The sequence below is a fragment of the Polynucleobacter sp. VK25 genome (assembly GCF_018687355.1).
Taxonomy (GTDB): Bacteria; Pseudomonadota; Gammaproteobacteria; order Burkholderiales; family Burkholderiaceae; genus Polynucleobacter.
In genome coordinates this window covers 568,144-683,486 of record NZ_CP061288.1, presented here as the reverse complement: position 1 = coordinate 683,486, position 115,343 = coordinate 568,144, and the positions used below count along the sequence as shown (strand labels likewise).

Sequence of the window (115,343 nt, the reverse complement as noted above, 5' to 3'; positions counted from 1 at the left end):
CCTTACCTGAGCCGATAAATAAAGCCGGATCCGTTCTGCCCTTACGAGCAATCACAGTGGCTGCAGGTATTGAGCCGGCACTATCAGCCAAAAGGCTGAGCTCTGCCATGCTATCTGCAAAATCTTCGCGTCCTGTATCTACCCCAACCAGAACGGCGCGTGCCGCATCTACTCCGGTTTTATACAGGGCTAGCTTCTTCTAAACGGAAATCAATCGCACGAGCAGGAACGATCGTAGAGATTGCATGTTTGTAAACCATCTGCGTTACGGTATTGCGCAAGAGCACAACATACTGATCAAAGGATTCAATATTGCCTTGCAACTTAATACCGTTGACGAGATAGATCGAAACAGGAACATGCTCTTTGCGTAAAGCATTGAGGAATGGATCCTGAAGTAATTGAATTTTGTTGGGGTTACTGTTACTCATACTGCTCCTTAATTATTTTTTGCTGAATTACTTTTTTTGGGAGTCTTGCTTTTTTTATTAAATATCATTTTTACTACGCATTACTGAATACACACCGCCGGAAAAAACAATTCATTAAGCCCTCTATATTGGGCTGATTTTCGAAAAAATCAAGCCCATTTCGACAGCAGAATGAAAAGCTTAGCCCAAATTAACGCTTTTTGCCTTTTTTACCCTTATCGTCATCCACATAGGGGTTTTTAGCCGTATTCATCTGAATACGCAAAGGCGTTCCGCGCAACTTAAAGACATCCCTAAAGCGACCCTCTAAGTATCGCTTGTAGCTATCCGTCACTCCACTTAAGGATGTGCCATGAATGACCACAATTGGGGGGTTCATGCCCCCTTGGTGTGCATAACGTAATTTTGGACGACCCATACCAACGCGTTTTGGCTGTTGATGCTCGATCGCCTCTTGCAAGATACGAGTTAAACGAGGGGTTGGGAGCTTTGCCATCGCTGCGGCATAAGCTGCATCCACATCCTTAAAGAGATCCTTAAGGCCTGTACCCTTTTTAGCAGAGATCGGATGCACGTTTGCAAAATCCAGAAAGCGAAGCTTTTGGGCAATCTCTAAACGCGCACGTTCTTTTACATACGAATCCAAGCCGTCCCACTTGTTCACTGCAACCACTAGTGCGCGGCCAGCCTCAACGATAAATCCAGCGATATGGGCATCTTGCTCCGAAATATCTTGTTGTGCATCCAACATCAAGATGACCACATTACAGTCCGCAATCGCTTGCAAAGTTTTAACTACGGAGAACTTCTCAATCGCTTCAAATACTTTTCCACGGCGACGTAAACCTGCGGTGTCTACCAAGATGTAAGGTTTGCCGTTACGCTCAAATGGCACTTCAATCGCATCGCGTGTTGTGCCTGGCATGTCAAAGGCAATGACACGCTCTTCACCGATCAACTTATTGATCAATGTTGATTTACCCACGTTTGGACGACCCACTACCGCAATTTTCATTGGGCGATTTGGATCGTTTGCCAACTCCTCTTCATCTGGTTCTGCAATACCGAGTGAATCTAGCGCATCATCAATCAGGCCACGAACACCATCGCCGTGAGCCGAAGAAATTGGGAATGGCTCACCTAAGCCAAGTTCATGAAAGTCGGCAGTGACAACACCAGCCTGCATACCTTCAGTTTTATTTACTGCCAGAATGACTGGTCGACCAGTCTTGCGTAAGAAATCAGCAATCACTCGATCTTGCGGCGCCATACCTAAACGGCCGTCCACCAAGAAAATGACAATATCTGACTCGGCAACGGCTTGCTTAGTTTGCTTTGCCATTTCGGCAACGATGCCAGTCTTGGCTACCGGCTCAAAACCACCAGTGTCCACGCAAATAAAGGCGCGCTCGCCAATACGGCCTTTGCCATAGTGTCGGTCTCTCGTTAGGCCGGAAAAATCTGCAACTAAAGCATCACGTGAACGCGTTAAGCGATTAAAGAGTGTCGACTTCCCTACATTGGGGCGGCCGACGATAGTGATGACTGGATTCATTTTGGACTGTACGCCGCTATTTTTCCACCTTGAGATTGAACCAAGATGAGGCCGCCTACCGCAATCGGGGCAGCCGAGATTGGACTACTGTCATGACGAATACGCGCAAGCATCTCGCCATTCGCCTGTGAAAATGCATGGATATAGCCTTGAGCATCACCCATTAATAAAACTTTACCAACTGCGAGTGACTCACCTACATCACGAAATGTCAGTTGCGTGTTTTCCCAAACTTGTGTGCCATCTTTGGTTGCAAATGCTGTGACATAAGATTTATCGTTTGCCGAAAAAACCATATCTACACCCTGTGATGTGCCGGTATAGCTCGAATAGTCTTTGAACCACAAGAGATTGCCAGTGCGGGCTTGACCACAACCAATGCGCCCTTGATAAGAAACCGCACAGAGAATGTCTCCCTCCATACTTGGTTTGGCAGTAACGTCATTCAAGCGCTCAATTTCCGAAAATCCTTTAGGAAAGGACACTGGCGTCTCCCATACGAGACCACCATTAGCAATCGCAATCATGCCAAAACGGCCGCCTGCAAAACCCGTAACAATCACCTCATTGTTGATGGGCAACATGCCGTAACCAACCCGCAAAGACAAGGCAGACTGCTGGCGCTGATAAGTCCACTTACGTGTACCCGTTTGTACGTCCAGTCCAATAAAACGATTATCAAGAGCTCGCACGACCACCACTCCACCAGCAACTACCGGCTCACTTAATACTTCACTGCCAACGCTGACATTCCATAATGGCTTGCCAGTGTCGTCATATGCATAAACCATACCCTTAGTCGATACAGCCACAGTAGTGCGGCCATCAGAGCCAGGCCCTACTGATAAGCGCTCTGGTACAGAAACTTCCCATGTTTTATTGCCGGATGCCAAATCAATCCTAGCTAGATTTCCACGATGAGAGGCTACATACACCGCATCGCCAGCAACAACCGGATGAAAATTAAAGGGTTCGGAGGAGCCGATGCTAGTTGACCATACGGGCTGCAAATCAAATTTATTTGTGACTGCGGCTAATTCAGCAGGCTTCCTCACTTTGGAACTGCCGCCGCAAGCAACTAAAGTAATTGCCAAAGCACCCAATACCAGGGCAGCGCCCATCCGTATTGGCAAACGCTGCGTTCCTTTAATCATCACTGAGCAACTCCTCCAACAGCATCCAATTTAACCTTCAAAAGGCGACGTGCCTCCTCAGGAAATTCTTTAGCTTGATCTAATTTTTTCCATGCATCTTGATAGCTTACTTTAGCTTCAGCATTTTTCTTTTGAGCCAAATACCAATCGCCACGACGCTCTAGCCATAAGGATTCAAAGCCAGCAACTGGCTTCTCTTTCAAAATTTGATCAGCCTCAGCAAAATCCTTCTCGCCACCCTGCTCAATCAGTTGAGTCACTAAGCGTAATTTCGCCAATGCAAGATAACCATCATTTGATGCATTCTTTGCAGCCCAACGCAAATAATCTAAGGCCTTTGCGCTATCGCCTGCATCAGATGCGATACGTGCCGCTATCAAACTTGACATTGCCGCATAAGGTGTGCGTCCAAAATCCTTTTGTAAATCGTCGGTTGCGCGCAAGGTCTGATCTTTGTCACCCTTAGCGATGGCGCCCACCATCGTTTCATATAACTTAGAAGCCTCAAGCGCTTGGCTGTTGCGCCACCATTGATATCCACTGTATGCGGCATAAGCAAATAGCGCAGCAGTTACTACTCCAGTAATCAGGTTGCGGTACTTTTGCCAAAACGCTTTGAATTGGTCTAATTGTTCTTGTTCTTCTAGATCTAAAGGCATGTCAATCCAAGCTCACTAATGGGTAATTAATAGGTAATTTAGTTAATTCTATTCGGAGGCGCCGACTAAGGCATCAATTGCTGCCCCTAGGACATCATCCAGGGAGACTGACTTTTGCTCACCTGTGCCACGTAAATCCTTGAGTTGCGCCTCGTTCTTAGCCAATTCATCTGGGCCAATAATGACCGCAAAGGCAGCGCCACTACTATCGGCCTTCTTCATCTGGGACTTAAAGCTGGCAGATTGGCCATCTGGCGGGCAGAAAAGAATCGTATCAATGCCAGCACTGCGTAGGCGCTCAGCAATAATCATGGCAGCTGTCAAAGTCTCACCGCCTTGATGCAATACAAAAATATCGCATTGAGCCTGAGCTTCAGGCAAAGATCCAGAAACCTTCATTAATTCAAGCACACGCTCCATACCCATTGCCCAACCACAAGCCGGTGCAGCTTTACCGCCCATGCGCTCGATCAATGGGTCATAACGTCCGCCACCAGCAATCGTACCTTGAGCGCCTAGCTCATCCGTCACCCACTCAAACACTGTGAGGTTGTAGTAATCCAAACCACGCACTAAACGTGGATTGATTTTGCAAGGGATATTGTTTGCTTTGAGCAGGGCTTGCACGGCATTGAAATGCTTGAGCGATTCTTCGCCCAAGAAATCCAATAACTTTGGCGCACCTTCAATCAAGACCTGCATCTCTGGATTTTTAGAATCCAAGATACGCAGAGGATTTGTTAATAAGCGACGCTGTGAGTCTTCGTCCAGCTGAGATTGATTCTTCTCAAAGTAAGTTACTAAAGCAGCGCGATGCTCTGCACGCTCAGGCGCTTGACCTAGAGAGTTGATTTCCAGGCGCACGCCCCTCAAGCCAAGCTCATCCCAAAGGCGTTGACCCATGAGAATGATTTCAGCATCAATATCAGGACCAGCAAAACCTAAAGCTTCAATGCCAAACTGATGGAACTGGCGATAGCGGCCACGCTGTGGGCGCTCGTGACGGAACATGGGTCCGGTATACCAAAGGCGCCTTGGGCCTTCATAAATTAAATTATTTTCAATCACGGAGCGCACTAACGCAGCAGTCCCCTCAGGACGCAAAGTCAGTTGCTCACCATTCAAGCGATCTTCAAAGGAATACATTTCTTTTTCGACGATGTCGGTCACTTCACCGATACCGCGCTGGAATACTGCTGTTGCCTCAACAATAGGCGTTCTCAAAAACTCATATCCATAGGCACGCGTGAGATCGCGCAAGACATGCTCAAGATGCGCCCACTGCGCAGCATCGGCTGGCAGCAAATCATTCATACCGCGCACGCCATTAATCTTCTGGACTTTGGTTTGCGCTTTAGGGTCTTTACTTTGGTCAGTCATTTTTATTATTGTTTTGCTTAGATCTATTTAAACTTTAGATGCGTAATTTTGTTTGACATACTCGTCAACGATCACCTGAAACTCTTCCGCAATTCTCTCACCACGCAGTGTTTTTACCTTCACTCCGTCTACAAATACTGGCGCGGCTGGGGTTTCACCTGTTCCCGGCAATGAAATACCAATATTGGCATGTTTGCTCTCGCCCGGACCATTCACAATACAACCCATCACTGCAACGTTCATATTCTCTACGCCAGGATGGGTTTTCTTCCATACCGGCATTTGCTGACGTAAGTAGGACTGGATATTCGCTGCCAACTCTTGGAAGGTGGTGCTGGTCGTTCTGCCGCAACCAGGGCATGCAATCACCATTGGTGTGAAGTTGCGTAGACCCATGGTTTGCAAAATCTCTTGAGCGACGATGACTTCGTTTTCGCGAGGAGCACCTGGATCAGGCGTCAAAGAAACGCGGATCGTGTCACCGATGCCCTCTTGCAACAAAATACCCATCGCCGCTGTTGACGACACGATACCTTTGCTACCCATACCTGCCTCTGTTAATCCTAGGTGCAATGGGTAGTCTGAGCGACGCGAGAGATCACGATACACAGCCACTAAATCCTGAACATTGCTAACCTTGCATGAAAGCAAAATTTGATCTGGATTCATTCCCAACTCAACTGCTTTTTCTGCGGACTGCAATGCCGACTGAATCAAAGCTTCAATCATCACCTCTTGCGCGGTCTTTGGAGTAGCTAACGCTGCATTACTATCCATAATGGAAGCCAAGAGCTCTTGGTCCAAACTTCCCCAGTTCACGCCAATCCGAATGGGCTTGTCATATTTACAAGCGGCTTCAATCATTTGTGCAAACTGTGGATCGCGCTTAGCGCCCTTACCCACATTGCCTGGGTTGATACGATACTTCGAGAGTGCTTTAGCGCACTCAGGAAAATCATTCAACAAAGTATGACCGTTGTAATGGAAGTCGCCAATCAAAGGCACTAAGACATCCATCTTATCTAGCTGCTCGCGAATATAAGGAACGGCAGCGGCTGCCTCTGGCGTATTCACGGTGATACGCACCATCTCCGAACCAGCACGTGCCAATTCTTTTACTTGAATCGCAGTACCCAAAGCATCCGCTGTGTCCGTATTAGTCATGGACTGCACACGAACGGGCGCATCTCCGCCGACAGTAATGATGTTCGTTTTCCAAGCAACAGTTGCTTGACGGGTTGCTCGCTTAGGTGAAGGACCCAAAGGTAAATTCGGTAACGGTGGCAAAGAATTATTAGAGCTCATTGGAATAATCAGGATCTAATCTTTAGTTTAATTTCTTGAGCCACTCAATGGGGTACTCATTTGACTGCTCATCGGATTCCACTTCTTCGATTTCGATCTCGGCGCTATGGACATCACGTTCACGAACTCTAGTGCGATCGACTACATCTCCCGCCAATTGACCACAGGCAGCAGCGATATCATCCCCGCGAGTCTTACGAACTGTGGCAACCATACCCGCATCTAACAGGATGCCAGCGAAAGCATTTACACGCTGCGCTGATGAGCGCTTGAGGCCAGATTCTGGGAATGGATTAAACGGAATGAGATTGATCTTGCACTTAATGTTTCTGAGTAAACGCACCAACTCTTTAGCCTGAATATCCGAATCATTCACGCCATCGAGCATGCAATATTCAAAGGTCAAGAAATCTCTCGGTGCAAATGGCAAGTAACGCTCACAAGCATCAAGCAATTCACGCAAAGGATATTTTTGGTTGAGTGGCACTAGTTGGTCACGTAATGCATCGTTCGGTGCATGCAAGGACACCGCTAGTGCTACCGGACAATCTTGTGCAAGGCGATCAATCATCGGCACTACACCGGATGTTGAAACTGTAACGCGACGACGCGATAAACCGTAGGCCCTATCGTCGAGCATTAAGCGCAATGCAGATACTACGTTGTCGTAATTGAGCAATGGTTCGCCCATACCCATCATCACCACATTTGAAATCACACGACCAGTGTGCTCCCAACCTGGAGTTGGAAACTTTTCAATGCGGCGAATCGCTTCAGGATCATTGCGCAACAGATGCTCAGCAAACCAAAGTTGTCCGATGATTTCACCAGAAGTGAGATTGCGTGAGAAGCCTTGGTGCCCAGTAGAACAAAAGCGGCAGTTGACCGCACAGCCTGCCTGAGAGGAGATACACAAAGTACCCCTATCATCCTCTGGAATAAATACGGACTCCACTGCATTGCCAGCACCAACGTCCAGCAACCATTTACGGGTGCCGTCTGCGGCGTGCTCATCTTTAATAACCGGGAGAGAAAGTACTTCCGCTTTATCTAGCAAAGTCGCTCTAAAGCTTTTTGCTAAATCACTCATGTCATTAATGTCTGATACGCCACGCTGATGTATCCACTGCATGAGTTGCTTTGCCCTAAAGGGCTTTTCATTCAACCCCGCGACATACGCTGCCATTTGGTCAGCGTCAAAATCTAAGAGATTTACGCGCGGGGAGGTCAATGCGCCTACTTATATATTAAATAGGTTATTCGTTAGCAATCGTCGATTAACGATTGAAAACATTCATGCCAGGGAAGAAGAATGCAACTTCCACAGCAGCTGTTTCAGGAGCGTCAGAACCGTGAACAGCGTTTGCATCGATGCTGTCAGCGAAGTCAGCACGGATAGTGCCTTTTTCTGCCTTCTTAGGATCAGTAGCGCCCATCAGATCACGATTCTTAGCGATAGCACCTTCGCCTTGCAATACCTGAATCATTACAGGACCAGAGATCATGAAGCTCACCAAGTCTTTAAAGAAAGGGCGATCTTTATGAACGCCATAGAACTGCTCAGCTTCATTCTGTGACAAATGCGCCATTCTGGAAGCAATAATTTTCAAACCAGCAGATTCAAAACGGTCATAGATTTTGCCGATGACGTTTTTAGCGACAGCATCAGGTTTGATAATAGAAAGGGTGCGTTCAATTGCCATTCAAGACTCCAATAGTGATTTCAAGGTATTTGCTGGGGAAGGCTAATTAACCACCCTACTCCAGCGACCCCCGAATTATACATTGCTTGACCGTATTTACCCCTATGTCTGTAGGGCTAAGCCCTTGAATTTACAGGGCATAAGCCTTCAATTTGTAGGTCTTTTCTAAGGGGGCTTGAAATTAGGGCATTTTGTCTATACTTACTCTCAACAGCCCTTTATGGGCTCTTGTAATAACAATGAAAAAGAAGGAGTCAATATGAGTGATCTGAACTCTTACGGCTTTGGCCAAACCGGCTCAATTAGCACCATCCAGGTACGTAACCGCGTACTCCGCAACACTTACGCTCTCTTGGCGCTTTCCATGGTGCCAACTGTGATTGGCGCGTGGCTCGGAGTTGCAATGGGCTTAGACCTATTCTCCGGCAGTCCATTCATTGGCTTCATGGTGTTTATGGCTGTTGCCTTTGGTTTCTTCTGGGCAATCGAGAAGAATAAAGATACCGGCGTTGGCGTACTACTGCTCCTGGGCTTTACCTTCTTCATGGGCATCATGATGTCCCGCTTAATTGGCTTCACATTAAATAGCTACAGCAATGGCGCTACCCTGATCATGTTGTCCTTCGGCGGCACAGCCGCAATATTCGCCACCATGGCAACCATTGCGACTGTAAGCAAGAGTGACTTTGCTGGCATGGGCAAATGGCTAATGGTTGGCGTGTTGCTCTTGATTGTTGCTTCATTGGCAAACATCTGGTTACAGCTACCTGCTTTGATGTTGACCGTGATGGTATTGGCTATCGCAATCTTTTCAGCCTTCATCTTGGTGGACGTGCAACGCGTTATCAATGGCGGCGAGACCAACTACATCATGGCTACTTTGGCTATCTACCTAGATGTATATAACGTCTTCACCAACTTGCTCGCACTATTGGGGATTGTTGGCGGTAATCGAGATTAAGGGGAGCTAATACACACCAAGATATTTAGTGTGTTGTTCTCATCAGGCGCCTGCGGGCGCCTTTTTAAATGCCGCAATTGAGTCTGCTTGTTTAGCTAATTAATTAAGCTGCTACAAACATACTTACAGCGTAGGACAGTGCCATCAAAATCAATAAGAGGGCAAAACTATCTGAGGCTTTCATGATGAACTCCCAAAAGTCAATTCCAGGTTGGCGCCAATACTTCTGCGCACAAGTTCAATCTACTCTTCTATAAGACGGGATCTGAGATCTACTGCACCGCCAATAGGCTAAATGCACTCATTTGGGGCGGAAATTACTGAAAGGGTTTTTAGATCAGGGGGTTACAGTCCTACTGCCGGTCAAATATCGCAATCGACTCCACGTGGGAGGTATGCGGGAACATATTGATAATGCCCGCACTACTCAGCCGGTAGCCTGCTTGATGGCACAAGATCTCCACATCTCTCGCTAAGGTTTTGGGATTGCAGGATACGTAAACGATGCGTTGCGGAAGTAGGTCACTTTGCTGCAAATGTAGCTCTGCTAAAGACTTGCAAATCTCCATCGCCCCTTCACGCGGCGGATCCATCAACCAACGTTCTGCCTTACCCCACGATGCAATGGTTTCTGTTGCCACTAGAAATAAATCACTTTGCATGAAGCTGGCTTTATCGACCAAGCCATTATGTTCTGCATTGGCCTTTGCTCGAGTCGTCAAACTCTCCAAACCTTCAATGCCCAAAACCTGTTTTGCTTTTCTTGCTAGCGGTAGTGTGAAATTACCAATGCCACAAAATAAATCCAGAATACGATCTGTTGGCTTTACTTCCAGTAAACGAATCGCCCTACTCACTAATGCGCGATTCATCATGTGATTAACTTGCGTAAAATCCGCAGGCTTAAATGGCATTTCGATCTCAAACTCAGGCAGGCGATAGCAAAGCTTGCCAGTCTCAGGATAAAAAGGTGCTACGGTCTCAATACCCTTAGGCTGCAGCCATATCCACACTTGATGCTGATCTGCAAATGCTCGCAGAAGTTGTTCATCTTCCGTTGTTAGTGGCTTAAGATTACGAAACACTAAGGCGGTAACCGGTTTATTTTTCTTAGGGTCGTCGGAGTTGGGGCTTTCTGGCTCACCAACCGCAATCTCAATCTGCGGCATACGATCGACGATCGATAAACCCATCACCAGCTTACGCATCTCTGGCAATAAATCCGATACATGCTTAGGCAAGATCTCACATGCCAGCATGTCGGCTACATAACCACTTTTACCCTCATGAAAACCAATGAGTACCGTACCTTTTTTGATGGATCGATTTACAGCACTTAAACGCGCGCGATGACGATATTCCCAAGTAGGCCCACCCATAGGACGGAGAATTTCTTCTGGCTTTACTTTGGCGATATGTTGTAAGTCATCTTCGAGAACGCGCTGCTTCATAGCTACTTGAGCGCGTATATCTAAATGCTGCATAGTGCATCCGCCGCACACTCCAAAGGCTTTGCATTTCGGTTCCGCCCTAAATACTGCAGGCTTGAGAATGTTACGTACTTTAGCTTTGCTAAAACGGGCTTTATCACTAGTGATGGTGTAAGTCACCAACTCGGTTGGCAATGCGCCCTTGATAAAGATGACCTTACCACTTTGACCTTGGGCAGCCTCTTCCTCATTGGGTGCTAGACGAGCAATTCCTTGGGCATCTAAATCCAGCGCTTCAACCTTAATTGGTTCGGTCACCTCAATGTTGACCGGCTTATCCCCTCTACGCATCCGCAGCAAAACCTTGGAGATATTCTTGCCACTGACTACCATTAGGCTCTTTAGCTTCTGTTTCTAGATAGGCTTTTACAAAATTAATTTCCTCTTGATACTCCTCAAGAGAGAAGCCACCACGCAGTAACTGAAAGCGGCAATACATTAAATATGTATTGACCACGTCCGTCTCGCAGTAGCGGCGAATGTCATTAATCTTGCCGTCCTGATACGCAGGCCATACTTGGCTGCCGTCCATACCCATCTTCCCTGGGAAGCCGCACAGTTTTGCCAAGCCATCCAATGGCGCATTTGCTCGACCATTAAATTTAGCGAGCAGGTCCATCATATCGAGATGACGCATGTGATAACGACTAATGTAGTTATTCCATTTAAACTCTCGGCTATCAGAGTCTTGACTCTCGCCCATTTCCCAGTAACGCGGCGCTTGAACATGATTTGCTAAGGCGCGATAGTGCAGGACTGGCAAGTCAAAACCACTGCCATTCCAAGAAACCAATTGGGGGGTGTATTTTTCAACTAGATCGAAGAAGGCTTGTATTAATACCTTCTCATCATCCTGTGGAGTTCCTAGGGTGCCCACTTTAATTTGGGGCAAGCCCTCTTTAGTGGTTCTACGAATCACACAAGATATGGCAACGATCTTTTGCAGAAATAGCGGAAGAAACTCACTACCTGTTTTAGCGGCTCGATCTGCCATGGCCTTTGCAGCCACTTCAGAATCACTCATCGAATCCGGAAAATCTTCTAGACGACGCAAGCCGGCTACATCCGGAATAGTTTCAATATCAAATACTAGGACTGTAGCCATGCGTATTTACTGCAATATCACTGCAAATATGGCGTTGGATTGACCGGCTTACCGTTCACGCGTAGCTCAAAATGTAACTTTGCAGATGTGGCGTCTGTATCGCCCATCTCGGCAATTTTCTGACCCTTGCGAACAGCATCACCCTCTTTCACCAAGAGTTTGCTGTTGTGGGCGTAGGCCGTGAGATAGGTATTGTCATGCTTCACAATCACTAGGTTGCCGTAGCCACGCAAACTATTGCCGGCATAAACCACCTTACCGTCAGATGCTGCAAGCACTGGCTCGCCGACCTTACCGGCAATATCAATACCCTTGTTAGTCTCGCTGAACTCGCCTGTAACCTTGCCTTTAGCGGGCCAAGATAAACGAATACCAGGCTCAGCAACGACTTCTGTTTTTACGGGCTCTGGAGTAGATGCTGGAGCTGAGGCTGTGGCACCTGATTTATCCGCTACAGGCTTCTTATCAACTACACCAGCAGACTTTGAGCCACTAGGCGCTTTAACCAAGATCAAATCACCGACCTCAATCACATTTGGGTTAAAGCTTGGATTGATTGCTTTATTCCATTGCGTCACATCACGCGGTGCTTGTCCGTTATCCAATGCAATCCGCGCCAAAGTATCCCCTTTTTTCACGCGATAGTAACCGGGAGGCGTTGGCTCGGTTGACCCTCCACTGCGATCAGTAACACTGGCTGGCTTGGTACGCGGCGTTGAACAACCCACTAACATCATCAGGGATGTAGATATCAACGCAATCAGGAAAGTTTTAAATAAGCGTGGCATTAAATTGGGTTCTGAATTGGTGAATTCATCATAATTCTTATACTACCCCTGATTGTAAGGGGACAAAAAAGACCCCGTCCAGCACAGTTCTTTGATAGCGCTGGGAGCTCATTCTTTCAACCATTACCAATTGCTGCTCTTTGTCATTTTTAGCAACTGGAGCGACTAAGCGCCCCCCAATCGCCAACTGATCCAGCAAAGCATCTGGAATGCCCAGGCCTGCTGCGGCCAAAATAATCCCGTCAAATGGAGCAGCCTGAGGCAAACCTAAAATGCCATCACCGTAAATCAGGCGAAGGTTATTAATCCGAAATGGGCGTAACTTCGCTCTGGCCATGTCATGCAAGGGGCGAATACGTTCGATGGAATAAACCTCATCTGCCAACAAACTTAAGACTGCGGCCTGGTAACCACAACCAGTACCTATCTCCAAAACCTTGCCAAGTTTGTGTTTTGGTTTGTGGAGCAACTCAATCATGCGTGCTACTACGGATGGCTTTGAAATCGTTTGCTCGTGTCCAATAGGTAACGCAGTATCTTCGTAGGCTTGCGCATGCAAACCGGCATCCATAAAAGCATGGCGTGGAACAGTAGCGATAGCCTCTAAAGTTTTACCGTGCTTCACACCACCAGCATGCACTTTTGCAGCTAGGGCCTGCCGATAAGCAGCAAAGCGTTCGGTGGGAGCCTTCAACCGCGATCCCAACCATTAGCACGCATCGCCGCTAAACGAGCATGGTGGGTTAAATCCAGTTGCATTGGAGTGATCGAGATACAGCCTTCAGCAATAGCATGAAAGTCTGTACCTTCAGAGCCCTCTTTGACATCGCCCGCAGCACCAATCCAGTAGATCTTCTCACCACGTGGACTGTCTTGCACCACCACTGGTTGAGAGTGATGACGATTACCCAAGCGAGTCACCCTCCAGCGATATAAATCAGCATAGGGGCGATTTGGAATATTGACGTTCAGCAGGGCTGCCGTGCCATCAGCATTATTTTGACTTAAAGTAGAAACCAACATTTGCGCCACAACATCATGCGCTGCTTTAGCAGCATCTTCAATGCGATTCCAGCCACGATCAATTTGTGAGAAAGCAATTCCAGGCACACCAAACATGACGCCCTCAATTGCAGCAGCGACAGTGCCAGAGTAAAGCGTATCTTCACCCATATTCTCGCCTTGATTGATGCCAGAGATTACAAGATCAGGCTTCTCATCTAAAAACCCCGTCATGGCAACGTGTACGCAATCCGTAGGCGTGCCATTGATAAAGAAAAAGCCATCACGCTCACCACCGGCTACCCGATGAATGGAGAGTGGCCTGGAAAGTGTTAAAGAATTGGAGGCGCCGCTATGGTTTTGCTCGGGAGCAATAACCGTGATGCGCCCCAATGGGCGCACAGCATTTACCAAAGCCAATAAGCCTGGAGCTAAATAGCCATCATCATTAGAGACCAAGATGTGGGGTTGACGATTGCTCATAGGGGCAGGCTTCTAGACTTTTTATAGTTATTAAACGTTGCTTGCAGGTGTAGTTAACGCACGACCTCTAAACCAGCCATAAATTACTGGTAATACTAAGAGCGTCAATACCGTGGTTGTCACCATGCCGCCCACAATCACCAAAGCCAATGGACGCTGCGCTTCCGAACCGATGGAGTGAGATAAAGCGGCTGGTAAGAGACCTAAACCTGAGAGCGCCGCGGTCATCAATACCGGTCGAACGCGCAATGAAGCCCCCTCAACCATTACGTCTTTCATCTGACCATGTTCAGTAGCAGCTGTCTTATTAATAAATGAAATCAGGATCACGCCATCCTGAATCGCAATACCAAAGAGCGATAGGAAACCAAAGAAAGCCGAGATACTCAAGGTCTCACCCGCTAAGTGCAATGCAATCACACCACCAATAGCAGCAAACGGCACATTAATCATCACAATGAAAGCATCACGGAAGTTTCCAAACGCGCTCACAAGCAATAGGAAGATTCCCATCAAAGCCAAAGGAACAATAAGCATCAGCTTCTTCTGCGCCTGCTTCATCTGATTGAACTGACCATCCCAGCTAATCGAGTAATTTGGCGGCAAGGTAATGTTTTTCTCCACCAAGAACTGTGCATCTTCTACAGCACTACCTAAGTCACGATTGCGGACGCTAAATTTAATAGCGATATAACGTTTACCTGCTTCACGATAGATGAAGAAAGGACCATCCGTTAAGCGCACTGTGGCAACCATAGAGAGAGGAATCTTAGTTCCATCAGGAGCTTCAACTAATAAATGGCCAATATCAGCGACATCATTACGGCTACCTTCATTTAAGCGCACCGCAATACCAAAGGTTTTTTCATCCTCTAGTAAGTTTGTTACTGCAGCGCCACCAATTGCATTTGCAACCACTGTCTGAATGTCATTTACATTAATACCGTAACGCGCTGCTTTTTCACGATCAATTTGAATATTGAGTGTTGGCTGACCGAGCTCTTTGAGAATGCCCTCATCAGCAACACCTCTAACCTGCTTCAATTGATTGATGACCTCATGCGCCTTCTGATCCAACACATCTAAGTCAGTACCGTAAATCTTGACTGAGTTCTCACCCTTAACACCTGATAAAGCCTCATTCACGTTATCTTGAATGTATTGCGAGAAGCTATAAGTAATACCAGGAATCTTATTAAGCTCGGTTTCTAGATGTGCAATCAAATCCTTCTTAGAAGAACCGCTTGGCATATTTTCTGGACTCTTCAGGTACAGACCATATTCTTGGTTAAACACACCAGTAGAGTCGGTACCATCATCAGGGCGACCGATCTGCGCTGCCACCTTATCTATCTCAGGTTGCTTCATAAAGGTTTCGCGCAGTTGGTTGGCAACCTTAACTGAATAATCCAAATCCACCGTGTTCGGCAGCGTTACCCTTAGCCAAATATTATTTTCCTCAAGCGTTGGTAAGAAAGCCGTTCCCAAACGGGTCATACTTAGCAGAGTGAGGCCCAATACAAAGACCGCTACAGAGAAGACTGTTAAGGGGCGATCCATCCACCTTCTCAGTAAAGGCTTATAACCATCCAAAATCTTAGTAATAAAGGAAGGTGGTTTATGGTGTAAGTTTTCACCAAACACCAAAGAAATCATTGCTGGCAAGAATGTCAGACTTAAGATCATTGCGGCAATCAAAGCAAAACCCATCGTAAAGGCCATTGGCTTGAAGATGATGCCTTCAACACCGCCCATAAAGAACAATGGTGAATAAGCAACAATGATGATGCCAGTCGAATAAATCATGGCACGCTGCACTTCGCTAGTTGCCATGATGATGCTTTGGTTCAGGCGCTTGCCACCCTCTTCCAGGTGCCGCATGACGTTCTCAGTCAAAATCACTGCCGAGTCCACGATAACCCCAAAGTCAATCGCGCCCAGAGATATCAAGTTGGCCGGCACACTCCACAAATGCATCTGTATGAATGAAACGCACAGTGCCAAAGGAATAACTGCAGCCACTACAGCGGCTGCACGGATATTACCCAAGAAAAAGAACAATACGGCCAACACTAGAGAGATACCAAAGAACAAGGTATGTTTAACAGTGCCGATAGTGATATCCAAAAGTACCTGGCGATCATAAAAAGGCTTTACTTCGATACCAGGAGGGAGAACGTGTTTATTAATACTTTCTACAGTGCTACGAACACGGGCTAGCACTTCAGTAGCATTCTCACCGCGACGCAGATAAACAATTCCCTCTACAGAATCTGGATTGTCATTGAACTGGAACATGCCTAAACGGGGAGCATTGCCAATCTCTACCCTAGCAACATCACCAACACGAATAGGTACCCCATTATTGATGGCGATCACCACTTGCTTGATATCGTCGATATTTTTGAGAAGTCCTACACCACGAACCACAAATTGCTGTTCCCCACTAGGCAAAAGTCCGCCACCAGCATTGCTATTTGAATTTGTTAAGGCCGTAACCAACTGGCTAACTGATACGCCTTTTGCTTGCATGCCTTCAGGACTAACAATCACCTGATACTGGCGCACCTTGCCGCCAAAAGAAGATACATCTGCTACGCCAGGAGTTTGCTTGAGCTCTTTGTAGATCTCATAATTCTGCAAAGTCTTGAGCAAGGTTGAGCTTGCATAGTCTGAGCGCACCTCGTAACGCATGATCTCGCCAGTAGCATCTGAGTCAGGACTAATGCTAGAAGTTACGCCTGGTGGAAAGGCTACGTTTGCTAAGTTGGCCAAAAAGGTTTGGCGGGCTTTAAACGGATCAGCAGTGTCGTTAAATTTAAGCGTAACAACAGACAAGCCAAATAATGAAACTGAACGAAATGCTTGCAGACCAGGAATACCTGCTAAAGCGTTCTCCACCGGAATCGTGACTTGTTGCTCAACTTCGGTCGTACTTCTACCAGGCCACTGAGAAATAGCCTGAATTGTTAATGGCGCAACTCCTGGGTATGGCTGAATAGGCAACTTGCTCAGACTGAACATGCCTAGTCCGAGTAACACGATCGAAGCAAATATAACCAAGACGCGCTTCTCGATTACCCCTCGAATAAAGGAGGTGAAAACGCTCACTTAGTCCTCCTGCTTAGCAAAGCGATCGTTTAACAAGACAGCGCCTTGTGCCAACACTTGCCAGCCCTGCTCTACGCCTTCGGTAATTGCAAAGCTCTTACTATTGAGGTCATAGCCCTTAACCGGCACACGTCTGTATACCTCTGGACCAACCTTAATAATGGCATAACGATTCTCACGCACACGGACAATCGCTGACTGCGGAACAACTACCGCATCTGCTGTGCCTGTGGTTAATGATGCTGAGGCATACATATCAGGACGCAAAAGATCATCTGTATTCTCTACGTCCGCACGAATCAAGAGAGCGCGAGTTTGCGGATCAATGGTTGGTGCAATGTAATTAGCGTATGCAACAAACTCTTTATCTGGATAAGCCTCAAGATTCAGGACCATCTTTTGGCCCTGTTTAATCATTCGAAAATCTTGCTCAAACACATTACCCAGAAACCAAAGCTGCTTTGGATCAGCCAAAGTAGCAATCACATCACCCGAGTTCACCGTAGAACCAGGCTCAACATTACGCTTGACAACAACACCCTTCAACGGTGAGCGCATCACTAAATTACTAGTGGTCTTGCCAGTATTTTCAATACTCTTGATGTCACCGTCACCAGCACCAAGATTTCGCATGCGATTAGCGGCTGCCTGCTGTGTAATACGCGCATCACCCAATAGGTCACTCATCGTTTTACTAGATTCAAGCACCTTGGCCGTCTTAGAAGATAGTAAGTACTCTTGCTGCGCAGATAGGAACTCTGGGCTGTACATTTCAACAATGGGCGAACCAATATCTACCTGAGCACCATCAAAAGCATAAATACGCTCAACACGACCTGGGGCACGAGCTGATAGCACCTTCGATTTTTCAGCATTAAACGCTAAACGTCCGGGCACCTTGATATTGACTGGCACTTGAACTTTTTCAGCCGACTGAAATACATAGATCTCTGGATTCAGTTGAACACCAGGCAGTTTTAATTCAAGCACGCCCGTCTTTTCAACTTTGAGTGCTTTATCAGAGGTTTCGATTTTGACTGTACGGTTTACGTTGGTAATACGGCCCACAACAATACCTAAAGACAGGATGGCGAATGCAAAAGCAGCAAGGCGAACGCGATTACGATTTTGTGGGGAGAGATTCCAATACAAGCCTGCTAAACCAGCAGCCGCCACTTTTGCATGATGCGCGCCATGATGGGTGCCCTTATGCAGAATTGGCTTTGCTTTTTCTGATAACTGTTTTAGAAACGAAAGAATTTTGTCTTTCAAAACTACTCCTTAAAAGGGTTCTTTACCCGCTGAAACCATTAATACCGCTTGTGCCTGCATAAGATTACTTTCGGCTTGTGCTAAAGCAATCTCTAAGTTACGCAATTGCGTTTGCGCAGTCAATAAATCATTAAAACCTTGGCCATTATTTGAGTATTGCGTTAAACCCACTTTATAGGCGGCATCCGCCTGAGGCACCTGGCGATCTTTCAGAAACTGGGCTTGATTCTTGGCTTGCTCGTAAACAGCGTAAGCCGTATTCACAGCCAGCACAATTTGCTGACGATTCGAGATATTGCCCGCTTCTGCGGCTGCTTGATTGCGTTGTGCCTGCTCTACTCCATACTTTTCTTTAGTGAAGAAGTACAAAGGAATGATCAGATCCAATTCAAATTGATAAAACAATGCGCCATTGTTTGCAGAAAATGGACCGCGCGGCGTATAGGATGATCCAATCACCTGAAAGTCTGGTAAGTATGCTTTCTTGGCTAGATCCACACCTTTGCGTGCTGCGTCCAGTTGCAATGCTGAACTCTTTAACGATGGATGACTAGTTTCTGCGTAGTCTTCCAATTCAATTAAGGTGGGTACGCCGTTGATTGCGCGACGAACATCACCACGCAATACCAGTTTTTCACGAGAGTGACGGCCGACCAAGGTGTTAATGTTTTTCAAGGCAACATCGAGTTGACGCTCTACATTGAACTGATCCGCCTGTGCTGCACTTTGCGCTACTTGAGCATTCAGGAACTCTACATAGGCCGCAGCATTATTGGCATAACGCGCTTTTGCAACATTCTTGATCATCTCCAAGCGCATCACAGACTCTTTAAGTACTTGTAATTGCTTTTGCGCAGATAGAGCGCCGTAGTACAAGGTTGAAAGCTGTGCTCCAAGCTGGAGATACGTAGATTCAGAACTTGCCAATAAAGCTTCTGCATTGGTATCAGCGATATCCGCAGCAAGACTTTTCTTACCTGGGAACTGAAAAGGTTGCGCAACTGAGATCGAGTTATTGCTACTAATCCCACCGCCTCCAGGATTGTTTGGTGAAGGCGCATTTGCCCCACCCAAAGCAAATGGAGAGTTCGCTGGCATACCTGACCACACTAAACCCACTTGTGGATTAGCTGGGGCCGCAATTTGAGGAACCGTTGCCTTGGCAGATAAGTAAGACTCACGCAATGAAGATAGTTGCGGATTATTCACCTTCAACTCATTCCAGAGTTGACGCAAATCCATCTCCGTCGGCCCAGATGAAACAGGCTTGGTATAAATTTTGGGAGTGTTTGCCTTGGTTACTGGAGCAAACATTTCTGCAGCTTTTGAGTTTGCGCCAAGCTGTGAGCTGATAGAGGGCGGTGTCGCTAGTAAAGTATCACCAGCCTGAACAGTTACGCTTCCTGGAGCGCTATTCGCAGGTGTTTGGGCAAGTGCTGAAACAGAAAAGATGGAGGCACAAACAACAACAGCGGCCATTGCAAATGGAGTCGCGCTATTGAGTGGTTTCACTACGCTAGTTTTATGTTTCCTGAGAATCAACAAAAGCTGCTGCCTCTAAATCAAAAAATGCTGTTTTTATAGTCCCAGAAGCAGATTTAGAACCTATCTACACCCATTTCTGAGGGTTTTAAGGATTATAGGGGACAAAAGCCAAAAGTCGAATAATTGAGAATCTCTATGTTATTGATTCTAAAGATAATAATTAAGACTAGATTGCGTCAATTGCCATTAAAACCTTTAAAACTCGGCATGTATCCTAAAAGATAGGATATTTACTGGACCGCGAGCTGCGTTATAGGCTGGATTATTGATGTGCTGAAAGTTCAATCCAGCCAGAACATTCTTAATCACGGTGGCGTTGTAATACACCTCGCCGATACGCTCTGGACGATACGAAATCGTCTGACTTGGTCCAGCATAGTCGCCGATAAAGTAAGACACCCCACCCGACTGGAGATAGTTTCTTCTGTAGCTAGATAAGCCGTTTTGCATCATCGAGATACCAATCGAATCTTTAGGGCGACTCCAACTTGTACCGTTCATACCTAAGCCGACTGATAAGGAATTATCTGCTTCGGTAAAGGACATTGTTTCTGTATGACCATCGGATGTAAAGGCACGGCCATAGATACCAAGATCTCTAGTTAAGGCCTGCTCTCCATTAACACCAATACCGGTTTTATATTGATAGTTATTGCGCACATTATTAATAGCTTGTGTGCCCTGCGCATTATTTGCTACAACATAATTTGTTGCATCTTGAAAACGCGCCAAGATCATTCTGTTGCGATAAGCCAGCACACTGACCTTGCCAGGCAAATCGGCAATATTGTGCTGACGCTCTACTTCAACTTGATCACCATAGGTATTGAAGATTTGCCAATTGAGATCACGGCCATTTGGATTCTTTGGAGCAAGCATGCGAGAAGCTCTCAATACCCAGTTATTCAGGTACCACTCACCCGCCAAGCCAGTGCTGTAACCACGGGCATCGGCTGCATAGTCATAAGCCAAATAGGTCATATTGCCCCAGTTCATAAACTGTACGCGGGGATCTTTAGCGTAACGGCTGTCGTCAAAGATATCTAAAGTAGAAAACTGACCAGCAGTAACTACTACGCGATTACTACTAACTGTCTGAGTAATTTGGTTGGCTTCGTTTTCAAGAACGATCTTATCGCCCTCTTGATTAATTGTCTGACGCAAGAATGCACGTGCGGAATAGAACTTGGCCTGCGCGCCATTCGCCTTGGTTGCTTCGCCATTACTAAATCCACCAAGACCAGTGAGCCCAGAAAATGGCACGCCAGAAATCACCTCGGGGTTGAAATATATATCGGTATTCGGAGCTACACGTGCACCAAAGAATAAAGTACCTGACCAGGTATAGCTCATTGACTTCAATGAAGACATACTGTTCTGACCAGAGTAGCTGGACGTAAAGTTGTTGTAACGCTGGTTTACGTAAGTTGTTTGACCGTGCACGTTAACCGGTAAACCAAAGAGCTCACCTTCCGTTGGCAAACCATGAATCGCTTCGGCAAAACTGGCGATTTGGTCCGAGCCAGATCCCGCCTTCTGCGCGAACGCAGTTGCTCCGAAGAATGTGCAAATAATGCTCAACAGGAGGAGGAGATAAATCTTGCGGGTCATTCACAATTTCTAATTGGGGTGCCAGTGCTATGCAATGGCAACTTGCCGATAGGGAAAATTAGGCAAACACAGCTTGAGATTGAAGCTCAAGGGTGGTGCAGACCAAATTATCCCCAAAAAGAGGCAATTTACCTAGTCTTTATGTCCTAGAGATGGCAGATGAAGGGGAATCACTGCTAGATTGGGCTCACACTGGTCTTTGCTTGTGCCCTGAAAACAACTCACCACCAAGACTAAGAAGAATTAACGGCGGTCCATTAAGGCGCGAGCTAGTGTGCCGGCGTCCACATACTCGAGTTCACCGCCAACTGGGATACCGCGAGCGATGCGAGTGACCTTGATGCCTTTAGCTTTTAGTACTTCACCAATGTAATGGGCCGTGGCCTCACCTTCGCTCGTGAAATTGGTTGCTAACACTACTTCTCGTATAGCTACACCAGTATCGGGAGCCTCAATACGAGCGAGCAGGCGATCAAAGCCGATTTCGTTTGGGCCCATACCATCGAGTGGTGAAAGGCGGCCCATCAATACAAAGTAATTGCCTTTGAAACTGAGAGTTTGCTCGACCATCACTTGGTCTGCAGGTGTTTCCACAATGCACAGCAAAGAAGGGTCACGACGACCATCAGAGCAAGTGCCACAGATCTGTGTTTCTGAAAACGTATTGCAACGCGCGCAATGTCCTACTGTTTCCACCGCTTCGCCCAATGACTGAGCAAGTACAGCCGCACCATTACGATCATGCTGCAATAGATAGAACGCCATACGCTGAGCAGACTTCGGACCCACTCCTGGCAACACGCGTAATGCCTCAATCAAACGACCGAGTGCATCTTGAGGTGCTTCTATGCGCGCCATGTAATCAGAACTTTATATTTAAAAAGAGTTAGAACGGCAGCTTGAAGCCAGGGGGCATAGGCATACCAGCAGTAGCGCCAGACATCATTTGTGCGCTGGCAGCTTCCACCTGTTTGAATGCCTCTGTGTAGGCAGTCACGATCAAGTCTTCCAACATCTCGCGATCATCCATTGCACCCGGATCAATCTGCACACGCTTGAGTTCGTATTTGCCAGAGATGCTTACCTTAACTAAGCCACCAGCCGCTTGGCCAGTCACTTCCAACGCAGCCAATTCGGCTTGCGCAGTTTTCATTTTCTCTTGCATCTGCTGAGCCTGTTTCATGAGGCCAGCAAGTCCACCTTTCATCATCGCTTTATTTCCTTAGTACTTTTGAATGTTGATATTGAATTAAAGTGGCTTAACAGAGCCGCCAACTACTTTGGCACCAAACTCTTTTTCTAATTGTTGAATGAATGGATCGGCAGCAATCATTTGTTCAGCGTTCATTCTTTTCTCTTGATGAATCTGGGCATCAACCTTGGCAACAGTCTTGCCTTCTACTTCACCCTTCTCAATCACGATCTTCACTGGCTTACCAAAGTGAGCAGTAAGTGCATCAGCCAAACGACCAACAGATGCATCAGAAGCTAACTGTGGCATTGGCGTCACAATCGTTGCACGCACTCCAGCCGCTGAATCATTCCAATCTTGTAGCTCAGTCTGAAACGCTAACTGCTGCACCATTCCCTTCACAGGTAACTGACGCATCAAGGCGTGCCAGTCTGGGCGCTCAGCTGAGCTAGCTACAGTAGCTGGAGCGGATACCGTAGTTGCTGGGGCTGGAGCTGCTGGCTTAGCGGCAGGTGCTAGTGCAGACGCTTTTGCTGCTGGCATTGAAGGCGCTGGACGAGCAGTATTTACTGGCGGGGATGATGGCGCTGGAGAAGAATTACCTCCCCCACCATTACCGGGACGAAACGCCAACATACGCAACAGCGTCATGGCGAAACCGGTTTGCTCATCCGGTGCGAGCGATAAATCAGGACGGCTTGTAATGGTGATTTGATAGAAGAGTTGCACTTCTTCTTTTGTGAGTTGACCTGCCAAGCGACGAATCTCGCCTGCTTCTGGCCAATCTTCTAAAACAGATTCAGGCACAACTTGCGCTGCTGCAATCTTTTGCAACAAGCTAGAGAGATCTTGCAATGCTAATGAGAAAGACATGCTGCGCTCACCCATTTCGTTTGCGACTGCTAGAAGGCTTGCGCCGTCTTTAGCAATCAAGCAATCCAGAATGCGAATGAGATAAGCATCATCTAAGGTACCAAGCATGCCGCGCACTGACTCTTCACTTACTTTGCCAGCGGCGTAAGCAATAGCTTGATCAGTGAGTGATAGCGCATCACGCATTGAGCCTTGCGCCGCTTTAGCCAAAACACGTAGGGCATTGACTTCGCATTCGACCTTTTCAGCAGCGAGTACTTTTTCGAGATGCTCAACGATGAGCGGTACCGGCATTTGCTTGAGGTTGAACTGCAAGCAACGCGACAGAATGGTTACTGGGATCTTTTGTGGGTCGGTAGTCGCCAGAATAAATTTAACGTGCTCTGGAGGCTCTTCCAACGTTTTGAGCATGGCATTAAAGGCATGATTGGTGAGCATGTGCACCTCGTCAATCATGTAGACCTTGTAGCGTGCATTGCTTGGTGCGTAAGCTGCTTTTTCCAGAAGAGAGGCAATATCGTCAACACCACGATTACTTGCAGCATCCATCTCGATATAGTCAACAAAGCGACCTGCATCGATTTCCATACAGGCTGGGCATTTTCCGCATGGCTCTGAAGTCATCTTGCCGGAACCATCAGATCCTGTGCAATTGAGAGCTTTAGCCATAATTCGGGCTATTGTTGTCTTGCCTACCCCACGAGTACCCGTAAACAGCCATGCATGGTGTAAACGCCCCTGGTCCAAGGCATGAGTCAGAGCCTTAACCACATGGTCTTGGCCTACTAATTCAGAGAAGGTTTTGGGGCGCCACGAACGGGCTAATGCCAATGCTGTCATGTCTTACATTCTAACAAGCTAAAATGGAATTGGATGGGCCTCCCCGCATGGTGGGTTGGATAACCTGGTCAGGTCGGGAACGAAGCAGCCAAACCCAATTTCTGCCAGTGCCGGGGGCTTGGCTCATCCACCCTTCCCCCATCAAAAACAGCGATTCAGAAGATCTTCAGAATCCTAAAAATCCCCCAAATCATCCAAATAATTAGCAAAACTAGGACAGTTCGTGCGTCCAACGAGATTCTAAATAACTGCAGGTGCTTATGGGAACACTCAATAGACACTCGCAAAGCAGGCCCTCCTCTATATCGAAAGACTGAGCGTAGAACTTTGTGATCTGACTGAATAGGGGATGAAGATGATTTAGGTGTAGGCGAACTGATACACAAGGCACAATAGATCTACATCACCCTAATAAAAGTCACCATGTCCCAAGCCATTATTTTCGACGTAGAAGCAACCGATAAGAATGATGCTGTCATTATTGAAGCAGCCTCATTAGACGTCACCTCTATTAATCCCTTTGAAGTGGGTAATCCTTGGGTACAACGTTACAACCCAGGCAAGCCTATTAGTCTGGGTGCGCTCGCTACCCATCACATCATGGATGAAGAGTTGGTCAATTGCCCGGCAAGCAGCTCTTTTAGATTACCTGCAGGCACTAAATATTTAATTGGTCACAATATCGACTTTGATTGGGTTGCTATTGGTAGTCCTGAAGTAAAACGCATCTGCACACTGGCGCTGGCACGCAGTCTTTGGCCTAATTTAGATAGTCATACCCAAAGCGCCCTGCTCTATTACTTCGAACGCGATACAGCCAGAGATCAATTGCGTAATGCGCATAGCGCCTTAGCGGATGTTTGGATCTGCTCAAAAATTGTTGCTCAAATTATTGAGAAGTTGCATCCAGCCTCTTTGGATGCTCTATGGGAGATGTCCGAAAAAGCCAGAATCCCCACGGTAATGCCCTATGGGAAACATAAAGGTGAACTCATTAGCCAAGTACCTAGTGATTACAAACAGTGGTTGCTACGTCAAGATAATGTTTCGGGATATCTGCGTAAAGCGCTTGAGGCAAAATAAAAAAAGGGGGTATTAACCCCCTTCTTCGTTTTTGATCAGCCTGATTAATCTACCGTTATTTCCGTAGTTTTAACGAGCTTCACCCAAAACTTTTCATCCTCCGCCAAGAACTTAGCAAATGCTGCTGGAGAAGCTGATGTAGAAACATCGGTTCCTTCGCGAGCTAATGAAGCCTTTAGATTAGGATTTTTGAGGGCAATTTGAGTGGCATCAAAAATCTTTTGAACAACCTCAGGAGGAGTGCCCGCTGGCAGAAATAAGCCGTACCAAAACTCGATCGAATAATCTGGCAGCCCTGCTTCACGCATGCCTGGCAGGCCCGGCGCTAAAGATGAGCGCTCTCTTGATGAAATTGCCAAACCCTTTAAACGTCCCGCTTGAACCATCGGCAATACAGAGGGTGGAGTCCCAAAAGTCAGCTGGGTATCGCCGGCAATAACAGATTGCACTGCAAGCGCGCCTCCACGAAACGGAATATGGGTCATCTTTACATCAGCAACTTGCCCAAAAAGTGCACCAGCCAAATGAGGAGCAGAGCCATTTCCAGAAGAGCTGTAGTTCAGGCCACCTGGATCCTGTTTTGCTTTTGCGATTAACTCTTTTATGCTGTTTATTTTGGCGCCTGGATAAGCAGCAATCACGATTGGTGAGCTGGTTACCTTTGACACTGGCAATAGATCGCTTGCCTTATAGGTCAACTTTGAGTTCAGAGCAGGGTTCACAGAAATGCTACTTGGGCTAGCAAGCAAAATGGTGTAGCCATCAGGCGCAGATTTAGCTACCTGGTCAGCAGCAATACTAGATCCTGCTCCAGGCTTATTTTCAACAATAATCGATTGTCCCAATGCCTGCCCCAAAGGCACGCTGAGGTTACGCGCCACATAATCTGCAGCACCACCGGGGGTAAAGCCGACAACTAACTTAATGGGCTTATTAGGATAAGACTGAGCGTGCAGACTACTCATCATTACAGCCAATATCAGCGGAACAAATAATCGTAACTTCATCGTCATCTCCTAACTACTTTTTTATTTTGTAACTACTGTTTATGGTGTTCCTGCTAGGACAATTTTCCCTAAGTGCTGATTTCCATCCATCATTGCCTTCGCCTCTAATAGATTTTCAAAGGGGATGGTTTTGTAAATCATAGGTGTTACTTGCCCCGCTTCTACTAAAGGCAGGATTTGCTTCTTAAAAGCAGGTAGTGATTCAGCGCGTTGCTCTGGGGTGCGTAATTTATTCGATACACCAAACAGGCTTAGGCGTTTAGCATGCAAGGCTTCAATATCGATCTCAGCCTTTAATACGCCATCAACATAACCTACGGTTGCCAAGCGCCCCTGGAATGCCATGGAGCGCACACATTCTGCGAATACTGAACCGCCAACGGTATTGATGACTAAATCAATACCTTTACCATCAGTTGCCTTCATTACAGCATCATAGAAATTCGGTGCACGTGTGCAGATACCCAAATCAAGTCCTTGTTCACGCAGCTGATCTAGCTTCTCTTGCGATCCAGAGGTACCAATCACTTTTGCACCCAGTGCTTTTGCCATTGCTAGCGCAGTAACGCCAACACCTGATGTAACGCCTGTCACCAGAACCCACTCCCCGGACTTAACATGCCCCTGCAATACCAACATGTCGAATACTACCAACGAAGTCAGAGGTAATGCGGCTGCTTGTTCCCAAGTTAATGATTTTGGTGCGTGCATGATTTCACGCTCTGTCATCAAGGCATATTCTGCAAAAGCACCTGGGCAGCGGCCCATGACACGATCGCCCACCTTAAAACCAGTAACTGCAGAACCGCAGGCAACAACCTCACCTGAGGCTTCCATGCCAATTTGCTTTGCAGTACCTGCTTTATGAAGACCATGACCAAGAATGAATTCACCACGATTTAAGCCAGCAGCTTTTACGCGAATCAATAACTGATCTGGTCCTGGCTTAGGTTGCTCAACCTCGCGCAACTCAATCTGTGCATTTACGCCATCGCTTTGCATCCAATATGACTTCATCATTTACTTTCTAAATTACTTTGTATTGTTGTTTCTGAATTGTTGTTTCTGAATTATTGATTTACTTGCCGCGGAATACCGGTTTACGCTTTTCCATAAAGGCACGTCTACCCTCGGCGTAATCCTCGCTCTCGAAGCAATCCTTGATCAACTGACGGCAGTGATCGTGATCTACTTCAGGGGAGGGCTTCAATATCTCTGCAATGATGGCTTTACCAGCACCCACAGTAATTGGGGCATTTTCTGCTAAAGCTTTTTTGTATTCAGTCTCTAGGGCATCTAACTTACCTGCTTCGCAGATACGGGTGATCAAACCTACATCATGTGCTTCTGCAGCATTAATACGTCTTGCAGTAAAGAACAAGTCCTTAGCTACTGCAGGTCCAACTAAATCGACTAAATTCTTGAGCGCGGAGTAGCGATAGCCCAAACCTAAGCGTGCAGCTGGAATAGAAAAAACAGAATCATCTGCCGCAATACGAATATCACAACACATTGCTACGTTGACACCACCACCAATGCAATAGCCTTTGATACGCGCTAAGGTTGGCTTGCTGAAGTTATAAATACCCATAAGCGCTTGCTCGGCCATCAGCTCATAACGTGCAACCGCTTCTTTTGCAGCACGCATATCTTCAAACTGAGTAATATCTGCACCAGAAACAAATGCCTTTTCACCTGCGCCTGAGAAAACCACCAAACGAATACGCTCATCAGTTTCAGCGACATGAAGTAAGGGCGTGACCGCCTCCCACATGTCTACTGAGAGTGCATTGTGACGCTCAGGGTTATTAAACTGAATTTGTAGAGTACTGCCATCTTCGTCGAGCCAGACTTTAACGCGCTCAGTGCTAGATTGATAAGTAACTGCGCTCATTAATACACTCCTTTAGATTTCAGAACAGCGAGCTCGGCCGCTTCCAGGCCAATCTCTTTCAAAATTTCTTCACTATGCTCGCCACGCTTAGGGGCGGCACGGGCAATCGTGCTTGGGGTTCTCTCAAGCTGCATTGGTTGTCCAACAAGACGTTGTGGGCCATGATGCTTGGACACCACCTCTTTCACAATACCTAAATGCTGTACTTGAGCTTCTTCAAATACCCCTTTGACATCGTTTATAAGACCACAAGCAACGCCACCAGCATTAAAGCGCTCCACCCAATATGCGCAATCTTGCGCTGCTAGGCGGCGATTGATTTCAGCATTAATGGAGTCTCGGTTAATAGATCTGCCCTGCTTATCTTTATAACGCTCATCAGTTACCCACTCAGGGGCACCAAGAATGTCACAAAAACGCTCCCATATTTTTGATCCAAAGACAGCGATATTCATATAACCGTCTTTAGCTTTATAAACACCTGTAGGAATACTGGTCGGATGGTAGTTGCCTGCCTGGGTTGGTACATCACCTTCAATTAACCAGCGCGAGGTTTGGAAGTCCATCATATAAACCATGGATTCCAATAAAGAGGTGTGCAGCCACTGGCCTTTACCTGAAGCATCACGCTCGAGCAATGCAACTAATATTCCCTGAGCAGCGAAGATGCCGGCACATAGGTCCGCAATCGGAATGCCAACGCGCATTGGGCCCTCTCCAGGCATTCCTGTAACAGACATCAAACCACTCATACCTTGAGCAATTTGATCAAAGCCCGGTCTTTGTGCTAACGGACCGCTTTGGCCAAAACCAGAAATACTGGCATACACCAAGCCTGGATGGTCTTTACTCAAGGTTTCGTAATCAATTCCCAAACGAAACTTCACATCAGGCCGGAAGTTCTCCACGACAACATCAGCGCTCGCAATCAACTTCTTGAGGATTGCAATGCCCTCAGGCTCCTTGAGATTTAAGGTAATCGAGCGCTTATTACGATGGGTGTACTGATAGTCAGATCCATCTTGTCCGCCTAAGGTGTCATCGCCACGCATGTGATCCGGCATTTGCACCTGGATAACATCGGCTCCCCAATCGGCTAACTGGCGACAGGCTGTAGGGCCTGCCCTGACTTGGGTCAGATCAATGACACGAAAACGCGCTAGAGCGGCAGAGGCTGGTAAATGCGGCATAAGTTCAACTCGATTCAATAAAAAATATGGTGGGTGTTATCTATATACATCTATTCAGTAACAATTTGATTTTTGAGCTTCTCGCCATGAGCAAATAAACGCAAATTCTCAACAAACAATTCCAATACCCTCTTTTCATTTCCGGCGGAATGGCCAGCCGAATGAGGTGTAACAATGACATTCTCCATAGCCCAAAGAGGCGATCTGGTTTCTAGTGGTTCGGATGCAAATACATCCAAGTAAGCGCCAGCCAGTTTTTGATTGTTGAGTGCCTCAATCAAGTCTGGCTCAACAATAATCTCTCCGCGAGCAATATTGATGACCTGTGCACCATTAGGCAAAAGCTGAATTGTGTCCTTATTAATCAGGCCGCGCGTCTCACTACTTAATGGGCAAGCAATAACAAGCCATTGCGCTTGGGGCAATACTTGAGCCAATTCCGAAATATGGCGCGCCTGATCTAGGGCTGGCTTGCCATCTTTCAATGCGTTATTGAAACCAACGGAAATCGTCTTGACGCCGATTGCCTGCAATACTCTCGCAATGCTGCCACCGATTGGGCCCCGCCCAATAATGACTGCAGTTTGACCAGCCAGATCCAATGGAAGTGGATGGCTGATTAATGGATCCCATCTTCGCTCGGCCTGGGCCTTGAGCATTAAGGGAAATTTTCTAGCCAACATCAATATTCCAGCGATAGCGTTTTGCATCACGATGGGCGCATTAACACCGGAAGAGCCTGAAATAATTACTCCGCGAGCCATCAAATCCAAATAGATTTGACGATCAGCGCCAGCAGAATGAATTTGCACCCAGCGCAATTCAGAAGCATTAAGCAATAAGTCATAAAACCCTTGGGTTGAAGGAATAATTTTTTGCTTGGTTGATGTAGCAGTCACATCTCTTGAAATCAGGGCAGCATCAAACTCAACTCCCGGAGTCTGATCTTCAGCTACGAGCAGACTGACTTGGCTATTCCCCTCGCTTTTTAAGAGCGCATCTAATTCACCAAAGGCTTTTTGGCTAACCAGTATTCGCAACGGTGCTTGAGGGTTAAGAGAGGACATGGGTGGTGTCTTAATAGACGACGTGACTAAAGTGCTTCAGAAAAGCATAGCGATGGATAGGGATCGACATGATCCATCCTTGTAAATTCAGTTGCCGCATTAATGTCTCCAGCGTTGCCGCTTGTATTTTTATGGTGCTGCTCTTTTTATGGTCGGGTTCGATTCTATGACCCCGCCGCACTCAATCCTACCTCAAATTAGGTATTTTTGAGTTACTCCTTAAAGGTCGGATCCATGCGCTCAACCATACGCAATAGGGCAGGCCATTCCATCAGGCCGTAAGGGCGACGAGTCTGAGGCTGGTAGTTCATATAGGTTTCCTGAAGGACTTCAGCAGGCACCTCTTGTAATGGGGTGTTACATGCCATAGCCGCCAATTGCGCCCTACAGGAGGTCTCTAAGCGATGCATCCAGTTAAAGGCTTCGCCCACTGACCTACCGACTGTTAGCAAGCCATGATTGCGCAAAATCATGGCTTCAGCACTCCCCAAATCTTTGACCAACACCTCTTGCTCAGCCAGGTCTAGCACTACCCCCATATAGTCGTGATAACTAATCTTGAGAAAGCGCATGGAAGTTTGGTTGATTGGCAATAGCCCGCACTTAAGCGAGGAAATTGCCATACCTGCTGGTGTATGCGTATGAATTACACAATCTACCTCAGGACGCGCTTTATGCACCGCGCTATGTAAGATATAACCGGGTTTATTAAAGCCGTAGTTCAACTCGCCAAAGTCAGGCTTAAATAAGACTTCTCCATCATGATTAATTTTGATGAAGCATGAGGCAGTCATTTCTTCATACATCATGCCGTATGGGTTCGTTAAAAATGCACCCTCTTCACCTGGTACGCGAATGGTAATGTGATTGGCCAACATGTCAGACATGCCGTAGTGAGCAATCAATCGATAACAAGCAGCTAAGTCAATCCGAGCCTTCCATTCTTCTGGGCTGACTTGGTTTTTAAGAGAAGCTAGTTGCAAACGACTGAAATTCATTTTCATCACCTCTTGAGAGCTAAGCTGACATTTTCGACCATAACTCTGCCACTTTTCTGACCTTCATATCAGGACTTTCCAGCACCTTGCTAGCTAAAGCCTGCGCCTGCTCAAGCCCTACCCTAGGCTCTGCTAACTCATGGAATTTATCCACTAGTTCTTGATCCGTTAAGGGCTCATCCGGATCGCCATGACGTGTGAGTTGATGATGCCGATATACAGTGCCATCAACCAATTCAATTTCCACTTTGGCTGAACGATGCACCGGAAAGTGAGAAGCGCATTCCGGATCAATGAAAAGTGTTACCTTTTCTTCCATTGCATAAATTTCTGGATTACTTAATGCGCTTGGCAAAAATGCCTTTTCTCGCACGCGGCCCAGAATGATTCTGGCTGATACCGTATAGGTGAGACTAAATTTGGCCTCGAATGGAGATTTTGGATGTACATAGTGGCAAACCTCAACCGTTGGCTTATAGCCCCCAACCCGAATGTGTTTGATGTCATTGGCAGCAATATTGTGCGTATTTAATAGATGGGAAACAGCATCAATTGCTGGAAAGGTATGTCCACAGCATCCATGATTCTTAAACGTCATCTGCTCAATATTCCAAACTTTACCCAGATCCTGAAACAGCAGATCCCAGCGAGGGTTTTCGCATAAGGCGGCGCCAAAGCCAGCATCACCCTCTAATAAATCAGGTGTACCCGTCATCCCTACTTGCGCCAATAGGGCGGCATTTAAACCCACCTCAGCGGCATGGCCTGGGTGCATTGGCTTGGTCATAGAATCCGAACGAAAGGCTTGCTGCAGGCCACTAGCGAAAGTTCCTGCAGTAGCCATGGCATCACAAGCCTGAGCGGCATTTAGCCTCAATAAATGAGCGCAGGCTGCTGCCGCTCCAAATACCCCGACTGTGCCAGTCGTATGAAAATACTGATAGTGACTTGGCTGAATGACTTTACTAATACGAGTAGACACCTCGTAACCAACAATAATGGCTGCCAGCAGGTCATGCAATGATTTATCTTGCGATTCAGCCAATGCAAATGCTGCTGATATTGTTGGGCAAGCCGGGTGATATGCGCCATCGCGAAAAATATCATCAAATTCTGCAATATGACTAATGGTGCCATTCATAAATGCAGCTGCTCTAGCAAAAGTTTTTTTCGAGCTACCAGCAATGCTGCAGTCTCCTACACCCAACTCTTCACGATATCCATTGCGCAGCTTTTCTGCCACTTCGGTATCGCTACCAGCAATGAGGGCGCCATGCCAATCCAAGAGTGCGCGTCGCGCACTGTGGATAGTCTTAGGTGAAAAGTGGGATTGGTAGCTACCCTCAATAAAGCTACCGAATTGCTCAAGCAAGGTCATCGATTACTCGGGCTTTGCGCCAGACGCTTTCACAATAGGCGCCCAGAGCGCGTAATCATTGCGCACAAATTTAGTAAATTCCTGAACATTCATTGGCACGGGGTCCGCCCCCAAGCCTAGGAGCTTCTGTTTAATATTGGGCTCCTCTAGGATGCTGAGGGTTGTTTCATTTAACTTCTTCACGATTGCTGGATTTGTGCCTGCTGGCGCAAAAAATCCAAACCAAGCGCCAGTCGCAATGTCGACACCCAATTCATTTAATGTTGGTAAATCAGGCATTGCACTGATTCTCTTTTTAGATGAAACGGCAATCGCATTTAACTGCCCTGCCTTAATTAATGGCACAACCGATGGCGCTGTTGCAAACATAAATTGCAAACGGCCCGCTACCAAATCACGAGTAGCCTCTGCCCCTTTATAAGGAATATGAGTGGCATCCATATTCATCTTTTGTGCAAACAGAAAGCTAATCAAATGCGCGGTAGTTCCAATCCCGGTAGAGCCATAGTTAATAGCGCCAGGATTGGCTTTTAAATATGCAGTAAATTCTCTCCAGTTTTTGATGCCGCTACTTGAAGGCACAGCCAAGATGTTTGGCACATCACCTAGTAGTGCAACAGGCTGCAATGCTTTTTGAGGATTGACCGGCAAATTACCGAACAAGGTTGGGTTAATTGAAATCGGACCGATTGAGCTGGCTAATAAGGTATATCCATCGGGGGCCGCACGACCCACAATCTCAGTACCCAAGTTACCGGCAGCGCCAGGCTTATTCTCAATAATGACTGGCACCTTCCAGCGAATACTCATCTGATTACCCACTTCACGCGCCAAGATATCGGTAGTGCCACCTGCAGTGAATGACACAATAATTTTGATGGGCTTATCCGGATAGCTTGCCGTTGATTGCGCAAATGCGCTAGAACCCAATGTCAATACACAACCCATAGATACTGCTAGCGATTGAATCATTTTCATGTTGATTGTCTCTTTGTTTATTTTTAGTTTTGCTTAGCTTAATACTAATTATTTTGCCCTACTATGCCCGTTGATTAAAGCGCCTGTCAAATACCTCTTCAGCAATTCTATTTTTTAGAATCTCGATAGACCCGCCAGCAATCATCCAGCCGCGGGTTCGCCTAACGCAATACTCCACCAAGGTTTCTTGGCTATAACCGGTAGCGCCCATAATTTGCAAGGCTTCGTTAGCAACTTCAAAACCGGTGTTGTTACAAATTAACTTAGCGGCGGTCGTTTCATATGCCGAAGGCAAGCCACCTTCCGCGTTTACAGCCGCCCTGTAGAGCATTAACTGGGCTGCGTCGAGTTTGACTGCCATTTCTGCAAACTTCCATTGGATGCCCTGAAATTCACAAATCTGCTTACCAAATTGTTCACGTACAGAGGCATACTCTTTGGCCTTATTAAACGCATAGCGCCCCAAGGCAAGTGCACGTGAAGAATTGCCAATGCGCTCGACGTTAAATCCACTAATTTGCTTTTTAAATCCACCAGGGCCTAAGAGCAATCCAGCATCCGAAACAAAACAATCCTCGAAATACAGTTGCGACCACTCTTCCCCACTCATAAAGCTATTAGGTTGACCAACAGTCAAGCCTGGTGCATCTCGCTCTACCAGGACTGAGCCAATGCCATCTAATCCGGGACCAAATCGAACATAAACTAAAAATAGACCTGCTTCTGGACTGTGCGTCGAGAACACTTTAGAACCATTAATAAGATATCCACCATCCACCTTCTTTGCAGAAGTAGCTAACTCGGTGACAGCAGAACCTGCGCCAGGTTCGCTCATTCCCAAGCCTAGGATTTTTTTACCAGCAAGTAAGTCAGGTAAATATTTTTCTTTCTGCTCTTCACTGGCGTATTCAACAAAAGTTCTAATCGCGCCAAAATTGCCGGCCTGCACGACGTCTGCTGATTTAGGACAATGTAACGCTACTTCCTGAATAGCAATGACGGCGTCCATGAGGGTGCCCCCCATCCCGCCATCCTTTTCAGGAAAAGCAATGCCTAGCAAGCCTTGCGCACTAATCTTTTGCGCAATCGCCCAAGGATATTCTGGACTGTGTGCTCGCTCTAATGCGCCAGGAGCCAATTCTTTTTCAGCAAACTTACCTACCGCATCCGCAAAGGCTTTTTGCTCGCTGTTTAAATGAAAGTCCATTTATCTTTCCTATTTATATTTATCTATTTTTATTTGCTGATTTAGATCACTACATTCTGTGGTGAACCATCTACATAAGCATTAATGTTGTCAAAGGCGATACCAAAATATGCTTCGTAGTTGTCTTTCTCTACAAACCCAATGTGAGGCGTACATAAGCAGTTTGATAGATGTAATAGCGGATGATCCGCACCCAAGACTGGTTCAGACTCATAGGTGTCTACTGCGGCATATCCAGGTTTGCCTAGTTTCAGCGCAGCCTCTAAAGCACCTGCTTCAATCAATTCAGCTCGACTGGCGTTTACCAATAAGGATGTTGGTTTCATCATTGCCAAATCTGATGCCCGAATAACGCCGCGCGTCTCATCATTTAACCTCAGCTGAAGACAGACTATGTCGCTATTGCGGAAAAATGCTTCTTTACTTGATGCAACGTCATAACCAGCCTGCTTGGCTTTTTCTAAGCTCGAATCTCGACCCCACACCAAAGGCTTTGCCCCAAAAGCCTTACCTAGATCGCAGACCTGCTTACCAATTCGGCCAAATCCATAGACACCCAAGATCTTGCCTGATAGTTGGCTTCCCACAAAACCTTGCCACTGACCGCCTTTGAGTCGGTTGACCTCATCAACGAATTTGCGTAAAGCAGCCAAAATTAAGAGCATATTCAGTTCAGCGGTAGCGGCGCCAGAACCGCGACCATCCATCACCACAATGCCTTTTGCTTTGCAGGCATCCAGATCAACATGCGACGCCATTTTTCCGGTTTGAGAGATAAGCTTGAGTTTTGGCAGGCGATCTAATAATGCTTTGTCAATCACGGTTCTTTCGCGGATAAGCACAATGGCTTCAGCATTCTTAAAACGATCTGCGAGTGCCTCTACACCAGTTACCGTATCGTTGTGTATTTCTACAGTATGGTTTTTAAGCCTCTCAAAACAGCTGAGTTGGCGAATGCCATCCTGGTAGTCGTCGGAAATAACAATGTGCATTTAATTTCCCGATCTATTTTCTATTTAAATAAGACATTCAGATTGGCACGCTTAAATCCAGGGCCACTTTGCTTCTCAAGAACACCCATTGCAGTAGTTAACTTTTCTAAACCCATCTCATGAGCGATAAATACAGGGCCACCTTGCCAACGCGGGAACCCGTATCCATTGACTAAAGCAATATCACAATCAGTGGCATCACTTACTACCGCCTCAGATACTAAGTGTGCAACTTCATTGATCATAACAAGCAAGACGCGATCAACAATTTCTTGAGAAGAAAATGGTCTTCTCACCATATTCTTGGCTGCACTTGCTTTATCAATCACTTGATGAACCCAAGGATCTACCGTCCTCTTTCCGGCGCTGTCATAAGCATAGTATCCAGACCCCGTCTTACGGCCAAAGCGACCCTCTATACATAAGACATCCGGAATATTTACATACCGATGCCCCGGATCTCGTGAAGCTGCTTGGCTCTTACGCATTGCCCAAGCAATATCCAAGCCAGACATATCCGCAACAGCAAAAGGGCCCATGGCAAAACCAAATTCTTCGAGCGCTTTATCAATCTGCTCTGGATACGCACCCTCTTCCAGCATGAACTCACATTGCCGACGGTAGGCTGCATAAATACGATTGCCAATAAAACCAAATGCATTAGCGCTGATGACCGGGGTCTTACCCAATCGCTTTGCAAACAATAAGCCTGTTGCGATAACGGCATCTGCAGTTTCTTTAAGTCGAATGATTTCCATCAACTTCATGATATTGGCCGGGCTAAAGAAATGCAGTCCAAACACCCGCGCAGGATTGCGGGTTTTTGCTGCAATTACCTCAATATCTAAATAGGAGGTGTTGGTTGCCAGCAATGCGTCCGCTTTAGCATGCTCATCGATTTGCTTGAATACAGCATGCTTTACTTCCATATCCTCAAAGACTGCTTCAATAATGAGGTCGGCAGAGGCAATATCAGCCCATTGCGAAGAATGTGTAAAGCGTCCCAAGGCTGCAGCAACCTTTTCGGCACTCATCTTGCCATTCATTAAGCGAGCGCCATAAAAGTCCTCAACCTTTTTCACACCATTTACCAATGAAGTAGCACTTTGATCTAATAGATGCACTGAGTAGCCAGCAGACAAACAGGCGATCGCTATGCCAGACCCCATTGTGCCAGCGCCAATGACTGCTATACCGTCAACTGTTTTTGCTTGTGTCCCGTTTGAGCTCAAAGCTTTAAATAGCTTACGTTCGGCAAAAAACTGATGACGCAACGCTTTTGCTTCAGTCGAGATGCGCAGCGCTTGAAAGACCTCGCGCTCTTTTGCTAGGCCCTGATCAATTGGGAGTGTCATTGCATTGAGGATCATCTCAATTGCCATTTTGATTTGTGGGCGACTTTTGCCAGCCCTTAAAGCCTTTTGAGTGGCCGTCTCAATATTTACCGTCTCAGCTCTCGGTGTCGCTAGATCACGAACGCGTGATTTTTTACCGCCCAACGCTAACGCCAAGCTGATGGCGTGAGCTAATAAGTCCTCACGCACGACTTTGATAACAATACCCAGTTTTAATGCTTCATCAGCCTTAATGCGAGTAGCCCCACAGATCAGCTCTATAGATTTCTCAATGCCAATAATTCTGGGTAAACGTTGCGTGCCGCCTGCGCCAGGAATAATCCCTAAGCTGACCTCTGGCAAACCGACTACCGCGCCTTCTTGGGCGATACGCGCGTCACAACCTAAAGCAAGCTCAAAGCCTCCGCCTAATGCAGCGCCATGAATCGCGCAAACTACAGGCTTAGAGCAATTCTCAATAGCAGCAATCACCTGCGGCAAATGTGGCTCTGCAAGCGGCAATGAAAATTCTTTAATATCAGAACCCGCAATAAATGTAGTGCCTGCACCAATGATGACCCCAGCCTGAGCTGCAGAATTTGCCTCAAGGGCAGTGATTGCATCCAATAAACCCTGGCGTACTTCTATAGAGCCCGCATTGATTGGCGGATTGTTCACGGTAATAACCATGACGCCTGACTCTAGGTGAGAAGTAACTTTAGTATTCATGTGCCGGCTTATTTGAACCACGCAATTAGGGATTGATTGATTTGATCAGGTTTTTCATACTGCACCCAATGACCTGCATCAAGAACAATTTCCGCAGATCTATTCGGCTTGCTATTCACCAATTTTTCAAGCAAATACTCTGGGGTGCAAGTCTTGTCATGTTCACCCCAAATGAATAGGGTTGGGCCAAGATACATCTCGAGCTGCTCTGCTAATCCACCAGGCCTTGCAATAGGCTTGCTTCTAAAACGTGTAGCTACACAAGCGTCGAGATGAATGCGTACAGCTAGCGGATCGACTCTGTCGTAGGAACTTAACATTTGCTGAAATAAGTTTTCGCGCATCACACGATGAAGCTCTTCTGTATTGCCGCTTTCGTGAGCCTCTTTCCAAGCTAGCAAATCACCCTTAGGACGGCGTGGGCCGCCATGACCTGCACTCCCTAATAGCGCCAGCTTTTGAACGCCTGCTCTTTGGTTTGCAATATGGGCAGCAACAAAACCGCCAAAAGAGAATCCAGCAATCTCAATTTGCACATCAGTACCGATCAAGGTATTGATCGTAGCAATCATGGGCTCAAGCATTCCCACCTGAAATTGACTGTCAAAGAATGAGGAATCTCCAAAGCCAGGCATATCTGGCACATATAAATGGAAGTGCTCAGCGAGTACCTCGATATTTTTGCGCCAATGCTCCCAACTGCCGTGACCACCATGCAACAAGATTAAAGGAGCGTTGCCATTACTGGCAGAACGAAACTCGTGCCACGAAACATGTCCATCCCTATAAGGGACTTGATGAACGGTCTTGATTTGCTCGAGTTGCATTCTATTTAGTTCAATACTGCAATACCATCGGCAGCCTTGACTCCACGGCCTTCGCCAAAAACAAAGATGGGGTTGATTTCACACTCTAGCAAACGATCTTCTAAAGCGGCTACCATTCCTGAAAACTGAACAATCGCCTTGACTAAGCTAGCAACATCACACTTTGCTCTACCCCTATAACCGACAAGCAATGGCCAGGTTTTTAATTCTTTCAGCATTTCTAGTGCCTCTTGCTCTGAGAATGATCTTCCGGGATGAATGAGTCGCATATGAGTGTCTTTAAATAACTCCGCTGTAACACCACCCATACCCACCAAAATAGCAGTCCCTAATGGATCGCGATGCATACCCACCATAAACTCAAGTCCACCTTGTGCCATTTCTTGAACCAAAAACTGTGAAATTGTCACGCCCGCTTTTGATTGAACGTCTGCAGACATCGAATTGATTTTGGCTGCAAGTTCAGAGGATGGGACATTTAGTGCAACTCCGCCAACCTCGGTTTTATGAAGAATCTCACTGGATAATATTTTTACAACTAACTTTTCACCCAATGCTTTAGCGGCGTCAAAATTGGTGCTGGCAGCATCAATAATCACCTCACGAACACCGGGAATTCCAAAAGCTGAAAAGAGGTTTTTTGCTTCGCTCTCATTGAGAGAGCCATGCATTGTGGCGATATCAAGCCCAGCAGGAATGCTGACGCTTGCACCCTGATCTACTTTGGATTCCTTTAGTTGGCTGGCATGCAACATGCTGCCTAGTGCGACGCTACAACTTTCTGGCTGTGAAAATGCTGGCACCCCAAGCTTCGTCATCAGCGCACCTGCGATGGGTGCATGAGGACTCACATAGGCAAGCACTGGCTTATCGCTGGTTTGCATACAATCACGAACCGCACCAGCCATGAGATCTGGCATAGATAAACTCGATGAGCCCAAAATCAAAATCAACGCATCATATGTAGGGCTATCCAATAGCGCACTGATTGCACCACGCAATAAATCAGGTTGCAGGCCCGCTAAGGTCACATCAATTGGATTGCGATCGAGCACCGCCTGATCGCCAGGCTGAAGAGCTCGCAAACGCTCGGCAGTTTTCTCATCAGGGGCTGGGGTTTCAAAGCCCCACTCGCCTAAACTATCAGCGACCAAGGTTCCAGCACCACCAGTAGAAGTCAAAACAGCAACACGCTTACCTTTTAGGACGCGTCCGGATGAGAGTGCAGCAGGAATATCTAAGAAATCTGAAAATTTATTGGCACGAATAATGCCTGTTTGCTTAAATAAGGCGTCATACATTTTGTCGGTGCCAGCCAAAGCACCTGTGTGCGAGACAGCCGCCTGAATACCGGCTTCAGATTTACCTACTTTATAAACAACGATAGGCTTGCCTGCTTTTTTAGCTCTCAGCGCTGAAGCACGAAACCGATCAGGATGACGAATACTCTCTATATAGAGAACAATCACCTTGGTGCTTGGGTCATCAACTAGATAATCTACAAAGTCAGCCAAACCAAGATCTGCTTCGTTACTTGTGGAGACTAGTTTTGATAAACCAAGACCACAAGCAGTAGCGCGAGATAAGAGGGAACCCAAAATACCGCCGCTTTGAGAAATCACGCTCACTGAGCCCTTAGGAAACTCATCCATCTCTAATGCACTACTTGGTGATAACGGAATGTCATCCGTAATGTTCACCATGCCAATGGTGTTTGGACCCAGGATACGCATACTGCCAGCAGCCTTAATTAGCTCTTCTTGTTTTTTTAAGCCCTCAGGACCATGTTCTGCAAATCCACTGGTTAATACAATGGCAGCAGGCGTCCCCAGTGCAGCCAGCTCTTTAACTGCAGTGAGCGCTTTATCCGTTCCCACCATGACAATAGCAACATCCGGCGTTTCTGGAAGGCTTGCGATGTCTGGGTAACACTTCAATCCCGCGATTTCTTCAACGCGCGGATTAATGGGATAGATCTTTCCTCTGAAATGGTGTTTTTGTAAATAGGCAATAGGTCTGCCAGCAGTTTTCTTTGGATCAGTTGACGCTCCAATGACCGCAATGCTGCGGGGCTCCATTAGCTTCTGAATTGCACTACTCATATCTTTACCTTATTTATTTTTTGCAGCTGCAGCTTTTTCTAAAAAAGCCAATACAGATTCACGATGCTCAGTGCTGGTGTAACAAATGCCCTGAGCTTGACTTCCTTGAGCGAACACTTGCGCAGCAGTCGTTTCAAAAGTTTGATTCAAGATAGTCTTGCCCAATGCAAGTGCAGTAGCAGAACCATGACTCATTTCTTTAGCCCAAGCTTGTGCATCTTGCACTAGTGATTCTGAATTCGTCACTTTATCCACAATGCCAATGCGCACAGCTTCATCGATATCCACTTTTCTACCTGAAAAGATCAATTCTTTTGCTTTTACCAAACCCACGCGTCTTGGCAAAAAGTACATACCGCCGCCATCAGGAATAATTCCACGATTGATATAGGACCAAGTGAAATTCGCAGCATCAGAGGCAATAATGAAATCACATGCCAAGGCAGTATCAGCCCCTAAACCGGATGCGGGGCCATTTACAGCAGCAATCACTGGCTTGGGCATGGTATGCAAAAGCGAAACTGCATGATGAACACGCTGCTGACGATGCCAGCCGTTAAAGGCCACCTCTCCTGCCGGCGCTTTCATCCGTTTTTCCATGCCGGAAATATCGCCACCTGCACAAAATCCTTTACCGTTGCCAGTCAAGACCAAGGCACGAATAGATTTATCAGCCGTAATCATCTCCAGGGCCTCGATAAATTCTGAGCGCATATCGTCGTTCATAGCATTACGCTTCTCTGGACGATTTAATCGTAAGGTAGCTATACCGTCATCAACGGTCAACTCAATTAATTGAAAAGTCATCACACTTCCTCGCTATGAATATTTAATCTGGACTAATGTTGGCATCTTTAATAACCTTGCGCCAACGAATTTCTTCAGCTTTTTCAAAGTTAGCAAAATCTTCTGGGGTGCCTGTTTTAATCATCAGGCCCTCGCTCTCCACTCTGCTTTTGAAGGTAGATGTTTGCGCTGCTTTTTTGATTGCTGCATTTAATTTATTAATCACATCTGGTGGAGTGCCCGCTGGCGCGTAGTAACCATACCAACTACCCGCGTTATAACCAGGCACGCCACTCTCTGCAACCGTAGGAAGCTTAGCTAAAGCTGGTGTTGTAGAGCGCGTTGGCGTAGTAACAGCAAGGGCTCGCAGCTTACCGGCATCTACTAGGCTTCCAACAGCTGAGGCAGTCGCAAACATCACGTCTACCTGTCCGCCAATTACATCAGTCAACGCTGGGCCAGCGCCCTTGTATGGCACGTGAGTTAATTTTGTCCCGGCCATAGAGTTAAACAGTTCGCCCGCCAGATGCGCTGACGTTCCGCCACCCTGCGATGCATAAGAGAGTTTTCCTGGATTTGCTTTTGCCGCCGCCAGAAATTCTATAAACGTTTTATAGGGACTATCTGCCGAGACCACCACAATATTCGGAGATACGCCAACCAATATCACTGGAGCGAAATCTTTATCTTGTGAGTAAGGCAACTTGGTCTTAAGGCTAGGGTTAACTGCATGCGCTAATGTCGCCACCACCAATGTGTAGCCATCTGGCGCACTTTTTGCCAAAGCATCTGTTCCGATGATAGTGCTGCCACCCGGCTTGTTATCAATCACGATAGGCTGACGCAAAGAATCAGACATTGGCACAGCCAGCGTTCTTGCTACGAGATCAGTACCACCACCCGGCGCAAATGGAACAATGACCTTGATGGGTTTATCGGGATAGGCTGCAAGAATTGAAGCACTCACTAAACAAGCCGTTAATCCAGTTAACAGACGAATTACAAAAGTCAGGCGCTCCCCTCTTTTCGGGCAATTACTCACACTAGTCTCCGCTTTTTGCTTATTAGGTTATTGATGCAGCAGTATCCCCCCATCCAACCCAGAAATTTATGGTTTAATTCCACTAGATGGAATTAAGAAAGCCCTCCTCCAAGCTCAACCGGTCCTTAGAACGCGGAATTGAGATCCTGCGCTGCTTCAAGCCTGGCATGAACTTGCTGGGAAATAGCGAGATTGCAGAGCGCACTGGACTACCCCCATCTACCGTTAGCCGCCTAACGCAAACCCTGGTCCTATCAGGCTTTTTGGAGCATGACAAACAGAAGTCCGCCTACCGCCTGGCTCCCACGGTACTAAGTCTGGGACACGCTTATAAAACCAGCTCGGTTGAGCTCAGATTGATTGAACCTCTGATGCGCAAAGCTTCTGAAAAAATGAAGCTTAATGTTGGCCTTGCTGTTGCCGATCGTCATGAGATGGTTTACCTAGAATCCATTCGATATACAAAAAATATTGCGCTTAGAACAGTTGCAGCTGGTCAAAGAGTGCCAATCGAGAGAACCTCACTTGGCAGAGCTTGGATTGCCAGCCTAGACCCTTCCAGCCGAGCTTCCCTGCTTTTAGAATTAAAAAATAGTGAGATAAAAAATTGGGGGCAAATAGAGCAGGAAATACGAGCAGCGATTGAATCTATGCAAAACAAAGGTTATTGTCTTGCTACTTGGTTACCTGAAATTTCCGCGATCTCTACTTCAATACAACTTTTAAATGGAAAACACGCCTCACTCAATTTAAGCACCCCAGCTGAAAGCCAGCTGAATGGTCTTCTTGAAAACTATGTACCAGCACTATTGGAATTAAAAGATAAGATTGATGCGGAACTGTACAAAATTAAACACACTTAATTAAAGATTAAAAATGAAACCTGTCTATATTTGCGATGCCATCAGAACCCCTATAGGCCGATATGGTGGGGCTTTGTCAGGGGTACGAGCCGATGATCTGGGTGCTGTACCGATTAAGGCATTAATGGAACGTAATCCGCATGTGAAATGGGATGAAGTAGATGAAGTCATCTATGGTTGCGCAAATCAAGCAGGCGAAGATAATCGTAATCTTGCTCGCATGAGCTCCTTATTGGCAGGGCTATCGCCCGATGTTCCAGGCTCCACAATTAATCGTCTATGTGGTTCTGGCATGGATGCTATTGGAACTGCTGCACGTGCTATTGCTTCAGGAGAAATTCATCTGGCTATTGCTGGTGGTGCAGAAAGTATGAGTCGCGCACCTTATGTCATGCCGAAAGCTGACTCTGCATTTTCACGTGGACATTCTCTGCAAGACACTACGATTGGTTGGCGCTTCATTAATCCCTTGATGAAAAAAGCATATGGCGTAGATTCGATGCCTGAGACCGCAGAAAATGTTGCCGATGACTTCAAGATCAATCGTGCAGATCAGGACCAAATGGCGCTGCGCAGCCAAACGAAAGCTGCTGCCTCTCAAGCAAGTGGTCGCTTTGCCAAAGAAATCACTCCTGTCACTATTCCACAGAAAAAGGGGGATCCGATCGTCGTTGATCAAGATGAACATCCTCGCGCTACCACTATCGAGGCGCTTACAAAGTTAAAGCCCATCGTTCGCCCAGACGGCACCGTGACTGCAGGAAACGCCTCCGGGGTGAATGATGGCGCGTGCGCACTACTGCTTGCTAGCGAAGAAGCTGTTAAAAAATATCAGCTCAAACCAAGGGCTAAGATTTTGGGTATGGCAACAGCTGGTGTTCCCCCCAGAATTATGGGCATTGGTCCCGCTCCTGCATCTAAAAAGATTTTGAAACGTCTTGGTATGACAGTCGATCAAATGGATGTCATTGAACTGAATGAAGCATTTGCTTCTCAGGGACTTGCTACGCTCCGCGATCTAGGGGTTGCTGATGATGATGCGCGAGTCAATCCTAATGGTGGTGCCATCGCCTTAGGCCATCCACTCGGCATGAGTGGTGCACGTCTGGTCACTACTGCACTAGTTGAATTAGAAGAAAAGCAAAAGCGTTATGCGCTGTGCACTATGTGTATTGGGGTTGGTCAAGGCATCGCCATGGTGATTGAGCGAATCTAATACTTAGATCTTGTGAATCAAACTCCGACCCAAACACCACGTACTGAGGGCTGGCTATCGCCCTTGAAATATAGCGTGTTTAGAGCGCTATGGTCAGTATGGCTAGTAGCCAATATCTGCATGTGGATGAATGATGTTGCTGCAGCATGGACTATGACATCATTGACCACTTCTGCAACATTGATTGCATTGGTGCAAACTGCTTCAAGCTTGCCGGTTTTACTTTTAGGCATTCCGAGCGGCGCACTCGCCGATATCATCAATCGCAAACACTATTTTCTATTTGCGCAGATCTGGCTTGCAACGAATGCCACTGCATTAATGCTGTTTCTGGCTTTTGATGCACTCAACCCTTACTTACTGCTTTTCCTGACATTCACTAACGGCATTGGCCTTGCTATGCGCTGGCCTATCTTTGCGGCTATTGTTCCCGATCTTGTGCCTCGCGATGCCCTACCCTCAGCGCTCGCTCTCAACGCGATCGCCATGAATACCTCCAGAATTGTTGGCCCTCTAACAGCTGGAGTAATTATTGCAGCCGCTGGCAGTAAATATGTTTTTGCGTTAAATATGATCTTGTCACTCATCACTGTGATTGTTGTGATGCGTTGGAAATATCAAAATTATGTTTCTGCACTACCGGGTGAGCGCTTCGTCGGCGCCATGAGAGTCGGCATGCAGCATGCCTGGCAATCCAACCGGATGCGCACCATTGTTGGAAGAGGGTTCTTATTCTTCTTCCAATCAACTGGTCTGATTGCCCTATTGCCTGTGATTGCCAAGGATCACTTTCAGGGCGATGCTCACACATTTACCTTATTGCTATCTTCATTAGGGCTGGGAGCCATTCTTGCAGGCTCACAATTGCCACGCCTCAGAAAGCGGATCAAAACCAGCAACCTCATTACCTACGGCCTGATCTTGTTAACAATTGCCTCAAGTGGTGTTGTTTTGGTTCCGGATCTTTGGCTTGCATCTTTATTAATGATGGCTTGCGGAGCAGCCTGGATTTCTGTGGCGAATTCATTAACCACTTCAGCGCAGATGACCCTGCCTGGCTGGGTTCGCGCTCGGGGTATGTCCATCTACCAAATGGGCTTGATGGGAGGAAGCGCTGCAGGAGCTGCTGCTTGGGGGAAATTAGCCGATGAATTTGGGGTAGTCAATAGTATTTTGATGAGCTCTGTATTTGGATTCATGGTGCTTTTTTTCATTCGTAAGCATCGGATCGATAACCATCCATTAGAAGACTTCACTCCAGTCTGCCCATTAGAGCGCCCTCATCCTAGCGCCGATATTGATATGGATGCTGGTCCTGTCATGATTTCGATTGAGTATCAAATTCATCCAGAAAAATCTGAGGAATTTAAAAAACTCATGACTAAATCCAGAAAGTCACGCCTCAGACAAGGCGCTCTTTCCTGGAGCTTGTTCAATGATGCTGAGCACCCTGGAAAATTTGTTGAGTACTTTGTATTTAATACTTGGGCAGATTACCTCAGAAGATTTGATCGCTTCACAGCTGAGGATCTTAAAATGCAAGAAGAACGTCATCGCTATCACATCGATGAGCACCCACCTAAAATTACTAGGCGGGTTTCCTCAGCTATCAAAGATTAATCTAGCTTAATTCCTGAAGCTTTAACGGCGGCGCTCCATTCGCGCTGTTCGGTCCGGATGTATTTCATCACGGCAGCAGGGTCTCCGTACATTGGAGAACTGGCCTCTTCACGTAACTTGGCAATCAGCGCTGGATTTTTCAGGGCTGATTGTGCAGCTTCATTTATTTTCTTGATGATTCCTGGTGGCGTTCCAGAAGGCGCAACTAAGACCTTCCAATCGATCGCCTCAAAACCTTTGTAGCCTTCTTCGCTAACGGTGGGGACTTGTGGAAGCATCGCAACGCGGTTAGCTGACGTCACCGCTAAGGCGCGCAACTTGCCCCCAGCAATCATGCCCAACACCGATTGTGGAGTAGCGAACATGAAATCAGTTTGACCCCCAATTAAATCCGTAATGGCCGGGGAGGCGCCTTTATATGGAATGAATGAAATAACGTAACCGGCTTTGCTAGCTAACATCTCACCACCAATATGACCGACCGTGCCGGCACCAGCGGTCGCCTGCTTATAAAAGTCTGGTTTTGCTTTTGCAGCCTTCACAAGATCGCCCAAAGATTTCCAGGGTGATGTTGATGGAACTACCAAAACCATGGGTACTTCAGCAACCAAAGCAACTGGCACCAAATCATTTACCGCATCAAATGGCATCTTGCTAATTAACGCTGGATTGATCGCTAAATTGGCAGTTTGCCCCATGCCCATCGTATATCCATCAGGCTTTGATTTAGCTACTACCTCCATGCCGATGTTGCCACCACCGCCTGGTTTGTTATCAACCAAGATAGTCCATTTCAGTTCTGAACTTATTCTTTCCGCCATCATGCGCGCAACCGTATCGGTACCACCGCCAGGTGTGTATGGAACAATTAACTTAATGGATCTATCGGGATAGTTTTGAGAAAAACAAGGGGATGCAGTGAGAAGGCATATGGATGCAATTCCGATGAGCAATTTTTTCATCTTTTCACCTTCATTACGCATAGATACACCCTGTATTTCAACAATTCACTGAACCATTGGACACTAGCCCGTCAATCTCAGATTCGGAATACCCCAGTTGCGTCAAGATTTCCTTTGTCTGCTCACCTGACTTAGGCGGATTTAAGCGCACACCCAATCGCTGCCCGTCCATCATAATGGGCAATAGAGGGGTGGTGGTTTGATCGCCAGCTCTAGGACCATCCGTGAGGGTAATGGGTGCTAGGCCACCTGTAGCGATCAAATGTGGATCGTTAAATAATTCTTCTGGCTTGGTGATGGGAGCAAAAGGTAGGCCATGCTCTTCAAAAATTGCAGATATCTGCGCAGCGGTATACCCAGAAATTCTTTTTTTGATTTCTGGAATCAGAGTGGGTCTTGCTACTACTCTCTGATTATTCAACTGAAGACTTGGATCATCGAACAGATCTGAAAAACCGAAAACATCACAAAATATTTTCCATTGCGTATCGGTAACAACAGCCAAAAATACTTTTTCGCCATTCCCCAGTTCGAATACATCGTAAATTGCCCATGCAGAGATGCGACTTGGCATCGGCTTTGCTGGTTTGCCAGTCATCGCATACTGCATCATGTGCTGACCAACTAAAAATACATTGTTCTCAAATAAAGAGCTTTGAATTTCTTGCCCCTCACCCGTGATCTCTCTTTGTCTTAATGCCGCCATAACGCCTATGGCCCCAAATACACCACCCATAATGTCATTCACAGATGATCCGGCGCGCAGAGGCCTATCCTCTGGTCCAGTCATATAAGCTAGTCCACCCATCATTTGAACCACCTCATCTAAAGCAGTGCGATGATCGTAAGGTCCAGGCAAAAAGCCTTTATGAGATACATAAATGAGCTTGGGGTTTGTCTTTTTTAGAGTTTCATAATCTAAGCCGAGCTTTGCCATGGTCTGCGGCTTAAAGTTTTCACTCACAACATCAGCTGTGGCAACTAACTTTTTTACCAACTCGATACCTGCTGCAGACTTCATATCTACGGCAATACTTTTCTTATTGCGATTGAACATAGGAAAAAATCCTGCGCCCGAGCCCACTAGTTCTCGCGTTTTATCCCCCTCAATTGGTTCAACCTTAATGACTTCTGCACCGAGGTCACCCAACACCATGCCGCAAGTTGGACCCATCACCATGTGAGTAAATTCAACAATCCGAATACCCGCGTATGGCAGCGTTTTCTGTTGACTCATTGTGTACTCCACTGGGTTGCTGCTGCAAAACCCTTAGGTAAACCAGCCTCAGAAATCATTCCATAGATTTGCTCATTAGGAACGCCGGCCTGAAGTGGCTTGCGCGCCTCCAGTAGCAAATCCAAATTGATACCCGTTTTAATACCCATCGCTTCAAACATAAACACCAAATCCTCAGTGACTACGTTTCCAGAAGCCCCGGGGGCGTAAGGACACCCGCCAATGCCGCCCATAGACGAATCAAACGAAGTCACGCCAACCTCATATGCTGCCAGGCAATTTGCCAAGCCTAGTCCACGCGTGTTGTGCAGATGGGCTGCACCCGCATGCTGACCGATCGCCGCCTTTAAGCGTTTAAATAGCCTTTGGATTTGCGCAGGGTTTGCATAACCTGTTGTGTCCGACAAACCAGATTCGTCTGCGCCAGCCTCAATAACCTGCTCTGCCATCCGTATCACATCATCCTCAGATACCAATCCTTGCAAGGTGCATCCAAATGCGGTTGCTATACCAGCCTCCACCTTCACTTGTGGTGCAACTTCTTTTCGATAAGCAGATATTTTCTTTACCTCCTCAATCATCTCTTCGCGCGTCTTGCGTACGTTTGCCAAGGAATGTGCGGCACTTGCCGATACCGGAATAGTGATCTTATCTACCCCAGCTTCAATAGCGGCTTGTGCGCCCCGTAAGTTTGGTACTAATGCCATTACTGTTAAACCGGGCAATGTTTTTGCATAGCGCACTACCTCTGCCGCATCAGCCATTTGCGGCAACAATTTAGCTGGAACAAATGAGGCTACTTCTATTTCTTTTACGCCAGCCTGATAAAGCGCGTGAATCCAAGCATGCTTTGCTGCGGTTGGCATGATGGACTTAATTGATTGAAGCCCATCTCTTGGACCCACTTCGCTGATTAATACATCGGTTGACGCGGAGTTCATTAAGTTCTATCCTATGGAATATAGTTCTATTATTAAAACATAATTACCCAACCCTGTCGATGCCAAAAAAATCTACCAAGCCTGCAGCAGAGAGCATCGCTCTCACCACATCTGGCGTTGCATCCGTTGATAAGGCTTTAGCAATTTTGCGGTTGTTTTCCTCTGAGCAGCGCGAACTGTCTCTGCATCAAATTTCTACAAGCACTGGTCTTTATAAAAGCACCGTATTGCGAATGCTGGCCTCTCTTAGCAATGCCCTATTAGTCATGAAACGTGCAGACGGAATATATGTACTTGGACCAGCGATTGCCACACTGAACACCGCCTACCAAGAGCAAGAATCTCTCAGCATGGTGATTATTCCCGCTCTGGAAAACCTTGTTAAATCTACTCAGGAAAGCGCGGCTTTTCATGTGCGCGAGGGAAATAAGCGACTCTGTCTATTCCGCGTAGATTCGCAACAAGCGTTAAGAGACCATATCAAGGTTGGAGATTTATTACCTATTGATAAAGGCGCTGGCGGCAAAGTATTGCAAGCTTTTGAGGGCGCTTCCGGAAAAGTGTTTAACCAAATTAGATCTGATATGGTGCTTGCCATCTCTGGCGATAGAACCAAAGAGATCTCAGGAATCTCTGCTCCGGTCTTTACTGCTGATGGGCTGATTGGCGTAATCACGCTGACCATGCCAACCTATCGCTTTGATCCTAGTAAATTAACAGCTGTTAAGGCTAGCGCCAAGAAGTTGACTGAACTTCTTGGCGGTCAGTTCGCCTCAATATAGAAGTAAATGCAATAGCAGATGGCCGTAGTAGGGAATAAGGAATCCGTGATTTCCTTATTCCCCCTCTGCCTACTGCTTTTACTGATACTTACGAGCAAATACTTGCTTGTTAGAAGATTCGCTGCGCTTAGTGTTTTTCAATACTGCACAGTAAGACAGGATCATGATCACTGCCAATGAGATGCCGTTAAAGTTATTCATTAAGTTGCTGATTGTGTTCATTTACTTCTCCTTTATGCGTTGTTGCTTGTTATTGACTGATTAATTGATTTATTACTAAATTCTTTATCTAGCTATCGGCAGCTCATCCCAGCGTGTGGTGTAATTCGGCGACCTATTGTTTGATCTCATCCGCCACTCTTGCTTAGCGCCATTAGTGCCTGCGGCTGCGGACCTAATGACTGCATTGCCAAAACGCGTATTAATTTCATCTACCGCCTTCATGAGGTGCGCAGATTTGCCTTTGGTTTCGATATCGTCAAATAAGGATTGCTGGGCTGTTGGCTTGTCACTAATTAAGTTCAAAATGACGCCCGCTTTTTTGTAACGAAAGCTTGCTTGATAGATTTGCTTGAGGCCTGCAAGCGCTGCATTGGTTAGTGTCAGCGTGTTATCTGTTGGGTCTGCCAAGGGAATCGTCACGCTTTGATGATGCTGTGGCTCGTTTTGCTTAAACGGATTAGTCTGAATAAATACCGTGAGCGCACCCGTAGTGCTGTTTTGTGCTCTGAGTTTTTCAGCTGCACGCGCCACATGGGTGGCAACTGATTCTGCAAGCTCTACCTGGCTCGTCACCAACTTTCCAAAACTGCGTGAAGCAATGATTTGCTGTTTGGCTGGCGCGACTTCTTCCAACTGCAAGCAAGATGTCCCGCGCAGCTCGTAGCAGAGACGCTCCATAACTACGCCAAACTGTTGACGCATCGCTTGTGGTGAAGCTTGTAAGAGATCAAACACGCTCAGAATATTTTGGGCTTTGAGTTTCTTGGCAATTTGTTTGCCTACACCCCAGACCTCACCCACTTCAGTCTCACTCATCCACTGATAGAGCTCTTCATTTGCCATCGCATTGACATCACATATGCCAACAAACTGCTTGTGCTTTTTAGCTAGGTGGTTAGCAAGCTTTGCCAAGGTCTTGCTGGCACCAATGCCTACACAGACTGGCAAGCCGGTGGTATCTTTGACTTGCTGCTTAATCTTCTGACCCAACTCAATTGTGTCTTGATATTGCTTAAGTACAGTCTCGATCTGCAAAAAACTCTCGTCGATGCTGTAAACCTCCAGGTTTGGAGTGAAAGCTCTCAACACCTGAACTACACGACTGCTCATGTCGCCATACAAGGTGTAATTAGATGAATAAGCTTGAATACCATGCTTTTTGGCAAGATCCTTCATCTGAAACCAAGGCGTACCCATTTTTACGCCAAGCGCTTTGACTTCAGCACTACGCGCTACGGCACAGCCGTCATTATTCGATAGCACCACCATCGGTACCTCTTCTAGCCTAGGCTGAAATACGCGCTCACAAGAAACGTAGAAATTGTTTACGTCTACAAGCGCAAAGAGTGGAGTGGATGTAGTTTGTGAATTGGAGTTCATCTCACTTCCCATTTCTGCCACTAGCATTGCTGTACTTACGCACTACTCCAACCACTACACCCCAGATTTGCAGCTCACTGCCTTCGTTAAAGGTAATAGGTTGATAGTTTGGGTTTTCTGGTTGCAACTCGATGCGACCACGCAATTGGTAGAGTCGCTTGATGGTGTACTCGCTGTCGACTACAGCAACCACAATGTCTTTATGTTTTGGCTTTAGGGCCTTATCAACAACAACCTTGTCGCCATCACAAATCCCCGCGCCCAGCATCGAATCCCCTTTCACGGTAAACATGAAAGTGGCTGGTTTGTTTTGGACGAGGTAATGATTCAGATCAAGACCGTCTTCGGCGTAATCTGCCGCTGGGCTAGGGAATCCAGCTGAAATCCGATGGCTAAGGAGCTTGAGCTCATAGGCGGCAAAATGCCCCGCCAAGGCTTGCGGTGCCTGACTGAGGGTTACTTTTGCAGGGTTCATTACTTGCGTCATAGTCATTAATATACTGTATGTTTATACAGTATATGTAAAAACCGCAAAAATGGGCTTATTTTTGTTGTTTTAGGGCTATTTGCTCAAAATTTAGGCAACAAAAAACCACCCGTAGGTGGCTTTTCAGGGCTACTCCGCTCTTAGCAAAAAGCAAACGCTAGGATCGCCGGATCATCCACAAAAGCATTGGAGAGATAAATGCTGGCGCGGTAAAGCCAAGGATTTATCTCATTCATGATTTGTGAAAAATATTCCATGCCTCCATTGTAAGGCTTACTTAACCGCCCAGGTAATCCATCTTCCCGACCTCGACCCCGTTATGGCGCAGGATGGCATAAGCAGCAGTTACATGGAAGTAAAAATTAGGGATGATCCAAGTTAACAGATATTGCTCACCAACAAACTCAAAGCTCCACTCTTTAATCGAGAACTTAATTTCTTTTGCTTCCGTGCCATCCACTTGCGCTGGCTTGAGGCTATTAGCAAAAGCAATGGTTTTGGCGATGCGCTCTTGCAACTGGGCAAAAGTAGTTTCGTTATCCTCAAATTTGGGAGGCTCAACACCAGCTATACGTGCCATGCCGTTTTTCACTTGATCGCAAGCTATTTGCACTTGCTTGGACAGCGGAAACATATCCGGAGCAAGGCGCCCCTCTACTAATACTGCACTATCAAGACCTTTAGCGCCCGCAAACTCTTCGCCTTTTTTGAGGATATTAGAGAGGTTAGTCAGCATCTTATTTAATTGCGGAACAGATGCCTGATACATTGAAATTGCCATAAGGTTTTCCTAAGAAATGAAAGGGCGGAATTACTTAACCGATTGATTCAGTTTAATGGACCTCTTTAATCTCACCTTTAGATGAAATTAAATAAGCCTTGTTGGATTTGTCTTTTCTAATTCGGGTCAGCTCAGCCTGATAGCCCTGTAACTGCTTGCGGTACTTTTCATACTGATCGCTACCCACCTCTGGAATGGTGAGCTTGTAGTCGATGATGGCTAAGTGATCATCGAGCTCCACTAGGCGATCCATGCGATAGCTCTTGCCATCTTCACTGGCGATGTCTAATTCATTCCAAGCCTGAACCCATTCGCCCGATGTCAGATAGCGCTTGAGCTCTGGAGTAGTCAGCACTTTTTGGACGTACGCAATCAGTTTGATTGCACCCTCTTGATCTACATCCAACCAATTCATGAGCTCTTGCTCACTCGGCATAGATGGCTTGTTTTGATTGGCGGAGTCTGGGGTAATGAACTCTAGCAACTTATGGAAGTTTGTGCCCTCTTCCAGGATTTCTGGATCGGGATTGCCCGCCCGCTCATCTGCACCCGCAAAAACTTCAACCGTCACACCGCTCTCGATGTCAGACAGCATTTGCGTATGACTTTCTTGCGCAGAGCCCCATTCCAAGACAAAATCCTCAACCGCATTTTCTTGCGCAGGTTTGATGGCCTCAAACTCCTCCGTAGCCACTACTTGCTCGCCTACCTGATACACAGACAACTCAGCCTTGCTTGCCCTGCCATACCAAGAAGTCTTATCTAAGCCGCTGGGATTATTGGTAGTAGGTTTTTGGGCATCTCCACTAATCCACAGGCCTTGGCGTGCACGAGTCATGGCAACGTACAAAAGATTCCAATTTTCTTTTTCACCAATTAGCTTCTCAGCCTCATTGATCTCAGCGCGAGGGCTAGTCAATGTTTTAGAGGTAAACAGGGATAAATGGGACGGGCTCTCTTCTTGTGGCACCCAATCAATTAAGACGCCACTGTAGTCGACATTGGTAGCGGTATTGTTGGCATCCAGGATGATGACAAAAGGTGACTCCAAGCCTTTAGCACCGTGAATTGTCATGAGTCGCACACGCTTATGGCGATCTTCTTCTGACATTTCACTCTCTTCATCGACTTCGGCTAGGTTGCCATCACTTGCCGCATCAACATCCCCCTCATCAGGCGTTTCATCATCATCGCCACGGCGCTTGATATTCATCTCCTGAATAAAACGACTCAAGCTTGGGTATTGACCCCCATCTTGATTTAGCGCCACCTCTAAGAAGGCGTCCAAGTTTGCCAAGACCTGTGGTCGATCGAGATCCTGACAGACTGCAGCATATTTGAGGCGTACATCACCCTCTTGATAAATACGGTCAAGTAGGTCATGAACCGGCAAGCGCTCGCCCAAAAGATGCCAATGCTTAAGATAGCGCGCTGCAACTTGTAGCTTTGCATCTTTACTGTCTTGCAAGGCATCCCACCAGGAGCGGTAATGACCAGATGTCATCGCTACCGCCAATTGCTGCATTTGTTTTTCAGAAAAACCAAAGATCGGACTTCTAAGAACTTGGGCCAGCGGTAAGTCATGACGAGGCGTTACTAAAACGGTCAGCAAGGCAATGAGGTCATCGATCTCTAGAGTATTAAGCAATCCACCTAAGCGTGGACTCTCATAGGCAAGCTTTACATCACGCAGCGCTCTTTCGTATTGAGGCAAATATTTACGACGTTTTACCAGCAACAGGAAATCACTTGCTCTGGCCTCGCGCCATATTTCCTTGCCACCTTCTTTATCTGCCACCTTACGCGTAGCAACAATTTCTTTAATGAGGCGCGCAACCAACTCACCCTCATGTTGACGCTGAATCACCCCAACTGTTTCGCTTGAATCGGCAATAGCACCATCAAAAGCACTACCCTCTCTTGGTTCCTGCGTGTGCTCTGAATAAGCAATCAAAGGCAATAAATAAATCTCGCCTTTCCCAGCATATGCACCGGTAGGTCTATCCTCATTCGGAGTGGTCCACAGAGTATGCTGCTCCGTATATGGGTAATCGGGTGGCACTTGCTCACCCCGAAAGATCGCATTCACTACCTTATTGATTTCATGAGCATTGCGACGCGTTTTATCCTGCTCAATATAAGCAGCTTCATGATGTTGATGTAAAAACTGCGCTGCGCTTACAAACAACCTAGGATCAGCACGGCGAAAGCGATAAATCGACTGCTTAGGATCGCCCACAATAAATACTTTTGGCTTCTCATCACCTACGCTATAGCCTGCTAACCAGGCTCGCAGAATTTGCCATTGCAATGGATTGGTATCTTGGAACTCATCTACCAAGATTTGCTTGTACTTTGCATCTAGGCGCGATTGAAGATACGCTGCGTGCTCAGACTCCCCCATCAGCAAGCTAACACCAACTTCCAAATCATCAAAATCACGCACACGCATATTTTCTTTTTGAGCATTGGCGTGCGCCATCATAGATTGATTCAGGGCAAACCAAGCTTCATTGATAGCAAATGCATCCTGCTCGGCTTGCCATTGGAGGTATTCATCAAAAGTATGGCCCCAGTTTTGCTTAATAGAGATGAAGTCACCGATGCGATCAGCCTTACCTTCACTCCTTAAGAAAGTGTCTAATGCACCTAAAACAGTATCGTTACCGCTGCGGTACTTCACAGGGCTTTTCGTCAAAAAGACATCTTGCAAACTCTTAGCAATATTCATCACATCGCCGCCATTCTTTTTACACACTAACGCTGGTAACAAATTTGGCAAAAGCTTCTGATCATTGCTGCTGCTATTTTTAAAGCAATACTCTAAAAACTCTAGATCAACCAATGCATTAGGCGCATTCCACTGAGCTAGCAATGGATTAGGTAGATTCAACTTATGCAGGGACTCTTTTAGGCGCTCTATGGGCGTGATGCCAGTTCGATCACATTGCTTCGCAAAGAAAGTCCATGCACCTCTTTGCTTAAAGAGACTGCTTTTACCCATTAAGAGTTTTTGTGTCTCGTGAGAGCCTAAATATTTGAGTAAGACGTCGTAATGCGCTTTGAGCTCTGGCGTGAGATCGCCCCACCAATCATCAAGACACTCATCTTGGAGTCGCTTCGCATCCTCACGCAACTTGAACCCCGGCTGAATGCCAAGTGATACCGGGGCTGCACCCAGCAACCTGCCAAACCAGCCATGAAAGGTATCGATCACAATCGGCTGTGGATTTGCTAGCACCTGCTCATAAAGCGCTTTGGCTTTAGGAAGGTATTTTTCAGCTTGCGTCTTTTCCATACCTCTAGCGGTAAGTTCTTTGATTAATGAGACATCATCACTTTTAGAAAATTGCTCCAGCAATCCATATAGGCGGTCACGCATTTCTTGCGCAGCCTTACGCGTAAATGTTAGCGCGAGAATCTCTTGCGGCTTCACATCATCTAACAAGAGACGAACCATACGCGCTACCAACAACCAAGTCTTACCGCTTCCTGCACAAGCAGAAACAACTACCGAGCGCTGCGGATCACAAGCGAGCTTTTCTGAATAAGCTTGCTTAGCCGGAAGGGTATTCATTAGATAGCTCACCAAATTCCCTTCCTACAAACGCCTCTTGCTTCGCAGTATTGGCAGACACCTTCAGGCGCAAATGCTTGCATTGGCTTTTTGGCCCATAGCTGTTCCACATCTTCTGTCATCTGCTTAGAAAACTGCTGCATCATTTCTGTCATATCCATTACTTCTTGGCTGCGCAATGCTTTTTGCTCGCCCTTAGAAATATCCGCCTTCAAGGCTACCCACTCTGCCTGCCGAACCTGATGCCCTGATAACTTATGGCTTTCTTGACCCTCATTTGCGGCACGAGCATAGATCAATAGCTGAGGATCATCTAAGACATGCTCGGCCCGAACTTTAACTCTGTCAAAGTGTTGATTTTTGTAATCAATCACTGAAGCAATCTTGCTGTCATCTACATTGACGTCATAGCGGTCGGCATAACCTTCAATGCGAATCATTTTGATATTGCCGTCAGCATCCTGAAATGGCAGATCAAAACCAACCTTGACTTCGCCATCAAAATATTCCCAACCTGCTTGCTCCCGCTGCAACTGCCAATCCACAAAACTGGGGATTTGTTTTTGCCAATCTCTTAAGGTACCCATTACCCTAGCATCACCCTCAATCAATACGGCGAACTCTTGCTCTGAATAATCATTTAAGCTTTTTTCCATCCAGGTACGCCTTTGATCGGCGTCATTCTTAAGTGATGGATTAGTATGCTCATGGGTTTTAAGGGCATGGTAAAAACGCTTGAGCAACTTATGCAAAGTTTGCCCTGCCAGTGAAGCATCAAAGCCTTCATCAAATTCTTTGTTCTTGCGTAAACCCAATAAGCTACGTACGTAATAACGATATGGGCAATCCCGCAAAGCCTTATAAGCACTAGGGCTCATTGAAAGCGGCATCGGCAGATCTTCTTCAAAATGCGCAACTGCCATTTCCATTGGCGCGGCCTCAAAAGTACGTTTTTTCAATTGAACTGGAATGGCTTCCCACTTCACTTGATTTTGTAAACGCTGTATCCAAGCCGATGGTCTGAGCGGTTCTCCATTATTACTTTTGCTTTGCCAGAGTAAATCCACGCTGGGACATGACACCAGCAATTGCGAAAGATCTCTAGATTGCTGCACAAACTGCATGGCTATCGTTGAGGTCTTTAATAACTGATTAAGCGCATCTGAGAAAAATAATGGCGGCTCTGAATAAGCTGGCAACTGCTGCTCATCGCAACCTACAACAACCACCGCTTCAAAGTCACGCATACGTGTAGAACTCAAAGGCAAAATGTTCAGTGTGGCTTTAGCTTCCTTGCCAGCCTCTTGATAGCTCGCACCTTCAATAACCGTTTTCAGCAAACTAAGCCACTCACTCAAACGTATAGAAGTTTGTTGGTATTGCGTCTTACTTAAATCAAATGTCTTGAGCACCTCTAGCAATTGCTTGCCGGCCGAGTCTTTTTCAAGGCTCTGATCCATGCCGGCCGCTTGAAGATTAACCCGCAACAGCTGATAGGCCGTATTGCAATCAACCTTAAGCATCAGCCACTCATGATGACGCTCTCGAGCAAACTGCAATAACTCAAACAATGCTGCACTTGGCATCGCGCTAGCAGTTTTTGCCGCATTCGCTTGCGCGCCCTCAATGGCTAGGTGAAAAGTTTTCCAACCGGACTCTGCTTTGCTGCCAATTAAAATATCTTCAAGCTCTGCAATCAACCCAACACAACTTTCAGCGTCTCGTTGCAAAATCTTGCCAAGATCTAGAAATGGATTCTGCAAAAACTCAAGCAAGATTTTTGCGCTCGGCCCATCTTTAGGGGCCCTAATGAGCTCCAGCCAACTATTGAGAGCTGCAGCTGCGCGTGTAGTAGATAACTTCCAACCGGTTTCATCACGAATATTGAGTGCTGGACCTAGGCGTGAAAGTAATGCGCGCGCCCTTCTCGCTACTAAACGATCTTGCGCAACCAATGCTAAATTGGTTTTACCGTCAATGAGATGCTGCTCAATTGTTTTGGCGGCAGCCCATGCTAATTCTTCAAAACGTTTCGCGGCTATAAGTCGCCAGCCCTTACTTTGAGAGCGTTTTACATTTTCTAAGGCTTGAGTCCTTGCTTGTTCACCCGCTTCAGATCCAATAGACTCAGGCCACATGCCCACGTCGCGCCAATCCATCTTCGCCTCTATTACTCGTGCGTACTGGGCATACTCATTAAGCAGCGCACCAATAATCTCTTGGTCTATTGGTGTTGGATCAGCAGTCTCCACCCATATCAATGGCCTTGCTGGCTTTGCACTCTTATTTGCCTCGAGATGAGCAGCTATTGCAAACTGATTGCGAAATGCGGGATCACTCACGCTTGCGGTGTAACGCCAAAACTCAAGCAAGACCTTAGTCTCTTGATCTACTACCTTACGCGCCATTCCTGAATAGACTTTGGCTACAGTACCATCTAATAATGCTTGCGCCTCACCAAGGCAAAGCTCACCAAGATTACTTTTTTCAGTTTGTTTTTTCTGAATGAATTCATGAATCTGTTTTTGAAGTTGCGGACTCACCGCCGTTGATAAGGTGTCACACGCTTTCACAATCGCTTGGGCCAAACCCCATGCGCCAGACTCAGTCTCCGCCTTAAACCACGCCTGTAAATTTTTATGTTTACGCAAAGTAGCATAAACACCTAGCCATCTTTCCAAATCACTTTGCTTCTTTGGAAATTGCCAAGCGCCTGGCGCAGACTCGAGCCAATCAGTAAAGCTGATTACCTGGGGCAAGAACGCGGCATTGCTCGACAGGTCTTTTGGCCGATTTAATTCAAGGGCTGCCCTCACCCCAATAAGTGGCCCAGCAGTACTAAGCACCACTAAGGGGCGCTGATTAGTTTGCATTGCACAATCCCAAATACCTTTTGCCAACTGGGTTAGCGCTTGGCTATTGGGCGTGATTGCCCAAGCTTGTGGCTGCTTTTGGTCAGGAAGATCAGGGAAAGACTGGGACATTAATGGAGTAATTTTTCTATTTTGAGCAGAACGTTCCGCTTATTGCTAATATAAGCGTTGTAACGCAATAACTAAATAAGCTAAATAAGGAATTTTCATGAGTGCCGGCATTAAATATGTAACTGACGCCTCCTTCGAACAAGACGTCCTCAAGTCCGACAAACCTGTTCTGCTCGACTTCTGGGCTGAGTGGTGTGGTCCTTGCAAAATGATTGGTCCTATCCTGGAAGAGCTCTCTGGTGAGTACGGCGACAAGCTACAGATCGCAAAAATGAACGTAGATGAGAACCAAGGCGTTCCTGCCCAATTCAATATTCGCGGCATTCCTACCTTGATCCTCTTCAAAAATGGCACCGTGGCTGCTCAAAAAGTAGGCGCTTTGGCCAAATCTCAGTTGACTGCATTTATCGATAGTCATCTGTAAATAGTCTCAGACCACAGGTTCACAAGTTGAGCCTGTGGTTTTTACCGTTTTACCGTAGTTGTCAGACCCGTTTTTTAGTGTAGTATTACTCAAACGCACTAATCAGTGCTCCGATTTCCAGCAATTTACCTCCCCCTCTTTTAGCAAACATCCCAAATTCTGTTTTTCCACATCTGCGTGATCTCTATCAGCGCAGAGTTACCTCAAAACAAATTTCCTCTATTCATTTTTATCCTTACCAACACCCGAGAACCACATGCAATTAACTGAACTCAAAGTCCTCCACGTATCCGCTCTGCTTGAAATGGCAGCTAGCTTGGAGATTGAAAACACTCAACGGATGCGCAAACAAGAATTAATGTTTGCCATTCTGAAGAAACGCGCGAAGGCTGGTGAAACAGTATTCGGCGACGGCACTTTGGAAGTATTGCCTGATGGCTTTGGTTTCTTGCGTTCTCCTGAAGCCTCTTACATGGCTTCTCCTGACGATATCTATATTTCCCCTGCGCAGATCCGCCGCTTTAACTTGCACACTGGTGACAGCGTGGAAGGTGAAGTGCGTACCCCTAAAGATGGCGAGCGTTACTTTGCATTAGTAAAAGTGGACAAGATCAACGGTTTGGCTCCAGAGGCTCTTAAGAACCGCATCATGTTCGAAAACTTAACGCCTTTGCACCCTAACCGCGTAATCAGCCTAGAGCGTGATATCAAGGCTGAAGAGAACCTCACAGGCCGCATTATCGACATGATCTCCCCAATTGGTTACGGCCAACGTGGCTTGATCGTAGCCTCACCTAAGTCAGGTAAGACTGTGATGATGCAGCACATTGCTCATGCAATTGCAGCCAATAATCCTGAAGCAATTTTGATCGTACTGCTCGTTGATGAGCGTCCTGAAGAAGTGACCGAGATGCAGCGCTCCGTTCGCGGTGAAGTGGTTGCCTCTACTTTCGATGAGCCAGCCGTGCGTCACGTTCAAGTTGCCGAGATGGTGATTGAAAAAGCCAAGCGTTTAGTAGAGATGGGTAAAGATGTCATCATCTTGCTGGACTCGATTACTCGTCTTGCTCGCGCATACAACACTGTTGTTCCTTCATCAGGAAAAGTGCTTTCTGGTGGTGTGGATGCAAACGCATTGCAACGTCCAAAACGTTTCTTCGGTGCAGCACGTAATATTGAAGAAGGTGGCTCATTAACTATCATTGCTACTGCCCTGATTGAAACCGGCAGCCGTATGGATGACCTCATTTACGAGGAATTCAAAGGCACAGGCAATATGGAAGTTCACCTTGAGCGTCGCTTGGCTGAGCGTCGTGTTTACCCATCTATTAACCTCAATAAGTCTGGTACCCGCCGTGAGGAGCTCTTGGTGAAGGCTGAGAACCTCCAGAAGATCTGGGTATTGCGTAAATTGCTGGCAGATATGGACGATATCGAGGCGATGAACTTTATCGTCGATAAGCTCAAATCGACCAAAAATAATGGTGAATTCTTCGACTTAATGCGTCGCGGAGGTTAATTTAAGGGTCTAGGGGGCTGTTTTAGCCCTTTTTAGACCTCTAAAGCGAGCTTTGTCCTTGATTTCATGGCATAATTTCGCCTTTGCTGCACCATTAACTTGCTTTTAAAACCTGGGAAAGTATTTCAGCCAATTTGGCTCAAACGGCTACCCGCTCATAGGACTCAACATGAAACCTGGCATTCACCCCGAATATCGCGAAATCGTCTTTGTAGACGTTTCCAATAACTTCAGCTTCAAGACTCGCTCCACTATGTCTACTAAAGAGACAATCAAGTGGGAAGATGGCAATGAATATCCATTGGCTAAAATCGAGACTTCATCTGAATCACACCCTTTCTACACTGGTACCCAGAAAATTATGGATACCGCTGGTCGTGTTGAGAAATTCCGTCAGAAATTCGGAACTAAAGCTGTTGCTAAAGCTTCCGGTGATGGCGCTGCTAAAACAGCTGAGAAAAAAGCTGCTGCTGCAGAAGCTAAAGCTGCTGAAAAGCCAGCTAAGAAGAAGGCTTAAACCACTTCTATTCGCGGGGTATGTTAAATACCTGCTCTGCGAGATAATCAAGGCAGCGTTTGCTGCCTTTTTTATTTTGAACTTTACACATGGTCAAACTTACCGCCGCCGCCACTAAATCAATTCCGCGCATTATTATTTTTGCGCTGACCTTGGTTTATGGTTTTGCTGGCCTGTTCTTTCGGGACCCTTGGAAGAATGAAGATGCGATTGGCTTTGGTGGTATGTGGACACTCTTTCGCGGCAACTCCCTGGATTGGGTTGTTCCACATTTAGCAGGTCGCGATATCTCACTTGGCACACCCTTGCCATATTGGATGGGTGCAACACTGATTGAATGGTTTGGTCCGTTCATTGGTGCCGCCAATGCCGCACGTTTGTATGCGGCGATTTGCTTCTTCTCTGCCGCACTCGCAATTTGGTACGCCACCTACCTATTAGGACGACGTCGTGAAGTCCAGCCAATGGCACTTGCTGTTGGCGGTCAACCCGACATGAAGAGCTACGGCATGACCCTGGCTGATGGTGCGCTGTTGATTTTCTTAGCATGCGTCGGTCTTGCACAACGCGCCCATGAAACTACTCCGATGATGGCACAACTCATGGGGATCAGTATTGTGCTTTACGGCACGGTGCGTGGCTTAGATAAGCCCTGGCAAGGCGGCTTATGGACTGGTCTTGGTATTGCCATCGTTGCGCTTTCTAGCAACCTTACTTTAAGTTTAATTATTGTCAGCTCCACCATCATTGCAGTGATTGCCAGTAATGCAAAGTTGCGCTTTCGTTGGACACTTACCAGCACTGTTTTAGGTCTCATTGGTTTTGCAATTTGGCCCTTAGTTTGGTACATCACAGATCTTTCTCCGCACTGGCGTCATATCGCTGAAGAAGGTTGGCGCAATGTGCCAGAAATGCGCGCTACTCCATCCATTGAATCGCTCGGTTTCTTGAGCGTGAACTTCTGGGCTTACGCTTGGCCTGTGTGGCCGCTTGCAATCGTTTCACTCGCCCACTGGGGCCGCACTAAAGCATCTGGCGCATGGCGCGCTCCGCACCTAGCCATTCCATTAAGCCTATTTGTTGGCAGCTTAATTTATGCTCTATTCCGCTTAGAGGCAAATGAGCATGACTTAATGATCTTAATTCCAAGCCTTGCCATCATTGCTGCCTTTAGTCTCCCTGTTCTTAAGCGCAGTGTCATTAGTTTTATCGACTGGTTTGCGATGTTTAGTTTTACGTTGATCGCCCTCGCAATTTGGATTATTTGGTTAGCAAAAGTGACCGGCTACCCTGAGACAACGGCTGCCAATATTGCTCGTCTACTTCCAGGATTTGAGGGTCAATTTAATGTAATGGCCTTTATCGTAGCGCTGGCGATTACTGGTGTTTGGCTAGCGGTAGTGCGCTGGAGAACTTCACGCGCCCCAAAAGAAATTTGGCGCTGCCTCATCATCTCTGCTTCTGGTACTACCTTGATGTGGGTTCTGCTGATGACCCTGTGGCTTCCCACTATTAATTACGCCAAAACGTATCGTCACGTTTCAGCGCGTTTAGCTCTGGTAGTTCCAACCGGCGGTGGCTGTGTTGATACTAGTAACCTCGGTTTTGCGCAGCTAGCTTCTTTTGAGTACTTCTCTAAACTGAATTTACGCGATGATCCTAATTGCCCATGGATGCTGACACACAGTCAATCCGAAGCAAAAGCATACGCACAATTGAACAATAAAAAGCTCACCCTACTTTGGGAAGATCGTCGTGCAGCTGACCGCGATGAGCGCCTCCGCCTCTACGAAGTTATCCCCGAATAAATCGTGCTGCACTTTAAGTTATCGCGCCTCCGCGAGGATATTCCCTCTTTATTAAAACTGGCTGGGCCTTTATTGATTGGTCAGCTTGCGGTGATTGCGTTTGGCGTACTGGATACCGCTATGACAGCCCGCTACTCTGCCGATGATCTCGCTGCACTCGCGATGGCTTCAGCTATTTTCATCAGCATTTATGTTGGTCTGACTGGAGTTATCTCTGCTCTTGCACCAATTGCAGGGCAACTGTTTGGTGCAAAACGCTTTTCAGAAATCGGCGAAGAAGTACGGCAAGCAACTTGGCTTGCCTTAGGTCTTACTGTATTCGGTTGTTTTATTTTGCTCAATGCCGATCACCTACTAGCCATCTCACAAGTGAATGAAGCCATCGAGGGTAAGGCGAAGTTATATCTCAGCATCTTAGCGATCGGTCTACCAGCCAGTATGGGCATGCGCGTTCTCATGGCATTACATAATGCTGTCTCACGCCCTACTGTTATTACCGTAGTACAGATCATCGGTCTGGCATTGAAGCTTCCATTAAACCTGCTATTTATCTATGGCGGTTTTGGTATTGAGGGCATGGGTGGTCCTGGTTGTGCTATTGCTACCGTTATCATCAACTGGTCTTGGCTCTTAATGACCCTTGGCTTTGTTATATTGGATCGCTTTTACAGACCCTTTAAGATCTTTGCCCGCTTTAGCATACCCGACTGGCATCGCATCTGGACTTTACTCAAATTAGGCGCACCCATTGGCTTTAGTTACTTGATTGAAGTGACGTCTTTCACTTTTATGTCCTTGTTCATTGCTCGACTCGGAACCACCGCTTTAGCAGGTCATCAAATTGTGGCCAATATGGGCACTGTGATTTACATGGTGCCTTTATCGCTCTCCATTGCCACAATGACACTGGTTTCGCAGTCGATTGGCGCTAATAAACCAGAACGTGCTGAAGAGATTGGTTGGTCATCGGTATTTTTTACAACGACGCTATGTATCAGCATCGGTATTGCCGTCTGGATATTTAGAATTCAGCTGCTTGACTTATATGACCCGCCAGCAGAAGTAAAGGCATTCTCCATCCCCCTCTTTTTGTTTATTGCGTTTTACCAAGTGTTTGATGCCCTGCAAATCACCGCAGCCTTTATTTTGCGGGCCTATCGTATTGCATTCTTACCTATGGTGATTTATGCAGGCTCGCTCTGGGGTGTAGGCCTTGGTGGTGGCTACCTGATGGGCTTTAACGTATTAGGTAACACACCCACATTCTTACAAGGCGCCAATGGCTTCTGGGCAGGAAATAGCTTGAGCCTTGGTCTGGCTGCGTGCTTTTTACTCTATCTCTTTAGAAGAACAGCGGAGCGCTATGAGAAAACACATCCGCCGGTAGAGACTTGAATCAGCCTGCTGCTGCCTACTTGTAAACCTTCAAAGTAGTTGCATCATCATCCAAACGTCTTTTGAGATTGCGCATCTGTCCTGCTGAACCAGGGTTGTTGGTAATAAAGTTTTGATCAGCCAAGTGCCTGCGAACATCTTCCGCCAGATCCAAGGAGGCCAACTTCATTAACTTCGCTGTACTTGGCTTATGTCCTGTATCCCTGCCATCGATTTGGACGTCTTTACCCTCGCCAGATGCCACAAAGGAAGCGACTATTTGGGTGGTTTTAGTATCAACGATATTAAAGTCCACAGTTACCTCAAATGTTACCTGCTGCGAAGTAGATTTTGTTCCGGGAATATCAGAAACATTATCGGTACTAGAGACTTCCGCTAAAACACCGTACAGTACGTAGTCGGCATCGCCAAAATCGCCAGCCTTGATGCGCTTCACAATATCAAAGTACTCATCACCTTGATTGGGGATTGCGGGAGTGGATTTAGCCTGTACCACTTTATAACCAGACTTGATGAGTAAACCGCGAATCGGGTTGGCTAAATAACGCAACTCGCCATACTCATGATTACTTTGATAGCCAGACTTCTTCATGCTTTCGGTATTAATGCTTGAAGAGCTATTGCTTGGTGCCGCAACATCAACTGCAGGTACAGGTGGTGTAGCTGTGCCAGGGGCGGTCGCTTTTGGATCGGATAAATCGGTGAACTTTACTGGGAACGCAGATGAATTTGCCCCACCAGTAATAGCGGAGGCGTTTGCTTTATCGGCATCCACTTCAATTGTCTTAGGCGTAATCACAGAGGAGATGCTGTTGCCAGTAGTTGTTCTGGTTTCTTCGATGAACGTTAAGTTCTTACCTTCTTTTTTGAAGTAGATATCAGTTACTGCAATTGACTTAGACTCCGCCTTCAGGGCTTCCGCACTAATCACGGGATTCTTAGGCGGATCTGCCGGAACTTGACCCACCATCGCAGACTCCACTACTGGAGCAGGCGGCTTGCTAGCGCAACCAGCCAAGAAGACCAGGCTAACGCCCGCAAGAGCTATAAAGGTTTTTTTCATGTGTTACTCAATTCTATATGGTGTTGACTTGCCAATTAGCGTGTCGCAGTCTTACGAATTTCTTTTTCATCAGCCCACTCGAGTAAGCCTGATTCGTTATTAATGAGATTCAAATTAAAGACGTAGTAAACGTCTTTAACGTCTTTGGTGTTCTTCACAATAGAAGCAATTGATCCTTCAATGCGATATTGCGCACCCTGCATATTGCCAGTCTTGGCAATCGTACTGTTCTTATACAACCCTGACTGATTCTGGCGCTTGAGTTCATCGGTTTGATTTTGCATTTCAGAGACACTCACTGCAAATCGTACTTGACCACTCTTCATCAGCTGCGTGCGGATCTTATCGGTAATGACACGTGTATCAATATATTCAGAAGTTTTATTCTTCACGTCTGCCAAAGTCACAATCGGCGCATCCTTACTTCCAGAGATTGCTTTGGATTGCAGCAGTGATCTTGTCATTGCTTCGGCAATCATCTGCAGATCAGTGGATCCATAGTTAGCATTGACTGTTTCAACAGCTTTAGCGTCGCCATAACGCACTTGTGGGCCAGAGCAAGCTGCAAGCGCTGCGACTGATAATGCAATAGCAGATAAGCGAATAGTTTTAGTGTTCATGATCATCCTTTATAAGCCTAAATCTTTTTAATATTAAATATTGACTTGTTTTTTATTTATATTGGTTTAACTCAAAGCGAAAGTCAGTAGCGTCTGGTGTTGGGGCTATCCCCATGATAACGGTCGACTGACCTTTGCCTACCGTTACTGGCTTCCACGGCTCCTCATCTGTCACAGTCATGCCATTCTTACCAATCCATTTGAATCGATAAGACACAAGATTGGATTTGCTGTCATTCTGAATGGTGACTTGTGCAGTGAGCACGCCATTACGCACCAGACTTCTCATATCGGTAATTTGAATGCTATCGGTATCGCCCATACGGATTGTCATATCCTTCATCGATGGGGTTGAGCTGCAAGCCACCAAAGTAAATGCAGCAAGTGCCGTCATCAGAATTGCAAGGTATTTTTTCATCTGGGTCTTTCCTAATTAAAAAGCTGCTGAAAGCGATTCAGCAAACTGGGTGGCTCATACGGCTTCGCCTCTTCTATATTACTGCTAGCAGGGGTGCTACTGGTAGCAGGATTGGGACTGGCTGCAGCCTCAGAAACTATAGGGGTAGCCGGAGCTGTCATTTGGGCTGGGGCTGTTACTACCGGAGCAGACTCTTCAGGCTTCGGGTCTTGAAAGCCGCCCCACAACTTCTTTAAGCCTGCAAAAGTGCCTTCGGATGGTTTTGGTTCCAAGACGGTAGGCAAGACACTGGTCGACTGAGCCGCAATTGGAGCTACAGGAGTCATTACAGTAGGCACTAGGGTGACCTGGGGAAGCGCAGCTGGGTCATTTGAGGTAAGTACTGTGGCTCGATTTCTGAACATGCGGATATAGACTACGTTATAGCCCCCCACCAAATTCACCGTTTGCGAAGCAGTCATCCCAGACGGCAAGGTGTACTTGAGAACCGTAGGCCCAATCGGTAAGCCCATTCTGGCCATATATGTCTGCGCAGGCAAGGTTGACCAGTGACGCACGTCAGTCACGTTAATCGCTTGCAATCCATATCCTGTAATCATTCCTGCAATAGCGCCTATAAGAGCCGCATTACCATTGTTTTGATTGTTCTGATTTTTTCTATTGGCTGCTTGTTGCGCCGCCCGGTCAGCTGCATATTGCGCAGCCAAGGATGCTAATGCTCTTGAAGAAGCTCTCAGAACATAGCTAGGCATTTCATCACGCAAGTTCTTGCGGGCCATTGCATCAATATTTGCCACCAGCTCTGGATTGGCCGCCCTATCGCCTAACTGAACCATGGTTGGCCTAAAACGCTCGGTTGACTTTTCAATGACCGGAAAAGTGAGAGTGATTAATTTAGGATTGCCGCCGATATTAAAAGATTGGCTGATTTGATAAGGAATAATCTTAGGCATGTACCCCGTATCAATAATGATGAGAGTGTCTGCAAACGATTTTTTACTTTGATTTGCAATATTGGAATCGAGCTTTGCAATGCTGGTTTTAAAAAAGTTCACCTGAGGTCTTAACTCAATGGCGAGGCGATAGCCCGGTGCGGCCAAACTAGCCTCCCCTTGTGACTCATGAATAAAGCCAGATAGGTAATATGCGCCAGGATTTTGATAAGCGTTTTTTAGGCTACGTGTTTCTTCATCATCCAATAAATTAATTGGATAGCCGCTGATATTCTCAATGCGACTAGTTGCGCCCTGAGTATTAGGGTTAATCTGCTGATCACGCTCTACCTTAGAGACAGCAGCGACCCGGCTTTGAATAAGCTCTTCTATCACCTTTTCACGTTGCGCCATTTTTTTGGCTTCCACCATGGCATCATTCCAGCGACCTTGGGAGAGGTGATTTAATGCCAAGGTCTGGCTTAACAAACTCACTTCATATGGCTTAGGGTCATACTCACTGCTAAAGCCTTCAGATAAAACATAGGAACTTGCCCCTGAAAAGGAGCGCCTGAGCTTATCGCTAGTAGTCACTTCCCAACGACTCACTAGTTGGTCTGCTGCCAACAAACTTTGAGTGCTATTGGGAATCTGCGAAGGGCCTTGTAATCTTTGAACTTCGCCGAGCTCCATGTAGTACAAAGTATTTTTATCTTTAAATGCGCCCTGAATAGCGGCTGTAGTATTTTGCAGATCACCATTCTTAAACTGCTCCTTAGACTCGTTCATTTTGATTTGCTGCGTTTGTGTAGCGCAGCCCACCAATAAACAAACAGCCAAAGCCGCCCCGAATTTAGAAAAGTCTAATGCTGAAAATTTAGGCAAGTTTAGGGACTTGGGAGTGGGGTAAAAAGTAGTTAGTGATTTCAAGCAAATAGCTCTCATTCCTTTAACGCTTGAAAATAGTCTGGGGCTGACAAGAAAAGCTGTTTTTACTTAAATGATTACTCTAATTTTGCACCCGATTGATGCACCACCCTACCCCATTTACTTGCTTCTGAGGCAATTAACTTGGAAAGGTCTTTGGGGCTGCCTGGAGCAGGCTCTAAACCACCAGATAAAAGACGAGATTTGACCTCTGGGCTACTCAGGGTTTGACGAACCATCAGATTTAGACGCTTCTGAATGCTGGGTGGCAGATTTGCCGGGGCCATCAAAGAAAACCAGGATACCGCCTCAAAACCGGTTAGCCCTTGCTCGGCTAAGGTCGGAATTTCAGGGGCAGCATGCGAACGTTTCAGCGTGGTGACGCCTAAAGCCTGAACCTCGCCTGCCTTAATCAGAGACAAAGAGGATGAAAGGTTATCAAAGAGCATTGATATGCGGCCACTCAGCAAGTCAGGAAGTGATTGGGCGCGCCCTTTGTATGGGATATGTCGTATCTGCACACCAGCCATCTCTTTAAAAAGTTCACCAGACATGTGCAGTGAGGTGCCAACCCCCGACGAACCAAAAGTCAGCTGATCTGGTTTTGCTTTTGCTAACTCAATTAACTCATGCAAATTGCTAACACCTAATTTCTTATTCACGATCAGTACATTTGGCGTACTAGCTAAAAAACTAATGGGCGTGAAATCCTTTATAGGATCAAAAGACATCTTTTCATAAAGCGCGCCATTAATTGCATGTATGCCTACAGTGCCAATCAGCAAGGTGTAGCCATCTGGCTCGCTCTTAGCAACCAAATCAGCACCGATATTGCCACCATAGCCTGGGCGATTCTCCACCAGTACCGGGACACCTAAACTCTGCTGCCAACTCTCCGCTAAAACACGTGCCAAGATATCGGGCGCACCACCAGGTGTAAATGTGACGATGATACGAATGGCTTGCTTAGGCCAGGCAGTATTTTTCTGAATACCTTGCGCTTGGGCTGAGAGCCCAATAGCCCACAATATAGATGCTAAGAAGAAGTTCTTTAGAACTTTGGAGAATTGCATATTACAACGCAGACCTAGACCAAAAGGCCTAAGTTAAAAACCAAAGCGAGAGCGCAACCACAACCAGCCGTCATACTTCACTGGATCATCAGCGCAGGGTCCGATGCCACATTCAAGCAAAGTGGAAACAAGATTACCAAACACTAAAAGAATGAAAATAATCACTAAAGCATTTGCAAACCAAGAACGTGAGCGAACTTCACGATTGGGAAGCATTAGTAAAATTGCTAGGCCCATGATCAAACCTGTATATCCTACATAAGCCCATGTATAAAAATGGAGCTCTAAAAATGTTGCGCCAAACCCCTTGTCGCCAGGAAGAATATGCAAGAACACCTGGCGGAGTGAAACCATCATTCCAGCTAGGCCACCAATAATGCCCCACCCATAATGTGAGGAATGAGCACCGCAACGAATATTCAAGACCAATGCAAATCCAATGATCACAAATCCAACACGTTGCATTAAGCACAGAGGGCAAGGTAACTCGCCAAAATATAGTTGATCGACAAATGCATAAGAAAGCATGCCAACAACAGCCAACAATGCCAATTGATTGCCTAGCGCTGCTAATGAAGGGAGGGAATGTCTACTCACGATAATTACAGACTGATATTGAGATGGTCGGTTGCATGAAACTGGAACCAAACCAAAAGGATGCCGACGGTAAGCGCCAAAACAATCAAACCCGCAAGACGTTTCTCAAACCAGACTAAAACCAGTCCGATAAAAGCTGTCAGAAAAGGTAGAAACATATACATAGGATTATTCTAGCGCAGGACTCTACTGGGTAGGGTATTTCTGCAAATACAGAGCTTGGAGAAAGGTCTTTTGTTTAGAATGGGTCTATGACTACAAGCCCTACCCCACCTTGCATCGATTTAGACATCGACGGAAAGATTGCGCGGGTCATTTTCAATCATCCTGCTGCCCGCAATGCTTTAACTTGGCCGATGTATGAAGATCTCAAAAAGATCTGCGACTCTCTAGCAAGCAACCCCGATATTCGAGTAGTCATTTTTAGAGGCGCTGGAGATAAGGCATTTGTATCCGGGAGTGATATCCAACAGTTTGTTGATCTCAAAAAAGATGAGGCCTATGAAGTAGCCGTTGATCATATCTTTGCCTCACTCCAACAACTACCCATGCCAACCATTGCTATGATTAAAGGTTTAGCTGTAGGTAGTGGACTGTTAATGGCGACCGCTTGCGACTTTCGCATCTCAACAAAGGATGCCCGTTTCGGCATACCGGTAGCGAGAACTTTAGGAAACTGTTTATCACCAAGCAATCTTTCTTGGCTGGCAGCCCACCTTGGGATACCAACAGTCAAAAAGATGTTGCTGACAGCAGATCTGATTAAGGCGCCAGAATTATTGGGATCTGGTTTCTTGTATCAAACTGCTGAAGCAGTAGATATTGATGTGACCGTCAATATGCTTGCAGAGAAGCTGGCGGCACTGGCACCTACCACACAAAAAGCCAGCAAACTTGTCTTGGCGCGAATACTCCAAAGCAATCTCCCCGACTGCACCGATCTGATGCGGGAAACCTATAACAGCAATGACTTTAGAGAGGGTGTGAACGCCTTCTTAGAGGGTCGTCCACCCCGATGGGTTGGCGAATAAGGCTGTTGCGATTGCTATGGCTGTAGCTGTAGCTATAACCCTAACCTTTGGAGTTTAAAAACTCCACTATCGTTTTCACAAATTGATCTGGTACTTCGACGTGGGGTACATGACCCACATTTTCAATGGGCACCAATTTCGCATTCGGTATAGCTGCTTGCGCCTTCTTGCCTAACTCTGGAAAATTCCCCAAAGACTTCACTGCTTCTGGTGGCGCAAAGCGCTTGCCGAATACGGTGCGATCTTTTTGCCCAATCACCAATAAGACTGGCATCTTGAGTTGTGGCAAATCATTCACCACTGGTTTTTCAGCAATCATTTGATACGTCAATACTGAGGTCTTGGCGTAGGCTGGATAATCTGGCCCTTTTTGAACTCGTACATAGACTTCTACAAACTTTTCATAGCTAGGCTGCCAGTTAGGAAAGTAAGTCTGCAGAAAACGTCGGTAACTCGTTTCTGTTTGGGCCATCTCCAGTTTTAGTAAGTCTTCATTTTTCTGGGGCGGTATATCTTTACTGTAATCCTCAAGACCTAGTGGGTTTTCGAGCACCAGCTTTTGCACAGTCTGTGGATATAAGCGTGCATAACGAATGCCCACCATGCCACCCATCGAGTTCGCAATCACCGAAACTCGCTGAATATTGAGGGACTTCAACAAAGCCTGAGTATTCGCGGCCAAATCATCAAAGTGATATTCCACATCCGGCTTAGAAGATTTTCCAAAGCCAATCTGATCGGGTGCTATGACACGATAGCCAGCCTTAGAGAGTCCCGCAATAGTTGGCGCCCAATAATCACTAGAGAAGTTCTTCCCATGAAACAAGAGCACTACACCCTTTGGCTTACCCAGCGCAGCTACATCCATATACATCATGCTAGCTGGCTGACCTTGTAAGGAAGTCTTAAATTCTTTTAAAGGATAGGGATAAGGCCATTTGCTTAAACGTAAATCCAATGGAGCAGCATTTGCATAAAGACTGACCGAAGGAGTAGAAGATACCTGCTCAGGAGTGGCACAGGAAACCAAAAACACTGGAATGGCAATAGCCGCAAAAGCTAGCAAAATTTTCCTGAGAAAACTATTCATCACCCTAACCCCTATCTATATTTATAGAATTTTTGTCTTTAAGCTTGTTAAGCCAGCAACACTACCTTCAAGCACATCACCCTTTTTCACTGGACCAACTCCTGCTGGAGTGCCTGAGAAAATAAGGTCGCCTGGCTCCAAAGTAAACAAGGTGGAGAGATACGCGATGGTGTCCGGGACATTCCATATGAGTTGATTGAGATCGCCTTCTTGACGAACCTCCCCGTTCACCAAGAGCTTCACAGCACCCTTAGCAGGATGACCGCATTGAGATGCTGGGGTGATCTCACCACAAGGGGCTGACTGATCAAATGCTTTACCAGTATCCCAAGGACGCCCCATCTTTTTTGCCTCACCCTGCAGGTCACGCCTGGTCATATCCAAACCGACTCCATAGCCATAAACATGGTCCAAAGCTTTATCAGCAGAAATATTTGCACCGCCCTTACCAATCGCAACCACCATTTCAATCTCATGATGTACATCGCTTGATAAGTTTGGATATGCCATATCTTTACCATCAGTCACAATTGAATTCGCAGGCTTCATAAAAAAGAAAGGCGGCTCACGATCTGGATCGTGACCCATCTCGCGCGCATGATCTGCATAGTTACGTCCAACGCAATAAATACGATTCACTGCAAAGCGGCGAGAATCACCTGTTACGGGCAATGAGATCACTGCTGGTGGATCAATCACAAATGCTGAAGACATAAAAACCTTTCGAAGAATTTAGATGAATAAGTATTTTATTTCTGATGTTTAGAAGTATGACGCAATTTCAGTAACAAGATGCTCAGTGCCAAGGCGAAGGTCATGGCATTTGCCAGTATCAGGGGCCACTTTTCAATAATGAGGCCATAAACAAGCCATAAACCTACACCAGCCGTAAACAGGGAATACATTCCCAATGAAATCCCCGAAAGATCCCTGGTACGCCAAGACTGAATGGCTTGGGGCAAAAACGCAATTGTGGTTAAGGATGCAGCGCAATAACCAATAATCTCGATTTGGTGGGGCTCTAGGGTCATTTATCTATTGTAGTTAGGGAATTGAGCAAATCATTGACGCAGCGCATGAATTTTTATACTGTAGATAATAGAAAATCGCAATTCAACCCACTATTAAAAATTCAAAATGAGACAACAAATAATTAAGGGCCTCGGCCTGCTTCTTTGTACTAGCTTGATTGGTGCGCCTCTACATGCACAAACCAATAGCGCTGCAATCAAAAACTATCCGGATAAGCCTATTAAATTGGTGATCCCCTATCCGCCGGGTGGAGCTACCGATGTGATTGGACGCATCATGGCGCAAGAGCTTTCCAAATCACTCAATCAACAAGTGGTTCCAGACAACCGTGGAGGCGATAGCGGCAATATTGGCGCTGATATGGTTGCCAAATCACCTGCGGATGGCTATACCTTGCTCATGGGGGCTCTGACATCACACGCCATTAACGCGAACCTCGATAAAGACAAGATCAAATACAACCTGGAGAAAGATTTCACCCCAGTAGACGTAGTGGGAGTTGTGCCACTAGTTTTTGTTGTGAATCCTTCAGTTCCAGTAAAGAATATGAAAGAGTTCATTGCTTATGCAAAGGCAAATCCAGGCAAACTCACATTTGCCTCTTCTGGTGCTGGCGCTCCGCAGCGTCTCGCAATGGAAATGTTTCGCTATCAACTTGGCTTAGATTTATTGCATGTACCCTACAAAGGAAGTGGGCCTGCCATGACTGACCTAGTAGGCGGACAGGTGCTCACCATGTCTGAAACAGTCCCTGCAGCCCTACAATTTATTCAAGCTGGTCAGCTCAGACCTCTTGCAGTAACAACTGCAAAACGTATTAGCCAGTTGCCTGATGTACCAACAGTGACAGAAGCCACTGGGTTACCTAACTTTGACGTAGTGAGTATGTTTGGTATTTTGGCTCCAGCAGGAACACCTAAACCCATCATCGATAAACTCAGTACAGACATCAAGATCATCTTGCAACGTCCCGAAGTTCAAGAGCGCATGTTGGCTGCTGGCGTTTATGTGAACTATCTTTCACCCGCAGACTCTAGCAAGCGAATTTCACGCGAAATGAATATGTGGAGCAAAGTCATTAAAGACTCCAATATCAAACCAGATTGATATAGTCACCAACGCTCTACCTGTTACGAGCGTTGGCACTAACCTTACCTCTTCAAGGTAGTTATTTTTTCAAGCCTGCTTTGCGTGCCTCAACTTCTTTATTGATAGCTGCCAGAGTTTTGGCATCAGGAGATTTCCAGTTGCCACCCGAGTTATTCACCATATAAACCAAGGCATCAGCAAATCCCTCAATACTCAAATTGGGGCTACCCCCTTTTGGCGGCATTGCACGTACGCCAAAATAGGCATGCCCAGTCAATTCCACCTGACCCTCAGCAATCAATGACTTCCACTTGGCCTTATCGCCAAACTTAGGAGCATTGAGAACGCCTGTGCCATGACAATTGGAGCAGACTTGCTTGTAGGTATTCTCGCCGGATTGAGCAAAAGTCAAGCCAGAAAAAGTAAGGGCTACCAGAGTCAAGTATTTCATTTTCAAATTCATGCGAATACATCCTAAATAAAAGGAATTTATATTGGGCTCCAAAAAATTTAGAGCGCGAAGTACTACTGAGATTTTTTAACTCGCTCGCTCCAGAGTTGCCATGGGCGTCCAATAGTCTTTTCAATTGTCTCTTGTGCAGTGACTGCTTCACCTGGAGTGAGATATTGCACCTGCCCCATCTTCATTGCCTCAGCCTGAATGCTGGCATTCTGAATTGCATAAACCGTTCTAAATACAGCCTTCTTAATAGAGTCTGCTCCTGCAGCATATCCATGACCCCGCATCAACACAAAGTACTGCAAGCCCATGGTTTTTGACAAGGCATCACCTAAATCTACATTGCTAACAAACATATCGGTATCTGGATTAGGTTTAGCAAAATTACGAATCTCAAATATAGGAGCGCCATCGCCCAAGAATGCACTCATATGGTAAACGGGCTTAAGCGTCACACCCGTTAACCCATAAGGAAGAATTGGAGAGGCATGGCCATGTATTACCGAGTTGATATCGGGACGATTTTTTAATACACCGCTATGAATAAAGCGCTCACCATAAGCCACACGAGTATCACCGTTTAAAGCTTTACCATTCATGTCAAATTCCATGATGTCTTCAACTTTGACCACGGATGGCGCAACACTTCTCGCCAGAAAGAATGTATTGGGATTAATCGGGTTGCGAACACTAATATGACCATAACCATCGACTGCATTTTGGTCATACAAAATATGATTCGCTAAAACCAACTCTTCAACCGCAGTTTTCACTGCGGGGTTTTGGTCCATCTGCTCTTGGACGGTGGCAGCATTAACCTGAGCACAGAGGGAAAAAATAAAAAGGGACAGAATTCGTTTCTTCATTACTCCACCTTACCGATCTTTTTAACAACCTCACCCATCTGAGCAGATTCCTTATCCCAGTAGGTTTTGAATTCGGGAGCATCCATATATTGAATTGGACTTCCAGCACCATTAATCACAGCACGCACACGCTCATCACTGGCCGCTTGTTTTGCGGCTTCACGTAATTTATTGGTAATGTAGTCAGGTGTTGCGCTTGGCACAAATAATCCAGCCCATTGAGAGAACTCGATCTTCACACCCATCTCCTTGAAGCTAGGCACTTCAGGCATGCTGGCTAATCTACCGTCGCCCCAGTGCGCCAAGGCACGAACCTTGCCGGCTTTGATTTGCTGCACGATAGAAGAAGGTCCCGTGGCAATAGCATCAACCTGTCCACCCAATAAGCCCACAATCGCTGGACCTGCACCCGTGTAAGGGATGTGCACCATATAGAATTTCTCAGAAGACTTCAGCATCTCCATTGGCACATGCATCGTTCCATAGTTGCCAGATGAGCCAAAGTTATATTTACCAGGATTGGCTCGCATTGCCGCAACAAAAGATTTGTAATCTTTCCAAGGGCTATCTGCCCTCACCACCAAAACAGTTGGGTCTGCGGTAAAACGCGCAATCGGTTTTAATTGATTCAGTTGAAATGATTGCTCTCTACCGACTACTTTATCCGCCTCTGGGATGATTGAGATCGATGACAAAGCCATCAAAATGGTATAGCCATCGGGTTTGGCTCTAGCAACCGCAGCCATACCAATACCGCCACCAGCACCCGCTTTATTTTCTACGATTACTGACTGACCCAAGCTTCGAGAAAGCGCTTCTGCTACCGGCCTTCCCACAATATCGGCTACCCCACCTGGTGGAAACGGCACAACCATGGTAATGGGTTTTGTAGGCCAAGATTCAGGTGCTTGCGCAAAGGCGCTCGGAAGGGTCAAACACGCCCATAGGAGGGCTAAAGCAGGAATGGCTAGATATTTTTGTCTCATATTTTGTCTCTAATACGTAATTTAGTTATTATTTATGGTCTTTATCCTACTACAAGATTCATCACAATAAACAGGGGCTTTCGTAGACAAAACCCCACCTGGAGATAGTAATCATGAAATATGCAGCATTTGTTTTAGCCAAAGAACCCACCAAAACTCGCGTAGGCATTGTTTCTGCCGATGGCAAGACAGTTCAGGAGCTTGATTTAGGTGTTGATGTAAGCGAAGAAGGCATTGTTGCCATTCTCAAGGCTGACCTAGCCGGGAAATTACCGAAGCCTACCTCTACCCATGCTTTTGGTGATATTCGCCTCCTTGCTCCGGTACCTAGACCACGCCGCAATATTTTCTGCGTGGGTAAAAATTACCATGAGCATGCTAAAGAATTTTCCAATAGCGGATTTGACGGTAGCGCAAAACCTGGTGAAGATATTCCAAGCCACGCAATCTTCTTCACAAAGCCCCCTGAGTCTGTAACCGGTCCAAATACTAACGTCATCATTCCAACTGCAGTGTCAACCTGCATCGATTACGAAGCAGAACTAACCATCGTCATTGGCAAAGGTGGCAAAGGGATTAGCGAAGCAGATGCCATGAAGCATGTCTGGGGCTTTACAGCGATCAATGATGTGACCGCACGCGATTGGCAACAAAGACACAAGCAATGGTTTTTAGGTAAAAGTTTTGACACCTTCTGCCCCATGGGTCCATTGGTAGTTACAGCAGATGAAGTGGATGCCGAAGATATCTCTGTAAAGTGCTGGGTCAATGGGGAATTACGTCAAAACTCCAACACTAAAGATCTCATCTTTGACATCCCGAATATGATTGCAACCGTTTCTGCGGGCATCACACTCTATCCGGGCGATCTGATTGCTACTGGTACGCCCGTGGGCGTTGGTATTGGCTTTAAGCCTCCGAAGTACTTGGTCAACGGTGATGTTGTCGTTGTTGAGATGGGTGGCATTGGCAAACTTGAGAATACGTTTATTACTGAATAATATTCACTAAGAGTTTTCAGAAAGAATAAAGCCACCCTCGGGTGGCTTTATTTATTGGTACTGCACTTGTCTTGCTATCAACTAAATAAAAGAGCTATTCGGTAAGTAATAAATGCAGCGAGGTAAGCCAAGCCAAATAAGTAGCTGAGCATAATGACGGGGATCTTCCATCCACCAGTCTCACGTTTAACCGCTGCGATGGTAGATAAGCACTGCGGTGCAAATACAAACCAGGCCAGCAAAGACAATGCAGTGGCTAAAGACCAGCCACTAGAAATCAAAGGGATCAATGCCTCTGTTGCGTCCACACTTGAACTAGAAAGCGCATACACCGTTGCTAGGGAGCTCACAACAACCTCACGAGCAGCCATACCAGGCACTAAAGCAATGCTGATTTGCCAATTAAAGCCAATTGGCGAGAATACATGGGCTAAGGCCTGCCCGATCATGCCGGCAAAACTGTATTGAATAGGCGAACCTGTTGCACCTTCAGGCGGAAATGGAAAGCTAGAGAGCGCCCATAAACCAATAGTCATGAGCAAAATAATTCCGCCAACACGACGTAAGAATATCTCTGCACGTTGCCATAAGCTAATCGCTAAATTGCCGATGCGTGGCATGTGATAGCTTGGTAACTCCATCATGAGTGCATTCATCTTAAATTGCTCACTAGTGAAGCGCTTTAGAATCCAGGCTACGGCCATCGCACCCAATATTCCTGCAAGGTAAAGCAAGAACAACACTAAGCCCTGTAGATCGATACCAGCCCAGAGCTTTTGCTCAGGAATAAATGCAGAGATTAACAAGGCATAAACAGGTAAACGTGCTGAGCAAGTCATCATCGGTGCAATCAGAATTGTCACCATGCGATCACGCGCGTTAGAAATGCTTCTAGTGGCCATGATTCCCGGAATGGCGCAAGCAAAGCTAGAAAGCAGCGGGATAAAGGATCTGCCAGAGAGTCCTACCGAGCCCATTACCCTGTCGAGGAGATAGGCGGCTCTTGGAAGGTAGCCAGATTCTTCGAGCAACAAAATAAAGAAAAACAAAATCAAAATTTGCGGCAGGAAAATCACCACCCCACCTAAGCCTGCCAAAATTCCATTGATCACTAAACTTCGCAACCAACCATTCGGCAAGATTTCAACAATCTGTACTCCCAAATACTCAACCGCCGTTTTAATAAGATCCATGGGTACGGTAGCCCAACTGAAAACTGCCTGGAAGATGCAAAAGAGTAAAGCCACCAAAATAATGGGGCCGAAGACTGGATGTAGCAATACTGCATCCAATCGATCACTCAACTGATCAGGGATAATTTGATCCAACTTAAGGTTTTGCAGAATTCTTTGGACTTGAATGTTATCGGTCTCTGTATGCGCAATATGAGAAGCAACATTTTCTAGAGTGGCGTCACTTGTTCCAGTGCGTAATCCATCGAGATTGCGCCAGTCTAGATTCGACAAAAACTGTTTGATTTTATCGGCACCATCAGACTGAATGCCAATGCTGGTGAGAACTGGAAGCCCCAATTCATTAGAGAGTGCAGCAGTATCTATCTGCAAACCTTGGCGCTTAGCGATATCGAGCATATTGAGCACCACTACGCAAGGCAAGCCCAAGCGCTTTGCAGCCAACACCAAACGCAAGTTACGACGCAAGTTCATTGCGCTCAATACGCAGACAACTAAGTCAGGACGCTTCTCGCCTTCGGCTCTACCAAGCAATACATTGCAGGTTACTTTTTCGTCCAAAGATCTTGGATAAAGACTGTATGCACCCGGCAAATCCAGAATGCGAATATTTTTACCGGACTCGAGCAATAAGCGCCCTTCTTTACGCTCAACCGTTACACCAGAATAGTTGGCAACCTTTTGTCGACTACCAGTCAGTAAATTGAATAAAGCCGTTTTACCGCAATTGGGATTACCCAATAAGGCTACGAGTGGCTCACTCGAATAAAAATGAACTTTAGCTTCAGACATGCGCTGCTGATTCAACTGTAATCATGCGTGCTTCTGATTGGCGCAATGCAAAAGTCGAGGCACCCACGCGAACCATGTAAGGTCCTTTGCCCAAAAGACCTTTGCGCAATACCGTTACCTGCTCGCCAGGTAAAAAGCCAATATCCTCCAACTGCCCCTTAATTTGAGGGGCGCCTTTGGGGGCATTGATTTCACTGACGCGATAAAGACTGCCTAAGTCGACTTGGTCTAAATTCATTCAATATGCTTTTTAGCTTGGATAAAGGTCATTATAACGATAAATGAGAATGAATATCATTCGTTTAAAGGGGTGTTCAATATGAATAATGACCTATTTAAGCCCCTAGGAGCTTGATCCAAAACAAAAACAAGCGGATTAATGCATACTTATTCACACGTCATATAACCTATCTAACTATGTACTTACCAAAACATTTTTTAGTTGAAGAGTCCGCTGTTCTTGCTCAGCTGATTTCTGAATATCCCCTAGCCGTCATCGTGGCAAATCTAGATGGTCATTTTGAAATTAACCACCTCCCCCTAATGTTGAGTGAAGACAAGACCAAGCTCTATGGTCATGTTGCCAAGATGAATCCACTCACCAAAGTAGCGAATAGCAGCAATACCGCTGTCACCGCAATCTTTAATGGTCCCAATGCTTATGTAACTCCTTCTTGGTATCCCTCCAAGCAAGAGAGTGGCAAAGTAGTTCCGACATGGAATTACGCTGCAGTACATGCCGAAGGGACCATCAAACTCATTGATGATGCGCAATGGCTTAGAAGTCATGTCTCACAAATGACGAATATTCATGAGCCCACCTATCAATCGACTTGGAAGCTTGATGATGCCCCCGAGGAGTATGTGCAAACCATGCTCAAAGCTATCATCGGTATCGAGATTGAGATCAAGAGTTTGGTTGGAAAATTTAAGCTTAGTCAGAACCGTCCTGCCGAGGACTATGAGGCAGTTGTTGAGCAGCTACGCAAGTCGCCCAAAGAAGCCTTACAAGAAATGCTCCAGTTCATGAGAGCACCTAAGTAATTAGGGGAATAACTAAGCAGCGAACCAAGGGCTGAGCTAAGGGGTGGTGTAACCGTATTTTTGCAGAATAGCTTTGACTTGAGACCCCTGCATAAAGCGATATAAGTCTGCAGCCTCCTGGGGTGCGCCCTTGATGAGGACCATGCGCTGCTTAATAGGCTCATACAGCTTTGAATCAACCAGTAAGAAGCTCGTTTGCTTCGCAAGCTCAGGTGACTTCGCTAGCGAAAAGGCTGTAAATCCAATATCAGCTGCACCACTCACTACGTAAGTTGTGGCCGCTCCAATATTGTCGGCATAAACCAACTTGTCTTTAGCAAGATCCCAAAGACCCTCTGCCTTTAAGTACTGAACCGCTGCTCTTCCGTAGGGTGCAAGCTCAGGTTTAGCAATGGCGACCTTATTAGCTTTGGCAATCGCTTTTGCTATGTCCGCTTTGCCATCTAGCAACTGAATACCAGAAGATGTTTTAGTAATGATGGCTAATTTACCAATGGCATATACAACACCATCATCCACTGTCTTCCCATTTTTATATAACTCGAGTGGAAAATGTTCGTCAGCCGCAATAAATACATTAAATGGAGCGCCATTCATAATTTGCGTAGTGAAGTTGCCAGAGGAACCGTAAACCACCCTGATATCTGGTCGACCAACAGATTTAAATGCAGTGGCTATCTCCGCAAACGCATCCTTCATATTGGCAGCAACTGCAACTGTCGATACCTGTGCAAATGAACTAGTAGTAAAGAAACAAAGTGTTACCAGCAAGGAAAGGAGTCGCATGATCATATGCAATCCATTCTAGTGGATTCAGCGATATTGAAAAGACTCCAGAAAACTATAGCCATTCCTGTATTTGTCTATTAAGGCTAACCGCTTTATATCCTGGCGTCTCTCCAGAAGAACTTCTGATCTTGCGTATCAATTTAGATGAAGCGGATTGAGCCGCCATCTCTTTATGCATCGCAATAAAAAATATTTCATCTTTTAGGGGCACAAAACCCAAACCATTTTCTAAGGCTATATTTTTTACCCCTAAACCGACGTCAGCTTTGCCTGCGAGTATGGCGTTCGCTACAGCTGAATGGGTAAATTCTTCATGCAAATAGCCATTGATCTCCAGCGGATCGATCCCCTCCTCCATTAGCAGGTTATCTAGCAACAATCGGGTTCCGGAGCCAATCTGTCGGTTAATGAAACGAATCTTTTTACCCACTAAATCCTCAACCGAGCGAATATGCAGTGGATTTCCCTTTTTGACGATTAATCCTTGGGTGCGCTTCATTACAGGATATATCTCGATATTGTTTTTTGATAAGCGCTGGTAGATTGCTTTAGAGCTCTTTGGATCGGATACATGGTATCCGGCAATGTGCGCCTCATTATTGAGAAGTCTCTCGAGAGATTCGCCTGATCCTGCAATTTTAAGTTCAAGGCCTGTGATTTCTCCTGCAGCCTTTTGAATGATTGAATCACTACTAGAGAAAAATTTCCAACGTACACTTTCTGACTTTTGTATTTTCTTAATTTCTTTTACCAGTAGGTCATGGTACTGCGCATCGTACTTAAGATACCCCGCTTGCATATCCTCAATGAACTGAATTAAAAATGTGCCGAATTCAGTTAACTTGGATCCATGGCCCTTGGTCCGAATAATCAGCGGCATACCTAACTCTTCTTCAACTTGATTCAATTTGCCCCAGGCGCCCCTATAAGAGGTACCTGATTTTTTGCTGGCAACGACTAGAGAGCTACCACTACCAATGTCTTTGAGCATCTGAGCAAGCCAAATGAGGTCTACCGAGCTCTTTCCTTCGGCCTTGGTCTTAACAATGAGGGTTGGTCGCACTTCAATTTGCATATGTAATCTTTTGCATATTCAATAAGTATTAATGTATGCGATGATAGACATTTAATCAACTACTTAGAGTGCAGACATGAAAAAAATGATTCGCAAACTATTACTTACGACCCTGGCAGCCCTATCCATTACCTCACTTTCGGTCTCTGCCCAAGAAAAAAGTATTGTGGTGTCCTCCACCACCTCTACCGAGCAATCCGGCCTATTTAATTACATGCTGCCTATTTTTAAGATGAAGACAGGCATTGAGGTAAAGGTAGTTGCCGTAGGCACCGGCCAAGCATTGGACATTGGTCGTCGCGGTGATGCAGATGTCGTATTTGTTCATGACAAGCCTGCTGAAGAAAAATTCGTTGAGGAAGGTTATTCGACCAAACGCTACGAAGTGATGTACAACGACTTCGTTCTTATTGGGCCAAAATCAGATCCTGCAAAAGTGGGTGGCGGCAAAGACATTCAAGCAGCGCTCCAAAAGATTTCTGCAGCTCAAGCGCCTTTTGTATCTCGTGCAGATAAAAGTGGCACACATGCTGCAGAACTTCGTTATTGGAAAGGCGCCGGCATCAACCCTTCTGCTAGCCAATCTTGGTATAAAGAAACCGGCTCAGGCATGGGACCTGCCCTGAACACAGCATCCGCAATGAATGGCTATATCTTGGCTGACCGTGGCACTTGGTTAAGCTTTAAGAATCGCGGTGATCTCGTCATCTTGGTGCAGGGCGATCCTAAGCTATTCAATCAGTATGGCGTGATGTTGGTTAATCCAGCGAAATTCCCCCATGTGAAAAAAGCACAGGGTCAAGAATTTATTGATTGGCTTATTTCCAAGAACGGTCAGGATGTCATTGCCAGCTACAAGATTGATGGCGAGCAACTCTTCTTCCCTAATGCTAAAAAATAATCAGCATGAAAAATAATATGCCCCTAATCACCATAAAGACTCTAATGGCCAGTCTCGCTTTTATCATGGGAGCGCAAACTGTTATGGCACAAAATAACCCCACAAAACCAGAAGCGATTTATGGGCAAGGTAGTAAAAGCTTTAAATTGGCTACCGGTAGTCCAGGTGAATTAGGACTTCTTCAAGCTCTTGGAGAGGCGTTTGATAAGAAAGAAGGAGCGCGCTTAATCTGGATTAAAGCAGGTAGCGGCGCCTCTTTAAATCTACTTAAAAACCAACAAGTGGATATGATCATGGTGCATGCACCGGACGCGGTTAACAAGGCGCTTGCAGATGGCTGGGCGACCAATCGCACCCTCATTGGATCAAATGAGTTTTATATTGTTGGCCCAAAGAATGACGCAGCAAACATTAAAACGGCAGGCAGCGGCGCCGATGCTTACGCAAAGATAGCGAAAGCAAAAGCAAACTTTATTTCTAGAGGCGATAGATCAGGCACCCATCAAAAAGAGATGGACATCTGGAAGAAGGCCGACATAACCCCTGAGGGCGGCTGGTACATCGTTACCAATGACTTTATGACGGCGTCCTTAAAAAAGGCCAGCGCAGAAAATGCTTATTTCATGACCGATAGCAGCACCTGGGTTGCCGAAAAAGATATTGCGCCTAATTTGGTCATTCTGTACCGTGGTGATAAGTTCTTAGTAAATACCTATGACGCCCTAGCAGCTCCCGCTGGCGCTACTGAAAATCGCGATATTGCTGTGAAATTCATTCAATTTGTGGCTTCAGATGAAGGTCAGACGATTATTCGCAATTACGGAAAGTCAAAATACAAAGAGCCTCTTTATAATGATGCTGCATATGCAAAGCAATACGTCCATTAGGAGAAATCATGGAACTGAAAGTCAAACTTAGCGCTCGCAATACTTTGAACGGTAAAGTAGTTGAACTCAAGATGGGTCAAACAACTTCGCACGTAAAGATCGATATCGGCGGCGACCATATTGTTACAGCCTCTATCACCAATGAAGCAGTTGATGAACTCAACCTGAAGGTTGGAGATCAAGCTTGGGCAGTGATCAAAGCATCTGACGTCATGATTGCCAAAGGCGCCTAAGCTCTTGCCTTGCTGCAATTCAACAAAAAAGCCCGCGTGAGCGGGCTTTTTTGTTGCCGGTGTACTACCCAGCCAATTACTTACTGATTCATGCTTATTTCTTTGGTGTTACGAAGCCGATAGCTGTGTCGTCAACAAACTCAACCATAACGTCGTCGCCAGCTTTGAATTTCTCAAGACCTAAAACAGCTGGATCCACTTTTACTTTTTGCTTCTCGCCAGTAGGCATTGTGAAAGTAACGATGCGTGTCTTTTGATCGATTGTTGAAATCTTTACAGTTGCATATACAGTTTCTGTAGTTTCTTCAAAAGGCTTAGCAGAACCTTTTCCTGCTACTACTACAGAGCGCACACCAGATACGCCTGGCTTTTGATCTTTACCTGCAGCCGTTAATCCAACAGCAACTGCTTGAGCATGCTCAACCAAGAAAATGTCGCCTTTTTTAACTTTGTCTAAATCATTAACAGATTTAGCAACATTCATCTGCGCCAAATTACCATTAGCATCTTTCAATACAACGATGCGCTTTTTTGCATCCACTGAATCAACGGTTGCGCTCAAAACGACAACGTCAGCAGCTAAAGGCAACATCTTTGCAGGAAGTTGTGCAAAAACAGAACTTGCAAAGGTAACGCCAACTGCAGCAAACAAACCAGCTAATAAAGATTTCTTCAAGATAACTCCTAATTGAGTAAAAGGTTTTGGTTGGGCTCATTACAGAGCCACAATTCATTGTAACCACGGATTAAGGCAGTTTTTGTGCGGCGAAGAACTATCTCACCCCAACCTACATCTTTGGTAAATTGAGAGGGAAGTCGAAAATAAGGGCAATCTGAACCTTGGAAATACTAGCTAAACACTGGCAAGAAGCTGGGGCAGACGCCTTTTTGGTGCGTGAGGCAGTCTTCATTCACGAGCAGCAGGTTCCTGCTGAGCTTGAATTAGACGAATTTGACCTCACTGCTACCCATGTCCTGGCCTACCAAGATGCGCAATGTATCGGCACTGGAAGGCTGGTGGATTTAGGTGATGGCCAGACTCAAATTGGGCGTATGGCTATCCTGGCTCAATATAGGGGTCTGGGCATAGGAAAGCAAATCCTAGAAAAACTAGTTGATCTGGCTATCTCTCAAGGGGCAAAGGCCATCATCCTGCACTCCCAAGTCAGCGCTATCCCTTTTTATGAAAAACTGGGCTTTAAAGCTCAAGGGGGTACCTATGATGAAGCAGGTATTCCCCATCGTAATATGATTCTCTTATTACCAAATTTGATTTAATAAGCAATGACTACTACCAACTCAAATAACCCGACTTTTATCTACACGCATCGCGTTTGCTATTCCGATACGGATGCAGCGGGCTTTGTCTATCACGGACGATATCTTGAGATCTTTGAGCGCAGTCGTGCAGAGTGGCTTGCTCAACGTGGCCTGAGCCCTACCAAACTTCAGAATGAATTTACTATGGTGATGCCATTGCGCGAACTCACCATGAACTTCCATAAACCAGGACGCCTGGATGACTTGCTTTACATAGACCAAGTCATTGAACATCGTGGACGCACACAGGTGACTGTGAAGCAGACTGCCCAAAGAAAGCTTCCTGACAGCGAAGAATTCCAAGTAATTGCGAGCGCTGTACTGCATATCGTTTGCGTTGATACCAACACACTCAAACCCAAGGCATGGCCTGATTGCGTATTCCAGGATGAGTGATGCATGTCATGGAGCAAAAAATGTCTGATGGAAAATTACTAACCTTCGTTAAAGAACTCAGCTTGCTACTTGAGAAAAAGCCAAGCGAAGCAATTGTTTTTGCTGACGGCAAAAAAATGCTGGAGAAACTCATTGCAGTCGATGATTGGTTGCCTGAAGAATTTACCAAACCCCATCCACAGTATTACCAGCAGTACCTCTTGTACGCAGATCCATTAGATCGTTTTTCTATTGTGAGCTTTGTATGGGGTCCAGGACAAAAAACGCCATTACACAATCACACTGTTTGGGGAATGATTGGTCAGTTACGTGGTGAGGAAACTGGTGCGCCCTACTATCGCCAGGCAGATGGCAGTTTCAAGGCGGGTGACGCTTGTATAAGCTCACCTGGACATGTTGACACCGTATCACCAGACACTCACGACATTCATGTGGTTGAGAACAGTCTAAGCAATAAGACCTCTATCAGCATTCATGTGTATGGTGGCAATATCGGACGTATTCATCGCTCAGTCTTTGATCCCGTCACTGGATCAGAAAAATCATTTGTCTCTGGCTATGCCAATACCGTCGTACCAAACCTCTGGAATCCCGAGTAATCCGTTAATTCTTCAGTCATTGGGCTTGATGACTTAAAATAGAGTCTCTTACTGCAAACGCTCTAGCGCAGCAGCTCACCCCATTGACCGGGATAGTCGATTTTTAAATACGTTGAATACGGGTCAATACATTATTGGTCCCTATGTTATTTACAGATCTTGGTTTATCAGAACCCATTCTTCGCGCTATTGCTGAAGAAGGCTATACCAGCCCCACCCCGATTCAAACGAAATCGATTCCTGCTGTTTTAAAAGGTGGCGATCTATTGGCTGCAGCACAAACTGGCACAGGCAAGACCGCCGGCTTTACTCTGCCGATTCTGCAGCGCTTAAGCACTACCAAAGCAAGTTCAGGCAAACGTCTTTTACGCGTGCTCATTCTCACACCTACACGAGAGCTAGCCGCCCAAGTTCAAGAATCTGTTGTGACCTACGGCAAATACACGGGCCTGAAGTCCACCGTGATCTTTGGTGGTGTTGGTGCCAATCCGCAAATTAAAGCCATTGCTGGTGGTCTAGATATTTTGGTTGCTACGCCAGGTCGCTTATTGGATTTGATGTCGCAAAATTGCGTATCCCTCAAGGATATTGAAATTTTAGTTCTCGATGAAGCAGATCGCATGCTCGATATGGGCTTCTTGCGTGACATCAAAAAGATCTTGGCAGTACTGCCAAAGCAGCGTCAGAACCTATTATTCTCAGCCACCTTCTCTACTGAGATAAAGGCGTTGGCCGACGGCTTGTTAAATGCACCAGAGTTAATTGAGGTTGCTCGCAGCAATAGCGCCAATGAAGCCATTGCCCAATTGATCCACCCAGTAGACAGAACTAAGAAACATCCGCTTTTAGCCCATCTGATTCAAACTAATGACTGGAAACAAGTGTTGGTCTTTACACGTACCAAGCATGGTGCCAATAAGTTAGTTACTCAATTGGAAAAAGATGGCATAACTAGCATGGCTATCCACGGTAATAAAAGCCAATCTGCTCGCACTAAAGCGTTGGCAGACTTTAAGGCAGGCAAGTTAACCGCATTGGTTGCTACCGACATTGCTGCACGCGGTATTGATATTGACCAACTCCCCCATGTAGTGAACTACGACCTTCCAAACGTCTCCGAAGACTATGTACATCGCATTGGACGTACAGGTCGCGCAGGATCCAATGGTGTGGCAGTGTCACTGGTATGTGTTGATGAACACCAAATGCTCAGAGATATTGAAAAACTCATTAAGCAAAAACTCCCACAAGAAGTGATTACCGGATTTGAGCCCGATCCTAATGCTGTTGCGCAGCCAATTCAATTGCGTAGCCAACAGCACCAACAGTCTAGAAAGCCGAGGCCTGCAGGATCTGGTGGAGCTCCGGCGAAGAAGGCGCCCGCAAAGCGCGGTAGCCCGCCCAAACGAAGCTTTAACCGCTAAGCGCTTGTTAAAATACCCTTATAAATTTCAGACACAACTACAGTAATTAACACAAGAATATTCAATCAATATGACTACATCCCGCCGCTCAGCTATTAAAACAATCGTTGGTGCTTTAGCGCTTCCATCGCTTGGCCCTATTTCTTCAGTATTTGCACAATCTTCACCTGAGTGGACTACTTATGAGATCGTGACTGAAGTTAATCTAGAGTCACCAAAGGGCATTGCACAGAGCTGGGTTCCATTGCCACTGGTTTTAGATACGGACTATTTCCGCACCATTGCCATTCGCTCTGAAGCAAGTGATCCTAAAGCGATTAACCAAATATATGAAACGCCAAATAAACAAGCGCGCATGGTTTGGACAAAATGGGATGCCGCTGCTACCAACCATTCAGTGAAAGTATCAATCCTGGTTAGCACACGCAATCGCAATCTTGAGCTTTCTACATCAAGCCCTGCTCTCAAGCTGTCTAAAGAAGAGCAACGTTTTTGGACGCGCCCTACTAAATATCTCCCAACTGATGGCATCGTGAAAGCCAAAGCACAAGAGGCGCTTGCCAAACTCCCGGCTAATGCTAGCGATATAGACAAAGCTAAGGCTATTTATAACTGGGTAGTAGATAACACACGTCGCGATCCTAAAACCCGCGGTTGCGGTCAAGGTGATGTGAAGTTGATGCTAGAAACCAATAATCTCGGCGGCAAATGCGCCGATATCAATGCAGTTTTTGTAGCGCTTGCACGTTCAGCTGGATTGCCTGCACGGGATGTATACGGTATTCGTATTGCGGATTCTGCACGTGGCTATAAGAGCTTGGGTAAAGGTGGCGATATCACCAAAGCACAACACTGCCGTGCTGAGTTTTATGCCTCAGGCTTTGGTTGGGTGCCAGTAGATCCAGCGGATGTTCGTAAAGTTATCCTTGAAGAGACTGGTGGCTTAGCTGTTACCGACCCAAAAGTGATTGCTATTCGTGATTACCTCTTTGGTAATTGGGAAATGAACTGGATGGCATACAACTATGATCACGACATCGCATTACCGGGCTCTAAGCTTGGCAGCAAAGGCGAGATTCCATTCTTAATGTACCCACAGGCTGAGAATACTGAAGGTCGCTTTGACTCTCTTGACCCAGATAATTTCAAATACAAAATTACCAGTAGACGTATTGGCTAATGGATTATTGAGGAAATTGATTAAGATGTTTATGAATAAACCAGCACGAGAAGTGATTCTTGCGCTGGTTTTTTCTTTTCTTTCTCTTGTGAGCCTTTCAGCTGCTGCAGAATGGCGCCCGCCTGCTCAACTAGGATTGCCTCAAGCAGCTCCACCACTATTACTGAACAATCTATCGGGCAAGCAGGTAGACATAGCGAAGCTCAAAGGTAAGGTTGTTGTGGTGAACTTTTGGGCTAGTTGGTGCGAACCGTGTCGCGAAGAATTCGAAGAGCTTGCCCAGTTACAGGAAAGCTATGGCCCTAAAGGGCTTGTTGTGTTGGCAGTAAATCTAGCAGAAATGAAACCGCGCATCATGCAATTTCTGAAAGGAAATGGCTTTTCAGAAAACGGTGTTGAAATCTTGCTCGATCGCAATAGCACGGTCTATAAGTCCTGGAAAGCTCGCGGTCTACCTACTACCTTCCTTGTCAGCAAAAGTGGCAAGATTGAAGGTGTCTGGATAGGTGCCATTGAGAATGTCGATAGCAATGACGTAAAAGGGAAAATTGAAGTCTTGCTGCGCCAATAAAAAAGTGATGCCTCGTATCTGATACCCTCGTAATATGAATAATGTGAACATCCCTTCTGAACCACGCCTTACCTCCCTATCCCATGGTGGGGGCTGTGGCTGCAAAATTGCTCCAGGCGTTCTTTCTGAGATTCTCAAGAATGTTCCGCAACTCCCTTTTCCAAAAGAATTGCTAATTGGCATTGAAACATCCGATGATGCTGCGGTATATCAAATCAATGAATCGCAGGCTATCGTAGCGACAACCGATTTTTTCATGCCGATTGTGGATGATCCTTTTGACTTTGGAAAAATTGCTGCAACCAATGCAATTAGCGATATTTATGCAATGGGTGGCACGCCTTTGTTTGCACTTGCTTTAGTCGGTATGCCAATAAAAGTCCTGTCCAATCAAACGATTGCCCGAATCTTAGAGGGTGGTTCTGAAGCCTGTCGCAGCGCCGGCATTCCCATTGCTGGTGGACATACGATAGACTCAGTTGAACCTATCTATGGTTTGGTAGCAATTGGGATTGTTGATCCTAAACGTGTGAAGAGTAATGCGAGTGCTAAACCTGGTGATGTACTAATTCTCGGAAAGCCATTAGGTGTTGGTGTTTTGTCTGCTGCCCTCAAAAAAGATCTCTTGGGTCCTGACGGATATCGCGAGATGATCTCTAACACTACCAAACTGAATTCTGCAGGCCCCGATCTAGCTAAGCTAGCTGGCGTGCATGCATTAACTGATGTCACTGGGTTTGGACTAGCCGGTCACACCCTAGAACTAGCGCGAGGCTCGAACTGCACGGCGCATATTGATTGGAGCCAAGTGCCCCTACTCTCCAATGTGCAAACACTGGCCGATGATGGCGTCATTACCGGTGCATCAGATCGAAATTGGCTTAGCTATGGTGATGAAGTTGGTATTCCAGCCGACTTCACACCGGCGCAACGTGCCTTATTAACGGACCCACAAACCAGCGGCGGCTTACTGGTCTCTTGCAGTCCAGATAGCGTTAAAGAAGTCCTTGATATATTTAATCAGCACCAATTCTTAGGTGCCCGTGTCATTGGGCAAATGAGCAAGCGTCAAGATAAACCTTTAGTTGTTTCTTAGGTTGTTCTCTTAGATTATTTCTTGAGATTAAATACGCTCGAGAAATCTAGCTGGCCATTACCTGCCTGACTGTGATTCTGGTAGAGTTGTTGTGCCAACTTTCCAAGCGGTACGCTAGCATCGAGATTTTCCGCATTCTCAACCGCCAAGCCTAAGTCCTTGAGCATGAGGTCTACGCCAAAGCCACCTGCGTAGCCTTTTGAAGATGGAGCATTTTCCATAACACCGGGGCAAGGGTTGTACACCTCCAAAGCCCAATTACGTCCTGAACTTTTTGACATGATGTCAGACAGCACTTTGGGATCCATGCCATTGGCAATCCCTAAGCGTAACGCCTCACTGGTACCAAGCATCTGAATACCCAAGAGCATGTTATTACAGACCTTAACGGTCTGGCCTGCCCCATTGGCGCCAGCATGAAAGATATTCTTACCCATCTTTTCTAATAATGGACGAGCATACTCAACTGCACTCGTATCTCCACCAACCATAAACGTTAATGTGCCCGCTTGGGCCCCAGCAGTTCCGCCCGAGACCGGCGCATCGATCATGACAAAACCTTTTGCCTTGGCCGCAACAGCAATTGCTTGCGAAACTTTTGGGGAAATGGTTGAGCAATCTATGAGCAGCGTCTTAGGATTAGCATTTGCTAACAAGCCTGTGTTGCCAAGGTATAGGCCTTCCACGTGACGGGATGCAGGCAACATACTAATCAACACATCGGCCTCATTTGCAGTGTCATTGGCACTGGCTGCAACTACGCCGCCTGCAGCGGAAAAAGCATCTAGCTGACTCTTGACTAAATCAAAGCCAATTACCTGATGCCCCGCCTTTAACAAGTTGAGAGCCATTGGTAAGCCCATATTTCCTAAGCCAATAAATCCGATCTTCATAATGCTCCTAGCTCTATTATTTATTTATTACGCTTTATTGCTTACAGCTTATTGCTTTCTTGAAGCCAAATATTTGACGCCTTCTATCCCATACGATTCTGCATGCGGCTGCTTCAATTGCAGCTGAAAAACATCGCCGACCTTGTAAATCTTGCTGAGCCCATCCGTCACGATCGTAATGGCGCCCTCAAGGACAAGTGCTCTTACCTCAAAGGGGTGCTCATGTATATCAAGCCGCCCGTTAGGAACTTGCTGAACCTCTACCGGGTCAGGAAAGCCATCGCGACGAAGCGACTGCAGAAACTGTTCTGAATTCATACTCTCACTATAGCGTGGATATACTCTCTTAGCATTCGGCAATCTTCATAAGGAGTCATGATGGTTAAGGTAATTGGGTTAATGGAATTGACAGATCAAAGTGCTTTCGAACAATACCGCTCTCAGGTTGGTAACACGGTGGAACTTTATAAGGGCTCCATCAAAAACCGCGGCTCTGTTGCAGAATTATTCTGGAATGAACTAGGATCAGCACCTTTCAATACATTTGTAGAGCTTGAATTTCCTAGTACGCGAGATGCTCACGCTTGGGCTAATAGCACTGAATATCAATCACTTGTACCCATTCGTAGCAAAGCGATGAAGCTCACCTTATTCAGCATTACTATCTAAATCTTTTTATATCTGCATGACCCAATAAAAAAAGCCCAGCTTATTAAGCTAGGCTTTTCAGTTGTTCGGTAGCGAGAATTACTTCTTAGCTTCCATTGCTTCTTTAGCGGCAGTGATTTCTTTACGACGCTCTTTGCATGCACCAGCAATCTCTTGCAAGGCCTTACGTGCACGAGCAGCAGATGCCTTAATACCTTTTTCAATGAATTTTTCGTTTTCAGCTTTGTAAGTTTCAAAAGCAGCCAACAATGTATCGTGTTGTGACATCTCGTCTCCTATTAACAATTAAATATTTCTACTGACAGCCGAGTCAGTATATCCCCATAAAAAGCATAGAAAATCGCCCCCTAAATCAGGGATAACTCTTATATTTAAGGGTTAAGCCAAAATAACTCTATTGATTAAAAATAGCCCAGGAAAGCCAAAATGCTCAGAAAAATCCTTCTATTCCTTTTTACCACCCTGATAGCTGTCACGGCCTATGGGCAAACCACCTCGTGGCCAACCCCTAATAAGCCGATCACCTTTATTAACCCATTCCCTCCAGGCGGGGCTGTAGACGCCTTTGGGCGCCCCTTAGCAAAGCAGCTCTCGACCCAATTAAATGATTCCATCGTGGTTGATAACCGAGGTGGTGCAGGCGGAACTCTGGGCGCAGCAGTGGCAGCAAAAATGGCGCCGGATGGTTATACCTGGCTTCTTGGTGCAGTGCATCATTCGATTGCGCCAAGCATGTATACCAATCTTCCCTATGACATCACTAAAGATTTTGAGCCAATTGCGATCATCGGTAGCGTTCCCCATGTCATCGTTGTAAATCCAACAAAGTTTCCGAAGAATGATTTGAAATCCATCATGGAGGAGATTCGCAAACACCCAGGGAAATATAACTATGCATCCACAGGCAATGGCACGTCACAGCATTTAACAGGCGAGCTCTTCAAGATGCAGAACAAATTATTTATTACACACATCCCTTATCGCGGCACAGGACCTGCCCTGCAAGATCTAGTAGCAGGCCAAGTGGACATGATGTTTGACACCCTTGCAGGTGCAGCGCCATTTATTAAGAATGGGCAACTCATTGCAGTAGCAGTGACAACTTCAAAAAGAGTTGATGCATTTCCGAATGTACCGACTGCGCAAGAACTGGGGATAAGTAATTTTATTGTGAGCAGTTGGTATGCTCTGTGGGCTATCAAGGGAACGCCTAAGGAGATCGTCGAGAAGATGAGCACTGAGGTTCAGACAGCGCTTGCCTCACCGGAGATCAAAGAGCGCTGGGCGGCTATGGGGGCAACTGTTCCCAAGATGACACGCCCTGAGCTAGCTAGCTATATCAACCAAGAAATTACGCGCTGGGGCGAAGTGGTTAAAAAGTCTGGCGCTAAGTTAGACTAACTACATTAGATTAAAAAAATAATTAAGAGACAGCATGACTATCCAGACCAAGAACTACGCCTTCGTGCGAAATAAACTTCTTAACAAAGAAGAAATAGCATTATTAGATGTACGCGAAGAAGACCCGCATGCACAAGAGCACCCACTTTTTGCTGCAAACCTTCCTATTTCTAGGGTTGAGGTCGATGCGTACGCCAAGCTACCAAAGAAGAATGTTCCAATCGTCACACTAGATGATGGCGAAGGTTTTGCAAAGTTAGCTGCAGAACGCTTAATTCATCTTGGCTATTCTGATGTTTCTGTATTTGATGGTGGTGTAAAAGGCTGGAAGGCTTCAGGTGGCGAGGTATTTAAGGACGTCAATGTACCCAGCAAGTCATTTGGTGAGTTCGTTGAATCTAAGCGTCACACCCCTTCTTTATCAGCTCAAGAAGTTAAGCAACTCATCGACAGCAAAGAAGATGTTGTTGTTGTAGACGTGCGGCGCTTTGATGAATACAACACCATGAGTATTCCGACAGGAATTAGCGTTCCAGGTGCGGAACTCGTTTTACGCCTACCTGAGTTGGCTCCTAACCCAAAGACAAAAGTGATCGTGAACTGTGCTGGCAGAACCCGCAGCATCATTGGCACTCAGTCACTTATTAATGCCGGCATTCCGAATGAAGTCAATGCGCTACGCAACGGCACGATTGGCTGGACGCTTGCAGGACAGGAGTTAGATAAAGGTCAAAGCAGAAAGTTTCAGGAGGTTAGCGATGACACTAAAAATGAAGCTGCGGTCCGCGCTCGCAGCGTAGCCGATAGAGCTGGTGTGAAACGCGCCACTCTAAATGATCTTCATCCCTGGAAAGCGCAATCCGATCGAACTACTTATTTCTTTGATACCCGCACCCCAGAAGAATATGAGACAGGCCATCTCCCTGGATTCAGATCTGTGCCAGGAGGGCAGTTAGTTCAAGAAACAGAGATGGTTGCCCCAGTTCGAGGTGCTCGCGTTGTTTTGGTGGACCCTAGCGGTGGTGGAGTGCGCGCGAACATGCCAGCCTCTTGGCTAGCGCAAATGGCCTGGGATGTTTATGTACTCGATGATGTTCATCCATCTAATTTGACTGAGACAGGAATGTGGAAGGCACCCTTACCTACACTTCCAACCATTGACAGCATAGATGCGGTGACGGTTTCCACTTGGCTTAAAAGTGATAGCAATACGATTGTCATCGACTTCAGCACACATGCTAATTACGTTAAAGGACATGTTCCTGGCAGTTGGTATGCCTTGCGCTCACAACTTGCTGAAGCAATGAAAAATATTCCAGAAGTAGATCGATATGTCATTACCAGCTCACCGAGTGAACTCAGCCTCTTTGCTGCTCAAGAATTACAAAAACTCACCGATGCTGAAGTACTCGTTTTGGAGGGCGGTAATGCAGTCTGGGTAAAAGCAGGCTTAGAACTGGAGAAAGGTCCATGTCATTTGGCCTCACCTCCCCTGGATCGCTATAAACGTCCTTATGAAGGTACTAGCGTCGATCCTGCAGCGATGCAGGCCTACTTAGATTGGGAATTTGGCTTGGTAGAACAACTAGGCAAGGACGGAACCCACCACTTCTGGGTTCTCTAAGTTCCCCCTTCGTCCTTGCTGTTGTCCTAATGTATTACTAAATCAATTGCTTAAACAATCTTGTTGCGGATGATGCCAACACCAGTGATATTGGTCTCCATCACATCACCAGGCTTCATAAACTCTTGAGGAGTTCTTCCAGAGCCAACACCAGATGGGGTGCCGGTTGCAATAATGTCGCCAGGCAATAATGTTAAGCCACGCGATAGCTCGGCAATAATTGCCGGGATCTTGAAATACATTTGCTTGTAACTAGCATTTTGTTTTTCAACGCCATTCACACGGCAAATAATGCGAGTGTCATCCAAATTGACGCCACCAGCAGTAACAACCCACGGACCCATCGGACCGTGACCATCCAAGCTCTTACCCTTAAACCATTGACCGGACTGACGTTTTTGCTGAATATCACGCGCCGTAGTGTCGTTATAGGCAGAATAGCCAAAGACATAGTCCATTGCATTCTCTTCAGAGATATTCTTACCCTTTTTACCAATCACCACTGCTAGCTCAGCCTCCCAGTCAATCATAGTGGAGATGGCAGCATCAAAAGGAATGTTGTCGAATGGACCATTCATGGTTTGCGTGCCTTTTGTAAACAATACAGGCACCTTTGGATACTCCTTCACAGCGGTATCGGCACGATGTTTCAAGCCCTCTTCAAAATGGTCAAGGTAATTCCAACCTACGCAATAGATATTACTTTGCGGCTTAGGAATAGGTGATAACAAAATCGTCTGATTGACATTCTGCACATTAGTACCGCGACCTTTAAATAATGCCGCTAGCTCTAGCAAACCTTTATTACCAGAACCCGCTAAAGAAATCATTGAGGTAGGATCAAATGAGAGCCGTACTTTTTGACGTGCTGCTTCAGCCGGAATATCTACCACCATACCGTCGTTTGTTACCAAGCCCAATCTGGAATTAGCGCCCATTTTTGGTAAGTAGTTGGCAATTCGAAAGCCTGCTTTTCCAGTAAGAGGCTCCACCACAATCTGCGGCTGGTTATCTGGTGCAGCAATTGCATTGGAAATAAACATGCCGCTCATAGCAGCAGAAGCACCCAACTTAAGCGCATCTCTCCGATTTGTATCCACAGCGTCTCCTTAATTTTTGATGTTTTATAAATACCGATACGTTCTTTAGACGATCTGCGTTAAATATTAATACCAAAGCCTGATCTTGGGCAGAAAATTGAAAATATCGCTATTCTTAAGAGATGAACTCCCCTGTCAGCCAAGTCCCCATCCGTTTTCTAGTGTGCATCGCTCTTCTGCCGGGGCTCTGCGCCTGCGAACGAGAGGTGTATACCAGCTGGAGTTGCAACTCTTCAACAGAGACCAAAATTCCCATGGTGCTTCGCAAAGCCCAAATGGAATTTAAGGGGAGCAAGTTAGATTACTGCGGCAGCCTTGGTATCCAAAGCTACTTTGATCAAAAGTGCTCAACCGAAACTACTCAATCTAGCGTGACATTTACACCCTCCTCTGGACTACTTCTGATCCAGGGGCAAGAATTTCAGTGCACTGCTTTATAAGAATTGCTTGAGAGACGCATTATGAATCGATTAAGCCCTAAGAAATTACTCCTGACTAAATGGACAGCGGTAAAACCTATTGCCAAGCAAAAACATTTTCTGGTCAGCAAGGTAATTCTTCCTGAACCCCCAAGCGAAAAAATTGAATTTGTTGAAATTGAAGCAGTCTTTTCCAAGAAAACCACCCAGATTGCTTGGCGCGACCTCACTAACAGCGATCTTTGGTTGCAGGGCTGGCAATAAAAAACCGCCCCAGCGATGAGGCGGCTTCCGGTGTTACAGGACTAGAGGTCGGAATTAGTCAGACTTCTTTTTAACCCCAGACTTCTTGACCAGATCGTCAATATTCTTTTCAGCAGTATCAGCCACTTGGTTAACAATACGGCGCCCTTCTTTAAACATCTTTTGCCCAGTGGTAGACATTTCATGAACCACTTTTGATAGCTTGTCAGCATGGGAAGGTATTTTGTTTTCAGCGTCTTCCAGCCAACCCACTAATGAGCTACGAACTTTTTCTAAATGCTTTTCAGTTTCGTCGGCAGCACTCTCACCTATATCCTTCAGAACCGATTTCACCTTCTTCTGATAAACATTTGCACGCTTAGCAGCCTCTTTTGCCGCCTCTTCTTGTAGATCCTTTAATTTAGCTAGATCGTTTTTAGCGGCTGACTTGGCGCTATCTAGGGCATTCTTCATACCCCACTCCATTTCAGCAATATGGTGTTCGCTTAACTGTTTAGCGGCATCCAATAACTTATGCGAATAATCGAATAATTCTTTAGCTTTTTCTTGTTGCCATTTTTGTAGATCTTTTGCGTCCATTCCAACTCTCCTACCTAGTAAGTATTCATTCAGGGTTAATTAAGGGTTTATGACGGATTGATAAAGCTCCTCACTTCAACTCTATACCGAATTTGATCAACTGCCAATTCCCTTAATTTCAAGTATTAAAATAAGCCAATGACTGAAAGAAAATCCATTTATGACAGCATTGGTGGAATCGACAAAATCGATGAATTGGTAGATCGTTTTTATGATTTGATGGCCCTAGAGCCGATTTTTAACGATTTACGCGCAATGCACCCCCAAGATCTTTCAAGTTCTCGCGAAAAGCTGAAATTCTTCCTTACTGGCTGGATGGGGGGTCCTGATATCTACTCACCTAAATACGGACACCCCATGCTCAGAGCGCGACACCTTCCATACAAGATAGGTATACAAGAACGAAATCAGTGGTTAGCTTGTATGTATAAAGCGATGGAAGAATGCGGCATTGACGGCAACGCCGCAAAGCAACTAGAAGAGTCCTTTTTTAATACTGCGGACTGGATGAGAAATCAGCCCAACTAACTCAGATTAGTCGAGCTTGGCACCAGCCTGTTTTACAGCCTTTGCCCAACGTGGCATTTCTGCAGCAAGGAACTTCGTAAATTGATCCGCATTTAAGTAAGCGGGATCAGCGCCCTGATCAATCATCTTCTTCTGGACTTCAGGCGACTCCAACGTTTCTTTAAAAGCCTGACTTAACTTATTTATCGCCTCAGGCGGAGTTCCCTTGGGAGCTAAAATCCCATAAAAACCGACAACATCCAAGTTGGCAACACCAGTTTCAATCACGGTGGGTACATTAGGTAAGGCTGGATTACGTTTGGCACTAGTAACAGCCAGCGCTTTAACCTTACCTTGCTTAGCATAATTTGCCGCTTGCGGCACAGACTCCGCCATAAACTGCACATGGCCCGCAATTAAATCTGTGAATGCAGGTGCACTTCCTTTAAAAGGAATGTGCACCATAAAAATTCCAGTCTCACTCTTTAGCATCTCTGGCACCAAATGGGAAATTCCACCATTACCAGCAGAACCATAGTTCAACTTCCCAGGATTTGCTTTTGCATAAGCCACAAATTCTTTGAGCGTATTGGCCTGCACATCTTTATTTACGATTAATGCAAGTGGTTGCTGCGCAGTTCTAGCAACCGGCTGAAAATCTTTTAAGGTGTCGTATGGTGACTTGGTATAGATGGCGGGATTAATAACCATCGTCCCGGTGTTTGCCAATAGCACGGTGTACCCATCGGCCGGTGACTGCATCACAAACTGAGCCCCAACTGCACCCCCCGCACCCGCCTTGTAATCGACGATTACCGTTTGACCCAAGGAAGTCTGCAACCTATCAACCAAAAGACGAATATGCGCATCTAAGGGTCCCCCTGCAGGAAAACCAATGATGATCTTGATGGGTTTGTCAGGATAAACCGCATATGCTGGATTAATCGCCAAAAGCGCTACCGTGCAGAGCAGCAATATCCTGATTAGTTGTGTGGACTTATACATAGAACGCAATATTGAATTTATTTATATACACTTTACCTCAGGGCCACAACAGCAAAGTAAAAAATGATTGAAAGTCTTATGCAGTTTCTGAGCGATCCTAATGTCTGGATCGCCTTTCTAACACTCTCTGCCCTGGAAATTATTTTAGGCATTGATAACATCATCTTTATTAGCGTTATCGCCAACAGGCTTCCTATAGAGATTCGAGAAAAGGTTCGTCGCTTTGGCCTGATATTCGCCTTAGTAACCCGCATTCTCTTATTGCTCAGTCTTTCATGGGTCATGGGTCTTACTGAACCCCTCTTTAGCATTGCTGAGAAATCGATTAGCGGCAGAGATTTAATCTTGTTACTCGGCGGCTTCTTCTTAATCTGGAAGGCCTCTAAGGAAATTTATGTAGAGGTCGAAGTTGGGGAGCATGGCGACGAGCAAGGTGAGTCCAACGGGAAAAAGAACGCCAAATCTATGCTCTCTTTATTTATTGGCTCTGTTCTGCAAATTGGTTTACTAGATATCATCTTCTCTCTAGATAGCGTGATCACTGCTGTAGGCATGGTCGATCAAATCAGTGTCATGATCGCAGCAGTTCTAGCGTCTGTTCTGATTATGCTGATTGCAGCAAAGCCTATTGGAGATTTTGTACATCGCCACCCTTCTATCAAGGTACTAGCTTTATCTTTTCTGACGGTCGTAGGCGTGGTTTTAATTGCCGAGGGTATGGGAGTTCACATCCCCAAGGGTTATGTCTACGTCGCTATGGCGTTTTCACTATCGGTAGAGCTCTTAAATATCCGCTCGCGAGAAAAGAAAAAGCGCTAGATAGGCGCTAGTTTTATAGAGCCTGCGCGCAAGCAAAGCCGCTTGCCCAGGCCCACTGGAAGTTATGTCCACCCAGGTGGCCAGTGACATCCACGCATTCACCAATAAAGAAAAGTCCTTTGTGCTTGCGTGACATCATGCTTTGACCATCAAGCTCTTTCGTATCTACACCACCCAACATTACCTCAGCTTTTTTCCACCCTAAGGTACCTGCCGGCTTTACCGACCAATTGGTGATTAACTCTTTCAGAGACTGTCGATCTTTTTTCGAAACCTCGGCCCATTTTCGACCAGTTAAACCTTTTTGATCTGCAAATGCTTTTGCTAAGCGCTGCGGCAATACTGAAGCCAAAATAGTTTCGGTCAGCTTCAAACGATTCTCTTCATTATTAAAGAGCTCGTCACAGTTAAATCCTCCAGGGCGCTCTACAGCACCAAGCCAATCAATATGAATAGGCTCACCCTCTTGCCAATAGCTACTTGCCTGAAGAACCGCAGGGCCAGATAAGCCTTTATGAGTCAGTAATAAATCTTCGTTAAACCTACAAGCACCATAGCGCTGACCTTTTGAGCCCGATGCAATTCTAATCGGCACACTCAGACCGGCTAACTCATTGAGATCACCAAAATTATCTGCAGTAAATGAAAGTGGGACTAAAGCAGGTCTTGGGTCTACTACATTTAAGCCAAACTGCTTGGCAATATCCAATGAATATGCAGTAGCACCAATCGCAGGAACTGGTAAACCGCCTGTAGCCATCACTACTGCTTTTGACTTTTCAATGCCAGCATCGGTTTGTAAGATCCATTGATCGCCATCTTGCGCGATAGACTGAACGGTAACCGGATTGCGTACGATCACCTTACCTTTGGCACACTCAGAAAATAACATGTCAATGATTTGCTTAGCAGAATCGTCACAGAACAATTGACCTTGGTGTTTCTCATGGTAGCCAATGCCATGAGCGCTCACCAGCTTGATGAACTCCGTTGAGGGGTAACGAGCTAGCGCACTTTTGACGAAATGCTGATTGAGGGATAGAAAATTCGCTGGGCTGCTGTGCAAATTAGTGAAATTACACCTACCGCCACCACTAATACGAATTTTTTCACCCAACACTTCTGCGTGATCAAGCACCAGCACTTTTTTCCCGAGCTGACCAGCGACGCCTGCACAGAAGAGGCCAGCAGCACCACCACCAATAATGATGGCATCCCAGACTTTAGTCATACGTTACTCAAAACGATCAATGATGTCAGATGAGAGATTGAGTTTTCTCATGTGAAGCTTGGTATAGGCTTGACGGAAGTTCTTTGTCATAGAGATCATGACTGATGCAGTCCATGCAAAGGAAAACATTCCTGAAAATGCAATGATGACTGCCAGCATCTTCCATCCATCAGGAAGAATGTCTTCCATAAATCCCATTGCAGTGTATGTGCTGCCACTAAACAAAATACTTTGACCTAATGCAGGCAGCAATTTGAGAGCATATAAAGCAATACCCCAGATGAGAATTTCTGCGATATGCGTTAAGAACAGGCAGAAAACGCTAATGTAAAAACAGATTGCAACATCAGAGTATTTTTTCTCAGCCAAATACAGAAAAGTTTTTACTTCATAACGTTTGGCGATCTGTAACAGTAGTACGCCATGAAAAACCATGATGGACAACAACATAACACCCCCCAGCAGATAACCGGGAAGATCAAGTGATGTGGCGATGTTCGCTTGTGAGGGATTCATAGTGTTGATTTTACAGGGGCGGCTATATTTAGCCCAACTGATACCAATCTTGAATGATCTGCCATGCCTCTTCGGCAGTTTCTGAAAAATGAATGCGCTCCATATCCTCTTTATCAATCACACCAAATTCCACCATGTGATTAAAGTTCACCATTTCTTCCCAATACTGCTTGCCCACCAATATGACTGGAATTGGAACAACCTTTTTGGTTTGAATAAGAGTTAAGACCTCAAACAATTCATCGAATGAACCAAAGCCTCCTGGGTAAGAAACGATTGCCCTAGCCCGTAACATGAAGTGCATCTTGCGTAGCGCAAAGTAATGAAAGCGAAAACTCAAGCCTTGGCTGATGTATTGGTTTGGATGCTGCTCTCTGGGTAGGCTGATATTAAATCCAATCGTTTTATCGTCAGCCTCAAAGGCCCCGCGATTGGCAGCTTCCATAATTCCGGGGCCTCCGCCCGTACAAATATGAAGCTTATTAGAATCCTTCTTTTGGGTTGCGTTATAAGCCGCAACCAGAGAACCAAATTGCCGTGCGGACTCATAGTATTCACTGTGTAGCAGTGCTTTATTAGCATGCGCAATTTCTTCTGGAGTCTTGGCTTTCTCTTTTAACTCTAGAGCCTGAGCATGACTAACAAATCGGGTAGAACCAAATACCGTAATTGTGTGCTCAATGCCGTGCTCTTTGAGAAGAACCTCAGGTTTGAGCAGCTCCAACTCAAAGCGAATGCCCATTGTTTCTCTACGAGCCAAAAATGCTTCATCGTCAAAAGCAAATTTATAAGACTCTGCCGAATCTTCTTCAGATACTTGATCGTGATGAAGATTCAAATACTCGGTAATCGTCTGTGAGTTATGAACGGGCAGCTTGGGACTCATATTGCAACCTTCTTGATATATATGGGCTCATCTTAACTCGCGCCCCAAATTAGTGTTAATACCTAGTTCCACCAAAGATATGGGGTACTAGGGCTATTTGGGATTTACCGAGCGCCCTTCCCGAGTTAATATTGGCATAATTTCAACCAAATCGAAGGAAAAGCAATGAGCAACCGTTCAATCATCATCATGGTACTAGTCTTAGTTGGTGCCACAGCCTATTTACTCCTCAAAGGTGATGGCGACATTGACATGGGTGGCGAAAAACATGGTGCAGAAGCTGCGCACATGGAAGAAGCTAAAAAAGATGCTCCTGCCGCTCCAGCAGCCCCAGCGGCAGCTCCCGCAGCTGATGCTAAGAAGTAATATCTTCTACAACACAGAAAACCGCGGCCCTCCGCGGTTTTTTTATCCTCTTATCCCCATGAAACCAATATTCTCTTTAGTCATCTCTTGTGTGCTTCTGTGTTTACCTCAATTTGCTATAAGCCAATCATCCTCCACCATGAAAAAACTTGATTCCTCTACGCGCTCATCCTTTGCACCCACTGGCACCTTGCGTGTCGGCATTAATTTAGGCAATCCCATTCTTGCCAATGAAGATCAAGGAACAAAGCGCTTATATGGTGTGTCAATTGATATTGCTAATGAAATTGGCAAAAGAACTGCATTACCAGTGCAGCTCATCCCCTTCAAAACTGCAGGCAATACAGTCGATGCACTGAAGGCCGGAGATATTGACTTGATATTTGTGGCGATTGATCCAGTACGTGGTGCTGATATTAGTTACACACCGGCTTATATCCAGATCGAAGGGGCTTATATGGTCAAGGCCTCTTCCCCACTCAAGATGAATGAGGAGATAGATGTTGCTGGTAATGAAATTGTGGTTGGCAAAGGTAGCGCTTATGACTTGTATCTGACCCGCGAGATTAAAAATGCCAGCGTCCTTCGTGCTGTGAGCTCACAAGCTGTAGTTGATGACTTTATGTCCGGCAAAGGGAATGTAGCCGCAGGTGTAAAACAACAACTGGAAAGTGATGCAAAGCGTTACGAAGGATTACGTATGCTGCCTGGACGCTTTATGGCGATTAATCAAGCGATTGGCATTCCGAAATCTAGGGCACATTTTGAAAACACCACCGCTTACCTTAGCAGCATCATTGCCGAGCTCAAGCAATCGGGGTTTGTGGCTGACGCTATGAAGCGACACAATATTCAAGGCGCTAAAGTAGCTGATTAAATCAACCCTGATTTAGCACTGATACGTATGTAAGCGCTCTGGGACGATGACATTTTCCCAATGTAATTCATCTCTGATGCATTCAGCCAAAACGGAGGATGATTCTGGCTCTCCATGCACTACAAATATTGTGTTTGGAGGCCGCTCAAATCCTCTCAGCCAATCCAACAAGCCAGCCTGATCAGCATGAGCTGATAAGCCCCCGATCGTATGTACTGAGGCCTTTACAGGAACCTCCTCGCCAAACAGTCGAACTTTCTGCACCCTATCCACCAAACGCCTTCCTAGGCTTCCATAGGCCTGGAATCCAGTGATCACAATGGCATTTTGTGCCCGCGGCAAATTGCTAGCTAGATGATGAACAATACGACCAGCATCACACATGCCACTAGCCGAAACAATAATTGCACCGCCCTTAATTTTATTCAGCGCTTTAGACTCTTCAACATCGGCAATAAAACGAAGATCTACCGCATCTGGATTATTTTTATACCAATCAAAAGTGGCCTGTGACTGACCATCCAATTGTGAGAAGAAGTGCTGCGTGAGATGTGTTGCTGCAGTAGCCATTGGTGAGTCCACCCAAATACTTAAATGGGGCAGACGCCCTCTTCTCACCAAATCAATCAAGAGAAAGAGTATCTCTTGCGTACGCCCTACCGCAAATGCTGGCATCACCACATTGCCATGTGCAGTCATCGTTGAATTGATTACCTCAACTAACTCATCTTCTGTGTCTTGTAAGCTGCGGTGAAAACGGTCGCCATAAGTAGATTCGACAATAACCACATCAGCATCTTTAATTAAATCAGGGTCAGGCATCAAGACTTTGCCCTTCATTCCAATGTCCCCTGAAAATACACAACGCTTTTTCTCTACCCCGTCTTCGGCGATGTCGATAACGGCTATAGCAGAACCTAGAATATGTCCAGCATTATGGAATTCCAGCTGCACTCCTGGCGCTAGCTCTACTGACTGCCTATACTCCAAAGGCTCAAACTGAGTGAGAGTTATCTCCACCTCCTCCTTAGAGTAGAGGGCAACGGGTACCTCGCCGCGCCACTTACCTGCTTTTATTTTTCTCTCTGCTCTCTCCACATCTGCACGCTGCAAATGGGCGCTATCGAGCAAAAGAATTTTCAATAATTCATAGGTGGCTTTTGTACAGTAAATTGGTCCTGTAAAACCCTGAGCGCAAAGACGAGGCAGCAAACCACTATGGTCTATATGCGCATGTGTGAGCACAACAAAATCGAGATCTTTTGGCGAGAATGGCAAAGGCTCAAGGTTTTTATTGGTTGCTTCGCGCCCACCCTGAAACATGCCATAGTCAACCATGAAATGCCTTGACTCTCCAGAAAGCATAGCCTCAACCAAATGGCGAGAGCCTGTTACCTCACCTGCTGCACCAAGAAATTGAATCTTCATATGTCCAGCATACTCTTTCCTATAATTTGCTCAACACCCCTGAAATCAGAGCGATACTAGTGATATGAACTACCAACCTACAACCCTCGATGTACTTAGCTTGGCAAAGCTTCTAAAGCGCGAGCCTGCAGAACATAAAGGCAATGCAGGCAAAGTCGTATTAATTGGTGGGGCATCGGGAATGGCGGGCGCTCTCCTATTGGCGGGTAATGCTTGCTTACATCTAGGAGCTGGCTGGACCATCCTGGAAATGTTGGACCCCGCCTCAGCGCACGCTGCTGTTGATAACCCCGAGCTCATGATTCGTCTTGCTACGAACAATATTCATGAAATGCTTGTCATCACCAAGCCTGATGTGATTGCCATAGGTCCAGGTCTTGGTAAATCGGTATTAGCCTCTCAATATCTAGAAGAAGTGCTTGCCTCAAAAAAAATCCCTTTGGTAATCGATGCGGATGCACTCAATCTGATTAGTGAGTCTGATGACTTACTGGCCCACTTGAAGAAACGTAACTCTGATTTTCCAGGACTCACTGTTCTGACCCCTCACCCTGGCGAAGCAGCCAAACTATTAAAGATCACCACAGAAAATGCTCAAGCTAATCGCCTAGATACCATTCAAAAACTGGTTGAACTCACACAATCCATTGTCATTCTCAAAGGACAACACACTCTCATCGCCTCTCCACAGCAAACTCCATTGCAATGTCTTGCCGGTAACCCTGGAATGGGTACAGGCGGTATGGGAGACATTTTGACTGGAAGTATTGCTGCTATTGCTGCTCAAGGCATTCGCCATCATTTAAATTTATGGCAAGCCACTGGGATTGCAGTTGAGTTGCATGCTACTGCAGCAGATAGCCTAGTTAGCAAAGGAATTGGTCCTATTGGTCTCACCCCTTCCGAGACCATTTTAGAAATGCGAGCCCTTCTAAATAAACTGTTATAAATAGTGATGCATTCCGTAAGCGCAGCACATCATCACCGACGTTATCTCTATGGCATTCTGATGGCTGGGGTTGGCTCCATGCTTTTTTCAGGAAAAGCGATTCTGGTAAAGCTGGCATTTGCATACGGAGCCAATGCAGAAACTCTTTTGGCCTTACGCATGCTGATGGCGCTGCCCTTATTTTGGGGAATCTTCTGGTGGGAGTCTCGCCGAACAACAATGAGTCCAATTACTTGGCTTGATCGCGCTAAATTATTTTTCCTCGGATTTTTAGGTTATTTCTTATCTAGCTATATTGATTTCTTGGGGCTGCAATATATCTCAGTTGGTCTAGAGAGAATTGTTCTATATCTCACGCCAACGATTGTCCTACTCATCTCCTACTTCATATTAAAGAAATCCATCTCCCGTCTGCAGTGGTATGCGCTCGTTGTTGGTTACATAGGGGTTTTTATTGTCTTTATTCAAGATGCTAGCTCAACAGGAATCAGCGCTTGGTTTGGCATGGCACTTGTGTTTGGAAGTGCCTGCTCTTATGCGGCCTATATGATTGGCGCCGGTGAAATGGTAAAGCGCATTGGGAGTGTTCGTTTAGTCGTGTATGCCAGCTCTGCCTCAGCAGTCCTCAGCATTGCACAGTCAACTATTCATAATCCACTCGCTATTTTTGAACAATTGCCACAAATCTATTGGTTTAGCCTTCTTAATGCCAGCTTTTGCACCGTCATTCCGATGCTACTCATCATGATCGCGATTAATCGTATTGGCTCACCGCTAGTAGCTCAAGCTGGAATACTTGGCCCAGTCTCTACGATCTTTATGGGATATTTAATTCTGTCAGAGCCAATCACCTGGACTCAGATAGGCGGCATGACTTTGGTGATGACAGCAATGTGGTTACTCGTCCGTAATGATGGGCCAAGAAAAAAGTCACCGGACCCCAAAAGATCTGATGACTTTGATAGCGCAGAACCCCTCAATTAAGAGAGGTTGATGTATACGTACTACTGAGCCGCTGCTTCGGCAGCTGCTTTCGCTTTCTTTTTAGACTTCTTCTTCGCTTTTTTCTCAGCCTTCTTTTCTTTCTTGGCTTTTTTCTTCGCCTTCTTCTCGGCAGACTTCTCGGCTGGAGTGGCAGCAGGAGCTGCCACAGGGGTCGCAGCAGGCGCCGCAGCTGGAGCTGGCGCGGGGGCTGGATCAGCAGCCATCACAGAGATTGGGGCAATACCGATAGCAGCAGAAATAAGGGAGGCCAGGCTCAAGCGCGCGATACGAGAAATCATGTAATTCTCCAGAATAGTTTGTGGATAATTTGATAATACTCAAAAATTTGAGATAAATGCTTCATTTTTAGAAAGCTAGCGATGAGTAATTTCCCGAGCGATATATTTACAGAACCCCAGGGCTACTCTGTTAACACCCTAGAGCAGCTCGGACCTTTGACCAGTATGGCTGGAATATGGGAAGGTATCCGCGGCCTGGACGTCAAGCCCAAAGCGGAAGGCCCCAAGAAACAAGCCTATGTAGAACGCATTGAGCTTCAGCCAATTGATCCCCAGACAAATGGTCCTCAATTGTTTTATGGCTTGAGGTATCACACCCACATCACCAAACCCGATCAAGTTAAGACCTATCATGATCAGGTTGGTTATTGGCTATGGGAGCCGGCGACTGGTAACGTCATTCACACTTTAAGCATTCCCCGAGGAATGATTACGATGGCAAGTGGAAAAGCTACACCAGATGCAAAGCAATTTGAGCTGTACGCTAGAGAGGATGATCGTTGCGCAGGGATCTCATCGAACCCATTTTTGGATTACGCTTTTAGGACTATCGAGTTTCGGATTCAGGTTTCGATTCACGATGATGGCACTTGGTCTTATGAACAAGACACTGTGATGAAGATCAAAGATCAAGCAGAATTATTCCATCACGTGGATAACAATACACTACACAAAATTGGTGAAGCCACTCCCAACCCACTTGCTAGATAAGATGCTAGCTAGAATGAATAAAGGCCATCAAATGATGGCCTTTATTTTTTTAACACTTCACTACTGAACTTATTTACGCAGGCTGCGCTTCAGTCTCAGTAATTTTTTCTAATGCAGTTGCAAGATGTCCAACAGTACGATCTACATTTGCCAGCTTCTCCAAGCCGAATAAACCAAGACGGAAGGTACGGAAATCTGGACGCTCATCACACTGCAAGGGAACACCGGCAGCAGTTTGCAAGCCAAGCGCAATGAACTTCTTGCCAGATTGAATCTCCGGATCTTTGGTGAAGCTCACGATGACGCCCGGTGATTGATAGCCTTTCACTGCTACTGATGGGTAGCCTTTGGATACCAAAAGCTCACGGACCTTAGTGCCCAATTCAATTTGCTTAGCCTTTAGTGCTGCAAAACCAAGTGATTGAGTTTCTTTCATCACATTGCGCAAAATCTTTAAAGCATCGGTAGGCATAGTGGTGTGATACACATGACCACCCTTTTCATACGCCTCCATAATCTGCAACCATTTTTTCAGATCCATGGAGAAGCTAGTGCTTTGAGTTGAGTCAATGCGCTCACGACCTCTCTCGCCTAAGGCAATCAAGGCGCAGCATGGTGAGCTGCTCCAGCCTTTTTGTGGCGCTGAAATCAATACGTCGACATTGCATGCCTTCATATCAACCCACATCGCACCAGAGGCAATACAGTCCAATACGAAAATGCCATCAACAGAACGCACCGCTTCACCAACTGCTTTGATGTAATCGTCAGGAAGAATGATGCCCGCTGAAGTTTCAACATGCGGCGCAAAGACAACCGCAGGTTTCTCTTTCTTAATAAATGCAACGACCTCTTCAATCGGAGCAGGTGAAAAAGCGCCTTGGGCAGAGCTATCTACTTGCCTGCCTTTTAAAATCGATACATCCTTGAAAGAACTATCTAAATCAAAAATTTGTGTCCAGCGGTAACTAAACCAACCATTACGCAATACTAGGCATTTCTTATTGTTGGCAAATTGACGGGCAACAGCCTCCATACCAAAAGTACCGCTACCAGGAACGATAACTGCAGAGCTAGCGTTGTAAGCATCTTTAAGGACGCTAGAAATATCAACCATTACACGCTTGAACTCTTCGGACATGTGATTCAAAGAGCGATCGGTGTAAACAACTGAGAATTCCAATAAACCGTCTGGATCAACGTTGGGAAGTAAGCCTGGCATAGTAATTTCCTAGGGATTTCAATGATTAGCCCTAAATGATACCGATTTAAGACTTTTTTGGGGGCTTGGGGCTAAAACCCCTCTTAAAAGGGCATTTTTGACTGTTTTGGCTGCTTCATCTACCTCTTTTAGAGGAGATCACAATACCGGCAACAATCAGGGCAAAGGCAAGACCATGAAAGGCCTGTGGAGGTTCCCCTAACATCGCAGCAGATAGAAGCGCAGTAAATAAAGGGATGAAATTAGCAAAAAAGGCAGCTACTGTAGGTCCGGCCCCATTCACACCAAATCCCCAGCAACGATAAGCAATGAGAGAGGGACCAATGGCGACAAAGACAATCAAAGAAGCAGTCCACCAATTGAGGTCAATAAAGGCATGACCAGTGGCAATTTCAAAGCCATCAAAAAACCCAGTCCATAAAAGACCCACCATTACTTGTGCCATTAAGAATTCAGCCCACGGCCATTTACCTTCAGTGCTGGAACCTGGACGACTTAGCATCCAACTGTAAAAAGCCCACAAGATGGTAGCCAACATAATCAAAAGATCACCCACTACCATTTCCATAGACAGCAAGGCGGCGAGGTCACCTCGTGTGAGTACGATCCCAACACCGAGCAAACTCACCACAGCACCAACCATTTGCAAGATGCTGGGCTTAACTTGATAAAACACAGCCCCTATGAATAACATCCAAATCGGCATGCTGGCACCAATCAAGGTGACATTAATCGCTGTAGAGGTTTGGAGGGCAAGATAAAGCAGCACGTTATAACTACCTACTCCGAATAAACCCAAGAGCAAGAAACGTTGCTTGTTTTTCCATAAGGCGCTTCCCGGCATAAATACACGCCAACCCAAAGGAAGCAAAAGCAAAGCGGCTAATCCCCAACGTGCCGCACTTAGGGTAATTGGAGAGACGCTACCCACCAAAATACGCCCAGCAATTGCATTGCCTGCCCATAAGGCCGTAGCTATAAGCAAGGAGAAAATGGTGGAGAAATTCAGTTGTTGCATTCAGCTGCTTATTAGGGAAGTAGTTATTTGAGGTCCCCAAGCAAGGGATACTCTAGCATTGTAGAAACAAATCCCCGGTATTGCTAAGATAGAGCTTAAATTAAGCTTTTGCTTCAACAAAATAGCATCAATCAGAAGGAATCATTGTGGCAATCATTACCAACATAGAAGACTTGCGAGTCCTCCATCAAAAACGTACCCCCAAGATGTTCTATGACTATGCCGATTCAGGATCGTGGACTGAATCGACCTATCGTGCCAATGAATCTGATTTTCAAAAGATTAAATTACGTCAGCGTGTAGCAGTGAACATGACGAACCGCACCACCAAGACAACGATGATTGGTCAAGAAGTGGCTATGCCAGTTGCTCTTGCCCCGACTGGCCTCACCGGAATGCAACATGCTGATGGTGAAATTTTGGCCGCCAAGGCTGCTGAAAAGTTTGGCGTGCCATTCTGCTTATCCACGATGAGCATTTGCTCAATTGAAGATGTGGCAGAACACACGACAAAACCATTTTGGTTTCAACTCTACGTCATGAAGGACCGCGGCTTTATTGAGCGTTTAATTGAACGTGCTAAAGCAGCCAAATGTTCAGCCCTAGTACTTACATTGGATTTACAAATTCTAGGTCAGCGTCACAAGGATTTAAAGAACGGTCTCTCGGCTCCACCCAAATTGACGATTGCCAACATGCTCAATATGGCAACCAAGCCACGCTGGTGCTTGGGCATGGCAATGACCCCACGTAGAACCTTCCGCAATATTGTTGGGCACGCTACTGGTGTTGGCAATATGTCCTCCCTCTCCTCTTGGACTGCAGAGCAATTTGATCCAGGCCTCAATTGGGGTGACGTAGAGTGGATCAAAAAGCTATGGGGCGGAAAGCTCATCATTAAAGGCATCTTGGATGAAGAAGATGCGCGCCTTGCCGCAAACTCCGGAGCGGATGCACTCATTGTTTCTAACCATGGTGGCCGCCAATTAGATGGCGCAATTTCCAGCATTAAAGCTTTGCCTGGAATTGTGGAAGCCGTTGGTAAAGATATTGAAGTATGGATGGATGGCGGTATTCGCTCGGGTCAAGATGTTCTTAAAGCGTGGGCCTTGGGTGCACGCGGCACGATGATTGGTCGCCCATTTCTATATGGCTTAGGCGCTATGGGTGAGGCTGGTGTTACTAAGTGCCTAGAGTTGATCCACAACGAACTTGATATCACCATGGCATTTACAGGCCATCGCGATATTCAGAATGTAACTAAAGATATTTTGTATCCAGGAACCTTTTAAATTTTTCACCTTCTCAACTACCCTATTGCTGTCTTTGGCGTATCACTAGTTGTATTTGCCTTTGCTGTTTGGTTTGGGCATGCTGTACTTAGCCGCTATCGCACAAAAGACACTGAGACCTCTGAAGACCTAGGCATCATTCAGACGGCTACTTTGACCTTGCTAGCCTTAATTATTGGCTTTACTTTCTCTATGGCTATTGATCGCCATGATCAGCGAGAGATATTTGAGGAAGGTGAGGCAAATGCCATCGGCACTGAATACTTACGGGCAGATCTCTTGCCCCCCAAGGTATCTGCCGCCACCAAAGATCTCCTCATTCAATATATTGATCAACGCATTCTGTTTTATTCAAAACAGACCCCAGAAAAGATTCAAGAGATTCGCATCAAAACAGATCAGCTACAGACTGCCCTATGGAATGAAATTCTGCCGACCGTGAAAACGCAAGGCACACCTACTATGGCACTCGTTGTATCCGGCATGAATGATGTTTTAAATTCTCAAGGTTATGTTCAGGCCGCTTGGTGGAATCGCATTCCCTATACAGCCTGGGCATTGATGGCTGCAATCGCCATTTGCGCCAATCTGCTTGTCGGGTTTGGTGCGCGTAATTTTGAAAAGAATACTGGCTTGTTCTTGATTTTCCCTTTTGTCATTTCGGTTTCGTTCTTCTTGATTGCCGATATCGATAGCCCAAGAGGTGGAGTCATTCGCATCGAAGCTAGAAACTTAGTGGCTCTAAAAAATAACCTAACCCAACAGATGGATGCCGGTAGTCTATCCAACAGCAATAAATAAGCTTCACCATAAAGGCGGTCCAGATGAAACGTGTAGTGGATGTATTTAAAAACCGTGGCCGCGAGCTAGTCTGGACCTATGTCATTCATCTTCAAAATGATGAAGAATTTCATCCCGGACAACTAGACTTTGAGGTTGAAGCGCTTAGGCTCTCCCAGGTAGATAAGCGTGGCGCAGCCAATGAGCTCAGCGCAAAGGTAAGACTCAATAACTAAGGTTTGGTAGTGAATTTTGGGGAGAATACCCCTGATATTGCTAATGTTAATGAGATTCATTATCATTTATGATGAATCCACCTAACATCTAGCAACCATGACAAGAACCAAATATCACCCAGTTTCCATATTCTTCCATTGGTTTGTTTTTTTCTTAGTGATCGCTGCCTTTGTAGTGATTGAACTCAAAGGGCAGTTTCCCAAAGGGAGTGAGCCTCGTGAGCTATGCAAAACAATCCACGGCGTAATCGGACAACTCATTTTTTTAGTCATGGCTCTGCGCCTGATAGTGCGCTTCACTTATGGTGTTCCTAAGCCTACAAACCCAAAACGCCTGTTTGTTTCATTAGCCACCGCAATGCATTGGCTGCTCTACGCCCTACTCTTAATATCCCCCATCTTTGGCCTCCTGTATTTTCAGTATGGCGGTAAAGAAATCCATTTCTTTGGCTTAGTATGGCCTCAATTCGTCACCCCTAATCCAGAGATGAAAAAAGTGGTTGAAGGGATTCATGAATTCCTTGGAAACTCACTCTATTTTTTAATTGCTATCCATGCCTTAGCAGGTTTGTGGCAACATTACGTCATCAAGGACGATACACTTCGTCGTATGTTGAATAAAGTACGTGCCTAAACCAAAGCTGGAGCTACAAATGAAGCCACTCTCAAAAAAAGCCAAAATGGCAATAGGCTGGACAGTCTTGATGACCGTTGTGGGAACTGCCATGCTGCACCAGTGGCAATTTTTTGCCATGGGCTGCGCCTCCCTTGCTCTTCTGCTAGTAGCTAATCAC

Annotated in this window: 116 protein-coding genes, 1 other RNA gene and 2 pseudogenes (1 of these 119 running past the window's edge); 43 read left to right on the top strand and 76 right to left on the bottom strand. The window is 46.1% G+C overall.

The window, feature by feature from the left end; translation table 11 throughout:
- The 9 genes from hflX to ndk all read right to left on the bottom strand — a co-directional run.
- Window positions 1–151, bottom strand: the beginning of a protein-coding gene (gene hflX / locus AOC21_RS03635; protein ID WP_215392746.1) for a GTPase HflX. Its footprint begins 1,055 nt before the window's first position; 151 of the gene's 1,206 nt are visible here — the first part of the coding sequence; the start codon lies at window positions 149–151; its stop codon lies off the left edge, out of view.
- Between the two features lie 28 nt (window positions 152–179).
- Window positions 180–431, bottom strand: coding sequence for an RNA chaperone Hfq (hfq, locus tag AOC21_RS03630; protein ID WP_072582173.1), 252 nt, complete (start codon window positions 429–431; stop codon window positions 180–182).
- Between the two features lie 190 nt (window positions 432–621).
- Complete coding sequence (der, locus tag AOC21_RS03625) at window positions 622–1,986, bottom strand: ribosome biogenesis GTPase Der (RefSeq protein ID WP_215392419.1); 1,365 nt, start codon at window positions 1,984–1,986, stop codon at window positions 622–624.
- Window positions 1,983–3,140 (bottom strand): outer membrane protein assembly factor BamB, encoded by a 1,158-nt coding sequence (gene bamB, locus AOC21_RS03620; protein WP_215392745.1) that lies wholly within the window; start codon window positions 3,138–3,140, stop codon window positions 1,983–1,985. The genes der and bamB overlap by 4 nt, the downstream gene beginning before the upstream one ends.
- Window positions 3,140–3,799, bottom strand: coding sequence for a tetratricopeptide repeat protein (locus AOC21_RS03615; RefSeq protein WP_215392418.1), 660 nt, complete (start codon window positions 3,797–3,799; stop codon window positions 3,140–3,142). Before AOC21_RS03615 ends, bamB begins: the two co-directional genes overlap by 1 nt.
- A gap of 48 nt (window positions 3,800–3,847) precedes the next feature.
- Window positions 3,848–5,206: a histidine--tRNA ligase gene (hisS, locus tag AOC21_RS03610; RefSeq protein ID WP_371817810.1), complete on the bottom strand. Its 1,359-nt coding sequence runs from the start codon at window positions 5,204–5,206 to the stop codon at window positions 3,848–3,850.
- Window positions 5,207–6,484 carry a flavodoxin-dependent (E)-4-hydroxy-3-methylbut-2-enyl-diphosphate synthase gene (ispG, locus tag AOC21_RS03605; RefSeq protein WP_215392416.1) on the bottom strand — a complete coding sequence of 426 codons (1,278 nt, stop codon included), beginning with the start codon at window positions 6,482–6,484 and terminating at the stop codon, window positions 5,207–5,209.
- A gap of 22 nt (window positions 6,485–6,506) precedes the next feature.
- Window positions 6,507–7,715: a 23S rRNA (adenine(2503)-C(2))-methyltransferase RlmN gene (rlmN, locus tag AOC21_RS03600; RefSeq protein ID WP_215392415.1), complete on the bottom strand. Its 1,209-nt coding sequence runs from the start codon at window positions 7,713–7,715 to the stop codon at window positions 6,507–6,509.
- 46 nt (window positions 7,716–7,761) lie between these two features.
- Window positions 7,762–8,187 (bottom strand): nucleoside-diphosphate kinase, encoded by a 426-nt coding sequence (ndk, locus tag AOC21_RS03595; RefSeq protein ID WP_071465494.1) that lies wholly within the window; start codon window positions 8,185–8,187, stop codon window positions 7,762–7,764.
- Window positions 8,188–8,446: 259 nt separating this feature from the next.
- On the opposite strand from ndk, the gene AOC21_RS03590 reads away from it, so the two are divergent.
- Window positions 8,447–9,148 (top strand): Bax inhibitor-1 family protein, encoded by a 702-nt coding sequence (locus AOC21_RS03590; RefSeq protein ID WP_215392414.1) that lies wholly within the window; start codon window positions 8,447–8,449, stop codon window positions 9,146–9,148.
- A 353-nt stretch (window positions 9,149–9,501) separates the two neighbouring features.
- Here AOC21_RS03590 and rlmD read toward each other — a convergent pair whose 3' ends face one another.
- From rlmD to dnaX, 12 genes and pseudogenes are all read right to left on the bottom strand, one after another.
- Entirely contained in the window at window positions 9,502–10,929 is a 1,428-nt protein-coding gene (rlmD, locus tag AOC21_RS03585) for a 23S rRNA (uracil(1939)-C(5))-methyltransferase RlmD (RefSeq protein ID WP_215392744.1), read from the bottom strand.
- Window positions 10,922–11,743 carry a 3'-5' exonuclease gene (locus AOC21_RS03580; RefSeq protein WP_215392413.1) on the bottom strand — a complete coding sequence of 274 codons (822 nt, stop codon included), beginning with the start codon at window positions 11,741–11,743 and terminating at the stop codon, window positions 10,922–10,924. Before AOC21_RS03580 ends, rlmD begins: the two co-directional genes overlap by 8 nt.
- 17 nt (window positions 11,744–11,760) lie before the next feature.
- The gene (locus AOC21_RS03575; protein ID WP_215392412.1) at window positions 11,761–12,531 is read right to left on the bottom strand and encodes a peptidoglycan DD-metalloendopeptidase family protein; all 771 of its coding nucleotides are present in this window, start codon (window positions 12,529–12,531) and stop codon (window positions 11,761–11,763) included.
- A gap of 37 nt (window positions 12,532–12,568) precedes the next feature.
- A pseudogene (locus AOC21_RS03570) lies at window positions 12,569–13,192 on the bottom strand (protein-L-isoaspartate(D-aspartate) O-methyltransferase); the annotation flags it as partial.
- A gap of 29 nt (window positions 13,193–13,221) precedes the next feature.
- Window positions 13,222–14,016 carry a 5'/3'-nucleotidase SurE gene (surE, locus tag AOC21_RS03565; RefSeq protein ID WP_215392411.1) on the bottom strand — a complete coding sequence of 265 codons (795 nt, stop codon included), beginning with the start codon at window positions 14,014–14,016 and terminating at the stop codon, window positions 13,222–13,224.
- Window positions 14,017–14,046: 30 nt separating this feature from the next.
- On the bottom strand, window positions 14,047–17,127 hold the full coding sequence (locus AOC21_RS03560) for an efflux RND transporter permease subunit (protein WP_215392410.1): 3,081 nt from the start codon (window positions 17,125–17,127) through the stop codon (window positions 14,047–14,049).
- Window positions 17,128–18,399 carry an efflux RND transporter periplasmic adaptor subunit gene (locus AOC21_RS03555; protein ID WP_215392409.1) on the bottom strand — a complete coding sequence of 424 codons (1,272 nt, stop codon included), beginning with the start codon at window positions 18,397–18,399 and terminating at the stop codon, window positions 17,128–17,130.
- Window positions 18,400–18,408: 9 nt separating this feature from the next.
- Window positions 18,409–19,911 (bottom strand): TolC family protein, encoded by a 1,503-nt coding sequence (locus tag AOC21_RS03550; RefSeq protein ID WP_251371569.1) that lies wholly within the window; start codon window positions 19,909–19,911, stop codon window positions 18,409–18,411.
- Between the two features lie 228 nt (window positions 19,912–20,139).
- On the bottom strand, window positions 20,140–21,555 hold the full coding sequence (locus tag AOC21_RS03545; RefSeq protein ID WP_215392408.1) for a carbohydrate porin: 1,416 nt from the start codon (window positions 21,553–21,555) through the stop codon (window positions 20,140–20,142).
- A 243-nt stretch (window positions 21,556–21,798) separates the two neighbouring features.
- A complete protein-coding gene (recR, locus tag AOC21_RS03540) occupies window positions 21,799–22,413 on the bottom strand; it encodes a recombination mediator RecR (RefSeq protein WP_215392407.1) in 615 nt (204 codons plus the stop codon).
- Between the two features lie 28 nt (window positions 22,414–22,441).
- On the bottom strand, window positions 22,442–22,765 hold the full coding sequence (locus AOC21_RS03535) for a YbaB/EbfC family nucleoid-associated protein (protein ID WP_215321825.1): 324 nt from the start codon (window positions 22,763–22,765) through the stop codon (window positions 22,442–22,444).
- Window positions 22,766–22,804: 39 nt separating this feature from the next.
- Window positions 22,805–24,460, bottom strand: coding sequence for a DNA polymerase III subunit gamma/tau (gene dnaX, locus AOC21_RS03530; RefSeq protein WP_215392406.1), 1,656 nt, complete (start codon window positions 24,458–24,460; stop codon window positions 22,805–22,807).
- Window positions 24,461–24,492: 32 nt separating this feature from the next.
- Here dnaX and ffs point away from each other — a divergent pair.
- Together ffs and AOC21_RS03520 are read left to right on the top strand one after the other, a co-directional pair.
- Window positions 24,493–24,591, top strand: an RNA gene (ffs, locus tag AOC21_RS03525) — signal recognition particle sRNA small type.
- A 292-nt stretch (window positions 24,592–24,883) separates the two neighbouring features.
- Window positions 24,884–25,543: a putative quorum-sensing-regulated virulence factor gene (locus AOC21_RS03520; protein ID WP_215392405.1), complete on the top strand. Its 660-nt coding sequence runs from the start codon at window positions 24,884–24,886 to the stop codon at window positions 25,541–25,543.
- Between the two features lie 44 nt (window positions 25,544–25,587).
- Here the strand turns inward: AOC21_RS03520 and AOC21_RS03515 are convergent, their stop codons facing one another.
- The 15 genes from AOC21_RS03515 to AOC21_RS03445 all read right to left on the bottom strand — a co-directional run bounded on the left by AOC21_RS03515 (window position 25,588) and on the right by AOC21_RS03445 (window position 43,074).
- Window positions 25,588–26,550: a tripartite tricarboxylate transporter substrate binding protein gene (locus AOC21_RS03515; protein WP_215392404.1), complete on the bottom strand. Its 963-nt coding sequence runs from the start codon at window positions 26,548–26,550 to the stop codon at window positions 25,588–25,590.
- Window positions 26,551–26,589: 39 nt separating this feature from the next.
- A complete protein-coding gene (locus AOC21_RS03510; protein WP_251371568.1) occupies window positions 26,590–27,570 on the bottom strand; it encodes a zinc-binding dehydrogenase in 981 nt (326 codons plus the stop codon).
- Window positions 27,571–27,628: 58 nt separating this feature from the next.
- Window positions 27,629–28,444: an enoyl-CoA hydratase gene (locus AOC21_RS03505; RefSeq protein WP_215392403.1), complete on the bottom strand. Its 816-nt coding sequence runs from the start codon at window positions 28,442–28,444 to the stop codon at window positions 27,629–27,631.
- Entirely contained in the window at window positions 28,444–29,634 is a 1,191-nt protein-coding gene (locus AOC21_RS03500) for a CaiB/BaiF CoA-transferase family protein (protein WP_215392402.1), read from the bottom strand. Before AOC21_RS03500 ends, AOC21_RS03505 begins: the two co-directional genes overlap by 1 nt.
- Window positions 29,635–29,684: 50 nt before the next feature.
- Window positions 29,685–30,701 (bottom strand): D-2-hydroxyacid dehydrogenase, encoded by a 1,017-nt coding sequence (locus AOC21_RS03495; RefSeq protein WP_215392401.1) that lies wholly within the window; start codon window positions 30,699–30,701, stop codon window positions 29,685–29,687.
- A gap of 212 nt (window positions 30,702–30,913) precedes the next feature.
- Window positions 30,914–31,699, bottom strand: coding sequence for a class II aldolase/adducin family protein (locus tag AOC21_RS03490; RefSeq protein ID WP_215392400.1), 786 nt, complete (start codon window positions 31,697–31,699; stop codon window positions 30,914–30,916).
- 19 nt (window positions 31,700–31,718) lie between these two features.
- The gene (locus AOC21_RS03485) at window positions 31,719–33,077 is read right to left on the bottom strand and encodes an MmgE/PrpD family protein (RefSeq protein ID WP_215392399.1); all 1,359 of its coding nucleotides are present in this window, start codon (window positions 33,075–33,077) and stop codon (window positions 31,719–31,721) included.
- Between the two features lie 3 nt (window positions 33,078–33,080).
- Window positions 33,081–34,055, bottom strand: a complete 975-nt coding sequence (locus AOC21_RS03480) for a tripartite tricarboxylate transporter substrate binding protein (protein WP_251371567.1) — start codon at window positions 34,053–34,055, stop codon at window positions 33,081–33,083.
- 61 nt (window positions 34,056–34,116) lie between these two features.
- Window positions 34,117–35,262, bottom strand: coding sequence for an acyl-CoA dehydrogenase family protein (locus tag AOC21_RS03475; protein WP_215392398.1), 1,146 nt, complete (start codon window positions 35,260–35,262; stop codon window positions 34,117–34,119).
- A 41-nt stretch (window positions 35,263–35,303) separates the two neighbouring features.
- A complete protein-coding gene (locus AOC21_RS03470) occupies window positions 35,304–36,254 on the bottom strand; it encodes a D-2-hydroxyacid dehydrogenase family protein (protein ID WP_215392397.1) in 951 nt (316 codons plus the stop codon).
- Window positions 36,255–36,274: 20 nt separating this feature from the next.
- Window positions 36,275–38,317, bottom strand: a complete 2,043-nt coding sequence (locus AOC21_RS03465; RefSeq protein WP_215392396.1) for a 3-hydroxyacyl-CoA dehydrogenase NAD-binding domain-containing protein — start codon at window positions 38,315–38,317, stop codon at window positions 36,275–36,277.
- A gap of 8 nt (window positions 38,318–38,325) precedes the next feature.
- Window positions 38,326–39,144 (bottom strand): alpha/beta fold hydrolase, encoded by an 819-nt coding sequence (locus AOC21_RS03460; protein WP_215392395.1) that lies wholly within the window; start codon window positions 39,142–39,144, stop codon window positions 38,326–38,328.
- 5 nt (window positions 39,145–39,149) lie between these two features.
- Entirely contained in the window at window positions 39,150–41,246 is a 2,097-nt protein-coding gene (locus tag AOC21_RS03455; protein ID WP_215392394.1) for an acetate--CoA ligase family protein, read from the bottom strand.
- A 9-nt stretch (window positions 41,247–41,255) separates the two neighbouring features.
- A complete protein-coding gene (locus tag AOC21_RS03450) occupies window positions 41,256–42,053 on the bottom strand; it encodes an enoyl-CoA hydratase/isomerase family protein (RefSeq protein ID WP_215392393.1) in 798 nt (265 codons plus the stop codon).
- 22 nt (window positions 42,054–42,075) lie between these two features.
- The gene (locus AOC21_RS03445; protein ID WP_371817800.1) at window positions 42,076–43,074 is read right to left on the bottom strand and encodes a tripartite tricarboxylate transporter substrate binding protein; all 999 of its coding nucleotides are present in this window, start codon (window positions 43,072–43,074) and stop codon (window positions 42,076–42,078) included.
- Between the two features lie 86 nt (window positions 43,075–43,160).
- Between AOC21_RS03445 and AOC21_RS10170 the strand changes: the two are divergent.
- From AOC21_RS10170 to AOC21_RS03430, 4 genes and pseudogenes are all read left to right on the top strand, one after another.
- Window positions 43,161–43,337: pseudogene (locus AOC21_RS10170) on the top strand (helix-turn-helix domain-containing protein); the annotation flags it as partial.
- A gap of 108 nt (window positions 43,338–43,445) precedes the next feature.
- Window positions 43,446–43,937, top strand: coding sequence for a hypothetical protein (locus tag AOC21_RS10115; protein ID WP_251371623.1), 492 nt, complete (start codon window positions 43,446–43,448; stop codon window positions 43,935–43,937).
- 13 nt (window positions 43,938–43,950) lie between these two features.
- Entirely contained in the window at window positions 43,951–45,153 is a 1,203-nt protein-coding gene (gene pcaF, locus AOC21_RS03435) for a 3-oxoadipyl-CoA thiolase (RefSeq protein ID WP_215392391.1), read from the top strand.
- Between the two features lie 12 nt (window positions 45,154–45,165).
- Window positions 45,166–46,773 (top strand): MFS transporter, encoded by a 1,608-nt coding sequence (locus AOC21_RS03430; RefSeq protein WP_215392390.1) that lies wholly within the window; start codon window positions 45,166–45,168, stop codon window positions 46,771–46,773.
- On the opposite strand, the gene AOC21_RS03425 is transcribed toward AOC21_RS03430, so the two are convergent.
- The 3 genes from AOC21_RS03425 to AOC21_RS03415 are packed head-to-tail and all read right to left on the bottom strand — an operon-like array spanning window position 46,770 to window position 49,913.
- Window positions 46,770–47,735, bottom strand: coding sequence for a tripartite tricarboxylate transporter substrate binding protein (locus tag AOC21_RS03425; protein WP_251371566.1), 966 nt, complete (start codon window positions 47,733–47,735; stop codon window positions 46,770–46,772). The two genes, AOC21_RS03430 and AOC21_RS03425, sit on opposite strands and share 4 nt — an antisense overlap.
- A 37-nt stretch (window positions 47,736–47,772) precedes the next feature.
- Window positions 47,773–48,972: a CaiB/BaiF CoA-transferase family protein gene (locus tag AOC21_RS03420; RefSeq protein WP_215392388.1), complete on the bottom strand. Its 1,200-nt coding sequence runs from the start codon at window positions 48,970–48,972 to the stop codon at window positions 47,773–47,775.
- The gene (locus tag AOC21_RS03415) at window positions 48,969–49,913 is read right to left on the bottom strand and encodes a hydroxymethylglutaryl-CoA lyase (protein WP_215392387.1); all 945 of its coding nucleotides are present in this window, start codon (window positions 49,911–49,913) and stop codon (window positions 48,969–48,971) included. Before AOC21_RS03415 ends, AOC21_RS03420 begins: the two co-directional genes overlap by 4 nt.
- 59 nt (window positions 49,914–49,972) lie before the next feature.
- Here AOC21_RS03415 and AOC21_RS03410 point away from each other — a divergent pair, with 59 nt between their 5' ends.
- Complete coding sequence (locus AOC21_RS03410) at window positions 49,973–50,695, top strand: IclR family transcriptional regulator (protein WP_215392386.1); 723 nt, start codon at window positions 49,973–49,975, stop codon at window positions 50,693–50,695.
- A 78-nt stretch (window positions 50,696–50,773) separates the two neighbouring features.
- Here AOC21_RS03410 and AOC21_RS03405 read toward each other — a convergent pair whose 3' ends face one another.
- From AOC21_RS03405 to AOC21_RS03380, 6 genes are all read right to left on the bottom strand, one after another.
- Window positions 50,774–50,917: a hypothetical protein gene (locus AOC21_RS03405; RefSeq protein WP_215392385.1), complete on the bottom strand. Its 144-nt coding sequence runs from the start codon at window positions 50,915–50,917 to the stop codon at window positions 50,774–50,776.
- A gap of 63 nt (window positions 50,918–50,980) precedes the next feature.
- Complete coding sequence (locus AOC21_RS03400; protein ID WP_215392384.1) at window positions 50,981–52,297, bottom strand: Y-family DNA polymerase; 1,317 nt, start codon at window positions 52,295–52,297, stop codon at window positions 50,981–50,983.
- Between the two features lies 1 nt (window position 52,298).
- Entirely contained in the window at window positions 52,299–52,790 is a 492-nt protein-coding gene (locus AOC21_RS03395; protein WP_215392383.1) for a LexA family transcriptional regulator, read from the bottom strand.
- A 271-nt stretch (window positions 52,791–53,061) separates the two neighbouring features.
- Window positions 53,062–53,565, bottom strand: a complete 504-nt coding sequence (locus AOC21_RS03390) for a DUF1993 family protein (protein ID WP_215392382.1) — start codon at window positions 53,563–53,565, stop codon at window positions 53,062–53,064.
- 52 nt (window positions 53,566–53,617) lie between these two features.
- Window positions 53,618–57,142: an exodeoxyribonuclease V subunit beta gene (locus tag AOC21_RS03385; protein WP_215392381.1), complete on the bottom strand. Its 3,525-nt coding sequence runs from the start codon at window positions 57,140–57,142 to the stop codon at window positions 53,618–53,620.
- A gap of 8 nt (window positions 57,143–57,150) precedes the next feature.
- The gene (locus tag AOC21_RS03380; RefSeq protein WP_215392380.1) at window positions 57,151–60,126 is read right to left on the bottom strand and encodes a PD-(D/E)XK nuclease family protein; all 2,976 of its coding nucleotides are present in this window, start codon (window positions 60,124–60,126) and stop codon (window positions 57,151–57,153) included.
- A gap of 97 nt (window positions 60,127–60,223) precedes the next feature.
- Between AOC21_RS03380 and trxA the strand changes: the two genes are divergently transcribed.
- The 5 genes from trxA to AOC21_RS03355 all read left to right on the top strand — a co-directional run bounded on the left by trxA (window position 60,224) and on the right by AOC21_RS03355 (window position 65,789).
- The gene (gene trxA, locus AOC21_RS03375) at window positions 60,224–60,550 is read left to right on the top strand and encodes a thioredoxin TrxA (RefSeq protein WP_068948270.1); all 327 of its coding nucleotides are present in this window, start codon (window positions 60,224–60,226) and stop codon (window positions 60,548–60,550) included.
- A 256-nt stretch (window positions 60,551–60,806) separates the two neighbouring features.
- Complete coding sequence (gene rho / locus AOC21_RS03370) at window positions 60,807–62,069, top strand: transcription termination factor Rho (protein ID WP_011903147.1); 1,263 nt, start codon at window positions 60,807–60,809, stop codon at window positions 62,067–62,069.
- A gap of 169 nt (window positions 62,070–62,238) precedes the next feature.
- Window positions 62,239–62,586 (top strand): type B 50S ribosomal protein L31, encoded by a 348-nt coding sequence (locus AOC21_RS03365; RefSeq protein ID WP_068948267.1) that lies wholly within the window; start codon window positions 62,239–62,241, stop codon window positions 62,584–62,586.
- 89 nt (window positions 62,587–62,675) lie between these two features.
- Window positions 62,676–64,394, top strand: coding sequence for a glycosyltransferase family 39 protein (locus AOC21_RS03360; RefSeq protein WP_215392379.1), 1,719 nt, complete (start codon window positions 62,676–62,678; stop codon window positions 64,392–64,394).
- 3 nt (window positions 64,395–64,397) lie between these two features.
- Window positions 64,398–65,789, top strand: a complete 1,392-nt coding sequence (locus tag AOC21_RS03355; protein ID WP_215392378.1) for an MATE family efflux transporter — start codon at window positions 64,398–64,400, stop codon at window positions 65,787–65,789.
- 16 nt (window positions 65,790–65,805) lie between these two features.
- Here the strand turns inward: AOC21_RS03355 and AOC21_RS03350 are convergent, their stop codons facing one another.
- From AOC21_RS03350 to AOC21_RS03320, 7 genes are all read right to left on the bottom strand, one after another.
- On the bottom strand, window positions 65,806–66,852 hold the full coding sequence (locus AOC21_RS03350) for a hypothetical protein (protein WP_215392377.1): 1,047 nt from the start codon (window positions 66,850–66,852) through the stop codon (window positions 65,806–65,808).
- A gap of 35 nt (window positions 66,853–66,887) precedes the next feature.
- The gene (gene lpoB / locus AOC21_RS03345) at window positions 66,888–67,472 is read right to left on the bottom strand and encodes a penicillin-binding protein activator LpoB (RefSeq protein WP_371817798.1); all 585 of its coding nucleotides are present in this window, start codon (window positions 67,470–67,472) and stop codon (window positions 66,888–66,890) included.
- A gap of 52 nt (window positions 67,473–67,524) precedes the next feature.
- Complete coding sequence (locus AOC21_RS03340; protein WP_215392375.1) at window positions 67,525–67,890, bottom strand: YcfL family protein; 366 nt, start codon at window positions 67,888–67,890, stop codon at window positions 67,525–67,527.
- Window positions 67,891–67,901: 11 nt separating this feature from the next.
- Window positions 67,902–69,611 (bottom strand): hypothetical protein, encoded by a 1,710-nt coding sequence (locus AOC21_RS03335; protein ID WP_251371565.1) that lies wholly within the window; start codon window positions 69,609–69,611, stop codon window positions 67,902–67,904.
- 215 nt (window positions 69,612–69,826) lie between these two features.
- Window positions 69,827–70,822: a tripartite tricarboxylate transporter substrate binding protein gene (locus AOC21_RS03330; RefSeq protein ID WP_215392374.1), complete on the bottom strand. Its 996-nt coding sequence runs from the start codon at window positions 70,820–70,822 to the stop codon at window positions 69,827–69,829.
- 33 nt (window positions 70,823–70,855) lie between these two features.
- Entirely contained in the window at window positions 70,856–71,419 is a 564-nt protein-coding gene (locus tag AOC21_RS03325; protein ID WP_215392373.1) for a disulfide bond formation protein B, read from the bottom strand.
- A 5-nt stretch (window positions 71,420–71,424) separates the two neighbouring features.
- Window positions 71,425–71,583 (bottom strand): DUF5993 family protein, encoded by a 159-nt coding sequence (locus tag AOC21_RS03320; RefSeq protein ID WP_215392372.1) that lies wholly within the window; start codon window positions 71,581–71,583, stop codon window positions 71,425–71,427.
- Between the two features lie 87 nt (window positions 71,584–71,670).
- Between AOC21_RS03320 and AOC21_RS03315 the strand changes: the two genes are divergently transcribed.
- Window positions 71,671–72,450, top strand: a complete 780-nt coding sequence (locus AOC21_RS03315; RefSeq protein ID WP_215392371.1) for an enoyl-CoA hydratase/isomerase family protein — start codon at window positions 71,671–71,673, stop codon at window positions 72,448–72,450.
- Between the two features lie 40 nt (window positions 72,451–72,490).
- On the opposite strand, the gene AOC21_RS03310 is transcribed toward AOC21_RS03315, so the two are convergent.
- Genes AOC21_RS03310 through AOC21_RS03300 form a run of 3 tightly spaced genes read right to left on the bottom strand, consistent with a single transcriptional unit; the run spans window position 72,491 to window position 74,571 of the window.
- Entirely contained in the window at window positions 72,491–73,540 is a 1,050-nt protein-coding gene (locus AOC21_RS03310) for an alpha/beta fold hydrolase (RefSeq protein ID WP_215392370.1), read from the bottom strand.
- A 21-nt stretch (window positions 73,541–73,561) separates the two neighbouring features.
- The gene (locus AOC21_RS03305; RefSeq protein ID WP_215392369.1) at window positions 73,562–74,254 is read right to left on the bottom strand and encodes a fumarylacetoacetate hydrolase family protein; all 693 of its coding nucleotides are present in this window, start codon (window positions 74,252–74,254) and stop codon (window positions 73,562–73,564) included.
- A 35-nt stretch (window positions 74,255–74,289) separates the two neighbouring features.
- Window positions 74,290–74,571, bottom strand: a complete 282-nt coding sequence (locus AOC21_RS03300) for a SemiSWEET transporter (RefSeq protein WP_215392368.1) — start codon at window positions 74,569–74,571, stop codon at window positions 74,290–74,292.
- A gap of 106 nt (window positions 74,572–74,677) precedes the next feature.
- Between AOC21_RS03300 and AOC21_RS03295 the strand changes: the two genes are divergently transcribed.
- Window positions 74,678–75,679, top strand: coding sequence for a tripartite tricarboxylate transporter substrate binding protein (locus AOC21_RS03295; RefSeq protein ID WP_215392367.1), 1,002 nt, complete (start codon window positions 74,678–74,680; stop codon window positions 75,677–75,679).
- Window positions 75,680–75,740: 61 nt separating this feature from the next.
- Here the strand turns inward: AOC21_RS03295 and AOC21_RS03290 are convergent, their stop codons facing one another.
- The 3 genes from AOC21_RS03290 to AOC21_RS03280 form a co-directional block, all read right to left on the bottom strand.
- Window positions 75,741–76,124: a cytochrome c5 family protein gene (locus tag AOC21_RS03290; protein ID WP_215392366.1), complete on the bottom strand. Its 384-nt coding sequence runs from the start codon at window positions 76,122–76,124 to the stop codon at window positions 75,741–75,743.
- Window positions 76,125–76,186: 62 nt separating this feature from the next.
- Window positions 76,187–76,987 carry a class II aldolase/adducin family protein gene (locus tag AOC21_RS03285; protein ID WP_215392365.1) on the bottom strand — a complete coding sequence of 267 codons (801 nt, stop codon included), beginning with the start codon at window positions 76,985–76,987 and terminating at the stop codon, window positions 76,187–76,189.
- On the bottom strand, window positions 76,987–77,973 hold the full coding sequence (locus AOC21_RS03280) for a tripartite tricarboxylate transporter substrate binding protein (RefSeq protein WP_215392364.1): 987 nt from the start codon (window positions 77,971–77,973) through the stop codon (window positions 76,987–76,989). Before AOC21_RS03280 ends, AOC21_RS03285 begins: the two co-directional genes overlap by 1 nt.
- 113 nt (window positions 77,974–78,086) lie before the next feature.
- On the opposite strand from AOC21_RS03280, the gene AOC21_RS03275 reads away from it, so the two are divergent.
- Window positions 78,087–78,974 carry a fumarylacetoacetate hydrolase family protein gene (locus tag AOC21_RS03275; RefSeq protein ID WP_215392363.1) on the top strand — a complete coding sequence of 296 codons (888 nt, stop codon included), beginning with the start codon at window positions 78,087–78,089 and terminating at the stop codon, window positions 78,972–78,974.
- Window positions 78,975–79,051: 77 nt separating this feature from the next.
- Here AOC21_RS03275 and AOC21_RS03270 read toward each other — a convergent pair whose 3' ends face one another.
- Both AOC21_RS03270 and AOC21_RS03265 read right to left on the bottom strand, forming a co-directional pair.
- Window positions 79,052–80,959: a ferrous iron transporter B gene (locus tag AOC21_RS03270; protein WP_215392362.1), complete on the bottom strand. Its 1,908-nt coding sequence runs from the start codon at window positions 80,957–80,959 to the stop codon at window positions 79,052–79,054.
- Window positions 80,952–81,197 carry a FeoA family protein gene (locus tag AOC21_RS03265; protein WP_215392361.1) on the bottom strand — a complete coding sequence of 82 codons (246 nt, stop codon included), beginning with the start codon at window positions 81,195–81,197 and terminating at the stop codon, window positions 80,952–80,954. The genes AOC21_RS03270 and AOC21_RS03265 overlap by 8 nt, the downstream gene beginning before the upstream one ends.
- A 179-nt stretch (window positions 81,198–81,376) precedes the next feature.
- Between AOC21_RS03265 and AOC21_RS03260 the strand changes: the two genes are divergently transcribed.
- Window positions 81,377–82,003, top strand: coding sequence for an FMN-binding negative transcriptional regulator (locus AOC21_RS03260; RefSeq protein WP_215392360.1), 627 nt, complete (start codon window positions 81,377–81,379; stop codon window positions 82,001–82,003).
- A gap of 36 nt (window positions 82,004–82,039) precedes the next feature.
- Here the strand turns inward: AOC21_RS03260 and modA are convergent, their stop codons facing one another.
- Both modA and AOC21_RS03250 read right to left on the bottom strand, forming a co-directional pair.
- Window positions 82,040–82,789, bottom strand: a complete 750-nt coding sequence (modA, locus tag AOC21_RS03255) for a molybdate ABC transporter substrate-binding protein (RefSeq protein ID WP_251371564.1) — start codon at window positions 82,787–82,789, stop codon at window positions 82,040–82,042.
- A gap of 55 nt (window positions 82,790–82,844) precedes the next feature.
- On the bottom strand, window positions 82,845–83,867 hold the full coding sequence (locus tag AOC21_RS03250; protein WP_215392358.1) for a substrate-binding domain-containing protein: 1,023 nt from the start codon (window positions 83,865–83,867) through the stop codon (window positions 82,845–82,847).
- A 76-nt stretch (window positions 83,868–83,943) separates the two neighbouring features.
- On the opposite strand from AOC21_RS03250, the gene AOC21_RS03245 reads away from it, so the two are divergent.
- The 3 genes from AOC21_RS03245 (at window position 83,944) to AOC21_RS03235 (ending at window position 85,888) form a co-directional block, all read left to right on the top strand.
- Window positions 83,944–84,768, top strand: a complete 825-nt coding sequence (locus AOC21_RS03245; protein WP_251371563.1) for a substrate-binding domain-containing protein — start codon at window positions 83,944–83,946, stop codon at window positions 84,766–84,768.
- 83 nt (window positions 84,769–84,851) lie between these two features.
- Window positions 84,852–85,655, top strand: a complete 804-nt coding sequence (locus AOC21_RS03240) for a substrate-binding domain-containing protein (RefSeq protein ID WP_215392357.1) — start codon at window positions 84,852–84,854, stop codon at window positions 85,653–85,655.
- Window positions 85,656–85,663: 8 nt separating this feature from the next.
- Entirely contained in the window at window positions 85,664–85,888 is a 225-nt protein-coding gene (locus AOC21_RS03235; RefSeq protein WP_215392356.1) for a molybdopterin-binding protein, read from the top strand.
- Window positions 85,889–85,982: 94 nt separating this feature from the next.
- Here the strand turns inward: AOC21_RS03235 and AOC21_RS03230 are convergent, their stop codons facing one another.
- Window positions 85,983–86,564, bottom strand: a complete 582-nt coding sequence (locus AOC21_RS03230; RefSeq protein WP_251371562.1) for a hypothetical protein — start codon at window positions 86,562–86,564, stop codon at window positions 85,983–85,985.
- Between the two features lie 164 nt (window positions 86,565–86,728).
- Between AOC21_RS03230 and AOC21_RS03225 the strand changes: the two genes are divergently transcribed.
- The 7 genes from AOC21_RS03225 (at window position 86,729) to selD (ending at window position 92,474) form a co-directional block, all read left to right on the top strand.
- Window positions 86,729–87,166, top strand: coding sequence for a GNAT family N-acetyltransferase (locus tag AOC21_RS03225; protein ID WP_215392355.1), 438 nt, complete (start codon window positions 86,729–86,731; stop codon window positions 87,164–87,166).
- Between the two features lie 6 nt (window positions 87,167–87,172).
- Entirely contained in the window at window positions 87,173–87,604 is a 432-nt protein-coding gene (locus tag AOC21_RS03220) for a YbgC/FadM family acyl-CoA thioesterase (protein WP_215392354.1), read from the top strand.
- 20 nt (window positions 87,605–87,624) lie between these two features.
- Window positions 87,625–88,203: a hypothetical protein gene (locus tag AOC21_RS03215; RefSeq protein ID WP_215392353.1), complete on the top strand. Its 579-nt coding sequence runs from the start codon at window positions 87,625–87,627 to the stop codon at window positions 88,201–88,203.
- Window positions 88,204–88,346: 143 nt separating this feature from the next.
- Entirely contained in the window at window positions 88,347–89,627 is a 1,281-nt protein-coding gene (locus AOC21_RS03210) for a DEAD/DEAH box helicase (protein WP_215392352.1), read from the top strand.
- Window positions 89,628–89,697: 70 nt separating this feature from the next.
- On the top strand, window positions 89,698–90,807 hold the full coding sequence (locus AOC21_RS03205) for a transglutaminase family protein (RefSeq protein WP_215392351.1): 1,110 nt from the start codon (window positions 89,698–89,700) through the stop codon (window positions 90,805–90,807).
- A 31-nt stretch (window positions 90,808–90,838) separates the two neighbouring features.
- Window positions 90,839–91,378 (top strand): TlpA disulfide reductase family protein, encoded by a 540-nt coding sequence (locus AOC21_RS03200; protein WP_215392350.1) that lies wholly within the window; start codon window positions 90,839–90,841, stop codon window positions 91,376–91,378.
- A 34-nt stretch (window positions 91,379–91,412) separates the two neighbouring features.
- Entirely contained in the window at window positions 91,413–92,474 is a 1,062-nt protein-coding gene (selD, locus tag AOC21_RS03195; protein WP_215392349.1) for a selenide, water dikinase SelD, read from the top strand.
- 14 nt (window positions 92,475–92,488) lie between these two features.
- Here the strand turns inward: selD and mmsB are convergent, their stop codons facing one another.
- Together mmsB and AOC21_RS03185 are read right to left on the bottom strand one after the other, a co-directional pair.
- Complete coding sequence (mmsB, locus tag AOC21_RS03190) at window positions 92,489–93,370, bottom strand: 3-hydroxyisobutyrate dehydrogenase (protein ID WP_215392737.1); 882 nt, start codon at window positions 93,368–93,370, stop codon at window positions 92,489–92,491.
- Between the two features lie 45 nt (window positions 93,371–93,415).
- The gene (locus AOC21_RS03185) at window positions 93,416–93,685 is read right to left on the bottom strand and encodes a cupin (RefSeq protein WP_215392348.1); all 270 of its coding nucleotides are present in this window, start codon (window positions 93,683–93,685) and stop codon (window positions 93,416–93,418) included.
- A 60-nt stretch (window positions 93,686–93,745) separates the two neighbouring features.
- Between AOC21_RS03185 and AOC21_RS03180 the strand changes: the two genes are divergently transcribed.
- Window positions 93,746–94,036 carry a DUF1330 domain-containing protein gene (locus AOC21_RS03180; protein ID WP_215392347.1) on the top strand — a complete coding sequence of 97 codons (291 nt, stop codon included), beginning with the start codon at window positions 93,746–93,748 and terminating at the stop codon, window positions 94,034–94,036.
- Between the two features lie 78 nt (window positions 94,037–94,114).
- Here AOC21_RS03180 and AOC21_RS03175 read toward each other — a convergent pair whose 3' ends face one another.
- Window positions 94,115–94,303: a hypothetical protein gene (locus AOC21_RS03175; RefSeq protein WP_028819023.1), complete on the bottom strand. Its 189-nt coding sequence runs from the start codon at window positions 94,301–94,303 to the stop codon at window positions 94,115–94,117.
- A 159-nt stretch (window positions 94,304–94,462) separates the two neighbouring features.
- Here AOC21_RS03175 and AOC21_RS03170 point away from each other — a divergent pair, with 159 nt between their 5' ends.
- Together AOC21_RS03170 and AOC21_RS03165 are read left to right on the top strand one after the other, a co-directional pair.
- Window positions 94,463–95,437, top strand: a complete 975-nt coding sequence (locus tag AOC21_RS03170) for a tripartite tricarboxylate transporter substrate binding protein (RefSeq protein ID WP_215392346.1) — start codon at window positions 94,463–94,465, stop codon at window positions 95,435–95,437.
- Window positions 95,438–95,471: 34 nt separating this feature from the next.
- Complete coding sequence (locus tag AOC21_RS03165) at window positions 95,472–97,061, top strand: rhodanese homology domain-containing protein (protein WP_215392345.1); 1,590 nt, start codon at window positions 95,472–95,474, stop codon at window positions 97,059–97,061.
- A 50-nt stretch (window positions 97,062–97,111) separates the two neighbouring features.
- On the opposite strand, the gene AOC21_RS03160 is transcribed toward AOC21_RS03165, so the two are convergent.
- Entirely contained in the window at window positions 97,112–98,161 is a 1,050-nt protein-coding gene (locus AOC21_RS03160) for a fumarylacetoacetate hydrolase family protein (protein ID WP_215392344.1), read from the bottom strand.
- 254 nt (window positions 98,162–98,415) lie between these two features.
- Here AOC21_RS03160 and AOC21_RS03155 point away from each other — a divergent pair, with 254 nt between their 5' ends.
- Both AOC21_RS03155 and AOC21_RS03150 read left to right on the top strand, forming a co-directional pair.
- Entirely contained in the window at window positions 98,416–98,601 is a 186-nt protein-coding gene (locus AOC21_RS03155) for a hypothetical protein (protein ID WP_215392343.1), read from the top strand.
- 21 nt (window positions 98,602–98,622) lie between these two features.
- Window positions 98,623–98,844, top strand: coding sequence for a TIGR02450 family Trp-rich protein (locus tag AOC21_RS03150; RefSeq protein WP_215392342.1), 222 nt, complete (start codon window positions 98,623–98,625; stop codon window positions 98,842–98,844).
- Window positions 98,845–98,898: 54 nt separating this feature from the next.
- Here the strand turns inward: AOC21_RS03150 and AOC21_RS03145 are convergent, their stop codons facing one another.
- Window positions 98,899–99,423 carry a hypothetical protein gene (locus AOC21_RS03145; RefSeq protein WP_215392341.1) on the bottom strand — a complete coding sequence of 175 codons (525 nt, stop codon included), beginning with the start codon at window positions 99,421–99,423 and terminating at the stop codon, window positions 98,899–98,901.
- 138 nt (window positions 99,424–99,561) lie between these two features.
- Here AOC21_RS03145 and AOC21_RS03140 point away from each other — a divergent pair, with 138 nt between their 5' ends.
- Window positions 99,562–99,951: a group II truncated hemoglobin gene (locus AOC21_RS03140; RefSeq protein WP_215392340.1), complete on the top strand. Its 390-nt coding sequence runs from the start codon at window positions 99,562–99,564 to the stop codon at window positions 99,949–99,951.
- Between the two features lie 6 nt (window positions 99,952–99,957).
- Here AOC21_RS03140 and AOC21_RS03135 read toward each other — a convergent pair whose 3' ends face one another.
- Window positions 99,958–100,935, bottom strand: coding sequence for a tripartite tricarboxylate transporter substrate binding protein (locus tag AOC21_RS03135; RefSeq protein ID WP_215392339.1), 978 nt, complete (start codon window positions 100,933–100,935; stop codon window positions 99,958–99,960).
- A gap of 63 nt (window positions 100,936–100,998) precedes the next feature.
- On the opposite strand from AOC21_RS03135, the gene AOC21_RS03130 reads away from it, so the two are divergent.
- Window positions 100,999–101,754 carry a TerC family protein gene (locus AOC21_RS03130; protein ID WP_215392338.1) on the top strand — a complete coding sequence of 252 codons (756 nt, stop codon included), beginning with the start codon at window positions 100,999–101,001 and terminating at the stop codon, window positions 101,752–101,754.
- Window positions 101,755–101,767: 13 nt separating this feature from the next.
- Here AOC21_RS03130 and AOC21_RS03125 read toward each other — a convergent pair whose 3' ends face one another.
- Genes AOC21_RS03125 through AOC21_RS03115 form a run of 3 tightly spaced genes read right to left on the bottom strand, consistent with a single transcriptional unit; the run spans window position 101,768 to window position 104,387 of the window.
- Window positions 101,768–102,985 (bottom strand): aminoacetone oxidase family FAD-binding enzyme, encoded by a 1,218-nt coding sequence (locus tag AOC21_RS03125; protein WP_215392337.1) that lies wholly within the window; start codon window positions 102,983–102,985, stop codon window positions 101,768–101,770.
- 3 nt (window positions 102,986–102,988) lie between these two features.
- Entirely contained in the window at window positions 102,989–103,501 is a 513-nt protein-coding gene (locus AOC21_RS03120; RefSeq protein ID WP_215392336.1) for a hypothetical protein, read from the bottom strand.
- Window positions 103,502–103,529: 28 nt separating this feature from the next.
- Window positions 103,530–104,387, bottom strand: coding sequence for a TIGR00730 family Rossman fold protein (locus AOC21_RS03115; protein ID WP_215392335.1), 858 nt, complete (start codon window positions 104,385–104,387; stop codon window positions 103,530–103,532).
- A gap of 165 nt (window positions 104,388–104,552) precedes the next feature.
- Here AOC21_RS03115 and AOC21_RS03110 point away from each other — a divergent pair, with 165 nt between their 5' ends.
- Together AOC21_RS03110 and AOC21_RS03105 are read left to right on the top strand one after the other, a co-directional pair.
- Window positions 104,553–104,753 carry a hypothetical protein gene (locus tag AOC21_RS03110; protein ID WP_215392334.1) on the top strand — a complete coding sequence of 67 codons (201 nt, stop codon included), beginning with the start codon at window positions 104,553–104,555 and terminating at the stop codon, window positions 104,751–104,753.
- Window positions 104,754–104,892: 139 nt separating this feature from the next.
- Entirely contained in the window at window positions 104,893–105,630 is a 738-nt protein-coding gene (locus tag AOC21_RS03105) for an ABC transporter substrate-binding protein (RefSeq protein ID WP_251371561.1), read from the top strand.
- Window positions 105,631–105,642: 12 nt separating this feature from the next.
- On the opposite strand, the gene AOC21_RS03100 is transcribed toward AOC21_RS03105, so the two are convergent.
- On the bottom strand, window positions 105,643–107,058 hold the full coding sequence (locus AOC21_RS03100; RefSeq protein ID WP_215392332.1) for an MBL fold metallo-hydrolase RNA specificity domain-containing protein: 1,416 nt from the start codon (window positions 107,056–107,058) through the stop codon (window positions 105,643–105,645).
- 64 nt (window positions 107,059–107,122) lie between these two features.
- Here AOC21_RS03100 and AOC21_RS03095 point away from each other — a divergent pair, with 64 nt between their 5' ends.
- Both AOC21_RS03095 and AOC21_RS03090 read left to right on the top strand, forming a co-directional pair.
- A complete protein-coding gene (locus AOC21_RS03095; protein WP_215392331.1) occupies window positions 107,123–108,007 on the top strand; it encodes an NAD(P)H-hydrate dehydratase in 885 nt (294 codons plus the stop codon).
- A gap of 6 nt (window positions 108,008–108,013) precedes the next feature.
- The gene (locus AOC21_RS03090) at window positions 108,014–108,991 is read left to right on the top strand and encodes a DMT family transporter (protein ID WP_215392736.1); all 978 of its coding nucleotides are present in this window, start codon (window positions 108,014–108,016) and stop codon (window positions 108,989–108,991) included.
- A gap of 20 nt (window positions 108,992–109,011) precedes the next feature.
- On the opposite strand, the gene AOC21_RS03085 is transcribed toward AOC21_RS03090, so the two are convergent.
- A complete protein-coding gene (locus AOC21_RS03085; RefSeq protein ID WP_215392330.1) occupies window positions 109,012–109,290 on the bottom strand; it encodes a protein tyrosine phosphatase in 279 nt (92 codons plus the stop codon).
- A gap of 81 nt (window positions 109,291–109,371) precedes the next feature.
- Here AOC21_RS03085 and AOC21_RS03080 point away from each other — a divergent pair, with 81 nt between their 5' ends.
- Window positions 109,372–110,001: an FABP family protein gene (locus AOC21_RS03080; RefSeq protein WP_215392329.1), complete on the top strand. Its 630-nt coding sequence runs from the start codon at window positions 109,372–109,374 to the stop codon at window positions 109,999–110,001.
- A 73-nt stretch (window positions 110,002–110,074) separates the two neighbouring features.
- Here the strand turns inward: AOC21_RS03080 and AOC21_RS03075 are convergent, their stop codons facing one another.
- Together AOC21_RS03075 and AOC21_RS03070 are read right to left on the bottom strand one after the other, a co-directional pair.
- Window positions 110,075–111,223 (bottom strand): aminotransferase class V-fold PLP-dependent enzyme, encoded by a 1,149-nt coding sequence (locus AOC21_RS03075; protein WP_215392328.1) that lies wholly within the window; start codon window positions 111,221–111,223, stop codon window positions 110,075–110,077.
- A gap of 115 nt (window positions 111,224–111,338) precedes the next feature.
- Entirely contained in the window at window positions 111,339–112,241 is a 903-nt protein-coding gene (locus tag AOC21_RS03070; protein WP_215392327.1) for a DMT family transporter, read from the bottom strand.
- 146 nt (window positions 112,242–112,387) lie between these two features.
- Between AOC21_RS03070 and AOC21_RS03065 the strand changes: the two genes are divergently transcribed.
- The 4 genes from AOC21_RS03065 (at window position 112,388) to AOC21_RS03050 (ending at window position 115,183) form a co-directional block, all read left to right on the top strand.
- Window positions 112,388–113,533: an alpha-hydroxy acid oxidase gene (locus AOC21_RS03065; RefSeq protein WP_215392326.1), complete on the top strand. Its 1,146-nt coding sequence runs from the start codon at window positions 112,388–112,390 to the stop codon at window positions 113,531–113,533.
- 153 nt (window positions 113,534–113,686) lie between these two features.
- Window positions 113,687–114,334 carry a hypothetical protein gene (locus tag AOC21_RS03060; protein ID WP_251371560.1) on the top strand — a complete coding sequence of 216 codons (648 nt, stop codon included), beginning with the start codon at window positions 113,687–113,689 and terminating at the stop codon, window positions 114,332–114,334.
- A 23-nt stretch (window positions 114,335–114,357) separates the two neighbouring features.
- Window positions 114,358–114,549: a hypothetical protein gene (locus AOC21_RS03055; protein WP_215392325.1), complete on the top strand. Its 192-nt coding sequence runs from the start codon at window positions 114,358–114,360 to the stop codon at window positions 114,547–114,549.
- Window positions 114,550–114,646: 97 nt separating this feature from the next.
- On the top strand, window positions 114,647–115,183 hold the full coding sequence (locus AOC21_RS03050) for a cytochrome b (RefSeq protein WP_215392324.1): 537 nt from the start codon (window positions 114,647–114,649) through the stop codon (window positions 115,181–115,183).
- Window positions 115,184–115,343: the final 160 nt, after the last annotated feature.

Coding starts and splice junctions, on each gene's coding strand:
- AOC21_RS03280 (WP_215392364.1), bottom strand. CDS start 77,973: ATGAGACAAAAATATCTAGCCATTCCTGCTTTAGCCCTCCTATGGGCG.
- AOC21_RS03185 (WP_215392348.1), bottom strand. CDS start 93,685: ATGAATTCAGAACAGTTTCTGCAGTCGCTTCGTCGCGATGGCTTTCCT.
- dnaX (WP_215392406.1), bottom strand. CDS start 24,460: ATGACAGCATTGGCATTAGCCCGTTCGTGGCGCCCCAAAACCTTCTCT.
- AOC21_RS03300 (WP_215392368.1), bottom strand. CDS start 74,571: ATGACCCTAGAGCCCCACCAAATCGAGATTATTGGTTATTGCGCTGCA.
- AOC21_RS03485 (WP_215392399.1), bottom strand. CDS start 33,077: ATGACCTTGCTTGAGCAATTCGGTAGCTTTATTGAGGGTAGCTACCAA.
- pcaF (WP_215392391.1), top strand. CDS start 43,951: ATGAAACCTGTCTATATTTGCGATGCCATCAGAACCCCTATAGGCCGA.
- AOC21_RS03095 (WP_215392331.1), top strand. CDS start 107,123: ATGAACTACCAACCTACAACCCTCGATGTACTTAGCTTGGCAAAGCTT.
- AOC21_RS03250 (WP_215392358.1), bottom strand. CDS start 83,867: ATGCAAATTGAAGTGCGACCAACCCTCATTGTTAAGACCAAGGCCGAA.
- AOC21_RS03500 (WP_215392402.1), bottom strand. CDS start 29,634: ATGCCGCATTTACCAGCCTCTGCCGCTCTAGCGCGTTTTCGTGTCATT.
- AOC21_RS03275 (WP_215392363.1), top strand. CDS start 78,087: ATGAAATATGCAGCATTTGTTTTAGCCAAAGAACCCACCAAAACTCGC.
- AOC21_RS03350 (WP_215392377.1), bottom strand. CDS start 66,852: ATGAAAAAAACCTTTATAGCTCTTGCGGGCGTTAGCCTGGTCTTCTTG.
- AOC21_RS03265 (WP_215392361.1), bottom strand. CDS start 81,197: ATGAATTTAGACCAAGTCGACTTAGGCAGTCTTTATCGCGTCAGTGAA.
- AOC21_RS03055 (WP_215392325.1), top strand. CDS start 114,358: ATGAAACGTGTAGTGGATGTATTTAAAAACCGTGGCCGCGAGCTAGTC.
- AOC21_RS03235 (WP_215392356.1), top strand. CDS start 85,664: ATGGAACTGAAAGTCAAACTTAGCGCTCGCAATACTTTGAACGGTAAA.
- AOC21_RS03135 (WP_215392339.1), bottom strand. CDS start 100,935: ATGTATAAGTCCACACAACTAATCAGGATATTGCTGCTCTGCACGGTA.
- AOC21_RS03475 (WP_215392398.1), bottom strand. CDS start 35,262: ATGGACTTTCATTTAAACAGCGAGCAAAAAGCCTTTGCGGATGCGGTA.
- AOC21_RS03245 (WP_251371563.1), top strand. CDS start 83,944: ATGAAAAAAATGATTCGCAAACTATTACTTACGACCCTGGCAGCCCTA.
- AOC21_RS03130 (WP_215392338.1), top strand. CDS start 100,999: ATGATTGAAAGTCTTATGCAGTTTCTGAGCGATCCTAATGTCTGGATC.
- AOC21_RS03120 (WP_215392336.1), bottom strand. CDS start 103,501: ATGAATCCCTCACAAGCGAACATCGCCACATCACTTGATCTTCCCGGT.
- AOC21_RS03210 (WP_215392352.1), top strand. CDS start 88,347: ATGTTATTTACAGATCTTGGTTTATCAGAACCCATTCTTCGCGCTATT.
- ndk (WP_071465494.1), bottom strand. CDS start 8,187: ATGGCAATTGAACGCACCCTTTCTATTATCAAACCTGATGCTGTCGCT.
- AOC21_RS03480 (WP_251371567.1), bottom strand. CDS start 34,055: ATGAAAATGATTCAATCGCTAGCAGTATCTATGGGTTGTGTATTGACA.
- AOC21_RS03215 (WP_215392353.1), top strand. CDS start 87,625: ATGTCTGATGGAAAATTACTAACCTTCGTTAAAGAACTCAGCTTGCTA.
- AOC21_RS03505 (WP_215392403.1), bottom strand. CDS start 28,444: ATGAGCGCAGTTACTTATCAATCTAGCACTGAGCGCGTTAAAGTCTGG.
- AOC21_RS03455 (WP_215392394.1), bottom strand. CDS start 41,246: ATGAGTAGTGCAATTCAGAAGCTAATGGAGCCCCGCAGCATTGCGGTC.
- AOC21_RS03150 (WP_215392342.1), top strand. CDS start 98,623: ATGAATCGATTAAGCCCTAAGAAATTACTCCTGACTAAATGGACAGCG.
- AOC21_RS03580 (WP_215392413.1), bottom strand. CDS start 11,743: ATGGCTACAGTCCTAGTATTTGATATTGAAACTATTCCGGATGTAGCC.
- AOC21_RS03070 (WP_215392327.1), bottom strand. CDS start 112,241: ATGCAACAACTGAATTTCTCCACCATTTTCTCCTTGCTTATAGCTACG.
- AOC21_RS03180 (WP_215392347.1), top strand. CDS start 93,746: ATGGTTAAGGTAATTGGGTTAATGGAATTGACAGATCAAAGTGCTTTC.
- AOC21_RS03110 (WP_215392334.1), top strand. CDS start 104,553: ATGAGCAACCGTTCAATCATCATCATGGTACTAGTCTTAGTTGGTGCC.
- AOC21_RS03320 (WP_215392372.1), bottom strand. CDS start 71,583: ATGTATATGTTTCTACCTTTTCTGACAGCTTTTATCGGACTGGTTTTA.
- AOC21_RS03270 (WP_215392362.1), bottom strand. CDS start 80,959: ATGTCTGAAGCTAAAGTTCATTTTTATTCGAGTGAGCCACTCGTAGCC.
- AOC21_RS03315 (WP_215392371.1), top strand. CDS start 71,671: ATGACTACAAGCCCTACCCCACCTTGCATCGATTTAGACATCGACGGA.
- rlmD (WP_215392744.1), bottom strand. CDS start 10,929: ATGCGTAGAGGGGATAAGCCGGTCAACATTGAGGTGACCGAACCAATT.
- AOC21_RS03295 (WP_215392367.1), top strand. CDS start 74,678: ATGAGACAACAAATAATTAAGGGCCTCGGCCTGCTTCTTTGTACTAGC.
- ispG (WP_215392416.1), bottom strand. CDS start 6,484: ATGAGCTCTAATAATTCTTTGCCACCGTTACCGAATTTACCTTTGGGT.
- AOC21_RS03405 (WP_215392385.1), bottom strand. CDS start 50,917: ATGAACACAATCAGCAACTTAATGAATAACTTTAACGGCATCTCATTG.
- AOC21_RS03545 (WP_215392408.1), bottom strand. CDS start 21,555: ATGACCCGCAAGATTTATCTCCTCCTCCTGTTGAGCATTATTTGCACA.
- AOC21_RS03380 (WP_215392380.1), bottom strand. CDS start 60,126: ATGTCCCAGTCTTTCCCTGATCTTCCTGACCAAAAGCAGCCACAAGCT.
- AOC21_RS03200 (WP_215392350.1), top strand. CDS start 90,839: ATGAATAAACCAGCACGAGAAGTGATTCTTGCGCTGGTTTTTTCTTTT.
- AOC21_RS03205 (WP_215392351.1), top strand. CDS start 89,698: ATGACTACATCCCGCCGCTCAGCTATTAAAACAATCGTTGGTGCTTTA.
- AOC21_RS03240 (WP_215392357.1), top strand. CDS start 84,852: ATGGCACAAAATAACCCCACAAAACCAGAAGCGATTTATGGGCAAGGT.
- AOC21_RS03490 (WP_215392400.1), bottom strand. CDS start 31,699: ATGAATTTCAGTCGTTTGCAACTAGCTTCTCTTAAAAACCAAGTCAGC.
- AOC21_RS03115 (WP_215392335.1), bottom strand. CDS start 104,387: ATGAGTCCCAAGCTGCCCGTTCATAACTCACAGACGATTACCGAGTAT.
- AOC21_RS03390 (WP_215392382.1), bottom strand. CDS start 53,565: ATGGCAATTTCAATGTATCAGGCATCTGTTCCGCAATTAAATAAGATG.
- AOC21_RS03310 (WP_215392370.1), bottom strand. CDS start 73,540: ATGAATAGTTTTCTCAGGAAAATTTTGCTAGCTTTTGCGGCTATTGCC.
- AOC21_RS03590 (WP_215392414.1), top strand. CDS start 8,447: ATGAGTGATCTGAACTCTTACGGCTTTGGCCAAACCGGCTCAATTAGC.
- AOC21_RS03125 (WP_215392337.1), bottom strand. CDS start 102,985: ATGACTAAAGTCTGGGATGCCATCATTATTGGTGGTGGTGCTGCTGGC.
- AOC21_RS03420 (WP_215392388.1), bottom strand. CDS start 48,972: ATGAGTCAACAGAAAACGCTGCCATACGCGGGTATTCGGATTGTTGAA.
- AOC21_RS03260 (WP_215392360.1), top strand. CDS start 81,377: ATGTACTTACCAAAACATTTTTTAGTTGAAGAGTCCGCTGTTCTTGCT.
- der (WP_215392419.1), bottom strand. CDS start 1,986: ATGAATCCAGTCATCACTATCGTCGGCCGCCCCAATGTAGGGAAGTCG.
- AOC21_RS03615 (WP_215392418.1), bottom strand. CDS start 3,799: ATGCCTTTAGATCTAGAAGAACAAGAACAATTAGACCAATTCAAAGCG.
- AOC21_RS03385 (WP_215392381.1), bottom strand. CDS start 57,142: ATGAATACCCTTCCGGCTAAGCAAGCTTATTCAGAAAAGCTCGCTTGT.
- hfq (WP_072582173.1), bottom strand. CDS start 431: ATGAGTAACAGTAACCCCAACAAAATTCAATTACTTCAGGATCCATTC.
- AOC21_RS03415 (WP_215392387.1), bottom strand. CDS start 49,913: ATGAACTCCGCGTCAACCGATGTATTAATCAGCGAAGTGGGTCCAAGA.
- AOC21_RS03145 (WP_215392341.1), bottom strand. CDS start 99,423: ATGGACGCAAAAGATCTACAAAAATGGCAACAAGAAAAAGCTAAAGAA.
- AOC21_RS03175 (WP_028819023.1), bottom strand. CDS start 94,303: ATGTCACAACACGATACATTGTTGGCTGCTTTTGAAACTTACAAAGCT.
- AOC21_RS03365 (WP_068948267.1), top strand. CDS start 62,239: ATGAAACCTGGCATTCACCCCGAATATCGCGAAATCGTCTTTGTAGAC.
- AOC21_RS03085 (WP_215392330.1), bottom strand. CDS start 109,290: ATGATTTCTCGTATCGCGCGCTTGAGCCTGGCCTCCCTTATTTCTGCT.
- AOC21_RS03305 (WP_215392369.1), bottom strand. CDS start 74,254: ATGTCTTCAGCATTTGTGATTGATCCACCAGCAGTGATCTCATTGCCC.
- AOC21_RS03575 (WP_215392412.1), bottom strand. CDS start 12,531: ATGCCACGCTTATTTAAAACTTTCCTGATTGCGTTGATATCTACATCC.
- recR (WP_215392407.1), bottom strand. CDS start 22,413: ATGGCGCGCATAGAAGCACCTCAAGATGCACTCGGTCGTTTGATTGAG.
- surE (WP_215392411.1), bottom strand. CDS start 14,016: ATGAGCAATCGTCAACCCCACATCTTGGTCTCTAATGATGATGGCTAT.
- AOC21_RS03470 (WP_215392397.1), bottom strand. CDS start 36,254: ATGCACATTGTTATTTCCGACGACTACCAGGATGGCATTCGCCAACTC.
- AOC21_RS03335 (WP_251371565.1), bottom strand. CDS start 69,611: ATGAACGAGTCTAAGGAGCAGTTTAAGAATGGTGATCTGCAAAATACT.
- AOC21_RS03360 (WP_215392379.1), top strand. CDS start 62,676: ATGGTCAAACTTACCGCCGCCGCCACTAAATCAATTCCGCGCATTATT.
- AOC21_RS03290 (WP_215392366.1), bottom strand. CDS start 76,124: ATGAATTTGAAAATGAAATACTTGACTCTGGTAGCCCTTACTTTTTCT.
- AOC21_RS03510 (WP_251371568.1), bottom strand. CDS start 27,570: ATGATGAAGTCATATTGGATGCAAAGCGATGGCGTAAATGCACAGATT.
- AOC21_RS03460 (WP_215392395.1), bottom strand. CDS start 39,144: ATGCAACTCGAGCAAATCAAGACCGTTCATCAAGTCCCTTATAGGGAT.
- trxA (WP_068948270.1), top strand. CDS start 60,224: ATGAGTGCCGGCATTAAATATGTAACTGACGCCTCCTTCGAACAAGAC.
- AOC21_RS03140 (WP_215392340.1), top strand. CDS start 99,562: ATGACTGAAAGAAAATCCATTTATGACAGCATTGGTGGAATCGACAAA.
- AOC21_RS03465 (WP_215392396.1), bottom strand. CDS start 38,317: ATGAATACTAAAGTTACTTCTCACCTAGAGTCAGGCGTCATGGTTATT.
- AOC21_RS03090 (WP_215392736.1), top strand. CDS start 108,014: ATGCATTCCGTAAGCGCAGCACATCATCACCGACGTTATCTCTATGGC.
- AOC21_RS03105 (WP_251371561.1), top strand. CDS start 104,893: ATGAAAAAACTTGATTCCTCTACGCGCTCATCCTTTGCACCCACTGGC.
- AOC21_RS03515 (WP_215392404.1), bottom strand. CDS start 26,550: ATGAAGTTACGATTATTTGTTCCGCTGATATTGGCTGTAATGATGAGT.
- AOC21_RS03050 (WP_215392324.1), top strand. CDS start 114,647: ATGACAAGAACCAAATATCACCCAGTTTCCATATTCTTCCATTGGTTT.
- AOC21_RS03080 (WP_215392329.1), top strand. CDS start 109,372: ATGAGTAATTTCCCGAGCGATATATTTACAGAACCCCAGGGCTACTCT.
- AOC21_RS03340 (WP_215392375.1), bottom strand. CDS start 67,890: ATGAAAAAATACCTTGCAATTCTGATGACGGCACTTGCTGCATTTACT.
- AOC21_RS10115 (WP_251371623.1), top strand. CDS start 43,446: ATGCGCAAAGCTTCTGAAAAAATGAAGCTTAATGTTGGCCTTGCTGTT.
- AOC21_RS03425 (WP_251371566.1), bottom strand. CDS start 47,735: ATGAAAAAATTGCTCATCGGAATTGCATCCATATGCCTTCTCACTGCA.
- AOC21_RS03075 (WP_215392328.1), bottom strand. CDS start 111,223: ATGCCAGGCTTACTTCCCAACGTTGATCCAGACGGTTTATTGGAATTC.
- selD (WP_215392349.1), top strand. CDS start 91,413: ATGAATAATGTGAACATCCCTTCTGAACCACGCCTTACCTCCCTATCC.
- AOC21_RS03285 (WP_215392365.1), bottom strand. CDS start 76,987: ATGAAGAAACGAATTCTGTCCCTTTTTATTTTTTCCCTCTGTGCTCAG.
- rho (WP_011903147.1), top strand. CDS start 60,807: ATGCAATTAACTGAACTCAAAGTCCTCCACGTATCCGCTCTGCTTGAA.
- AOC21_RS03100 (WP_215392332.1), bottom strand. CDS start 107,058: ATGAAGATTCAATTTCTTGGTGCAGCAGGTGAGGTAACAGGCTCTCGC.
- AOC21_RS03535 (WP_215321825.1), bottom strand. CDS start 22,765: ATGATGAAAGGTGGACTTGCTGGCCTCATGAAACAGGCTCAGCAGATG.
- AOC21_RS03170 (WP_215392346.1), top strand. CDS start 94,463: ATGCTCAGAAAAATCCTTCTATTCCTTTTTACCACCCTGATAGCTGTC.
- lpoB (WP_371817798.1), bottom strand. CDS start 67,472: ATGAACACTAAAACTATTCGCTTATCTGCTATTGCATTATCAGTCGCA.
- AOC21_RS03220 (WP_215392354.1), top strand. CDS start 87,173: ATGACTACTACCAACTCAAATAACCCGACTTTTATCTACACGCATCGC.
- AOC21_RS03400 (WP_215392384.1), bottom strand. CDS start 52,297: ATGAACTCCAATTCACAAACTACATCCACTCCACTCTTTGCGCTTGTA.
- AOC21_RS03520 (WP_215392405.1), top strand. CDS start 24,884: ATGTCCCAAGCCATTATTTTCGACGTAGAAGCAACCGATAAGAATGAT.
- AOC21_RS03450 (WP_215392393.1), bottom strand. CDS start 42,053: ATGACTTTTCAATTAATTGAGTTGACCGTTGATGACGGTATAGCTACC.
- AOC21_RS03330 (WP_215392374.1), bottom strand. CDS start 70,822: ATGCAATTCTCCAAAGTTCTAAAGAACTTCTTCTTAGCATCTATATTG.
- modA (WP_251371564.1), bottom strand. CDS start 82,789: ATGCGACTCCTTTCCTTGCTGGTAACACTTTGTTTCTTTACTACTAGT.
- AOC21_RS03410 (WP_215392386.1), top strand. CDS start 49,973: ATGCCAAAAAAATCTACCAAGCCTGCAGCAGAGAGCATCGCTCTCACC.
- AOC21_RS03495 (WP_215392401.1), bottom strand. CDS start 30,701: ATGTCCTCTCTTAACCCTCAAGCACCGTTGCGAATACTGGTTAGCCAA.
- AOC21_RS03395 (WP_215392383.1), bottom strand. CDS start 52,790: ATGACTATGACGCAAGTAATGAACCCTGCAAAAGTAACCCTCAGTCAG.
- bamB (WP_215392745.1), bottom strand. CDS start 3,140: ATGATTAAAGGAACGCAGCGTTTGCCAATACGGATGGGCGCTGCCCTG.
- AOC21_RS03155 (WP_215392343.1), top strand. CDS start 98,416: ATGGTGCTTCGCAAAGCCCAAATGGAATTTAAGGGGAGCAAGTTAGAT.
- AOC21_RS03165 (WP_215392345.1), top strand. CDS start 95,472: ATGACTATCCAGACCAAGAACTACGCCTTCGTGCGAAATAAACTTCTT.